The organism is Rhizobium sp. SAFR-030, from assembly GCF_059415005.1.
This window is the reverse complement of sequence record NZ_JBPFDO010000001.1, coordinates 546485-655265: the sequence shown is the minus strand read 5'-3', so window position 1 is coordinate 655265 and position 108781 is coordinate 546485. Positions and strand designations below refer to the sequence as shown.

The following is a 108781-nucleotide window of genomic DNA, read 5'->3' as shown; positions in this document are numbered from 1 at the left end:
TCGACAGGCTTCAGGCCGCGATGCTGGTCCGGCTGGTTCAGCGTATCGATGGTTTTCGTCATCGAGCCGTCGTTGCGCGCGAGCGCCTCCTCCACCGCCTCCAGCGGCCGGCCGAGATGCTCGGCCAGCAGATCGTTGCGCTGGCGCAGGATCGTTTCGCGCAACACCTGCTCGTCCTCGCCGGCCTGCAGCAGCACGTCGCATTCGGTGTCGTAGCCCATCGACCGGTTGTTGAGATTGGCCGAGCCGAGCTTCAGGATGCGGTCGTCGGCTATCATGATCTTGGCATGCACGTAGATCGCCGTGCCACGGTCGTTCACCGGATAGAGCAGCCTGAAGCGCTTGTGCCGGTCGGCCTTCTCGACGAGGTCGCGCAGTCTCGAACGGGCGGTATCCATCGTCTTTTCCTCAAGCCAACCGCTGGCGCTCTTCGGGTTGACGATGACGATTTCCGGTCCGTCCGGCTCCTCGAGCCTGTTGGCCATTGCCTCGGCGATCCGCCGCGAGGCAAAATACTGGCTCTCGATGTAGAGGCTCTTCTTCACCGAGGCGATGATCGCCAGCGTCGCCGTCTCGATCTCCACCACCTCCTCGCGATCCTTGTACTTCGGCGAGGTGCGGGAAACGCCGATCTCCACATCCGAGAACTCGGCTTCGAGGTCATCCGGCCAGGGATCGCCCTCCACCGCTGCCGGGGGCAGGCGCTCGCCGGTCGCCATCTCCCAGCGGTCGCGCGCCAGCTCGGCAAGCGCTGCGGCCGCCGGCCCGGACAGGCACGTCGTCGCGTCGTGCCATGGCGGCTCCTGGCCGCCGAACGGCGAGCGGCGGTTCGGGTCGTCTTCGAGGTGGTCGCGGGTATCCCAGCGGCCGACGGTCATGTCGATGCCGCCGCAGAAGGCGACGTTGTCGTCGATGATCAGCAGCTTCATGTGATGCGCCGCCATCGGCGGATGGGCACGGTCGAGCTTCAGGTGGATCTGCTTTGAAAACATCCAGCGCAGCATGTGGACCGGCGTCTCGCCGCGGGTGATCGAGCTGATCAGCCCGAAATCCCACTTGAGGATGCGGATGTCCAGCTCCCGGTTGCGCCGCGCCAGATGCTCGAAGAAACGGCCGAGCTTGTCGGGATGCTCGTCATCCTTGCTGTCGGGTGTCAGCTCGATGCGGGTATCGAAGTCCCAGCCGATCAGGATGATCGATCGCTTCGCCTTCAGCATCGCCGACTTCGCCAGCCGGAAGAAGGCTCCGGCATCGACGATCACCGAGAAGCGGTCCGCCCGGGACTTGCGCCAGCAGGTTTCGCCTTCCACCAGGATGGATGTCATTGCTCGCCCCATGGTTAGGTTTCGGGGCAAAGACGCAGGCGACCGCCGGTTTGTTCCCGGTGAAATTCAGGGGTTACCGAATTTGTGCCGCATACTCGCTTTATGAGGAGTTGATCAGAAAGTACGAGGAACGATGCGGATTACCTGGTTTCTATTGCTGGCGGTGCTGATCGCCATCGTGTTGTGCATCCCGCTGTTCGAGCGCGGCTTCATCGTTCCTCCGGGCCCGACGGGGGTCTCGCCGCAGGAGGCGCCGCTGCTGCCGGTGCCGACGCAGCAGCCATAGGCATTGCCCTTCGCAGCGCCTTGCGCGGCGTCATCCATCAGCGATCCTGATGCACCGATCGCCGCGCGTTGTGGAACGGACGCCCGCATTTCCCGACCGCCGGTCGGCGGAGCAATTTTCTTTCGAAGGTGGCGGAACGGCCAGAAAAACCTTGACCTTGCTGGACGTCGCGCCTTCACTCGCCCGACTTTCTATGTCCCAGACGACGCATTCGAGGAGACGATCATGGCCGTCAATACCGCCCCCCGCACCACCACCTGGACCTTCGTCGACGGGGAGTGGGTGACGGGCAACCCGCCGCTCATCGGTCCCACCTCGCATGCCATGTGGCTCGGCTCGACGGTCTTCGACGGCGCCCGCTGGTTCGACGGCATGTCGCCGGATCTCGACATGCACTGCCAGCGCGTCAACCGCTCGGCGATCAACATGGGCATGAAGCCGGTGATGGCCGCCACCGACATCGAGGCGCTGGCGCTCGAGGGCGTAACGAAGTTCGACGGCAAGACCGCCATCTACATCAAGCCGATGTACTGGTCGGAGCACGGCATGGCGAATTCGGTGGTGGCGCCGGATCCGGATTCGACCCGTTTCGCGCTCTGCCTGTTCGAGGCGCCGATGCACACCGCCAAGCCGAGCTCGCTCACCGTGTCGCCGTTCCGCCGGCCGAACCCGGAAGTGGCGATGACCGACGCCAAGACCGGCAGCCTCTATCCGAACAGCGGCCGCATGATCATCGAGGCCCGCAACCGCGGCTTCGACAATGCGCTTGCCCGCGACATGAACGGCAATGTCGCCGAAACCGCGTCCTCGAACATCTTCATGGTCAAGGACGGTGTCGTCATGACGCCGGTTGCCAACGGCACCTTCCTCGCCGGCATCACCCGCGCCCGGATCATCGGCCTGCTGCGCCAGTCGGGGCTTGAGGTGCGCGAATGCACGCTGACCGTCCAGGACTTCAAGAATGCCGATGAGATCTTCACCTCCGGCAACTTCTCGAAGATCGTGCCGATCAACCGGCTGGACGACCAGGAATTCCAGGAGGGGCCGGTCGCCCGCAAGGCACTCGAACTCTACATGGACTGGGCCCGCTCGGCGACCAGGATCGCCGCCTGATGCGCCTGCGGCAGGGGCGTTTCGCCGCTCCTGCCGCATCGGCCTCAGTATGGCTGAGCTATTAGCCGACCGACTTCTGCATCGTCATCAGCATGGCAAGGTGGGTCTCGATCGCCGGCACCGCGACCGTCGAGGCGCCGCGCGCCATCGGATCGCTGCCGCTGCGCGCGTAGCGCCGGTGGATCGTCAGCAGCTCCTTGTGGCCGGCGATCTGGCCGTCGATGTACATCCGGTCGAAATCGCGGCCGCGGGCTGCCTGCAGTCGTTCCAGCATCGCCTGATGCCGGGCGCTGACGCCAGCCGAGCCCGGCCGTGCACCGAAGGCTTCGGCAACGGCGGCCTGCTCGCTGATCTCCAGCTTGGCAAAGGTCCGAACGGCGGCCGACGAACCCCGCTTCAAGGCAAGCTCGCTGGACATGGTGGCGAAATCGCCGCCCATCAGCGCCTGCATCTTGCCGCGTTCCATGGTCCTGCCGCTCTGGGCCATGGCGCTGCCGACAACGGGCAGAACGCCGGCAAAGGCAATGCCGGCCAGAAGATTGCGTCTGTGCATTCTCTCTCTCCTGATAGTCCGCCCGGCCGACGAACTGGCGGTATGGGAGAGAGTTCCTGTAGCGATTACGTATATTCGAGGAGGCTTGTCTAGGCGCCGTCGGGCGACGCGACAGTCCATCCTGCCGAGGATCGCTGATGAATTGCCGCCTCAGGCTTTCGGCTTCACCGTCACCTGCCGGGGCGAAAGCTCCGATCCGACTTCGGCGCGCCGGGTCTTCTTGTCGAAGACGCAGATGAGGGTGATGTCGGCGGTGCCCGCCTTGACCTTGGCGCCTTTCGCCGGACCGCTTACCAGTGCCATGCCGTAGCTCTCGCTGCCATAGGGATCGACCACCGCCTTCGGCTTGTCGATCTGTGCTGCCGCCGCCTTCAGGCACGAGGCCTCCACCTCTTTGGCGAAGTCCGCCCAGGCGCTGTCGGAAGAGGCGCTGGCGAGGCCGGCTCCCGAGCCCAAGGTCAGCCCGGCCATAAGGACCGCTGCGCAGATCCTCGTTCCCGCCCTGCTACGCGTCCTGAACACTATGCTGGTCTTCGTCATGCCGCCTCCGAATGTGTTGCGCCAGGGAGGAGAGGGCTCAAACAAGGCATGGGCATGACGGGCGGGCAGATCGTCAGAAGGATGATCCGCAAGGCATTGAAAGTGCCGCGCAAGCGTCTATCTCCACTCATGGAACAATGATGCGGCCGGGCCACCGGCTCTGCAATCGAGGCCTCCTATGACCGGCGGTTTCGGTTGTCCAATCAGCGTCCGGAGAGGCTGAATAATGCCCTGGCAGCCGTTGCCTCCCGCCTCTCATCCACCTATGTTCCCGCTCAACATCCATTCAAGGTGTTCTGCCGAAAAGGAGTAAAGATCATGGCTTTCGAACTTCCCGAACTTCCCTATGCCTACGATTCGCTAACCCCGTACATGTCGGCGGAAACGCTCGAATTCCACCACGACAAGCACCACAAGGCCTACGTCGACAACGGCAACAAGCTGGCTGCGGAAGCCGGTATGGCCGACCTCTCGGTCGAGGAAGTCGTCAAGAAGTCGTTCGGCACGAATGCCGGCCTCTTCAACAATGCCGCCCAGCATTACAACCACATCCATTTCTGGAAGTGGATGAAGAAGGACGGCGGCGGCAAGTCGCTGCCTGGCAAGCTGCAGGCGGCGATCGACAGCGATCTCGGCGGCTATGACAAGTTCAAGGCCGACTTCGTCGCCGCCGGCACCACGCAGTTCGGCTCCGGCTGGGCCTGGCTCTCGGTGAAGGACGGCAAGCTCGTCATCTCCAAGACCCCGAACGGCGAGAACCCGCTGGTTCACGGCGGCGCGCCGATCCTCGGCGTCGACGTCTGGGAGCATTCCTACTACATCGACTACCGCAACGCCCGCCCGAAGTATCTGGAAGCCTTCGTCGACAACCTGATCAACTGGGACTACGTGCTGGAAATGTACGAAGCCGCCGCCAAGTAAGCGGCTCGATCTCCCGTTCCAAGAGCCCGGCATCGCAAGGTGCCGGGCTTTTTCGTGAGCGGCAGCAACCGCGCGCCAAATCTGTGTTGACCCGTTATCGGGTGAATGTGCATACTGTTCCCGTATTCGGTTAGATTTTCATATGAACCCGGTTTGGGTGAAATGGCAACTTACTCCGCAGTTTTGATGGGTGATATCGTGGGAAGCGAGCATGTCGCTTCGACGGCGGAGCTACACGCGCGATTCAATGAAGTCGTGAACCATCACAACGAGGTCAACGCCGCAATGCTTGCGTCGCCTTTGACGATCACTCTGGGCGACGAGTTTCAGGGTCTTGCCAGATCGCTCGTATCGGCTGCCCATCTGGCACGCGAGATCCGTCACGACTTAATGGCGCATTCGATCGACTGCCGCTTTGCGATTGGTGCCGTTCACCTTGAGACGCCGTTGAATACAGAAAAGGCCTGGAACATGATGGGGCCGGGCTTTGCGAGTACGCGCGCCAAGTTGAATGACAAACGGGCGAGCAATCGCTATCGTTTCGATGTCATTGGCCATCCTCTGCTGGAGATCATGCTGGAGGCGAGCGGGGCGACGCTCACGGTGATCGAGCAGAGCTGGACGGACACGCAGCGAAGCGACATCCGGGCGCTGCTCGATGGCTCGACACCTCGAGAGGTCGCCAGACTACGCAACGTTTCCGTGCACAACATCTACAAGGTTCGCACGTCCGGGAATTTCGCGCTCTACATGACGCAGTGGAACGCCATCAACGAGGCTCTGTCGACGCTGGATGAACTGTTCACCACGGAGAGGACCGAGGAATGCTCCATGGTGTGATTTATACGGCGGTCGCGCTGTTGCTGTTGACCTATGTCGGCAATGTCATCTGCCGATTGATCTTCAAGATCACCGGCCTGACAGCCGCAACCGCGCAGCTGCCAGCGCCCGATTACAGGGCCGGCAGGGTGATCGGCATCCTGGAAAGACTGATCCTTGCAGCAGGCATCTTGCTCCACAGCTGGGAGATACTGGCTGCAGTCATCGCGCTGAAGACGGTTGCCCGGTTCCAGAAGATGGACCAGCGGGAATTTGCCGAATATTTTCTGGTGGGTTCGATGTTCAGTATCCTCTGGACGCTTACGGTGACAGGTGTGTGGTCCGCCTATGACCAGCACTTCGGAGTCGATCTCCGCCATATGATTTTCAGGCTCCCGGACATACAGGTGACCCGCTAGCGGTCGCTCGCCTTTCGCAGGCATCACCCGCGGCCCGCAAGCCTCCGGCAACTTTCAGGCCGGAGCCTTGGCCGCATCCGGCTTCGCGGTCCAGCCGTCCACCCAGAGCCGCCGCAGTTCCTCGCCCTGGTGGCAGAAGAAGTCCGGCACCGGTTCGCAGCGCGCCACGCGGTCGACGCGGAAATTGCGGATCGCCTGGCGCAGTTCGCACCAGCCGACGATGTTGGCGGTCTGCGAATAATAGATGAGCGCGATCGGCCGGATCTGCCGCTGCGTCGCCCGTCCCAGTTCGTCGCGGTAGTCGAGCAGCAGTTTCTGCTCGTCGCGGATCGCCCGCCGCACGGTGGAAAGATCGGCGGCATCCGGCGCCGGCGCCACCGCACCCCAGGCATGCAGCGCATTGCGCGAAAAACTTTCGGCAAGCGGCGCAGGCACGGCTGCGGCGATCTTGCGGGTCACCTGCTTGGCCGCCTGCTTGAGCTCCGTGTCGCCGGTCCGCTCCATAAGCGCCAGCGCCAGCACGATCGCTTCGCTTTCCTCGATCGACAGCATCAGCGGCGGCAGCGTGAAGCCGGGCCGCAGGATATAGCCGATGCCGCGCCCACCTTCGATCGGCACCCGCATTGCCTGCAGCGCTGCGATGTCGCGGTAGATGGAGCGCGCCGTCACTTCCAGCTGCGCCGCGATCGTGGCGGCCGTCACCGGCCTGCGGGCAAGCCGCAGGATCTGGATGATCTCGAACAGGCGCGACGCCTTGCGCATCGGATTTCCCACCTCCCGCACGTGCCTCCTGACAGAACGCTGTCAGGAGGCCTCGCCTATAGAGCCGCCGATCCCACGCGAAAACAAGGTGGCCCGGCAATTTGCCGCCTTCAACGGAGGCCTGCAACTGACATGACCTATAGCGACAACCTCTGGCTTTTCTTCACCCTTCTGTTCGGCATCATCGTCGTGCCGGGCATGGACATGATCTTCGTGCTCGCCAACGCGCTGACCCGCGGCAGACGCGCGGGGCTTGCCGCAACCGCCGGCATCATCGCCGGAGGGCTCGTCCATTCGCTCTATGGGGCCCTCGGCGTCGGCCTTCTCGCAAGCATCATGCCCGTCCTGTTCCGGCCGCTGCTGGTGGGCGGCGCCCTCTACATGGCCTGGATCGGCGTCACTTTGATGCGCAGCTCCATCACCGTCGATCACCTGGGCGAGGCGGAGACGCGCTCCAGCTGGGAGGCGTTGCGCCGCGGCTTCGTCACCTGCCTGATGAACCCCAAGGCCTACCTGTTCATGCTGGCGATTTATCCGCAGTTCCTGCGCCCGGAGTTCGGTCCGCTTGCGCCGCAGGCGGTGGTCATGGGTGCCATGACGGCGGCAACCCAGCTCGGCGTCTATGGCGGGATGGCCGTCGCCGCCGGCAGCGCCCGCCGGCTTCTGGTCGGCAATGCGAGCGCCACCATCTGGATCGGCCGCATCGCCGGCATGCTGCTGATGGCCGTGTCGCTCGTGACGCTCTGGGAGGGCCTGATGCGCTGAGGCGGCAGGCTGTTCGACAAATGCACCGCGGCGCATGCCCAAGCGCTGATCGCCACCGTCTTCACATCTCTGTGTGCATCCAGATACGTCATTTTAATCAGCGCACTAGCGTGTAAGCATGATGATGTTGCTGCGCATCGGCAGAAGCCGGCGCCGTTTGAAGGGGATTTGTCGATGAAGTTGAATTTCATGGCCGCTGCCGGTCTCACCCTCTGTCTTGGCGCCGGCGTCGTGTTTGCCGCCGATGAGCCGCAGGTCGTTCGCCAGGAACTGATGAAGAAGGTCGGTGGATCGATGGGCGCGTTGTCTGCCATCGCCAAGGGCCAGAAACCCTACGACGCGGCGACCGTGAAGACAGCCCTGACGACGATCAGCACGTCGGCCAAGGATTTCCCCAACCACTTCCCGGCAGGCTCGGAAACGGGTTTCGAGTCCGAGGCGGCACCCGCGATCTGGTCCAACATGGACGACTTCAAGTCGAAGGCGATGAAGCTGTCGACCGATGCCGATACGGTTCTCGCCTCGATGCCGGCTGATCCGGCAGCCGTCGGCCAGGCGGTGCAGACGCTCGGCGGCGATTGCGGCACCTGCCACCAGACCTACCGCCTGAAGCGCTGAGCTATTTGCGACATCGGCGCCGCCGGCCGGTTCGGTCGATGCGGCTCCAGAACCATCCGGCCGATTGCGGCAGTCGAAGGTGAAGAGCGAAGATGGCCTCGATCTGGGTCAAACTATGCGTGGCCGGCGTTGCGGTTGTCGCAGCCGGTGCCGCGGTTGCCTATGCGGTGACCCTGCCTGATCCGCATCCCGCCGGATACTGGGCCGATCTCGGAACGCCGGACCTGGCGCATGGGGAAACCCTGTTCTGGGCCGGCGGATGCGCCAGCTGCCATGCGGCGAAGGGTGCCGAGGGCGATGCCGCCAAGCTTCTGTCGGGCGGACGTGCCCTGCCGACGGCCTTCGGCACGTTCAACGTTCCCAACATCTCGTCCGACCCGGAGGCCGGCATCGGCGGCTGGACGCTCGCACAATTCGGCAACGCCATGACCCGCGGCGTCGGCGCGAACGGCGAGCATCTCTACCCGTCCTTTCCCTACGGCTCCTACAGCCGGATGACCGCCGGCGATATCAACGACCTGTTCGGCTACCTGAAGACGCTGCCGGCAAGCCCCAACGTCGCGCCGCCGCACGCGCTCAGCTTTCCCTTCAACATGCGCATGGCCGTCGGCGGCTGGAAGCTTCTCTACCTCGACGATCAGCCGCGCATTGCGCTGCCGGCGGATGCGAGCGATGCGGTCAAGCGCGGCCAGTATCTCGTCGAAGGCCCCGGCCATTGCGGCGAATGCCATACGCCGCGCAACGCGCTGGGCGGCTTTGAGAGCGGCCAGTGGCTGGCCGGCGGGCCGAACCCGGAAGGCGAGGGGCGTATTCCCGACATCACCCCCGGGTCGCAATCGATCGGCAGCTGGAGCGAGGCTGACATCGTCAACTACCTGGAGACGGGCTTCACGCCGGACTTCGACAGCGTCGGCGGTTCGATGGTGGAGGTGCAGCGAAACCTTGCGCATCTGACGAAATCGGACCTTGAGGCGATCGCCGCCTACCTGAAGGCCGTGCCCTCCCTCTGAGGCCGATATCGGCCAATGCGCGCACTCTTGACAGCATTTCACCTCAAGCGCACAAGTGAAGCTTGTGTTGGTTCCGCTCGGGAAAACCCGGACGGATGAAAAGGGAACACGATAGGGTCGATTGACCTCATTCGTGGCTGCCCCCGCAACTGTGAGCGGCGAGTGCTTGGACCGTTCTGGCCACTGGGAAACCGGGAAGGCTGGTTCTTGCACAGCGACCCGCGAGCCAGGAGACCTGCCAGCACATATGTCGTCAACACATATGCAACGAGGGGTTTTGCATGTCGATCCAAACGTCTGTCGCCGGTACCGCGGCGAAATCCACCTCACTTCTGCAGGCAGTCTTTGCCGCAGCGCTTGGCCTGTTCATCGTCGGCTTTGTCGGGTTCTCCCATGCGGAAGCCGTGCACAATGCAGCGCATGACACGCGCCACGCCAACGCCTTCCCCTGCCACTAGGGGTCAGGGTCTCATCATGTTCAGATCGATTGTCTTCTCCGCCGTCGTGGTGGGGATCGTAACGGGCATTGCCGTTTCGCTGATGCAGATGGTCGGCACGACGCCGCTCATCCTGGCGGCCGAGACCTACGAGAACGCAGCACCCGCAGCGTCCCAACCTGAAGCTCATGACCACGCCGCCGGCACTGCGCCGCACGATCATGCGGCTGTGGCGCCCGCCCACGATCACGATGCCGGCGCTGCCGGGCATGATCACGGTGACGGCTGGGCACCTGCCGACGGTTTCGAGCGCACCGCCTTTACGCTGGCCGCCAACGTCCTCACCGGCATCGGTTATGCCCTGGTATTGACGGCGGTGCTGTCGGTTGCCGGCCAGCTCGGATTCGGCTCGGCGATCGGCTGGCGCTCCGGCCTGTTGTTCGGGCTTGCCGGCTTCGCCTCCGTCATGCTGGCGCCGATGATCGGGCTTCCGCCGGAATTGCCAGGCTCGCCGGCCGGCGAGCTTGCGGCGCGCCAGATCTGGTGGATCTCGACGGCACTCGCCACCGCCGTCGGCATCGGCCTCATCGCCTTCCGTCGCGAGCCCTGGGCGGCTTTGCTGGCCGTGGCACTGATCGCCGCACCGCACGTCATCGGCGCACCGCTGCCGCCGGAGGGTGAGCACGCACTGGCGCCGCTCGGCCTTGAGCGGCGGTTCATCATCGCGGCGACGGTCACCAGCTTCATCTTCTGGGCCTTGCTCGGCGCTCTCAGCGGTGCCTTCCTGAAGCGCTTCGAGACGGCCCGCTGACGATGACCCCTGCAGCGTGGCGGGACGATCTCGACGCGCTGCAGTTCTGCTTGCCCGAGCATGGCGGTGTCTGCGTCGTCCATCGGCTGGCGTTTCGTACTCTCGTGGGCAGCGAGCCTGCCCGCGATACCTGCCTCGGTTTCTTCGCCGCGCACGATGCCGCTTTCCTGTCCGCGGCCCGCCTGAAGATCGCGCGCCAGGCGATCGAGCCCGGCCGCAACCTTCATCTCAACAGCCGCGACATCCGCCGCGCCATCAGTGGCGAAACATCCGGTGGGGCGGGCAGGGTCTGCCGGGTGCTGGGCGGGTGAGGGGCGGTGACCGTTTCGTCGTCAAACGTCGATGTTTGTCACCGTTTGTCTTGGGACGGGATGACCGCTATCGGTCGAAGCGGTTTTTAGCAAGGAGATGGCGCTCCCTTGACGTAGCAGCGGCTACTGGCTACCAAGACCTCGTCGAAAAAGGTGGACCGGCATGGTGAGCCCCGGTCATCCACTCGCTTTTGCTTGTGGCCAGATTTCAGCCCTTGGGCCGCGAACCACGACGGAACCCGGACGCGCTGCGTCCGCTCCGTTGGTGCTGTCCGATTGACACCCCTTCGAAGATTCGCAGCCGTCCTTTTCAATGCGGGCTCAAGCCGCACGACAAGGGCAACACCATGCAGCACGACACCCAGGTTCTCATTATCGGCGGAAGTCTCGTCGGTCTCTCTGCTGCCGCCTTCCTCGCCTGGCGAGGCATCAAGACAATCGTCGTTGAAAGACATCGGGCCAGCGCCCTGCATCCGCGTGCAACCGGGTTTACCCAACACACGCTTGAACACTACCGCGCCATCGCGATTGCCGACCAGATTCCGATGGCCGACCCGAACTTCAGGTTACGCCGCGCGACCGTTCAAAGCCTCGCAGGGAAGGTCCATCACGAAACCCTGTGGACCCCAACCACCATGCCGGTTTCGCCTGATCCAGAACGGACCCTGTCGCCCGCGGGCATGGCGGGGATTGCACAGGACAAGCTCGAACCGATCCTTCGCAACCGTGCTCTCGAGCTCGGTGCGGAACTTCATCTGGGGGTCGAGTTGATGTCGTTTGAACAAACTGATGACGGCGTCACCGTCATGGTGCGCGACCTTGAGACGGCGCGAGAGTATTCACTTTCTGCCGCTTATATGATCGCAGCTGACGGTGGCGATAGCAAAGTCCGCAATGCACTTGGGATAGAACGACACGGTGTTGGCCACATCATGGATATCCGGTCCGTTCTCTTTCATTGCCCAGCGGCCGATCGGTATCTGGAACGCGGCTTCCGGCAGTTCCAAATCCAGCAGGACGGTTTCGAGGCATTTCTCACGACCTACGGCGACAGTCGCTGGGTGCTCATGTTCTATGGCGGCGACGCCAAGCCTTCAGAAGAATATGCGCCTGACATCCGGCGCGCCCTTGGCGTTGACATTCCATTCGAGATCATCACGTCCGGCGTCTGGGAGATGGCGGGGCGGATCGCAGATGTCTATCAAGAAGGCCGTGTTTTTCTGGCGGGGGACGCAGCCCACCAGCTTCCGCCGACACGAGGCGGCTTTGGAGCCAATACGGGTATCGACGACGTCTGGAATCTGGCCTGGAAACTCCAGCTTGTGCTAAATGGGACCTCCAAAGGATCATTGCTCGACAGTTACTCTCCAGAACGACAGCCTGTAGGCTGGCTTCGACATCAGCAGACCTTCGCACGACCCGACTATGCGCGGCATGTTGAACATGTTCTTGAAGAGGAACCGCTTTATGACGACAGGGCGATGGAGCTTGGTCAGCTCCACCGTTCAAACATCATCATCGGTGCGGCAGAAAATCTCCCTCCGGCAGCGCATCCCGATGACTGGAAGGGACAGCCGGGAGCTCGCGCGCCGCATCTCTGGCTCGACAGAGACAGACGCTGCTCGACCATTGATCTGTTTAGCCGGGACTTTACGCTGATCACGGAAAACGAAAATTGGATAGCAGAGGCGCAGGCAGTAAACCGGAAGGTCTCCCTCCCGGTGAAAGTCATCAAAGTTGGAGAACATATTGTCATCGATGATGATAATAGCTTCGCAGAGGCCTTCGGCACAGGGCCTGATGGAGCCTCTCTCGTTCGACCGGACGGCGTTGTTTGTTGGCGAACCTCGTTGTCACCGGACCTTGCCACGGACGCACTGTTCGAAGTTATTCAGCAAGTTGCTAGCTTGGAGTAATTGCGGTTGCGGACATGGCAAGCGATGCCAGTTCAACATGCCATGTCCACTCCTGGCGCTTGGCCGACCCTCTGATGCCGCCGTCTGCCGCCGAGCTGGCTGGAAAGAGCCTGAACGAATGGGCCGACGAGGTTTCGGGCAAGGCGGCATCCAGACAGGGTCGAGCGCGCGAGCCCCTCAACGGGCGAATGCGTCACCCGATCGCCTGCAGGAAGCGCATGCCGGTGACCGGTCGCGGAACGAAGTCCATCTGCTCGTAGAAACGGTGGGCGGCGAAATTGCCGGTCGCGGCGCTGACCGAGAGGTAGTCGCAGCCTTGCGCGCGGGCGTTGTCGCGGGCACGCGTCACCAGATGCTGGCCGATGCCATGGCCGCGATGGCCGTCGCGCACGAAGAGGTGGTGAAGGTCCATTCCGCGCTTGCCTTCCTGCGCCCTGTAGAGCGGCACGAGAATGGCGTAGCCGATCAGCATCTCGCCGCCGTCGGCCACCAGCGCCTGGATCCACGGCATCGGCCCGAACAGGTCGCGTTCCAGTGTCTCGGCGGTCATTGCGGCGGCGTCGCCGTGATGGGCGGCAAGCGCTGCGATCATCTCGCTGAGCTGCGGCAGGTCCCGCGGTCTGGCACTGCGGATATTCACGACATCCGGGCGGAGAAGGGAGATTTCGCTGTCTTCGGTCATTGCGGCATCCTCTGGTTCTGTGGTGCCGTCAGGTGCCGTTTGAAACAACAAAGCCGCCTGACGGCGGCTTGTTGACAAAGTGATCTGTCGAGCCGCCCGTTACCGGTAGGCCCAAAAATACGTGGCGGAGATGGGTGCGCGTACGATCATCATGTCGGTATGGATGCGCCGGTTGCAGAGCGATGTCAAGGGCAATGCATCGGGCGCAAGATCTGCGGCTTCGGCTTCTCAGGGGAGCTGGCTATGCTAGACTGTGATCCGCAGGAGGCTGTCATGGGCAAGACCCGAAGCATCAACGTCGAGCTCTCAACCGAGGTCATTCAGGTTCTGGAGAGCCGTGTGGCGAGCGGCGAGTATCCGTCCACCGCAGCAGCGATTGAGGCGGCCGTCCGCTTGCTTGTGCAGGAGGACGGGGACGCTGATCTGCAAGCATGGATCGAAACCGACATCGTCGAGCGAATGGCCGACGTCGAGCGGGGCGACCCCTTGCGTCCGGCGGACCGCGTATTCTCGGATCTACAAGCTCGGCATTTGAAAACAAGAACTAAAGCGGGATGAGACACCGGCTCGTCTTCCATGACGAAGCGGCGCGCGAACTTAATGACCTGTACGACTACATCGCGCAGCGCGCCAACCCAGACATCGCCTGGCACTACGTCCAAGCCATTCGCCTGTTCCTCGAAGAGCTTTCGGACTTTCCCGAACGTGGGACGGTTCGCACTGCACCGATCGCTGGGCTGCGGATCATCGGTTTTCGCCGGCGCCTGGGCATTGCTTTCATCGTTCGCGACGAGAACCTCATCGTGCTGGGCATTTTTCACGCCGGCCGGAACATGCGACGCAGGGTCTTAGCGGAGCGCGCGCGCAGCATGGAATGACGGGCGCCAGGATAGCGCCAACCTGAAGCAAGATCGGGCCAGGCCCTGAACCTCAGTGCTCGTGTTCGCAGAGCCCATGGTCGGAGAGTGCCCGGATCACATAGCAATCCTCGACCGTATGGCCGCCGCAGTGCGAGACGATGCGTTCCAGTTCGCTTTCCAGGCGCTTCAGCTTGTCGATCTTCTCGCGCACCTGAACCAGATGCGCGAATGCGATCTGGTCGGCATCCTCGCAGGGTGCCTGGGGATGATTGCCAAGCGCCAGCAACTGCCGGATGCGGTCGATCTCGAAGCCGAGGTCCCGCGCATGGCGGATGAAGGCCAGGCGCTCGATGTCCGGCCGCCCATAGCGCCGCTGGTTGCCCTCGGACCGTTCGCCGGGCGTCATCAGCCCCATCTGCTCGTAATAGCGGATGGTCGGCACCTTGACGCCAGTGCGCCGCGAAACCTCGCCGATCGAATACATGCGGCAGCCTTTCCAAAGCTCTAGTCGATGGAGCATTATGTGGTGGTTTTTGCTGCCGCGCGCAAGCAGGGTCTGCAGGAGAGGTGCCGTGGTCGCCTCGGCGACGGCTTGATTTTGCCGCTCACCGAGATAGGGTGGGGGAGTATAGTATCGGAACAGTCATGAGCCACACGATCCGCGACAGCGACAAGCTTCTCGCCCGCGTCCGGCGCCTGAAGGGCCAGATGCAGGCGGTCGAGCGGGCGCTGGAGGCTGGCACGCCGTGCGGTGAAGTCCTGCAGCTTCTGGCGTCCATCCGTGGTGCTCTGTCGGGGCTCACGGGCGAAGTCATGCAGGCGCATCTGCACGAGCATGTTCTGCACGCCGAAAGCGATGCGGAGCGCGAGAAGGCGGCCGAGGAACTGGCGGCGGCGCTGCGCACCTATATCCGCTGACGGTGGGTAAGGCGCCGGGCAGCGATGTCTGCGGGCGCCGGTGAGGACATCAAGAGAAAGGAAATCCGCCATGATCGAGGCGCACGATAATCGCAGTCATGACCACGTCTTCCTGGGCCAAAACCACCGGCGCAACGAGCGCAAGGTCTGGGCGGTGATTGCTCTCACCACGGCGACGATGGTGGCCGAGATCGTCGCCGGCAGCGTCTACGGCTCGATGGCGCTGCTGGCCGATGGCTGGCACATGTCCACCCACGCCGGCGCCATGCTGATTGCCGCCGGCGCCTACTGGTATGCGCGGCGCGAGGCCCGCAACGCCCGCTTCACCTTCGGGACCGGCAAACTCGGCGATCTGGCCGGCTTTGCCAGCGCCGTAGCGTTGGCCATCGTTGCGCTGCTGATTGCCGTGGAAAGCCTGCTGCGGCTGGCATTGCCAACTGCGATCGAGTTCGACCAGGCAATCCTCGTTGCGGTTCTGGGACTGGCGGTCAACATCTTCAGCGCCTTCCTGCTGCGCGACGAGCCGCACGGCCATGGCCATGGCGATAGTCATAATCATACTCAGGGTCACGACCACGGCCATCATCACGACACGCATCACGGCGGGCACCACGGCGGGCACCACGGAGCGCATCACGACCAGCATCATCGGCATGGCGCCGATCACAATCTGCGGGCCGCCTACCTGCACGTGCTGGCCGACGCTCTGACCTCGGTTCTGGCAATCTTCGCGCTGCTGCTTGGCCGTGCCTATGGCTGGATATGGCTTGATCCGGCAATGGGGATCGTCGGCGGCCTGGTCATAGCCCGCTGGTCGTGGGGGTTGATCCGGCAGACTTCGGGGGTGCTTCTTGACACGGTGCCGGAGGATGGAGCGCTTGCCGACACCATACGCCGGCGCGTCGAGCAGGCAGGCGACCGGCTGACCGATCTGCACGTCTGGCGGGTCGGCCCGGGGCACAATGCGGCGATCCTGTCGATCGTCTCGAACGATCCACGGGACCCATCCACCTACAAGGCAAGGCTTGCGGGCCTGGAGCAGCTTTCACATGTGACGGTGGAGGTGACGCGCGCAGCCTGAAGCGATGCGGCAGGAATGGCGGGGCGTCGAAAGCGCCGCGGCCGATGTCAGAATTCCGAGTAGACGTCCTCGACATGCGCGACCGAGGGCGCCGGCGTCGCGACGATCGGAGCGCGTTCGCTGTCTGCTGTCTCGCGGCGACCATCGCCGACCATCCACAAGGCGTTGGCTAGGGAAGAGGACAAAAAGGTGCTGCTGCCGGTAATGGCGGAGGCGGAACGCTTGCGGGTCTCGGCTTCCCGCGGCGCATTTTCCTCGGCCTTGCGGTCGACGATCTGTGGTCTCGGGGAATAACCGTAGCCACTCAATCCACTGTCAATTTGCATGGTGATCGGCTCTTGGTTGAAGGTTGTTAACCAACCCTTAACCATCGAAGCTTGCGCCAGGCTTGCGTCACTGCCCTTTTGCAGGGGGCAGGACGTTGACAGGCCGAGAGGAATGCGGGGTGAACCTCAGTGCTTCGACGGGGTCACGCCGTTGTCGGGGCGCACCTGCGAAGCGGGTCGCTTGAGGCGACTGAGGCGGCGGTCGCGTTCGGCCTCGGCTTCGGCTGCAGGTTGTCGAGCGTGCTGTCGAACATGACGACCCGGTTGCGCCCTGCGGCCTTGGCCGCATACAGTGCGATGTCGGCGGCACGAACCGCGTCCTCAAGCGAACTGGATCCCGGCTCAGCGAGGAAGACACCGCCGGAAAACGTCAGGGATGTATCACCGACGCCGTTGATAGGCCTGCCGGCCAGCCACGCCTGCCAGCCGCCAATGCGCGCCAGCACCGCCTCCCGGTCGAGCGCCGGAAGGACCGCCAGGAACTCCTCACCACCCCAGCGGAAGATGAGGTCGTTGTCGCCCAGTCCGGATTTCAGCACCTCGGCGAAGGTCCGCAGCACATCATCGCCGGTCTGGTGGCCGAAGCGATCGTTGAAGCTCTTGAAGTGATCGATGTCGAGGACCGCGATGGCGATGGGGCCGCGCGCGGCGGCATCGGCGAGCAGTTCGGGGAGGAGCGCCTGCGCATGGCGCCGGTTGAACAGTCCCGTCAGATGATCGCGCAATGCCTCTTCCCGCAAAAGCCCCTGCAGTCGCAGGTTCTCCGCAAGGCGGGCCTCCAGGTCCTGGGAAAGCGCAGCCATCCGGAATTCGTCGGCCTTGCGCAACGTGATGTCGCGCATCACGATCATCTGCCCGCCGGTGCGCCTCCAGCGGATCAGCGAGTGGCAGGAGATCTCGTAGGTGCGCCCGGTGGCAGCAAGCCGCGTTTCCCGGCGATGACCATTGGCCGGAGATTCCTGCGCGACCACCGCCACAAGTTCCGGCGGGCCGGCCAGAAGGCGACCGATGGCGGGCGACGGCATGTCCGGCAGCGACTGCGCTGCGGGATTGAGCTCGAGGATGCGGCGGCGCGCGTCGAGTACGATGACCGGATCCGGCAGGACGGAAAAGATGGCATCCCGGCCGATCGGCGGCAGCACGAAGAGCTGTCCGAACAACTGGGCACCCAGCATGAAGGCGCCGGTTGCCGCGAAGACGAAGGGGGTCGGATCGTCGTTGAACAGCATGAAGCCGTAGGCGGTATAGCTGACATTCGCCATCCACGGCAGGACGGCAGAGGCGAGAAGGGCCCACATCTGCCACCGATGAATGCCGCGCAACCGGACGCTGATGGCCAGGCCGTAGACGCAGGAAAGCACCATCGCGGAGTTGCCGAGGATCAGCGCGACGGTGTACAGCCAGCCGTACTCGAACGACAGCGTCGTCTCGTCGAGCAGCCGGATGTAGAGGGCGTTGTGCCACTCGTTGGTTACGGCGAGGATGCCGAAGGCGGCCGAGATGGCGCCGATCGACACCAGTTGCCAGGGTCGTTCGACCTCGGCCCCGCGTGCGTAGGTGATGAAGCTCAGCGACCAGAAGAGCGGCGTTCCCATGATCCCGAACCAGGCGAACTTGCAGGCGATGATGCGCAGCTCGAGATCGGTGACGCTGTGGCGGAAGAGGACGCATCCGGTCCAGAACAGGGCAAGCAGGACGGAGAGCGTGAAGGAGGTTCGGCCGGGGGCGTTGGGTGCACGAAGCGCGCAGAATATGATCAGCGCCGCCAGAACGACGATCGTGCCGAGAAGCCAGACCGAATTCCCCAAGTCGCACTCTCCACGACGTTTACCCAGGTGATCCGTGAGTGGGATGACCAGGCTCCAGCCGCAGACTAATGGCGATGTGTTAACGTTGCGTTCACCGTGTTTGCATCAGTTGGCGAAACGCAACGCCTAAGCCGGCGGCCCGGCGAGCGCCATGCCGCCGGGCAAATTCCGGATGCTGCCGAACGACGATCATACGGGAACTTGTAGCTCCCATATGATCCGACTTTCACTCAGCAAGCCGGCCGGCCTTACATCTTGCCGGCGACCTTGATAGCGAAGGCGTATTCGAAGGCAATCTCCTCAAGCCGCTGGAAGCGCCCGGATTTGCCGCCGTGACCGGCCGCCATGTTGGTCTTCAAGAGGTAGGGCCCGGCCTCCGGTGCCGTATCGCGCAGGCGAGCCACCCACTTGGTGGGCTCCCAGTAGGTAACCCGCGGATCGGTGAGACCGGAGATAGCCAGGATCGGCGGGTAGTCCTTTTTCGCGACGTTGTCGTAAGGAGAATAGGCGGCAATCCACTGGTATTCCTCCTCGGATTCCAGCGGATTTCCCCATTCCGGCCATTCCGGCGGCGTCAGCGGCAGCGTGTCGTCGAGCATCGTGTTCAACACGTCGACGAAGGGGACGGCGGCGATGATGCCGGCAAATTTCTCCGGCGCCATGTTGGCGATCGCCCCCATCAGCATGCCGCCGGCCGAGCCGCCCTCGGCGATGATGTTCTCGTAGGCGGTGAAGCCTTCCGAGACCAGGTGATCGGCAGCGGCGATGAAATCCTTGAAGGTGTTCTGCTTGGCTTCCATCTTGCCGTCTTCGTACCAGGCAAAGCCCTTGTCCTTGCCGCCGCGCACATGGGCGATGGCATAGACGAAGCCGCGATCGGCAAGCGACAGGGCATTGGTGGAGAACGACGCCGGAATGGTCATGCCGTAGGCGCCGTATCCGTAGAGCAGGCACGGGGCCGATCCGTCGAGCACAGTGTCCTTGGCGTAGAGCAGCGAGACCGGCACGAGTTCGCCGTCATGCGACGGCGCCATGACGCGGCGGGTCACATAGTCGTCGGCATCGTGGCCGGACGGCACTTCCTGCGTCTTCAACAGCGTGCGCTCGCGGGTCGCCATGTTGTAGTCGAACAGCTGGGAGGGCGTCGTCATCGACGAATAGGAGAAGCGGATCACGTCCGTGTCGTATTCGGCAGCGCCGGCGAGCCCGAGCGAATAGGCCTCCTCATCGAAGGCGATCGCATGTTCCTCGCCGGACGTGCGGTCGCGCACCACGATGCGCGGCAGGCCCTCGCGGCGCTCGAGCCAGACAAGATGGCGGGCGAACGCCATGTGGCTGAGGATCAGCCGGCCCGGTTCGTGGGCGACGAGGTCCGTCCAGTTTTCCTTGCCCGGTGCCGAGACCGGCGCCACGACGATCTTGAAATCCTTGGCATCGTCGGCATTGGTGAGGATGTAGAAGACGTCGCCGCCTTCGGTCATCGAATACTCGATGCCTTCCTGACGCTCGGCCACCAGCACCGGGTTCGCCGTCAGGTCGCTCGTCGGGATCAGGTGATATTCCGAGGTCTCGTGGTCGTGGATGTCGATGTAGATGAAATCGTCGAGCAGCGAGCCGCCGACGCCCATGAAGAAGCCCGGATCCTTTTCCTCGAACACCAGCCGGTCTTCCGACTGCTTCTGCCCGACGATGTGGTGAAAGACCTTCGACGGACGATGGTTCTCGTCCTGCAGCGTATAGAAGAAGCTCTTGCCGTCCGGCGCCCAGACGCCGCCGCCGGCGGTGTTGTCGATGACGTCGGCCAGATCCTCGCCGGTCTTCAGGTCGCGCACCCGCAGGGTGAAATATTCGGAACCCTTGTCGTCGTAGCCCCAGATGCCGTGGCTATGGTCGGTCGAGTGGTCGATGCCCGAGAGACGGAAGTAATCCTTTCCGACAGCCTCCTTGTCGCCGTCGAGCAGAAGCTGACGGTCGCCGCCGTCGCGCGGCGTGCGGAAATAATGCGCCTGCTCGCCGCCGGTCACATAGAGCGTGCCATAGGCGAACGGCCCGTCCTTCACCGGCACCGAGCTGTCGTCTTCCTTGATGCGGCCCTTCATCTCGGCAAACAGTCGGCTCTGCAGTTCTGCCGTATCGCCGAGTGCGGCTTGCATATAGACGTTCTCGGCTTCCAGATGAGCGCGGATCGCCGGATCAAGAATGGACGGGTCCTTGAACATCGCCTGCCAGTTGTCGGCGCGCATCCACGCATAGTCGTCGCTACGGGTGATCCCGTGGCGGGTGTCGCTGACCGGCTTCTTGGGCGCTTTCGGCGGGGAGGGGAGGTTCTGGAAGACGGCTTTGGACTTGGCCAATGGAGAACTCCGGCATCGAATGAAACGAATGTCAGAGATAGGCGGCGGGCTGCCGAAGAGCAAGCCTAGGCGGAGAAGCCGTTACTTCTTCCGCGGCTTCTGGCCTGGCAATACGCCGTCCCGCCAGCTTCCGAACAGTACCACGGCAACAGCAAGCGATACCCCGAATACGGGCAGCAGAAGCAAAACGATCTCGTTCGTTGTCATTGCTTGAGGCCTTTCAGGATCCAACCACCACACAAATGTAAGGCTGCACCGAGGAAAAAGCAAACAAGCATAGGAATGACAACGCGGAGCATGTCGGTTTCAGAGGCAGGGTCATCGTAGACAAGCCGCGTCACCGGCGTGAAGACACCGATCAGCATCACACCCATGCCGATGCCGTTGAGGAAGGCCGCTCTGAGCTTGATCTGCTCCTTGCGGGCGTCAGAGAGAGCGCCTGTCAGCGGCGGACCGTCATCATCGAGCGTCATGTCGGAACCCTCACCGTCGGTCTGCGCAACGACACCGCCTGTCGATAGCTGATCACATTTATCCTAATTCGCGCTCTGGTGGGTGGTCATTCGGCTACACCTCTCCTAGTTTCCGCCCCGTCCGAGCAAATTGGATGGAAGCGACATGAAAGACACCACCTATGCCGCCGCGGTCGCACTCGCGATCGTGTCGGCCTTTCCGGCCCATGCTCTCGATAGCAACATCGTCCGGCAGCTGGATGCGCTCACGCCGGAAGAGCGCCGCGAGCAGCGCTGCGACATGGAAGCGGCAAACCGCATCTCCCGGGAAGCCGCCGGCTACAAGCCGGACAAGGTCATCGCCTACACGTTCGGCGATCCGATCGAGATCGGCAACAAGATCAAGGCGCCTGGCGCGGTCTTCCGCTCCGGCGGCGACTGGTACCGGCTGAAGTTCAAGTGCGAGACGGCCGAGGATGGCCTGAAGGTGCTGTCGTTCGACTACAAGGTCGGCAGCAAGATCCCGCGCGAAGAGTGGCAGGAATACTACCTCTACGAATGAGAAGTCCGGTGCCTCAGCCGGGAAGCTGGGGCACCGTCTTGCGCTCGGGGAACAGTTCGTGGACGATCGTCATGACGATCAGCGACAGCGGCAAGGCCAGCATTGCGCCGACCGCTCCCCACATCCAGGTCCAGAACAGGATGGCGACGAAGACGAGGAACGGGTTGATTTCCCACTGACGCCCCATGACCGCCGGAAACAGCAGGTTTTCCATGATCAGGTGGACGGTGAAGAAGACGGCTGCCGGCAGCAGCGCCAGCAGCAGGCTGTCGTGGGTGACGATGCCGGCTACGGCCACCGCAAAGGTCATCAGCGTGATACCGAGATACGGCACGAAGCTCGACAGGAAGGCGAAGATCCCCCACAGGATCGGCATAGACAGCCCGCCTGCATAGGCGATGATTGTCATCACCACGCCAAGCCCCATGTAGATGACGCTGGCGGTGGCGAAGTAGTAGCCGAGCACTTCTTCAATGGCGTTGATGATACGGATCGTCAGCAGCCGCTGGCGACGCGTCGGGAACGCCATGATCAGCGTGCGGCGAAGCCGCAGCCGGCCATAGAGGAAGAGCAGCAGACCGGCAAAGAAGATCAGCGCCTGGATGATCGCCGGCGTCAGGCTGGCGGAAATCACGCCGAGGATGTTGCCGCTGTTCTCGATCAGCTTGTCCATCGACATGGTGCCGCTGCTGAAGGTGGACGGCGTGATGTTGAGCCACGCATTGCGCTCCAGGAACGGCTTCATCCTGCCCATCATCTGCTCGACCAGCGTCGGTCCCGTGCTGATCAGCGTGGCGACAGGCTCGGCCAGCGCATTGACGATCAGAAACACCGACAGCATCACCAGGCTCGACAGGATCAGCGCGATGCCGAAACGGGGAATGCCCCATTCGCCCATGCGCTCGGCAACGATGCCGAGGATCATCCCGACAACGATCGCGAGCACGACCGGCTTGAGGATCAGCGAAAGCTCATGAATGACGGTGAAGCTGATGAACAGGAAGATGCCGATGACCGCCCATGCCTTGGCGACTTCCAGCGCCTCGCGGCCGAGCGGCATCAGCTCGGTTGCATCTGCGGAATACCCGGCGATCTCGTCCTGGCGCGCACCTTCGTGCTCGATCTTCTGGCGTTTGATGCGGTCGTTGCGCCGGCTGACGCCGGCAACGGTTGTGGACATGGCTGAGTACCCCTCGTGAGTCGCCACAACGCACGAGTGCGGTGCCGGTTCCGCCGTCAGATCGCAAGCGTCAGGCCGATGCCCCAGGGGTCGCGGAGCGACCAGCCGGAGGCGCTGCGCGTGGCATCGATTTCCAGCGCCTGCAGGCCGGAAAGCGCCTTGTCGAGCGCCGCCTGATCGGTGAACTTGAGGCGGTAATCGGCCAGTCCGGTCATCCCCTCGGTGCGGCTGCGTGCGCCGCGGCTGTTCCAGATGTTGGCGGCGATATGGTGGTGGTAGCCGCCGGTTGCAAAGAAGCTGGCGCCCGGGTAGCGGGCCATCACCTTGAGGCCGAGAACGTCGCGGTAGAATGCGTCCGCCTGCGGAATGTCGCCCACCTGCAGATGGATGTGGCCGATTGCCGTTCCCTCGGGCATGCCGGCCCAGGCACCCTTGGGCGCTGCCTCATAGACGGACTGGAGATCGAGCCGCTCGGTCGCCATCTGAACCGTACCGTCGGCAAACATCGTCCATTCGCCCGGTGCCCGGTCGCGGTAGATCTCGATGCCGTTGCCTTCAGGATCGGAGAGGTAGAGAGCTTCGCTCACCAGATGGTCGGAGGCGCCTTCCAGGCTGACGTTGCGCGCCGCCGCGTGCGCGAGCCAACTGCCGAGCGCTGCGCGGTCGGGCACCAGGAACGCCGTGTGGAAGAGCCCCGCGGCATTGCGCGGTGCACGCACGACGGCGATGTCCGTGGAAAGCGTCAGCAGGGGCACGCCGGCGACGCCCAGGACGTGACCGCTCGCCCACTGCTCGATCGGCCGCAACCCGATGATGTCCTGATAGAAGCCGGACACACGGGAAAGGTCGGCCACCACCAGATGCGCCGTGTCGACATGCGCCGGACGCGTCAGCGCAAACGGCGTTGCGACGGGATTTACGGTTGCCGCTTCCTGCATGACGGTGTCTTCCTGTTCCGATCTGAATGATGACGTCGTTATGCGCGCATGCGCGTGTTCAAGAAAGATGTCGTTCTGGCGAAACTTCGTTCACTAAAACAGAACAGCGGGTGGCTCTTGCTTTTGATCCTGCGCAAGGCGAGGCTTGCGCGGATCGCCCATGCTTGCCCGTATCATCCCCTGAGGGTTCGAGGAGCAGATCATGTACAAGTCCATCGTCGTCGCCGTCGACATTGCCCGGATCGACAAGGCCGAGCGTATTCTCGGACGGGCGCGTGCCCTCATCGACAGCGGCGGGCGGATCACGCTCGTCAACGTCGTCGAGGAACTGCCGACCTACCTGTCGATCGATCTGCCGACCGACCTTCTGATGCAGGGGCGGGCGGAGAGTGAGACGCGGCTGCGCGACCTGCGCGACCGGCTGCAGGCCGATGCCGCCATCGACATCCGCATCGGCTCTCCGGCGCACGAAATCCTCGCCAGCGCCGCCGCCAACCAGGCCGACCTGATCATCATCGCCTCGCACATGCCGGATTTCTCCAACTACCTCCTCGGCGCGACGGCCGATCGCGTCGTGCGGCACGCCAAGTGCTCGGTGCTGGTCGATCGATAGACCGCGAAGAAGGAGCCGCCGGAGCAGCGTCAACTGCAGCGCGTCTCGCCCTTCCTGACCGGATGCTGAACGGCGGGCAGGTGGGGAAGCAAAAGCGATGACCGTTCATTACCGAATGTGATCGACACGGCCGGTTGCTTCTTCCGTCGCCCCTCTGCATTTTAGGAGCGACGGAGAGATTTTTGCATGACTGAACTGTTCCGCTTCGGCCGGACCTATGATTTTCACGAGCTCGTTGCCGATGGCATCGTGCACGGCATCGGCATTGCGCTGGCGCTGATCGGCGCCACGGCGCTGATCTTCTACGCGAGCCTCTGGGCAAGCCCGACGGAACTCGTCGCCGCCTGGATCTACGGCATTGGCCTGATCGCCTGCCTATCGGTATCCTTCACCTACAACATGTGGCCGAACTCGCGCACCAAGTGGGTGCTGCGGCGGTTCGACCATTCGGCCATCTTCGTTTTGATCGCCGCCACCTACACGCCGTTCCTGCAGCGCGGCGCCGACGAGCCGCTGATCTTCTCGATGCTGATCTTCGTCTGGGCCACGGCAATCTTCGGCATCACGCTGAAATGCGCCTTTCCCGGACGCTTCGACCGCCTGACGATCCTGCTCTATCTCGGCATGGGCTGGAGCGGCGTGGTGGTCGTCCCGCATCTGTCGCAGCTGCTGCCGTCGATCACCCTCTGGCTGATCGTCATCGGTGGCATCATCTATTCGCTCGGCGTGATCTTCCATGTCTGGGAGCGACTGAGGTTCCAGAACGCCATCTGGCACGCCTTCGTCATTGCCGCCGCGGCCGTGCATTATTCGGCCGTCATGACCTGCTTCAGCCTGTCGCCTTCGGCGGCCTGAACCGGGCGCGGCGCGCGCGCCTCGACAATTTCGCGGGAACACCCGCAGCCTCCGCCGGTTGGTTGCCTATCGCAAACCATCATGAAGGAGATGCGGATGTCTAGCCTCGCACAGGATTTCGTCGACGCGCTGGCGAAACTGGAACAGAGCGGCGATACCGGAGCGATCCTGGCGCTGTTCGATCAGAATGCCTCGGTGTCCAATCCGGTGGTCGCCGACCAGAAGAACGGCGGCGATGGCGCCGAACGCTTCTGGCGGGATTATCGCGGCAGCTTCGACGAGATCCGGTCGGAATTCCGTCACGTCACCAGCCAGGACGGCACGTCCTTCCTCGAATGGCAGAGCAGCGGCAAGGTCGACGGCAAGCCGTTCAGCTATGACGGTGTTTCGGTGCTGGAGGAGAAGGATGGCCGCATCACCGCCTTCCGCAGCTATTTCGATCCCGCCAAGCTGCCGACCGGGCATGCGGCGTCGGGCGACAAGGCCGGACGCGGCGCCGATGGCCAGGCATCCGAAGCGTCCGGCGGACCGTCGGATGGAAATGCTGGCGCCGGCAGCGATCTCGACCGCGCCCAGGAGGAGCTCGCAGAGCAGCGGGCGCAGGGCGGTTACGCCTGAACCGGCAACTGTTGTCTCATGTTGAAAAACGAAGGCGCGGTCAGCTGAAAGCCAATGCCGCGCCGGCTTCTTCGGGCGTCAGGAAGAAGAAGTAGATCGCCGCCAGGATGATGGCGATCGCGAAGATCGTCCCGACGAAACGGAGCATGTTGCCGCTGGCTTTTTGGTCGGTGTTTTTCATGGCGACGTTAACCGGCCGTGGCGCCGAAAGTTCCGCGGCAGCCCGGAACTGTTGGCCTTTCCGGCTGTTGGTGCCAGCGACCGGAATTGAAAACATGGCGCGCGACATGCCTCCATCCTTCCCCCGCACTTCGGCCCCCGGCAAGAGCCGGACGGGCAGCGATCTTCTCGCGCGCAGCCAGTTGCCGGCCTGGGTGGTTCGCGCGCTGAACGCCAACCGGATCCGGCGCTTCAGTCAACTCGTTGGACGCTCGGACGAGGAACTCCTGGCGCTGTCCGGCGTCGGTCAGAGGGCGGTGGAAATCATCCGCGCCGAGCTTGCCCGCAATGCGCAACGCGCGCTCGATTTGGCGGGCACGGTGCCGCAGCCGGACGTTCATCACGCCCCTTGAGTTCCGGCCGGTATCCGAGCCTTTACCGCCCTCGCGGTGGTCTGCTATGGCAGGCGCCTCGTCAACGACAGCAAAAGACCCTCTCATGACTGGCGCCACCCGCATTCGCGACGCCGTGCAGGCTGACCTCCCGGCCATCCGGGACATCTATAACGACGCGGTGGAGAACACGACCGCCATCTGGAACGACAACCTCGTCGATCTCCAGAATCGGCAGGACTGGTATGCCGCGCGCCGGGCGAGGGGCTTTCCGGTGCTGGTCGCCGAGCGCGACGGCGCGATCGCCGGCTACGCGGCCTATGGCGACTGGCGTGCCTTCCAGGGTTTCCGCCATTCGGTGGAGCATTCGGTCTACGTCCACCGGGATCACCGCGGCGCGGGCATCGGCCTGCAACTGATGCAAGAGCTGGTTCAACGCGCCCGCGATGGCGGCATTCACGTGATGGTCGCCTGCATCGAGGCGGAAAACCGCGGGTCGATCCGCCTGCACGAGAGCCTGGGGTTCCGCACGGTCGGCACGTTCCGCGAAGTCGGCACGAAATTCGGCCGCTGGCTCGATCTCACCTGCATGGAACTGCAGCTCTGACCGATCCTTGCCCGCAGATCATCGGGCGGAGAAACAAAAAAGGTCGGCGCGGAATGACCGCACCGACCCTGGTATGCTTCGCGCTGGCGGCGGTCAGGCCGGTTCGAAAACCATGGCGTGGCCGTTGATGCAGTAGCGCAGGCCGGTTGGCGGCGGGCCGTCCGGAAAGACGTGGCCCAGATGGCCGTCACAGGTGGCGCAGCGGATTTCGGTGCGCACCATGCCATGCGAGGTGTCGCGCAGCTCGCGCACCGCATCCGGGTTGATCGCCTCGAAATAGCTCGGCCAGCCGCAGCCCGAATCGAACTTCATGTCCGACAGGAACAGCGGCGTATCGCAGCCCGCGCAGCGGTAGAGACCGCGATCCTTGCTGTCCCAGTAGGGGCCGGTAAACGGGCGCTCGGTACCGGCCTGTCTCAGGATGCGATACTGGTCGGGCGTCAACTGCTCGCGCCACTCGGCATCACTTCTGTTCACCTTCGACGTGATCGTGTCGGTCATCGCTTGCTCCTCTTGTTTTTCTATAGATAGGAACGCTTCGCGACCTGAAAAACCCTGAGACCTATCGATTTCCAGCGTCAAGGCGTTGAGCCGGCCGGATCGCTGCCGTATGGAAGGGGGGTGGCCGGCGGGTTCACGACGATGCGACGACGGGAGACGTACAGCATGATGCAAAGCGCGGCCAGCGGGTCAGGAAACCGATGATTACCTTGCTTTGCCTGTTCCTGCCCTTCATCGCTGCGATCGCTGCTCCCGCCGCTACGCGCGCCCTCGGCCACCATGCTGCTTGGATCCTGGCGCTGGCCCCGGCTGCCGCTTTTCTGTACTTCGCGGGATATCTGCCGGACATCGCGGCCGGCGAGGTGGTGACCGGCGGATATGCCTGGGTGCCCAGCCTCAACCTGTCCTTCTCCTGGTTCATCGACGGGCTGTCGCTGACCTTCGCGCTGCTGATCACCGGCATCGGCACGCTGATCGTGCTGTATGCCGGCGGCTACATGAAGGGTCATCCGCAGCAGGGACGGTTCTTCTCCTTCATTCTGCTGTTCATGGGGGCGATGCTTGGCCTCGTCCTCTCCGACAGCTTTCTGATGCTGTTCGTCTACTGGGAGCTGACGTCGATCACCTCCTTCCTGCTGATCGGCTTCGACCACGAGCGCCCTGCGGCGCGACGGGCAGCCCTGCAGGCGCTGGTGATTACCGGCGGCGGCGGCCTCTGCCTGCTCGCCGGCCTCGTCTTCCTGTGGAATATCAGCGGCGTCACGCAGCTGTCGCTGCTCGTCCATCTGGGCGATGGCCTGCGCCAGAGCCCCTTCTATCTGGCGACGCTCCTGCTGGTGCTCGGCGGCTGCTTCACCAAGTCGGCGCAGTTCCCGTTCCACGCCTGGCTGCCGAATGCCATGGAGGCGCCGACCCCGGTGTCCGCCTATCTGCATTCCGCGACCATGGTGAAGGCCGGCGTCTACCTGTTGATGCGGCTGTCGCCGATGCTTGGCGGCACCCCCGCCTGGGAAATCCTCCTGCCGTTCTTCGGCGGCGTGACGCTGATTGCCGGCGCCTGCCTTGCCCTCCGGCAGACCGACCTGAAGCTGATGCTGGCCTATACGACGATGGCATCGCTCGGCCTGATGGTGATGCTGACCGGTTTCGGCTCGGAGCACGCAGTGCCGGCGGCGGTGCTCTATCTGGTCGCGCACTCGCTGTTCAAGGGCGCCCTGTTCATGGTGGCCGGACTTGTCGACCACGAGGCGGGCACCCGTGACATCACCCGGCTCGGTGGCCTGAGGCGCGCCATGCCGCTGACCTTTGCCGCCGCGCTCCTGGCGGCCCTGTCGATGGCCGGTCTGCCGCTGTTCTTCGGCTTCCTCGCCAAGGAGGAGATCTACTATGCGCTCGCCGCCGGCGACCTGCGCTCCATCCTGTTCACCTGTGTCGCGGTGATCGGCAATGCGCTGATGTTCGCCGTCGCCTTCGCGGTCGCGCTGAAACCCTTCCTCGGGCCGCCGGTCGAGACGCCGAAGCATGCCCATGAGGGGCCGATCCTGTTGTGGCTAGGCCCGGTAGTGCTCGCGGTTCTCGGCCTCGCAGCCGGTCTCTTCTCCTCTGTCGCCCACCGCTACGTGTCGTCGCCGATGACGAGCGCGATCCGCGACACGCAGACCGAGGTGACGATCTCGACCATTCCGCATCTTGGCCTGCCGCTTCTGTTGTCGGTGATAACCGTGGCGCTCGGCGCGCTCATCTATCTGCAGCTGTCGCGCGTCCGGGCGATGATGGTGCGCGTTGTCGACGGGGCGGGTCCGGGGCCTGACCGTGCCTTCGACGGCCTGGTCTCCGGCCTGGTGCGGCTGTCGGTCGCGGTGACGCGCTTCGTCCAGCCCGGCCGGCTGGAGGTCTACGTCACCGTCACCTTCATCCTGCTGGCGCTGACACTGCTGGTGCCGCCGGTCGTCTGGGGCGAGTTGCCCGACATGCCCACCTGGCCATCGGACGTGATGATCCACGAATACGCCTTCCTGGCGCTGGCGCTGACCGGCGTGGGCGCCGTCCTCTGGGCCAAGAACCGGTTGACCGCCATCGTGTCGCTCGGCATCCAGGGCTTTGCCGTCGCCGTCATCTTCCTGCTGTTCGGGGCGCCCGACCTGTCGTTCACCCAGTTCATGGTGGAAACCCTGTCGGTGGTCATCCTGGCGCTGGTGATGACCAGGCTTCGGCTCCTGCCGTCGGACCACCGGCCGCTCGGCCAGATGCTCGGTGATGCGGCGATTGCGCTCGCTTGCGGTACAGGCTTTGCGCTGCTGCTGCTCAAATCCACGCAAGGCGTCTTCGACAACCGCCTGACGGACTTCTTCAACGCCTATTCGAAGGTGATCGCCCACGGCGCCAACGTCGTCAACGTGATCATCGTCGACTTCCGCGGCACAGATACGCTGGGCGAGATTGCCGTGGTGATGATCACCGGCCTGTCGATCCTGGCGCTGATCAGGCTGCGCTCGACCGGTGCGGCGAGACCCGCCGACAATGATCCGGACGGAGGTGCCAGCCGATGAACACGCTGATCTTCCGCACCGTCGCGCCGTTCCTCACCGCGCTGATGATCATCTTTTCGATCTACGTGTTGCTGCGCGGCCATAACGAGCCGGGCGGCGGCTTCATCGGCGGGCTGATCGCCGCCTCGGCGCTCGCCATCTACGGCATCGCCTACGGCGTCGCTGCCGTGCGCCGCGCGATCGTCTTCCACCCGATGTCGATTGCCGGCGCGGGGCTGCTGCTGGGCGTCCTGTCGGGCTTCGTCTCGGTATTCGCCGGCGTGCCGTACATGACCGGGCTGTGGATCTATCCGCATCTGTTCGGCGTCGAGATCCCGCTGGCAACCGTGATGTCCTTCGATATCGGCGTCTATCTGGTCGTCGTCGGCTCGATCACCTCGATCGCGCTGGCGCTCGAGGAAAGGGGAGAGGACTGATGGAAACGCTTCTCGCCATTCTGGTCGGCGCATTTTTCGCCGCTGCCGTCTACCTGATGCTGTCAAAGCACTCGGTGCGCATGCTGCTCGGCGTGGCGATCCTCGGCAACGCGGTCAACCTGCTGATCTTCACCGCCGGGAGGCTCACCCGCGAGGTGCCGCCGATCATCGGCGTCGGCGCCGACGTGCTGTCCTCGGATGCCGCCAATCCGCTGCCTCAGGCGCTGATCCTGACGGCGATCGTCATTTCCTTCTCGTTCTTCGCCTTCCTCCTGGTGCTGACCTATCGCGGCTTCCAGGAACTCGGCACCGACAATACCGACGAGATGCGGCTTGCCGAACCCAAGGATGAACCCATGCCGCCACTCGGCTACTGAGAGAGGAGGGATCATGGCAAGTCCGACATCCGCCCCGATCGATCTTTCCGCCGCCTTCGGCATGGTGCCGACAGGGCTTTCCGACTGGCTGGTCGTCCTGCCGCCGACATTGATGATCGGGCTCGGCGCCATCGTCATGATGATCCGCCACCGGACGCGCCTGCACGCGATGATCGCGCTGCCCGGCCTTGCGCTGCTGGTGCTGATCGATGCGGCGCTTCTGTGGAAGGTGGTTGCGGGCGGACCGGTCACCATGGTCATGGGTCGCTGGCTGCCGCCCTTCGGCATCGCCTTCACGGTTGACATCTTCGGCGCGCTGATGGCGCTCGCCGCGGCGATTGCAGCGCTTGCCGCCGGCATCTATGCGCTCGACGACATCAACGAAGGCGGCCGTCGCTACGGCTTCTACCCCTTCCTGCTGCTGTTGATGGCCGGTGTCTCCGGCGCCTTCCTGACCGGCGACATCTTCAACCTCTATGTCTGGTTCGAGGTGCTGCTGATCTCCTCCTTCGGCCTGCTGATCCTCGGCTCGGAGCGCGAGCAGATCGACGGGGCGCTGAAATACGCCATCCTCAACCTGCTCGGCACGACCTTCTTCCTGATCGCCGTCGGCTACCTCTATGCGATCTTCGGCACCCTCAACATGGCCGACATCGCGCTGCGGGTCCGCGACATCGGCAACGCGCCGCTGATGACGCTGACCGCCCTGTTCGTGCTGGCCTTCGCGATGAAATCGGCAGCCTTTCCGGTGAATTTCTGGCTGCCCGCCTCGTATCACACGCCGCGCATCACCGTGTCGGCGCTGTTCGGCGGCCTGCTCACCAAGGTCGGCATCTATGCGCTGATGCGGGTGGTGGTCATGCTGTTTCCGCTGCAGCGCGAGGAACTGAGCCTCGTGATCGGCGGCGTCGCGGTTCTGACCATGCTGGTCGGGGCGCTGGGCATGCTGGCGCAGAACGATCTGCGGAGGATGGTCGGCTACGCGGTGATCGCCGGCATCGGCAACATCCTTGCCGGCATCGCGCTCGGCACGGTGACCGGCATCGCCGGCGCCGTACTTTACGCGCTGCACTCGATCCTCGCGATGACGGCGCTCTATCTGGTCGTCGGCCGCGCCGCCGCCTTGTCGCACACCTGGAGCCTTGGCGCTGCGGGTGGCCTCTACCGGCTGGCGCCGGGGTTCGCCTTCCTGTCGCTGGCGCTGTTCCTCGCGGTCGCAGGCCTTCCGCCGTTTTCCGGCCTGTGGCCGAAGATCATGCTGGTGAAGGCAGCGCTCGATGTCGGCGCCTGGTGGATGGCAGCAGCGATCCTCGTCTCCGGCTTCCTGTCGACCATCGCGCTTGCCCGTGTCTTCCTGCTTGCCTACTGGCGCCCGGCGAGCGAGCCGCAGGTCGCATCAGGCATAGGCACGCGGCCGCGCCGCCAGCGCTGGGCCACCGTCCCGATCGTTGCGCTGGTGGCGATCATCACCCTCTTCGGCCTGTTTCCGGAAGTGCCGCTCAACCTGTCGCAGAGTGCGGCCGAGGGTCTCCTTCAGCCATCCGCCTATATCCAGTCGGTGTTTCCGCAAGGAGCCGCGCCATGACCGCATTCGCCATGAACGTCATGTTCGCCGTCGTCTGGCTGGCGGTCAGCGGCAGCGCCAGTTTCATCAACTTCCTGTTCGGCTTTCTTGTCTCGGCGCTGGCGATCGGCCTCATCCGGGAGCAGGCGGAGGGCGTCAGCTACCTGCGGCGGATCGCCCGGATCGGCTCGCTGGTCGCGCTGTTCTTCAAGGAGCTGGCGCTGTCGGCCTGGAAGGTCGCGGTTCTGGTGACGCGGCCGAAGCTCGAGGTGCAGCCCGGCATCTTCGCCTATCCGCTGAAAGTCGACCGCGACTTCGAGATCACCCTGCTCGCCAACCTCATCACGCTGACGCCGGGCACGCTGTCGGTCGACGTGTCGGCGGATCGCAAGCTGCTCTACGTCCACGCGATCGACTGCACCGACGTCGAGGGCACCTGCCGTGACATCGCCAACGGCTTCGAGCGCAAGATCATGGAGGCATTCCGCTGATGAACGACGAGCTGCTGATGTCCGGCGCCATCTGGATCGCCCTTGCCCTTCTTGCCCTGTCCTTCCTGCTGACGACCTGGCGGGTGATTGCCGGCCCGACGCTCGGCGACCGGGTCGTCGCCCTCGACATGCTGGTCGGCATTGCCATCGGCTTTATCGCCGTGATTGCCGTGAAGACCGGCTTTACCCTCTACATCGACGTGGCGATCGCACTCGGCCTGGTCGGCTTCCTGGCGACAGTCGCATTTGCCCGCTTCATCCTGTCGCGCCGGACGGCCGACGAGGAGGGGGAGGAGGGGGATCCGCAGGATGGCCGGGCCTATCCGCCGGACGGCGTGGCAGAGAGCCCAGCACCGGGAGCCAAGCGATGAGCCTCGTCCTCACCCTGATCACCGCTGCACTGCTGGTCGCAGGTGCGGCCTTCGCGCTGATCGCCTCGATCGGTCTGGTGCGACTACCGGACCTCTTTACCCGCATGCATGCGGCGTCGAAGGCCGGAACCGTCGGATCGGGTCTCCTGCTGCTGGCCGCAGGCCTGCACGCGGGTGACATGGCGATCTTCATGCGGTCGATCGCCGGTTTCCTGTTTTTCATCCTGACGGCACCTATTTCGGCACATCTTCTTGCCAAGGCGGCACATCAAGTCGGCTATCGCCTGTATGGAAAGACGGTCGTTGACGACTTGCGGCGTGATCGTCCGCTGGATTAACTATTGGTCGGCGCGGATTACTTGGAAACCGCCACTAAGCCGGCAGGCGTTGCAAAGATATTCGCCTTTCAACGGCAGCTCAGGCATGCCAAAATACCCGCAAATTGTATTTGGACTTTCATCCGAAGGGTGTTAATCGCTTTTCTGTAGAGCGCAGATGATGATACTGGTTCGACATATGCATTAGCCCTAATTTTCCTAACATATCAAATGGAAAAGCTAGGGCTTGTTGATTCCGGTCGGCTTAGACCAGTATCTGCATCAGCCTTCGGCCCAAAGTCGTTCCCGCGTAGATCTAGGGGTGGATCTACGTTCCTGTGGAAGAACGGGACACGCACTTTGGCATTCGGCGTGCTCTGCAAACGGCAGGTCTCGTTTCGACCTGTCAGTCGAACGAAACAGGAGACAAGAAATGACAGAACCCGTAGCCGGCAAGGCACCCGATCTTCTGGTGGAATTGACCGCCGATATCGTCGCCGCCTATGTCAGCAACCACGTCGTTCCGGTTGGCGACCTCTCCAACCTGATCGCCGATATCCACAGCGCCCTCAGCAACACTACATCGCCCGCGCCGGTCCCGGCCGCGGTCGAAAAGCCGAAGCCGCCGGTTCCGATCCGCAAGTCGATCGAAGACGACTATCTCATCTGCCTGGAAGACGGCCAGAAGTTCAAGTCGCTCAAGCGCCATCTGATGACGCACTACAACATGACGCCCGAAGAATATCGCGAGAAGTGGGGTCTTCCCTCGGATTATCCGATGGTCGCACCTGCCTATGCCGAAGCGCGTTCGCGCCTGGCAAAGGAAATGGGCCTCGGTCAGCGCCGCAAGCGCGCCAAGTAACGGTCGCGACACGCGCACATCCGCAAGCGCCGGCAAACAAGCGCGTCCTGCATGCCCTCCCGGTCGCGGGAGCAGACTACGCACAGCGCGCTGCCTTGCGGCGCATTCTACGACGGCGTCCGATGGCGCCGCGTCCTGTCTTTGCCGGAGATGGACCCGATGCGGGCCCCTCCGGCAAGATCGCCTCCGGCGCTTTCAGGCCGCTGGAGAGACGGGGACGTGCGAAGGAAAATAATCCCACGCTCGGTGTGAATAACCTCTAAAATTCCCGGAGAATCAGCGCTGCATCTCCAGCGTGCGCTTTTTGCTATCCACACAGATCTCTCCGGGTGTATGAATTAATTCCTATTTGGGAGTTGTTCATGCCTTGCCAGAGATCATTGGAAATCCCCCGTCGCGCGCAGCCTGTGCCACCCGCTCCGGCAAGCCGGAACCTTGGGCAAGCGTCCGGCCGGCAAACGGCTGCAGAGCCATCCCCGCGAACGGGCCGCCCGACCTTGATGTCGCCGGCGCCTGCCGATGCGTCGGCTGAGGTGACGCCCGCCTGGTGCCGGTGCATGCATGATGTCGTCACGCCGCCCTCCGCCATGCAATGCGTCGAGATCTGCCGTATCGTCCGCTATATGGTGGCGGAGATGATCCACCTGTCGGGCGACCGCGTGCGCCTGCGCCAGGACCGCCGGCGCATGCTCTGCCACGTCCGGCAGATCGCCATGTATGTCTGCCATGTCGTGCTCAGCATCCCGCTCAGCGAGATCGGCCCGGCCTTCGGCCGCGACCGGACCACCGTGGGCCACGCCTGCCACGTGGTGGAGGATCGCCGCGACGACCGGGTCTACGACGATTTCATTTCATCCGTCGAGCGCATCGTCTCGGCCGTCTTCGCCCGCATGGAGGTGCCGCGCCATGACTAGATCCAGAACGACGCAAGGGCAGAAGGCGGATGCTGCCGCGGCGATCACCACGGCGGGGGTGACGAGGGCGGAGGCAAGGAACGTGTCGCGCCTGCTGCGCTGCCTGCTGGACGGCCGCAAGCTTCAGTTGGTGGAGACATCGTCGGAGCCCGACAGCCTGCTGCTGCAGGTGGGCGACAGCACGCAGGTCGTTCATCGCAGCGTCCTGCGACAGGCGGTTTCGCTGGGACTGGTCAAACAGGATGCCGGCGGCATCCTCGCCCGCCCGGAAGCGATCAGCTTCCTGCGCAGGGCAAAGCTGATGGCCCTGCCGGGCGAGGCGATCGCGGATACGGCCTATGCCGAACAGCATCGGGAGATCGTCGCCGACAGCGTCCCGGTGGAGGGGATGCGCCAGCCGGTACGCCGCAATCTGGCCGACCAGCCGCTGGCGGGGCTTGCCCGTCTGAAGGGCCGGGCAGGCAAGCCCTTCATGCCTGCCGATGCCGTGGAGGCGGGCGAACGGCTGGCGCGGGATTTCGATCGCGGGCAGTTGCAGCCGCGGGTTACCGCGCGCTGGGAGCCGCAGATGGAAATCCGCGGCAAGGGCGAACGCGGCGGGATGGCCGATCTGACCGATATGGCGGCTGCGGCGCGCCACCGGGTGGGCGAGGCGGCAGATGCCATGGGACCGGAGCTTGCCGGCGTGGCGCTCGATGTCTGCTGCTTCGGCAAGGGGCTGGAGCTTGTGGAGCGCGAACGCGGATGGCCGGTGCGTTCCGCCAAGCTGATGCTGCGCACCGCGCTGATGGCGCTTGCCCGGCATTACGCGCCGCCGCCGCCGCAGCGTCGGTTCAGCCATCGCTGGGGAGCGGAGGATTACCGTCCGGATCTCTGACGGCTTCCAGGAGCTTAGTGAGAGACGATGCCGCGTGCCTCGTCGCGAATGCGCTTGACCATTGAGCGCAGTCCGTTGGCCCGCTGCGACGACAGGTTTTCGACGAGGCCGATCCGGTCGAAGATCTCGATGACATCGGTGGTGGCGATCTCGGACGCCCGCTTGCCGGAATAGGCGGCAAGCACGATGGCCACCAGTCCGCGAACGATGTGCGCGTCGGAATCGCCCTCGTAGCGCATAACGGGATCGCTGCCGTCGCCCGGGTGCGAGACCACCCAGACCTGGCTGGCACAGCCGCTCACCTTGTTCTGCGCGGTGCGGTCCGCGTCCGGCAGGTCCGGCAGCGCCTTGCCGAGTTCGATGACGTAGCGATAGCGGTCTTCCCAATCCTCGAGGAACTCGAAGTCTTCGATGATCTGATCGATGCTGGTCATGCGGGCTCCTTGGGCATGCGTCTCATATAGGTGGCGCCCACCGCCACGAAAACGAAAAAAACGCCGCGAGAACAGGTTTCTCGCGGCGCCAGCAATCGGCTGAAGGGTGACAGGCAGAACAGGCATCGGAAGATCACGATGCAAGCTTTGGAAGAAGGGTCTCAGCGCTCCGGGCGCTTCTGCGGCAAAGGCACGGTGCCGGTCACCACGCTGTCGGTCGAACGGCGGCCCTCTGCCTCGGCCAGCTTCTGCGGCAGCGGCAGGCTGGGCGCCGAGGTCAGCGTCAGCTTCGGCATCGACGGCAAAAGCGCAGACGGATGTGCGGCAGGGGAGGCCGATGCCGTCGCAGCAGCCTGTTCGGCCGGCGCCAGCTGGCTGTCGAGGAATTCATAGGCCACCCGGGCGCCTTCCTTGGCACGGATGGCAAGGGCGGTGAAGGTTTCGCCGCCCTTGACGCAGACCTCGGGCTTTTCGCTGCAGAGGCCGCTGAGATAGGTGTAGGCACCGGTGGCGGCGGTGAATGCATCGGCGAGCTGAAGCTGTCCGGCGGTATTCTCGGTCGGCGCCTGCGGATGGCTGCTGAAATAGGACAGCACCACCAGGCCGGCCGCAAACACCACGCTTGTCTTGATCAGGAACCACATACTCGTTCACCTGCTGCTTCTCGTCGGCGCCGGATCGCTTCCGGTCTTGGGTGAGCCCAACCTAGGCTCGACCGGGAAACGTCCGATTGCGGCAAAAGCTGCGTTTTGAATCGCATTTGCATCAAATTTTATCGATCACCCGTTCCGGGGGGCTTCCGGCGGCTTTTCGTCAAACTTTAGCGGTCGCCGTTAAGCATAACTGTGGCGGTCGCTCCGGAAAGCTGGGGAAGAGCGGGCGGGGAGCCTGCCGCAATCCTTAACGAGATCCGGAAAATTGAAACAATTCCGCTGGTTACGCCCCATTAACCACGCCGGACGATGGTTCGTTCCGGGACAGCGAAACGGCTGTTTTGAGCCTTTGCGGACCCCTCCAGGGGGCTTCGTTTATAGTTTCCTTAAGCGCCCGACGCCTAAGGTCTGGGCATCAAGATTCGCGGTTAGGGTATAGAGTGCGCGTATTGACCAACATTGGCGAAAGGGCGATCCGGAGCATCGATCGGGCCTCCCTTCGCTGGCTCCAGCAGCTCGGCGACAACGGTTGCGTGCGCACCGGCGATGTCGTTGCGCTGCGCGTGCTGGCCCTTGCCTGCCTTGCCTGCCTGCTGTTGTTGCCGGCCATGTCGGCCATGCTGCTGAGCCCGGCGCTGGCCCTGCCGGTCGCCGCCGCGCTGATGCTGGCAAGCCTGGTGTGCCTTGCCGCTGCCGCCGTCCGCCTGTCGCGCAGCCGGGAGATCCAGCCTGCCGAGACGGCTGCCGACGACCTCGCTTTCGAGGCCTGCCCGGGTGTCGTCTTCCACTGCGACGCACACGGCATCGTGCTGCGCACCGGTGGCCGCGACCAGAACCTCCTGCCGACCTTCCGTCGCGATCCGCTCGGCCTGTCGCTTGCCGAACTCGTCCACGTCTCCGACCGCATTGCCGTTGCCCAGGCGCTGGACACTCTGCGCCAGGGCGAGAGCGTGGCGCTGGTCGATGCAAGGATCGAGCGTGGCCTCGATGCCGAAGGCGGCCGCCAGTTCCTCGCCGCACGGCTCGACCTGTCGGGTCTCTCGGACGGCGAGGGCGACCTTGTCGGCATCTTCGTCCAGATGCGCAATATCTCCGACGAACTGCAGCTGCGTGACGAGATCGTCGCCCGCCGGGAAGAAGCGGTATCGGCGCATGATGCCAAGTCGCGCTTCCTGGCCGCCGTAAGCCACGAAATGCGCACGCCGCTGAACGCCATCCTCGGTTTCTCCGACGTGCTGGCAGGCGAATATTTCGGCCGCCTGGAAAACGACCGCCAGCGGGAATACGTGGCGCTGATCCGCCAGTCCGGCGCTCATCTGCTGGCCGTCGTCAACACGATGCTCGACATGAGCCGCATCGAGGCCGGCCGCTACGAGCTGCTGACAGAACCCTTCCGCATCGCCGACGCGGTGGAGACCTGCCGCGCCATGCTCGACCTGCAGGCCCGCAGCAAGGGCATCACGCTCACCACCCGCATCGCCCGTGGGCTCGGTGAAGTGACCGCCGACCAGCGCGCGGTGCAGCAGATCCTGATCAATCTTGCCGGCAACGCCATCAAGTTCACCAAGTCGGGCGGCGTCGTGTCCATCGATGCGGCGCAGGTTGGCCGTGACATGAAGCTCGTCGTCAGCGACACCGGCATCGGCATCGCCGCCGACAAGATGGCCATGCTCGGCCAGCCCTTCATGCAGGTGCAGGGCGACTACGCCCGCGCCTTTGAGGGAACCGGCCTCGGACTGGCGCTGGTGAAGGGGCTGGTTGCGCTTCACGGTGGACGGTTCGAGATTGAAAGTCGCCCGGGTGACGGAACCGTGGTAACCATCACCCTCCCGATCGACGGCCGGGACGATCTGGAAGCCGGGCATGAAACCGGAGAGACGATCGAATTCCCGCCGCGTCTGAGAGCTCTCGGCGATGTGGCCGTAACATATGGACAGGGATTGGCGCATGAGCGCGCGGAAGCGAAAAGCGCCTGACCGGAAGAAGAGGCCGGTGAAGCAGCCCGGCATCCTCTGGCAGGCAGTGGTCGGTGCCGGACGTCTGGTGGCGCGCAAGCCGCGCGCGCTGGCAGGTGGCGTCTGCGCCGCCGTCGCCTTCAGCTTTGTCGCCGCAAACGCCCTCTGGTACCAGCCGGGAGGCCATCCGCACCCCTTCTTCCAGACCCGCGACCCAGAAGATCCCAATGCCATTGCCGGCTATCGTCCCGCCGAACGCGATGCGCCTGGCGAGGTCACCACCTTCCACATCGAACGCCAGAACGAAGTGCCGGCCGTACTGCCGGTAAGGCCGGCGGAGCAGCCGGCGCCGACGGCGATCGAACTGCCACAGTCGACGGCGACGACCTCCGGCACGGCGCGTCCGGCGATCCAGCCGTTCGTCGATCCGCTGATCGCGCAGCCGGGCGAAGAGAAGACCGCAGCCGCCGTCACCCCCGTTGTTCCGCCCGTCGTTCCCAAGGTCGTGCCGACCCAGCGGCCGGCCGGCAAGCTTGCGGCGGAAGATCCGGTGGCAGCCGCCATCCGCGCCTCCGAACGCCCGGCTCCGCAGCGTGCTCCGGCCGAGCGGAATGCGACGCAGGCGGCATCTGCGGCACGGCCGGCCATCGTCCCGCCGGCAGATGTGCCGTCCGACACGCCGGTCAACGCCCGGGCGACGCGGGCCGATCAGGTCGCCGCCCGCCCGACCAATGTTTCCGCCGGGTCGACGGTCGATCTGGTCATGCAGATCCAGCGCGGGCTGGTGAACATCGCCTATACCGACGTGACGATCGACGGCGTGGCCGGGGCCCAGACGCGGGCTGCCATCCGGCACTTCCAGAAGCACTACCGGCTGCCGGAGAACGGTGAGCCCTCCGAGATCGTGCTGCGCAAGCTGCGCTCGATCGGCGCGCTCTGAAGCCTTCGTCAGAGATGACGAACACGGCGACGTGACGCCGCCGCATCGACCCTCACAGGTTACTTCGGGTGTTCCTGGGCAAAGACCAGCATCTGCCAGACGACCGGACCGAGCACCCGGTGCTCGTGATGCGACGGCGGGATCGCCTGCCGCTTCCCGACCGCGATTTCGTCGCCGCAGGTCCTGCATCGGTAGATGCCGGCATTCGGCGGAACCTGACCCGGCAGCCATTGCTTGTCGAAGGCCGCGACCTCGCTGAGCACCAGATGGTCGGAATACTTGTACTTGGCCATTGCGTCTCCGTGGGGCGAGGCGGATGTCTGCGGGTTCAGGCGCACGCCTGTAATCCCTGACCGCCAAGAGTACGGCCAGACGGTTATCGAAACTTCAATGAAGGCGTACTCCCTGGTGCTGTTCTTCATCGAGCTCGTAGGCTAAGAAATGCCATGCGCCTGCGATCCGACATCTTCATTTCCGCCCTGACGCGCCGTGTCTTCGGGCTTGGCGGATTTGCCGCGGTCGAGCGGCGCGGTGCCGATCAGGCCGGCGCGATCTTCATCCGCCATCGACACCGCGACGGTACCGAGGACCTTTATGCACCGGCGCCGCAGATGATGGCGGGCGAGGATGGCGAGCGTCGCTTCGAACGGCGGCTGACGCGCGTCGAAGCCGCGGATGTCGACGCGACGATCGCCCGTGAGGCCCGTTTTGACAGCGATCTGTGGCTGGTGGAACTGGATGTCGACACGCTCGGCGACCTGTTTCCGGTCACGGACGACACCTAGCCGGCAGAGTAGCTGCGATCGGCCTACCGGCCGCCTCGGGCGATCTTCAGCGGCCGATGGGTGGCTGTGGTCCGCAGGCCTTGCGCCTCGGAAGGGTTTGCCGTGCCCGATGCGGGATCCGCATAGGTATAGTGATCGGCGCGGCGCCAGGCGTCGACGCGGCGGATGCACGCGTCCTCATCGAGTTGCGCCCACAGGATCGCGCCACGCGTCTCGTCGCCGATCGCCTCGCGCAGATGGCCGTAGAACCGTTCGAGCACGAACAGCGCCTCCCGGCGGCTCATGCCGATGCCCTTCAGCGTCGTGCCAAGTTGATGGCCCGAGATGTCGAGCATGATGCGTTCGGCAAGCCAGCGGCTGGCCGACAGCGCGTCGGAGAGCGTTGTCGCAAAAGCGTCGGCCTCGCGGGTGCGGGCAAAGCGGACGAGCAGCGCCTCCTGCACGGCGGTGATGGTACGAAGACCAAGACGGTCCGTATGCGGGCGGTGATGCTGTGCCGCCATCTGCTTCAGCCGCGATCGCAGGGCTTCCTCGCGGTCCGCCTGCGCGTCTGCCTGGGGGGCAGGTGGCTCGACGGGTGTCGACCGTATGGGTTCGATGGCGGCTGTCGTCTCGACCGGTCGTTCGGAAGTGCTGCGGCTCTGGCGCAGTCCGACCAGCGCATCGATGACGGCTGGCGAAAGATTGTCGCGCTTGACGATGGTGCGCGCGTGCTCCTCGCCCTGGGTGCGGGCGATGGTCACCAGTGTCTCGTCGTCGAGGCAGGGGGAGGCGACAAGGAACGGCGCGGCGATGGCAATGGGCTGGCAGGCGATAAAGAATGCGACGGCCGGCGGCACGTTCCGCGACTGCGACAGCGACGCCACGGCCTGTCGGCGGGCTTCCTCACTGGAGGCGGAGAACAGCGGCGAAAACAGTTCCGCGAACTGTCGCAGTTCCGACTTTGTCGGATGCGGCAGTTCCTCAAAACTGGTTACCGTGGCCATCAGAACCACATCCTTTCTGCGCATGGCCTGCGGCCTCTCAAGTTCACGATACCGGTCCACGGTCATATCCACCGACGCATTACAAAAGATAGACAGTCGAGCTTGCCCGCGACGGATCATCCGCCGGGATCCCGTCACTGGACAGGGTGAGGAGGCGAGGGGATCTACCCGCCGTCGCCCTCTCGGCATGGTTAAGACATGCTATGCAGCACGCGGTTAATGGCTGGTGAAGAAGCGCACAATGAGACAGCAGAAGGCGTCGCTTGTATCGAACCGTTGCAGGCAATCCCCGCATCGAACTCTGGGGAGGCCGGATATGCTTCGGCAACCCGTGATGGCGTGGCCGATCGGTGCGGCGGAGAGGCACCAGGAGCGGCGCTTCCATGAGAGCCGCAATCTATTAGCATTAACCTCCTGTTAACCCTGTTATGGCTCAATCCGGGTCACACCGCATGAGGCTTCTCCTGGTGGAGAGGGCGGCAGCACAATCCGGTTCGAACCCGGACTATGCTTGGCAAGGGTAGAGACTCACCGAGCCTCATGTTCGCATGCATCGCTGGAGCCTGCGGTTGCACTTGGCCGCAGCCTTGAACGAGAACGGCGCGGATACCTCGGTTGAGGATGCGCCGGCCCGCAGGTCGGGCAGGATGAAATCGGACGTCCCTTCATCCCTCTCGAAGTCCTCGAAGGAGACGCGCATGGCCGAGATTGTTGAATTGAAGACCTGGCGCGACACGCATCCGCAGCGCGTGCCGGTTCACCCGCCGCTGAAGCCGGAGATCTGGCTGGGCCAGAGGCCGCAGGCCGAGCTGTTGCTGTTCCTCGGCGTACGCTACGAGCGGATTGACGAACGGGAGGCTCCACGGCTCGACGGCATTCCGCTACGGTCCGACACCCATTGACACCCGGTTCGGCAGAAAATTATTCCCAGGCCATCGGGCTGCAATCGGCGCCGGCGAGAAAGGTCGTCGTCGACGGCCGCAGGCTCTGCTGCGGTGCCATCGCCCGCAACACGGCATATCCCTGAACCTGCTGGGTCTCGACGATGATCGACTGCATCAGCGTCGACGGCATTTCCTTGCGCAGCGCCGTCGCCTGCACCGGCGTCGCGACGATCACGTCCAGTTCGCCGCCCGCCGACGTACGGTCGTTGATGCTGAACGTCTCGTTGGAAGCGCTGTCGAAGGTGGCGAGCGACCAGAAGGGCACGCGGCCTTCGGCCGAAATCCGCACCGGCTCGTCGCTGAGGTCGAACGAGCAGACGGCGACCTCGAGGAACGGGTCTTCCTTGGCAAGCCCTGCAGCGTCCGGTCGGGCGCCGAGCGGATGGAAGCGGAACGGCGCGCCTTCGCCGGAGACCCGGCTGAACGCGTCGCGCTCGCTGAACGACGGCAGCGACAGGATGATCACCAGATGCAGGAGCGCGGCGCCGATGATGCCGGCGACGATCGCGAGCAGCAGTCTAAGCATTGCCGCACCCGATGCGCTGGAGCGACGGCATGGTGAGGTCGATCAAACCCGTGCTGCCGGCCGTCGGCGTGTCCAGCAGGTTGAGCACCAGCCGGAAGGACTGGCCGGCCCTGACGGCAAGCCAGTTGCCGGGCGCGGCGGCCGCGCCGATGGTGATCTCGAAGCTGCCGTCGCCACGGCGCAGCACGGTGTGCGAATTGAGCGCCGTCGGCAGGTCGCCGAAGGCGGTTGCCGCTTCGCCGCCGCTGCTCTGCGCAAACAGCGTCCACAGCCGCGCCGGTGGCGTCTGGCCTGTCATCCGGTAGCTGCACTGGCCCGACAGCGGCGCGCCTGAACTGTCGACGCTCGCCGAAAACGTCAGCCCCTCGGCACCGCCGAACAGCAACCGCCCGTCATTGGCGCGGTGCGCCTTGGCATAGGGGTCGGCGTCGATCGTCTGGGCCTGCGGAAAGGCTTCCCAGGCGCCGAGCTTGATCGCCCCGAAGCCTTCCGTCGCATCGAGCGCGATGAGGGTCGACCAGATGCCGCCGCCGAAGGCGATGATCAGGCTGAGGGCGACGAGAAGCGGCAGGCGGAACAAGCAGGGTGGCCTTTCTAGAAGTGTGGCCGAGGGTTAGCATTGTTTGGCTTGCGGGAAAATGGTGGAGCAGCGGGAGCGGACCATCAATTTGTGAGGGCCGTCGTGGGAGCCTGGCACTGACGCCTGGAACCAGTGCCCGCCACCAGGGCCATGGCGGCCTGGCGGTTCATTCTTGAGACGGCCCTAGAGCCCGGCCGCCTTGCGCAGCGCGGCGTTGATGCGGCCCTGCCAGCCCTTGCCGGTGGCACGGAAGCTTTGAAGAACGTCGTCATCGAGCCGCAGCGTTACCTGCTTCTTCGGATGCTCGACAGACGGGCGACCGCGTGTGCGGCGCAGCTCCTTCATCGCGTCGAAGAAGTCGGGCGGCAGCACCTCGCCGGCAGGCCGCAGGTTTGCGAGCTCTTCGGCGCTCATCTCTGGGAAATCGACAGCCTGAAGATCTTCGGCCGAGTAGGTCGGGGTCGATCTCTGCACATTGGCGCGTGCGGCCTTGGTCATCGAAGGCACCTTCTCTCATTCCTGCTCGCCGGCCGGAAGCTGATGATCGAGATCGCTTCCATGCCGAGCAAGGCGAATACAACGGTAGCGGCGCCATCGCGGAATTAACCGATGGCTTCCAACCGCCGTCTGCCGCTGTCGGTCGGTAAAGCCTCCACCACGACAGCGGTCTGCCAGTCCAGCTCGCAGACGTCTGCGAAGTCCAGGCCATGCTTTGCCAGATTGGCATGCCGCTTCGGCTCGTCCCAGACGATCTTCATGGATAAATGTAGCTACATTTATTGAGGCTGGCAATGTCCATCGGACCTACGGCCGACCCTTTTCCGGCTCGCCCGTCTGGCTGCGCAGGGTCGCGTCCGCCACCTTCTGCGATGAACGGCCAAGGTCGGAGGCCTTGGTCAGGTTTTCGGCGATGCCGCGCAGGATGCGGGTTGATTCCGCCGACAGCGAACGGGGCCGGATAAGCGGCGGCAGGCCGGTCTCGCTGCCCTTGGCCGCCACCGCCGGGCCGCTGGCGTGATTGCCGTGCGGCAGCGGGTTGTCGATGCCGGGGACGGGCTTGAGCTCGATGCCCTGGTGGGCATAGTCCATGAGCTTCTTGAAGGTCATCGCCGGCAGCGCGCCGCCGGTCATGTTGTTCATCGAGGTGAAGTCGTCGTTGCCGAACCAGACGGCCGTCGTGTAGTTGCCGGTAAAGCCGATGAACCAGGCGTCGCGGTAGCTCTGCGAGGTGCCGGTCTTGCCGCCGGTGACGATGCCGCCATCGAGCGCCGCGCGCTTGGCCGTGCCGATCACCGGGATCTGCGTCAGGATGCGGTTCATCGACGACATGGCCTTTTCCGAGACCACGCGCTGCGGTGCCGGCGCGTCGCGGGAAAAATCGTAGAGAACGTCACCCTCGTAATCGAGCACCTGGGCGATGCCGTGCCGGCGCGATTGCAGGCCGCCGGCCGGCATCACCGCATAGGCGGTCGCCTGGTCCATGACGGTGACTTCGGAGGTGCCGAGCGGGATCGTCTTGTCGGAGCGCAGCGGCGTCTCGACGCCCATCAGCTTTGCCGTCTCGACGATCTTGTCAGTGCCGAGCTCGTCCTTGGCGAGCCTGACAGGCACCGTGTTCAGCGACTGAGCCATGGCAGACAGCAGTGTCACGCGGCCCTTGTAGGAGCGGCCGTAATTCTGCGGCGACCATCCGCGCCAGGTGATCGGCGCGTCCGAGATCACCGATTCCGGCGTAAAGCCCTTCTCCATGGCGGCGGTGTAAGTGTAGAGCTTGAACGACGATCCCGGCTGGCGCAGCGCCTTGGTGGCGCGGTTGAACTGGCTCTCGCCGTAATCGCGCCCGCCGACCATGGCCCGTACGGCGCCGCCGTTCTCGATCATCACCAGCGCGCCCTGCTTGACGCGGTAGCTCTCGCCATATTCGCGCAAAGACGATTCCATCGCCTCGTCGGCGGCCTGCTGCAGGCCCATGTCGATCGTCGTGCGCACGACCACGGAACGCTTCTTCAGCCGGCCGTCGCCGGCCAGGCGCTGCACCTCCTCGAAGGCCCAGTCGAGGAAATAGTCGGGAGCGGGGGTGGCGGCCCGGTCGATGACGGTGGCCGGATTGCGGCGGGCGGCGATCACCTGTCCCTCGGTCATCAGCCCGCCCTGGACGAGATTGGTCAGCACCTCGTTGGCGCGCCCCCGCGCCGCCGGCAGGTTGACGTGCGGGGCGTATTTGGCCGGCGCCTTGAACAGGCCGGCGAGCATCGCGGCTTCCGCAAGGTTCACCTCGGTGATGTTCTTGCCGAAGTAGAACTGTGCCGCCGCCGCTGCGCCAAACGTGCCGGCGCCCATATAGGCCCGGTCGAGATAGAGCGACAGGATTTCCTTCTTCGACAGGTTGGCTTCCAGCCACAGCGCCAGGAAGGCTTCCTTGATCTTGCGCTCGATTGACCGCTCGTTGGTGAGGAAGAGGTTCTTGGCCAGCTGCTGGGTGAGCGTCGAGCCGCCCTGCACGACGCCGCCGGCCTTGGCGTTTTCGCTCATGGCGCGCACAAGGCCCAGAAAATCGATGCCGAAATGCGAAAAGAAGCGCCGGTCCTCGGTCGCCAGAACTGCCTTCACCAGATGGTCGGGCAGCTTGTCGACGGGCACCGAATCCTCGTGGATGATGCCGCGATGGCCGATGACGTTGCCGTAGCGGTCAAGGAAAGTGACGGCGAAATCGCCGCGCGAGCGCCAGTCCTCCTTGGTCTCCTCGAAGGCCGGGATGGCAAGCGCCAGCAGCACCACCATGCCGGCGGTGCCGAACGTCATGCCCTCGTCGAGGAGTTCGACGATCACCCTTTTTCCGCCACGGACGCGGAATTTCCTGGAAAAGATGGTAATCTCTTCCCAGATCTCGGAGAGCTTGAAGCCGAGGTTCCAGACGGTGGAGTCGATCCAGCTGTCGACGCGCAGCAGCAGATGCCGCCTGCGGCGACGTTCCGGTTCCGGCGGTTGGGGATCGTCCTGCACGGTTGGATTTTCCTTCCTCGGACCTGCACTTGCTTGACGCCCGGGACACGAAGGACGAAAAGCCGTCCGATGTCTCTATTCGGCAATCGCTGACAATTGGTTGACGCACGCCAAAAGTCGCCGCCTGCAAGGTCCTCTCAAGGACACGATATGTTCAGCCGGTGCGTGAAATGACAAGATGGAAAATCCTTTCTGGAAGACGAAAAGCCTTGAACAGTTAACCGTGGCGGAGTGGGAAAGCCTCTGCGACGGCTGCGGGCTGTGCTGTCTCAACAAGCTCGAGGACTGGGATACCGGCGAGGTGGCCTTCACCTCGGTCGCCTGCCGGCTGCTCGACGGCGACAGCTGTCGCTGTTCCAACTACCCCCGCCGTCAGGAATTCGTGCCGGAATGCATCCAGCTGACCCCCGACAGCGTGCGCGACATCCCCTGGCTGCCGCCGACCTGCGGCTATCGGCTGGTGCGCGACGGCGAGGATCTCTACTGGTGGCACCCGCTGATTTCCGGCGATCCGGAGACGGTGCACCAGGCCGGCATTTCGGCGCGCGGTCGCACGGTGTCGGAAGAGACCGTCGATGTCGACGATTTCGAGGATTACCTGATCGACTGGCCGCTGCATGTCGGAGACCGGGCGCAGGAGCGGCGGTAGAGGGGCGGCGAGACGCCGAAATGGCTCTCTGCCACCTTGAACTTGGCGTCATTTCGGATCATGTTCTGTTCATGGCCCAGCTCAAGACAAAACCTTCAAACATGACTGTTCGCAACTCGCGAACCGGGCAGTTTGTGACGGTCAAAGGGGCGGGCGCTCTGAAGGGGCAGGCGCTTTCCTTGAAGCCTGGGCTGGATCTCACCAAGCCCATCGCCCAGCAGGCGCTCAAGGATATCCATAAACCAAAAGCCGAATAGTTGGCGGGCGTCGTTCTCGACACTCATGCTCTCCTGTGGCTTGTGACGCAGCCAGAAACGGCAATTGCCAACTCCCACGCCGTGATCGGCGATACGTAGAGCTTTCCGCTGTCCTGCGCAGCGGCGATCGCAATCAACGCATCTTCGCTCAGTGCTAACTGTGCGCTCTTCCTGACGGAGCTCTGCGGTCTTCTGGGGCTTGCCCATCCTGATCCGGCGTCCGCCCACGAAGACAATGACTACGTGTTCGAGCGGGTGGTGAAGGTGCCGCATTGCCGGCGCCGGCTGGCGATCCGCGACAGCGCCCCCCACACGCCCATTCCCAACCGCTGCCCGGCGCGCTATCTCTGCCGCGACATCTCATGCGGGAGGAAAAATACCATGGGCAAGCGGATCATCTTCACCGGCGGCAGCGGCAAGGCCGGGCGGCACGTCGTGCCCTATCTTCTCGACAAGGGCCATCAGGTGCTGAACCTCGACCGCCAGCCGTTTCCGGGCGACCGGGTCGCGACGCTGATCACCGACCTGACCGACAGCGGCGAGGTGTTCAACGCGCTGTCGACACATTTCGGCTTCGACGGGCTGGAGACCGGCAAGGGCCCGGCGCCGGTCGATGCGGTGGTGCATTTCGCCGCCGTGCCGCGCATCCTCATCCGCCCGGACAACGTCACCTTCGCGGAAAATGCGACCTCCACCTATAACGTCATCGAGGCGGCGGTGAAGCTCGGCATCCGCAAGGTGATCATCGCCTCCAGCGAGACGACCTACGGCGTCTGCTTTGCCGAGGGCGACAAGGACTATCACCAGTTCCCGCTGACCGAAGAGTATGATGTTGACCCCATGGACAGCTACGGCCTGTCCAAGGTCGTCAACGAGAAGACGGCGCGGGCCTTTGCCATGCGCTACAAGGCCGATGTCTATGCACTGCGCATCGGCAACGTCGTTTCGCCGGAGGACTACGACAACTTTCCCGGATACCTTGCCGATCCGCCGTGCCGCAAGCGCAATGCCTGGAGCTATATCGACGCCCGCGACCTCGGCCAGATCGTCGATCTCTGCGTTGCCAAGGATGGCCTCGGCTTCCAAGTGTTCAATGCTGTGAATGACACGATCACCGCCAAAGAGCCGACCCGGGAGTTTCTCGCGAAATGGGCGCCGGAAACGCCGATCACCGGCGATCTGGAGGAATTCGGAGCGCCGATCAGCAACCGCAAGATCCGTGAGGTGCTGGGCTTTCGCGAGGAGCACGACTGGCGCGATCACGTGCAGGGCTAAGGCGGCGGCTCCTGACAACGTCATTCACCTGATGTACACTCGGGGCTCAACGGGAGAACTGCGATGAGCGCCGATGCCCTCGTCCAGGCGCGTATCAACGCCGATGTGCGTGACCGGGCCGCAACCGTGCTGGAAGGCATGGGGCTGACGATTTCCGATGCGGTGCGGATCCTGCTGACCCGGACGGCAGAAGAAGGTGCGCCGCCGATAGAGCTTCTCATGGAAAAAGAGGCGCATGATGCCTGGTTCCGCGGAAAAGTTCTGGAGGCGCTAACGGATGAAAGACCCGATGTCCCGCACGCCGAGGTCGAGCAGCATTTCGCCAGTCGCCGGGATGCTGCCGGCAAAGCCAAACGTTCATGATGTGGATCTGGTCAGCCCATTCCGTGGCTGACCGCGAGGCGATTTTCGATCATGTGCTGGCGGAAAATCCGCAAGCAGCGATCCGGCTTGACGAGAGACTGTCGGCTGCTGCCAACCACCTGTGCGAGTTTCCGTTGAGCGGACGCGCCGGCCGGGTGGACGGAACGCGCGAATTGGTCGTCGCCGGTACGCCTTACATCATCGCTTACCACGTGGGGTCTGACTGGATCCGCATCCTGCGGCTTCTGCACGGCGCGCAGCAGTGGCCTGACGGTTTCTAGCTCCCGCGCCTCCAACGCTCTCCTCTAGCCCTGCATTGCCTTTTCCAGCACCGCGTAGATGCGCGGATCGGTCATCTGGGCGACGTTGAAGCGCATGAGGCCGGCGGAGGTCTGGGCGACGCTGAACACGTTGCCGGGGGCCAGCACGACGCCCTCGGCGATGGCGAGCCGCGCCAGGTCGGCCGAATCGCACCCCTCCGGCAGTCGGCACCAGAGATAGAAGCCACCGCGCGGCATGATCCACGGTGTGATGCCGAGCCGGACCAGTCGGTCGACGGTCTCGCGCCGGGCCTGCGACAGCTTGCGGCGTACCTCTTCCACATGCTTGCGCAGCCCGCCGCCAGAGAGAACCTGGGCAACAAGTTCGCTTGAGACCGGGCTCGGGCCGCCGAAATTGCTGGCCACCTGCAGGTCGACGAGTTGCTCGCAGAGATCGGCGCCGGCGGCGATATAGCCGCAGCGCACCGAGGCGGACAGGACTTTCGAGAAGCTGCCGATGCGGATCACCTGCTGCAATCCGTCGAGCGCCGCCAGCCGCACGGACGGATCCGGCTCGAAATCGGCAAAGATCTCGTCCTCGACGATCATCATCCCGGCGCGTGTGGCGGCGTTCAGCACGCGATGCGCGACGGCCGGCGACAGTGTTGCGCCGGTCGGATTGTGGAGCCCGGAATTGGTGAGGTAGAGGCGCGGCGTCTCGGCCGCAACAATCGCCTCGAAGCGGTCCATGTCGGGCCCGCTCGGCGTGTAGGGAACGCTGACGACGCGTGCCTGGTGGGCTCTGAGCAGCGTCTGGAAGTTGAAATAGCAGGGGTCATCGACCAGCACGCAATCGCCCGGCCGCAGCAGCAGCCGGCAGACGAGATCGAGCGACTGGCTGCCCGAGCCGGTGAGCAGGATCTGGTCGAGATCGACCGGCAGCCCTTCGTCCGCGAAGCGCGATACCAGCAGCCGCCTGAGCGTCGACGAGCCTCGCGTCGAGCCGTAGTTGGAGAGCAGCGCATCGTCGGCGCGCGACAGGTGGCGGAGGGCGCGCCGCAGCGCGTCGTTCGGCATCCAGTCGGCCGGCAGCCAGCCACAGCCGGGCATCAGCATGCCGGGTTCGGCATCCAGCGACAGGCGCGACACCCAGAAGGGGTCGACGGCGCGCTCGCGTGGCGTCACGCCGCCGGCAAGCTTGAGCGGCGCGGCCGGCCGGTCGCAGACATAGAAGCCGGATCCCGGGCGGGCGCGGATCAGCCCTTCCGCCGCCAGCCGCTCATAGGCCTCGACCACCGTCGACGGCGAGATACCCATGGTCGAGGCAAGGCCACGTACCGACGGCAGGCGGTCGCCCGCGGCCAGGCTGCGGCTGTCGATGCGGTGGCGTATGGCCGCCATCACCTGTGCGGTACGGCCCGGCGGTCGGGCACCGCCTGCCTCTTGAGCGGTGTTCTGATCCATCATCCGTACCATTACCGAGAGCCATACAGTTTGGTGAAATCGTACCGTATCGTTGCTGTTCCTGCTATCGCTTTCGCCGTAATCCCGGACAGGAAAGCGAGGTAGTGATGAAAGAAATCCAGGGCGGGCTGGCGAACGGAATGGCCGGTGTCATCATTTTCAGCGGCTCGCTACCGGCGACCCGGGTGGCGGTGGCGGCATTGTCGCCGCTGTTCCTCACCGGCGCGCGGGCGGTGATCGCGGCACTGCTTGCGGCGATGCTGCTGTCGGTGTTTCGCCAGCCGCGACCGACGCGCGCCGATCTCGCATCGCTCGCCATCGTCTCGGTCGGGGTGGTCGCCGGCTTTCCGCTGCTGACGGCGCTTGCCCTGCAGCATGTCACCTCCGCCCATTCGATCGTCTTCATCGGCCTGCTGCCGCTGTCGACCGCCATCTTCGGCGTGTTGCGCGGTGGCGAGCGACCACGGCCGGCCTTCTGGGTGTTCTCCAGCCTCGGCAGCGCGCTGGTCGCAGGCTTCGCGCTCGCCGGCAATGGCGGCGGGATCTCTGTTGCCGGCGATCTGTTGATGCTGGCGGCGATCCTCCTCTGCGGCCTCGGCTATGCGGAGGGTGCGAGCCTGTCGCGCAGGCTCGGCGGCTGGCAGGTGATCTGCTGGGCCCTGCTGCTGGCCGCGCCGCCGATGGCGGTGCTGGCACTCGTCACGCTGCCGGGTGATCTGTCGGCGGTCGGCGCGCCCTCCTGGGCGGGGCTTGCCTATGTCTCGGTGTTCAGCATGCTGATCGGCTTCATCTTCTGGTATCGCGGCCTGGCGCAGGGCGGCATTGCGGCGGTCGGCCAGTTGCAGCTGCTGCAGCCCTTCTTCGGCCTGCTGCTGGCCGGTGCCGTGCTCGGCGAGGCCGTGACGCCGGCCATGCTGTGCGCCACGTTGGGTGTGGTTGCCTGCGTCGCCGCCGCACGCCGCTTCGCCCGATAGACCGGGCCGCGCACAATGTTTTTCCAATAGCGTGCGAGAGGCCTTGACCTTCCCATGATGGGAAGCCTTACATGGAATGGGAAACGAGGTTTCCGTCCCATGAACCAGACCGTCAGAACCACCGCCGAAAGCCACCCGATCGTCATTCCCGTCGAGGGCATGAGCTGCGCCTCGTGCGTCCGGCGAGTGGAGGCGGCTGCCGGCAAGGTGCCGGGCGTATCGACAAGCGCCGTCAATTTCGCCACCGAAAGCCTGACCGTCGAGCCGGGCGAGGGGTTTTCCGCCGCGCTGCTGGCCGAGGCGATCCGCAAGGCCGGCTACGAGCCGAAGTCTGAAACGATAGCTTTGACGCTGGCGGAAGCGCCCTCAGACGCCGAGGCCGGTCGGCTGCGTCGGGTGCTGCAGGCGGTTGCGGGCGTTGTGCGCGTCGAGATCGACGGCAGCCGGATTTCCGCCGAGGTTTTTGGCCGCGACATGCGCCGTCGGCTGGCGGCCATATTGCAGGCAGAAGGCGTGGCACTTGCGGCAACAACGCATCACCCGGATAGCGGCGGCGGGGAAAGCCCGCGCATCCAAACCCACAGCCACAGCCATCATGACGAGGATGCCGGGCGGCTAAAGCGCGACCTGATCATCGCCGCGGTGCTGACGCTGCCGCTGTTTGTCGCTGAAATGGGCGGTCATCTCTATCCGCCCTTCCATCACGCGCTGATGGGCGTGATCGCGCCGCAGACCCTGTACATCGGCTACTTCGCTCTGGCGACGGCGGTGATCTTCGGCCCCGGCCTGCGGTTCCTGAAAGCCGGCATTCCGGCGCTCGTCAAGGGTGCGCCGGAGATGAATTCGCTGGTGGCGCTCGGCGTGCTGGCAGCCTACGGCTATTCGATCGTCACGACCTTTGCGCCGGACCTGCTGCCGCCACAGTCGCGCTTCGTCTACTATGAAGCCGCCACCGTCATCGTCACGCTGATCCTTCTCGGACGGATGCTGGAGGCGCGGGCGCGTGGCCGCACGGGAGTGGCGATCCAGCGGCTGCTCGGCCTGCAGGCAAAGACGGCGCGGGTGGAACGCGACGGCGAGACCTTCGATATCCCGACCGACGAGGTGATGCCCGGCGACATCCTGGTCGTCCGGCCGGGGGAACGCATCGCGGTCGATGGCACGCTGATCGACGGCAGCTCCAGTATCGACGAATCGATGATCTCGGGCGAGCCGCTTCCTGTTGCCAAGCAGCAAGGCTCGAGCGTCGTCGGCGGCACGATCAACGGCACCGGCAGTTTCCGCTTCCGGGCCGAAAAGGTCGGCGCAGAGATGATGCTGTCGCAGATCATCCGGCTGGTGGAGGAAGCACAGGGCGCCAAGCTGCCGATCCAGGCGGTGGTGGACCGGGTGACCGCCTGGTTCGTGCCGGCGATCATCGCGGTGGCGGCGCTGACCTTCCTTGGCTGGTGGATGTTTGGCCCCGAGCCGGTGCTGCCGCATGCGCTGGTGGCGGCGGTCGCGGTACTGATCATCGCCTGCCCCTGCGCCATGGGGCTTGCCGTGCCGACCTCGATCATGGTCGGCACCGGACGTGCGGCGGATCTCGGCGTGTTGTTTCGCAAGGGCGATGCGCTGCAGCGGCTGCGCGATGTCGATGTGGTGGTGCTCGACAAGACCGGCACGATCACCCGCGGCCGGCCGGAACTGACAGACATCATCACTGCCGGCGGTTTTCATGAGGACGAGGTCCTGGCGCTGGTGGCGGGCGTCGAGGCACGCTCCGAGCATCCGGTCGCCGAGGCGCTGGTTGCCTCCGTCAAGGCACGTGGGCTCGCGGTCGGCGAGGCTTCGAATGTCGAGGCGGTGGCCGGCTACGGCATCGCAGCGACGGTGGGCGGACACCGGGTCTCGGTCGGCGCCGATCGCTTCATGGAAAAGCTTGGACTGTCTGTCGCGGAATTCGCGGAAACCGCCGAACGGCTGGGCAGCGCCGGCAAGACGCCGCTTTATGCGGCGATCGATGACAGGCTTTCAGCGATCCTGGCGGTGGCCGATCCCATGAAGCCGACGAGCGCCGCGGCGATCGGTCGGCTGAAGGCGATGGGGCTGCGGGTGGCGATGGTCACCGGCGACAATGCCCGCACCGCCCGCGCCGTGGCCGATGCGGTCGGCATCGACGACGTGGTGGCGCAGGTGCTGCCGGAAGGCAAGGTCGAGGCAATTCGGGCGCTGCAGGCCAAGGGCGGCACGGTGGCCTTCGTCGGCGATGGCATCAACGACGCGCCGGCGCTGGCGGCCGCCGATATCGGCATCGCCGTGGGAACGGGAACGGATGTGGCGATCGAAAGCGCCGATGTGGTGCTGTCGGGCGGCGACCTGTCGGCCGTCGTCGATGCGATCGCCGTCAGCCGGGCGGTGATGAACAATATCCGCCAGAACCTGTTCTGGGCGTTCGGATACAATATCGCGCTGGTGCCGCTGGCAGCCGGTGCGCTCTACCCGGCGTTCGGCATCCAGCTGTCGCCGATGATCGGTGCCGGCGCCATGGCGCTGTCGAGCGTCTTCGTGCTTGGCAATGCGCTGAGGCTGCGGCGGATCGAGGTGAAGGACAAACGCACATGAACATCGGCGAGGCTTCCGAGGCATCCGGCGTATCGGCAAAGATGATCCGCTACTACGAGCAGATTGGCCTGATCCGCCCCTCGGCGCGCAGCGAAAACAATTACCGCGTCTATGGCGAGGACGAGGTGCACGTGCTGCGCTTCATCCGCCGGGCCCGTTCCCTCGGCTTCTCGCTGGAGGAGACCGAGCGTCTGCTGACGCTATGGCAGGACCGGGATCGCGAAAGCGCCGCAGTCAAGGAGGTGGCGACCAGCCATATCGCCGACCTGGAGCGGCGGATCGCCGAGATGCAGGGAATGGTGAAGACGCTGAAACACCTGGCCCATTGCTGCGGCGGTGATCACCGGCCGGACTGCCCGATCCTCGAGGATCTGGCTGGCAAGGCTCCACCGCCTGCCGCAGCGGCGAAACAACCCGTGCGTCGCTGACGCCGGAAAGCTTTTATCGAAGAAGGAGACGAAAATGACGACGTTCAACGTGCCGGACATGACCTGCGGCCACTGCGAAAAGACCGTGCGCGAGGCACTCGCCCGCACGCTTCCCGGCGTGCCGGTGGCGGTCGATCTGGCCGGCCACCGGGTGACGCTGGATGGCGGCGATGCGGCAAAGGCGGAAGCCGCCATTCGTGATGCCGGCTATACGCCGGAGCGCCTGGCACTGGCCTGAGGCCTGCCGAAACGCAAACGAGCCCGGGGATACCGGGCTCGTTACGATGGACCGGAGGAAAACCCCCGGCCGCAATCAGGATCAGAACTTCACGCCGAGACCGACGTTGACGATGTGCTGGTCGAACTCGGCATTGATGCCGCCGATGTCCTTGTCGCCGAAATCGTTGTAGCGATATTCGACGCGGCCGAACATCTTGTCGGTGAAGGCGTAGTCGACGCCAGCGCCGACGGTCCAGCCGCTGAAGGTTTCGCTTTCGTCAACGCCAGCGCCGTCCAGGTAGCCGTTGGTGGCGGTCCAGCCGCCAGCTGCGAAGATCAGCGCGCGGTCCATGGCAAAGCCGACGCGGCCGCGAACCGAGCCCGACACGTCGGTGCCGACTTCGACGCCGCCGTAGCTGTTGTCGTTCCAGTCGTAGTTCACGTCGCCTTCGATACCGGCGATGAACCCGGAGGAGAGTTCCCAGTTATAACCGACGAAGCCACCGATGCGGCCGCCGTCGAAATCGTCGGAGGCGCCGAAGCCAGGTACGGAGCCTTCACCGTTGCCCCAGCCGTAGCCACCGAGCACGCCGAGATATGCGCCGTTCCACGAGAACGGTACAGCGGTCTCGACAGCAACCGGTGCTTCCGGGATCTGTTCGACGGCATCAGCTGCAAGAGCGGCGGTGGAAGCAGTCAGGGCAACCGTGGCTGCAAGAAACAGGATCTTTTTCATGGGTGCATTCCCTTGGTTAGACATGAGAACCCATTTAGTGCGCCCAGCTCACAAAGCTGTAGCTAAATTACAACAGTGTATCGGGAATGCTCGAAAATGCATCTGGACGCCGCCAAAACAGGCGCCGCGCAGCAGCCCGGCCGATGCCTTGCGGATCCCTCCGGGCGACCCATATCGAACTCAAAGGGTGCTGCGACCATGCCGTTCGATCCGCTGCAGATGAGGAATAAGCCATTGTTCAAGTTCGATAATTCATATGCACGTCTGCCCGAACGCTTTCATGCCTCGGTCTATCCGGAGGCGGTTGCCGGCCCGACCCTGATCAAGTTCAACGGGCCGCTGGCGAAAAATCTTGGCCTCGACCTTGACGAGGATGACACGGGCCGGTTGGCGGCGATTTTCTCCGGCAACGTGCTGCCGCCGGGAGCCGAGCCGCTGGCCATGGCCTATGCCGGCCATCAGTTCGGCAACTTCCAGCCGCAGCTTGGCGACGGCCGGGCGATCCTCCTCGGCGAGGTGGTGGATGCCGGCGGCATCCGGCGCGACATCCAGTTGAAGGGAGCAGGGCCGACGCCGTTTTCACGGCGCGGCGACGGACGCGCGGCGCTCGGCCCGGTGCTGCGCGAATACATCGTTTCGGAAGCCATGGCGGCGCTCGGCATCCCGGCGACCCGGGCACTGGCAGCGGTTATCACCGGCGAACCGGTCTACCGCGAGACGACGCTGCCGGGGGCGGTGTTCACCCGCGTCGCGGCAAGCCATGTACGGGTCGGCACCTTCCAGTTCTTTGCCGCGCGAGAAGATATCGACGGGCTGCGGACGCTGTCCGACTACGTGATCGACCGGCACTATGCCGACCTGAAAACGGCGGAAAATCCCTATCTGGCGCTTCTGGAGCGGGTGGCAGGACGGCAGGCGGAGCTTGTTGCCCGCTGGCTCGGGATCGGCTTCATCCACGGGGTGATGAACACCGACAACGTGACGGTCTCCGGCGAGACCATCGATTTCGGCCCTTGCGCCTTTCTGGATGAATACGATCCGATGAAGGTGTTTTCGTCCATCGACGCCCAGGGCCGCTACGCCTATCGCAACCAGCCGGGGATTGCCCAGTGGAACATTGCCCGACTGGCAGAATGCCTGCTGCCGCTGATCGACGCGGACCAGGATGCCGCCGTCGACCAGGCGAACGGCGTGCTGAAACGGTTCGGCGAACGCTTCCAGGCGGCCTGGATCGCCGTCTTCCGCCGCAAGATCGGGCTCAACAGCGAGGAGCCGGGCGACGCCGACATGGTGCAGGGCCTGCTGTCGGCCATGCATGAAGGAAGGGCTGACTTCACGCTGACCTTCCGCCGGCTTGCCGATCTGGCGAGCGCGCAAGCCGCCGGAGATGGCAAGGCGGACGAGCAGGCGCGCCTGCAGGCCGAAGCGGCCTTCGTCGAGGGCTTCATGCCCTGGGAGAAGGCGGAAGCCTGGCTGCCGCTGTGGCGCGAGCGGCTGGCCCGCGAACCGTCGGCGGCCGAGGCGGCAGCGCTGATGCGCTCGGTCAACCCGGCGATCATTCCGCGCAACCACCGGATCGAGGAGGCGATTGCCGCGGCTCTCAACGGCGACCTTGCACCTTTCAACCGGCTGCTCGACGCGGTGCAGGTGCCCTACGAGGACCGCCCGGAATTTGCAGCCTACGCCGAGCCGCCGCGCGACGAGGAGCGCGTGCTGCGGACGTTCTGCGGCACGTGAGGTGCATAGGCGAATGGGGAAGAGGCAGTAGGCAGTAGGCAGTAGGCAGTAGGCAGTAGGCAAAGTGCTCCCCCCGGCACCCCATCACGTCGGCGCGGCTGTTCACCGTCGGCGCCGATCGGTTGCGCTTCTCATGCATCCCGGCTGCATGGATGTCCGTGGGAGGTCGGTCGCTGCCGTCGACACTGTTTGCCGTGGATAGTCTTCACGACGATAGGGTGATGCTGCGAAACGTGCTAAGCGCCAGCCAACCGACAACAGGAGTGGACCCGTGAGCGAGCCGACCGTAGCAGAAGCAACAGACCGCATTTATCAATCGCTGCAGGCGGACAATGCAGACATCGACATGCATATCGCGGCTCTGAAGGCGGCCCTGGCGCGCGAAGGACTGAAAGAGGCGGTCTTCGATCCGGCGAAGCTCGTGCAGAACAACCGCTCCGGCCGCAAGCTCATGCAGGCCTATTTTCGCCAGCGCGGCGTGACGGTGACATTCTCCGCCGCCTGAGGGTTTTGGCGAGGGCGGACGCGCAGCGCGGGGATTGCTGACCCGTCCTGCCGGCAGAGCACAGGGCATATGGCTGATGCCGATTGCCCATTGCCTGCCGCCGCCCACCGCCCATGCCTTCCACCATCGACCTCGGCGCCGTCATCCGCCGCCCGGATCGGTTGCTAGGCAATCCTCACGGAAACACCCGCGCGCCGGTGTCCTCGACGACGCTTGAGGGCGCGCCGTGGCCGAAGGGACAGGTGCGCGGTTCCACGACCGGCGTCGGGTTGCGTTCGGAGCGGAAGGCGGCCGAGCGCTCGTAGGCCATTTGCCGCAGGCGCATGATCTGGCCGAGCGGCTGGTGCGGCCGGATGCCGTTCCACGGCGAGAACTTCATCCCGTCGTCGACCTGCTCGGCCCGTTCCTCGCTCCACGCGGTCTGCGGCCCTGCGGTGATCGTGGCGATGGTCAGATACGGGCTCTTGTCCTCGTCCCAGAGCGCCATCGGGTCCTCGATCGGCATCTCTCCGACATCGGTGCAGAGCTGCGCCTTCAGCTGCCAGACGGCGGTCTCCGTCTCGAAAAACTCCTCGATCAGATGACGGTGGGCATTGGCATCGCCGGCGACCTCCACCGTCCGGTCAACCAGCGCCTTCAGGTTCTCGGAAGCCGGCACGACGCCGAGCTTGGCGATATAATTGCCGAAGCGCACCGGCACCTGGGTGAAGAAGCTCTCGCCGAGCATGTGCGTCAGCGGCTGGCCGCCCATCACCTTCAGCGGCGTGACCTCCTTGCCGACTCTTTCAAGCGCGCTTTCGGCGCCGCGCAGCACCTTCGACAGGATTTTCTTCAGGCCCTCGGCGCGATCGGTTGTCGCCGCCAGAAGGGTGAGGTTGGTTAGAAATGCCTTGGCACTCGGCGAGTTGAACACCTTGCCGTTGACCATGACGAAATCCTGCGATGTGGATGTCTCCGAACCGGGCAGGCGTTCACCTTCGACGTCGAGGATCTTCAGCGCCATGCCGCGCGGCGCCGAGACGCTGTCGTGGAGGATATCGCCGGGCGTGGTCGAGAGGCGGATCACCGCATCGTAGGTGGCGGGCCGGGCGAACAGCCCCTGCGACAGTTCCGCCGGCAGGTTGTCGTGGATCTCGATCTCGGCGCCCAGCAGCCCGTGGCTCTTGGCATGCACGCTGCGCGTCGCATGCGCGCTGTCGGCATAGGTCTTGTAGGAGATCGACAGCATGGTTTCGGTGAGCGCCTGGGCAAGCTGCGGCTCGTCCGGCTGAACATCCTCGACGCCCGTATAGTAGCGTTGCAATCGGTCTGGGATCTGGCGCGTCATTCTGCGGCCTCCTTGGCGTAAAACAGCTTGTCGATGGTGATCGGCAGGTGGCGCACCCGGTTGCCGGTGGCGTGGTAGAGGGCGTTGGTGACAGCCGCCGCGACGCCGACGATGCCGATTTCACCGAGCCCCTTGACGCCGATCGGGCTTGCCTTGTCGTCGTGTTCCTCGATGAAGATGACGTCGATGTCGTGGATGTCGGCATTCACCGGCACATGGTACTCGGCGAGATTGTGGTTCATGATCCGGCCGCTGCGGCGATCCGCCAGGCCCTCCTCGTGAAGCGCCATGCCAATGCCCATCACCACGCCGCCGAGCACCTGGCTGCGGGCGGTCTTCGGGTTGAGGATGCGGCCGGCGGCAACGGCAATGACGACACGCGTGACACGCACGACGCCGAGTTCCTCGTCGACCCTGGCTTCGACGAAGATGCCGGAATGGGTGTAGCTGCTGAACACCTTCATCTTCGACTGGTCGGGACCGACCTGGCCTTCCTCCTCGACGAAGGTGATGTTCTTCGACGCCATGATGTCGTCGATCGACACGCCGACCTGGTCGTTGACGTCGAGGACCAAGCGCCCGTCACGGATCGCCGTCTGCTCGACGGTGGCCTTGGCAAGCGGCGAGTTGTCCATCTCCTTGGCGTGGGCGAGGAGCGTCGCCCGTACAGCGGTTGCGGCCGCCTGGGCTGCCGAGCCGGACGATGCCGCCGTCCACGAGCCGCCCTCGACGCTGGTCTTGGGCAGCGAGGAATCGCCGATCCGCACGGTGACGCGATCGGCGGGAAGGCCGAAGCAGTCAGCGGCAATCTGCCCGAGGATGGTGTAGGTGCCGGTGCCGATATCGGAGGCGGCGGCCGAGATGGTGGCCGAGCCATCGATGTCCAGCCGGGCGCGCGCCGCCGCCTGGGTGACCTGCGCCTCCCAGATGCCGGTCGCCATGCCCCAGCCGACGAGATCCTGACCGTCATGCATCGAGCGCGGCGCATGCAGGCGCTGCGACCAGCCGAACCGCTCGGCAGCCTCGCGGTAGCACGCATGCAGGGCCTTCGAGGTGAACTGCTTGCCCTCGTTCTGGTCGACATGCACGAAGTTGCGCACGCGCATCTCAAGCGGGTCGATGCCGACTTCGTAGGAAAGTTCGTCGATCGCCGATTCCAGCGCAAAGACGCCGGTCGCTGCCCCCGGTGCCCGCATGTCGCCGGGCGTCGAGACGTTCATCGCCGCCAGTTCGTAGGTCAGCTTGACGTTGTCGCACTTGTAGGCGAGGCCGGACCAGTTGACGACGACCTCCTGGTAATCCTCGTAGAGCGAGGTGGCCTGCACCGCATCATGCAGGACCGCCACCAGCCGGCCGTTTTCATCGGCGCCCATCCGCACCCGCTGGACGGTGGCCGGGCGCCAGGTGAGGTAGAACATTTCCCGTCGGCTGATCTCCAGCTGCACGCTGCGCTTCAGATCGAGCGCCGCCATGGTCGACAGGAACAGCTGGTGCTTGGGACGCAGGCCCGAGCCGAAGGCGCCGCCGACATAGCTGTTGAAGACGCGGACGTTCTGCGGGTCCAGTTCGAAGACGCCGCAGACATAGTTCTGCGAGTTCTGCGACCCTTGCGTCTTGTCGTGGATGGTGAGGCGGCCGTCGCCTTCGTAGATGACGGTGGAGCCGAACAGCTCCATCGGATTGTGATACTCGCCCTCGTGGATGTATTGCGCATCGATCTTGAAGCGGGCAGCTTCGAACGCCGCGTCCGCATCGCCGCGCGGTGGCGGTGGCGGGGCGATGCCGCTGCGCTTCTGCTTCGGCACGTAGGCGTTCTGCCGCTCCTGGGTGAGATCCGTGTGCGACGCTTCGGGCGCATAGGAGACGCGGATCATCGATGCGGCATCGCGGGCGGCCTCGAAGGTTTCGGCGACGACGAAGGCGACCGGTTGCCCGTCATAGAGCACGCGGTCGTTTTCGAGCGGCCGGAAGGGATGGCCGGGAAGCGCCACCTCGTCCTTCCAGGAACTGTCCCACCAGGCGGTGCGCGGCCGGTTCTCGTGCGTGTAGATCTTGACGACGCCCGGGACCGCTTCCGCCTCGGTGGTATCAATGCCGGTGATCCGGCCGACGCCGATGGTGGCGATGGTGACGAAGCCGTGAAGCAGGCCGGCCGGACGGTGTTCGGCTGCATAACGTGCCTTGCCGGAGACCTTCAGCGGACCGTCGATGCGCGACAGCGGAAAGCCGACGACGCGGCCGTTCGGCGGAGTGGTTTCTGCCATGTCTCGTCCTCCTCAGCGTATGCGCTTTTCGGCCTGGATCTGCGAACGGCCCGTGGCCGCCTGCGTCAGGGCGCGAACGACGGCGCGGTGTGCCATCGGGATCTTGAAATCGTTCTCGCCCTGGCCGCGGGCCTGGGAGAGAAGGCGCGTGGCAAAGCCCTCGAAGACCTCGCGCGTTGCCGGCTGGCCGGCGAGTTCTGCTTCTGCCAGCGGATCGCGCCAGGGCTTGTGGGCCACGCCGCCGAGCGCCACCCGGGCATCGATGATCTTGCCATCGTCGAGATCGAGGGCGGCGGCGACCGAAACCAGCGCAAAGGCGTAGGACAGCCGGTCGCGCAGCTTCAGATAGCTCTGGTGCCGGCGGAAATGGCCGCCTGCGACGCGGATCGCGGTGACGATCTCGCCGGTGCGCAGCGTGTTGTCGCGCTCCGGATGATCGCCGGGAAGCCGGTGGAAATCGAGGAAGGGAATGTCGCGCGTGCCGTCCGGTCCGACCACCTCGACGGTCGTATCGAGCGCCGCGAGCGCCACGCACATATCCGACGGGTGGGTGGCGATGCAGGCGTCGCTGGCACCGAGGATCGCGTGGATGCGGTTGACGCCGCCGATCGCCGAACAGCCGGAGCCCGGCTCGCGCTTGTTGCACGGCGTCGAGGGGTCGTAGAAATAGTAGCAGCGGGTGCGCTGCAGGAGATTGCCGCCGGTGGTGGCGGCATTGCGCAGCTGCGCCGACGCGCCCGCCAGAATCGCCGAGGAGAGCAGCGGCAGGTCCGACTGGACGCTCGGATCATAGGCGACCTGGCTGTTGGTGGCGAGCGCGCCGATGCGCAGCGCACCGCCCTCGAGCACCTCGATCTCCTTCATCGGCAGGCTGTTGATGTCGATGACGGCATCCGGATGGGCGACGTCGTACTTCATCAGGTCGACGAGGTTCGTTCCGCCGGCGAGCAGCTGGGCGTTCGGCCGCGCGGCAAGCGCGGCAACCGCCTCCGAGATATCGGTGGCGCGAAGATAGGTGAAATCCCTCATTCCGCTGCCTCCCGGTGAGCTGCGTGCTGGTCGGCGCCCATGACATCCTCGATCGCATCGACGATGTTGGTGTAGGCGCCGCAGCGACAGAGGTTGCCGCTCATCAGTTCGCGGATCTCTTCGCGGGTTTTGGCATGACCTTCCGAGATCATTCCCGCGGCGGAACAGATCTGCCCGGGCGTGCAGTAGCCGCACTGGTAAGCGTCGCGCTCGACGAAGGCCTTCTGCAGCGGGTGCAGGTTGTCGGGCGTGCCGAGGCCCTCGATGGTGGTGATCTCGCAATCATCGAGGCTGACGGCAAGCTTCAGGCAGGAATTGATGCGCACGCCGTCGACCAGCACCGTGCAGGCGCCGCACTGTCCGTGATCACAGCCCTTCTTCGTGCCGTTGAGCTTCAGCCGTCCGCGCAACAGGTCGAGCAGCGTGACGAACGGCGGCACGTCGAGCTGATGTCGGTGGCCGTTGACGGTGAGCGTGACGGGGACGGTGGGAAACGGCGTCGGCGCGGGATCGAGAGACATTTCGGCTTCCTTCGCTGGGGCAGGGTCTGATGGAGAACCGCAGGCCTTGGCCGAATGTTCCTCGCCGGATGCGAGCAGCGCCGAACCGGCGCCGAAAAACAGACGGATAGGAAAATAGTCCTTGACGGCGTGACGCTGGTTTGATAGGTTTTGATCACAGTCGAAGAATTGCATCCGGCGGCTTCGCCGGCTGACAGTGCTTCCAGTCAACGGCCCCAGGTTCTTGAAACCGGGGCCGTCTTTTTATCCGCTTCCTGCAGGTCTGACGCGACGCCGCTCCATCGGGAGCGCGAGCGGTGGCATGATCATTTTGATACCGGAGACCGCCATGGACATGTTCGACCAGCTGGACCCGTCGCTGTTCGGGCTCTGGGACGACGTGCCGATGGCCGATGCAGCTGGCATGGAAACCGGCTTTCGTCCGACGGGGACCCTGGTTGCGGAAGACCTGCCGCTTGTCGGGAAGGTCAAGGCCGAAGCCGATCGGGTTCTGCTGGAGCTCAAGTCGGCGGATGCCGAGGCTGCCCAGGGAAGCGATGATCTGCGGCTGCTGCTGAGCGAGATGACCCGCGAGTTGCGGGCCGAATTCATCGCCTTTCGCCAGATGAGATCGAACGCCGAGGGCCTGGCCGCTGACGGCGACGAGGCGGCCCAGAAGCTGGCACGTGCTGACCTGAAGGCGGCGACCGATGCCATGAGCCTGATCGTTCGGACGCTTGAGAAGGTGGACAGCCTGCAGCGGCAACTGGCGCGCGACCGCGCCGCTGAAGCCGAGCGGCTGGCGGAAGAGACCGGTTATGAGGAGGCGCTGCATGACGTCCAGGCGCTCATCGAACAAAGGGCGCTCGAGCTTTGGCAAAAGCGGCAGCGCGCCGAGAGCGCTGAAGGCGAACCCGGCGGTGCGCCTGGGGACAAGCCGCCCTCGCCTGACAGCAGCTGAGCGCCGGGCCCGTGACCTCGCAGGCAAGGGCGCCGAGAATTTCAGGCAGTCGATGGACGGGATAAAGGCCGCTCAAACGGCAATGCGCGCCGGCCTGGAGACGGGAAGGAGCCTGCGTGAGCATGATCCTTCCCCGCCTGCTGCGGTTGCCGCAGAGATGCCGGTCATGCAGGTGAAAGCGCATGGCGTATCTGCCGCCGACGGCGAGGGGCTGACGCCAACCATCCGCCGGCATGTCTTCGATGTCCGGCGTGACTGGACGATCGCCGGGCGCCAGGAGCAGAAGCCTCCGTCCGGAGACTGGCATACCTGGCTGGTGATGGGCGGACGCGGCTCCGGCAAGACGAGGGCCGGTGCCGAATGGGTGCATGGCCTGGCGACCGGTGCGGGCGCCAAGGGACTGCGCATCGCGCTGGTGGCCGAAACGCTGGGCGATGCCCGTGAGGTGATGATCGACGGTGTGTCCGGCATCTGCCGGATCGCCCGCAAGCATGTTCCGGACTTCGAGACTTCGCGCAGGCGGCTGGTCTGGCCGACCGGCGCCGTGGCACAGATCTTCTCCTCCGAGGATCCCGAGAGCCTGCGCGGGCCGCAATTCCATTTCGCCTGGTGCGACGAGCTCGCCAAATGGCGGCACGCCGAAGAGACCTTCGACATGCTGCAGTTCGGGCTGCGGCTGGGAAGCGATCCGCGCCAGCTGGTGACGACGACGCCGCGGCCGGTGCCGATCCTGAAGCGGCTCATTGCCGATCCGGGCACGGTCCTGGCGCGGATGTCGACACGCAACAATGCCGGCAACATGGCGCCCGGCTTCATCGCCGCACTGGAGAACCGCTACGGCGGCACGAGGCTGGGGCGACAGGAGCTCGACGGCGAACTGATCGAGGACCGGCCGGACGCCTTGTGGAAGCGCGCCGATCTGGAAGCGTTGACGATCCGCTTCACCGGAGCGCTGCGGCGCATCGTCGTGGCGGTCGACCCGCCGTCCGGTATCGGCGCCGGTTCCTGCTGCGGTATCGTTGCAGCCGGGCTCGAGGCGAGCGGCCGGGCGGTGGTGCTGGCCGATTGTTCGGTGGAGGGCAGGAGCCCCGCCGGCTGGGCATCGGAGGTGGTGAAGACGTTTCGCCGGTTCTCGGCGGACCGGGTGGTGGCGGAAGTCAATCAGGGCGGCGAGATGGTGGCGGCCATGCTGCGCAGCATCGACGAGATGCTGCCGCTGACGCAGGTCAGGGCGACACGTGGCAAATATCTGCGGGCTGAACCGGTGGCGGCGCTCTACGAACAGGGGCGGGTGGCGCATGCCGGCCGCTTCTCGGCGCTGGAAGACCAGATGTGCGATTTTGGCCCGGAAGGTTTGTCGTCGGGCCGGTCTCCCGACCGTCTTGATGCCCTGGTATGGGCGCTGACGGCCTTGATGCTGGAGGGGCAGAGCGAACCGCGGGTGCGCGGGCTCTGACGCCCCTCCGTCTTGTCGATTGATGACGTGTGTCGATCGATCAGCGGTCGATCAGCGAGGGGTGACGGGCGAAAGCGTTGCTTCGCGCATCTGCTTCCACTCGGCTTCCAGTCGTTCCACCAGGTGCTGCGGGATCTGCTGCTTCGGTCCGGTCGCGGCCGGGGACACGGCGGGGGTCTGCTGCATCATCATGATCTCCTTCTGGTCAAATGCCGGGCACTGAACGGCGGTGAGCCCTGTTGGTTCCATACCGTTAGCGGAAAGTAAAGCGCCGGCTAAACGGCTAAAACGATTAGTATTTTTCAAATCGATTGAAAGTCTTGCACAACCTCAGGCGGTGCCATCGCGCGCGCCCGGATTGCGCCGCTTCAACCGATCATCGGGAGCTGGACGATGAACATCGACCGGACGATCTTCTTTGCCCGCGTGCGCGCCAGCCTCTACAGGCATGGACTTTCGGCGGCAGCTGCAGCCGGTCACGCAAGCCTCCTCGCACGCTGGCAGGACGATCCTGAAAACGGCGATCGCAGGCATCTGGCCTACATTCTGGCGACGGCGTTTCATGAGACCGGCGCGCGAATGCAACCCATCGAGGAAAATCTCAGCTACAGCGAAACGGGCCTGCTGAAGACCTTTCCGAGGCGCTTTTCGCCCGCAGAGGCCAGGCACTATGCGCGAAAACCCGAGCCGATCGCCAATCGCGCCTATGCCGGTCGGATGGGCAATGGCGACGAGAAGAGCGGCGACGGCTGGCGTTTTCGCGGCCGCGGACTGGTGCAGATCACCGGCCGGGCGAACTACCGGACCTTCGGCATTGAAGAGACGCCGGATGCCGCCCTGCAGCCGAAGCGGGCGATCGACATACTGTTTTCCGGCATGCGCCTCGGCCGCTTCACCGGATGCCGGTTGAGCGATTTCTTTTCAGCCGCGCGGGCCGACTGGATCGGCGCGCGCCGGATCATCAACGGCACCGACCGGGCAGCCGACGTGGGCCGCTACGCAAGGCTCTACGCCCGGGCGCTGGCGCTCGACGTCTGACGGCCTCTCGTTTCGACGACATCTGTGAGGATCGACATGAAGACGCCATTCCGCTTTCCTTTCCGCTCGCAGACGAAGGCCGTACAGCCCGTCGAACGCAAGACCACCGATTTCGGGAGCGGTTTCTCGCTTCTGTCGGGCGAAGCGACGGCGCAGTGGTCGGGGCGATCCTATGCGGCATTGTCGCGGGCGGGGTTCATGAAGAACCCGATCGTCCACCGGGCGGTGCGGCTTGTTTCCGAGGCTGCGGCGTCCGTGCCATGGCTGGCCTACGAGGGTACGCGGGAGGTGAGCGAGCATCCCGTGCTGTCGCTTCTCGCCAGGCCGAACGCCCGCATGGGCGGGCCGGATTTCCTGGAGACGCTCTACGGCCATCTGCTGCTGTCGGGAAATGCCTATGTCGAGCGGCTGACGCTGGAAGGCCGGCCGCGGGAAATGCACCTGCTGCGGCCGGACCGGATTGGTGTCGTGCTCGGCGCCGACGGCTGGCCGACCGCCTACGACTACCGGGTGGGCGGCACGGTTCGGCGCATTGCGGCGGCGGGCGCGGGGCCGGCACTCCTGCATCTCAAGCTTTTCCATCCGCTCGACGACCATGGCGGCTTCCCGCCGCTTGCCGCGGCCGGTGCGGCGCTTGACCTCCACAATGCTGCGGCGAGCTGGAACAAGGCGCTCCTCGACAATTCCGCCCGGCCGTCCGGGGCGCTGGTCTACCAGCCGAAGGAGGGCGGCAATCTGTCCGCCGACCAGTATGAGCGGCTGCGCGCCGAGCTGGAACAGGGCTATGCCGGTGCTGTCAATGCGGGGCGGCCGCTGCTGCTGGAGGGTGGGCTGGACTGGAAGGCGATGGGACTGTCGCCGAAGGACATGGATTTCATCGAGGCGAAGAATGCCGCGGCCCGCGACATCGCGCTGTCGCTTGGCGTGCCGCCGATGCTGATCGGCATTCCCGGCGACAACACCTATGCCAACTACCAGGAAGCCAACCGCGCCTTCTACCGGCTGACCGTGGTGCCGCTGCTGACGCGCACCGCCGCCAGCTTTTCCGCCTGGCTTTCGGATGCCTACGGGACGACGCTCCGGCTGGAGCCGGATCTGGATCGGATTTCCGGGCTATCTGCCGAGCGGGATGCGCTGTGGGCCCGTGTCGGGCAGGCCGGGTTTCTTACCGACGCCGAAAAACGCCAGGCGGTGGGTTACACGGCGTGATTGGACGCGCTCCCGCAACAGGCGTAAGCTATTTGTAATACGCTGTATTACGAGGGAACCGACATGGCCGAGAATTCCGACACGCCGACGACCACGGACAAGCCCGCGCTGTCCGATCCGATCACGCTGCGTGTGCCGCAGGATATTCTCGCCGAGGTGGAGCAGATCGCCCAGGCGACCGAGCGCAGCCGCAGCTGGGTGATCGTGCGGGCGCTGAAATACTACCTGATGGCGGAGGGTAACGATGTCCTGCAGATCCTCAAGGGAGAGGAGCAGGTGCGGAACGGCGAGTTCGTCGATGCCGAGGATCTCTTCGCGGAGCTTCTTGGCGAACCCAAAACCGATGCTGCTTGATGCGTGTCATTCTCGCCAAGAATGTCGCCCAGTTCATCAAGCGAGAGGCGAGCTATTTGGACAGCTTCAATCCGCGTGCCGCCGCGCGGGTTGTCGAGAGCCTGCAGGCGGCGTTCCGATTGCTTGGCGAGCATCCGAAGATCGGCAAGCCCCTGTCCTTGCCCGGCCGACGCAGGTTCGTCTCCGGCGTCTACGTGATCGACTATTCGTTGGAAAGAACGCGGGTGGTCATCTCTCATATCCGCCACGGGCAGCAGGTAGACCCTATGCTCTCCCGAGACCGTGACGTTGCGGCTGAGGGAGAGCACGATGACTAGAAGTTGGAGCAGTTAGCACCGTCGCGCTGATCCAAAGCTTCAACCACCTGAATCAATCTGTGAAGTCCCGGACATTCTGCGTGAGAAACCGGCGCCATCCGATTCTGAAGACTCGACAAATCTCCAACCCGCGGCGGTCGAACCAAGCGGGATTTTTTGTGCGCGCCACGGCGCTCCGACATCCGACACTACATCGAAAAGGTGAACAAATGGCTGATCTTGGCCATGATGGCGGCCTGCTGGCTGCAAAGATCATCGGCGCTGCTGCAGGCGCCTGGGTCTCGCTCGTCTACCTGGTGCCGGCAAGCGGCCGGGAGGCGGTAAGCCGTTTCCTGACCGGGATCTCCTGCGGCGTCATGTTCGGCGGTCCCGCCGGCCTGTGGCTGACGGCGCGGCTGGGCCTGACCGGGCAGCTGACAGCCGTCGAGACGACTTTGACCGGGGCTGCGAGCGCCAGCCTATCGGCCTGGTGGGTGCTTGGCGCCCTGGTGCGGATCGCCAACCATTACGGCGACCGCTCCGACGCCTCCTGAGGCGTCTGCCGCCCCCGACCCTTCCACAACACCGACACGGCTGGAGAACCTCATGCACGCTTACCGCGGGCCGCGCCCGAACGCGCGCAAATTTGCGAGCCTGGAACTGCGCGGGCTCGCCGGCGACGGCAGCTTTGCCGGCTATGCCAGCGTCTTCGGCGAGGTCGATCTCGGCAAGGACACGATCGAGCGCGGCGCCTTCGGCAATTCGCTGGTCGAGCGCGGAGCGGCGGGCGTGCGCATGCTCTACCAGCACGACCCGAACGAGCCGATCGGCGCATGGACGACCATCCGCGAGGATGGCCGCGGTCTTTATGTCGAGGGGCAGCTTGCGGGCGGCGTGGCACGGGCGCGCGAGGTGCATGCGCTGTTGAAGAGCGGCGCACTGGACGGCCTGTCGATCGGTTTTCGAACGGTGAAGGCCCGCAATGATGCGAGGACCGGCGTCCGGCGCATCCTCGAGGCCGACCTCTGGGAGATTTCCATCGTCACCTTTCCGATGCTGCCATCGGCGCGCGTGTCGGACGTCAAGCATGCGCGGTTCTTCCGCGATCGAGAAACCGAACTCGTCCGCAGCATGCGGCGGGCGGCGAAGACTTTGTGGGCAACCAACTTCAAGGGATAGGATCATGGCTGAAGCAACGACGACCGGTGCACCGGAGGTGAAGGCGGTGCCGGACACGGTGACCGCCGCCTTCGAGGATTTCATGGAGGCCTTCGAGGCGTTCAAGGACGTCAACGATCGCAGGCTCGGCGAGATCGAGCAGAAGCTTACCGCCGACGTGGTGACGCGCGACAAGATGGAGCGGATCAACCGCGCCATGGATGACCAGAAGGCCGTGCTCGACCAGCTGGTGCTGAAGAAGGCGCGGCCGGCGCTTGGCGGGCGTGCCGAGATCTCCGACGACATGACGGAGCACAAGGCAGCCTTTGACGCCTATGTTCGCCGCGGCGAGGAGGGCGGCCTGCGCGAGCTCGACGTCAAGGCAATGAATGCCGGCGTCGGCGGCGATGGCGGCTATCTGGTGCCGCCGGAGACCGACACCGAGATCGGGCGGCGCATGAGCCATGTCTCGCCGATGCGGGCCCTGTCGACCGTGCGCACCGTGTCCTCGGCCGTGCTGAAGAAGCCGTTCGCCATCAGCGGCCCGGCGACCGGCTGGGTGGCCGAGACGGCGGCCCGGCCGCAGACCGGCGCGCCGCAGCTGTCCGAGCTGTCGTTCCCGACGATGGAGCTCTATGCCATGCCGGCGGCGACGCAAGGCCTGCTCGACGACGCGGCAGTCGACATCGAGGTGTGGCTCGCGGGCGAGGTGGACATGGTGTTTGCCGAGCAGGAAGGCGATGCCTTCATTCGCGGTGACGGGGTGAACAAGCCCAAGGGTTTCCTCGCCTATGACAGCGTCACCGACAGCGGCTGGAGCTGGGGAAGCCTCGGCTACCTTGCGACCGGTGCCGCCGGCGGGTTTGCCTCGAGCGGTCCCTCCGACGTGCTGATCAGCGCCGTCTATGCGCTGAAGGCGGGTCACCGGCAGAACGCCACCTTTCTGATGAACCGCAAGACGCAAGGGGAAATCCGCAAGTTCAAGGATGCCGACGGCAACTATCTGTGGCGGCCGCCGGCATCGGCCGGACAGGCGGCGACACTGATGGGTTTCCCGGTTGCCGAAGGCGAGGAGATGCCGGACATTGCCGCCAATGCACTGTCCATCGCCATCGGCGATTTCCGCTCCGGCTACCTCGTCGTCGACCGGACCGGCATCCGGGTACTGCGCGACCCGTATTCGGCCAAGCCCTACGTGCTGTTCTACACCACCAAGCGCGTCGGCGGCGGGGTGCAGAATTTCGAGGCGATCAAGCTGGTGAAGTTTTCCGCCAGCTGAGCCCACCAGTGGACGTGTCACTCAACCGTGCCCGCCTATTGACCCCTGACCCTCTCTCCGCCCGTGGAGAGAGGGAAGAGGACACTGCAGCGTTTCTCGCTGACGAAGGATGCTTTGATGACCTATGCCCTGATCGATCCGCCGACGGCTGAGCCGCTGACGCTTGCCCAGGTGAGGGCGCATCTGCGCCTCGAGCAGACGGACGAGGACGACCTGTTGACGGCGCTGATCCGCACGGCGCGCGAGCATCTGGAGCGTGAAACCGGACTGTGCCTGCTGGCGCAGCGCTGGCGGCTTTACCTGGACGGCTGGCCGATCGGCGGCGTGATTCCGATTGCCAGGAGCCCGGTGCAAGCCGTTGATGCAGTGACGGTTTACGCAGCCGACGGGACCGCCTCTGATGTATCGCTTGAAGACCACCTGCTGGATGGCGCGGGCCGCCCGGTACGGCTCTGGCTGCGCGATCCGCCTGCTCCCGAACGGCGGATGAACGGCATCGAGATCGACTTTTCCGCCGGCTACGGCGAGGCCGGCACCGACGTGCCAGGCACGCTGATCCGGGCGATGCTGATCCATGTCGCCTTCATGTTCGCCTATCGCGGCGTTGTGGCGCCTCAGGACCAGCCGGCCGGTGTGCCGGACGGCTACGAGCGGTTGATCGCCGGCTACCGGATGCGGAGGCTCTGATGGACAGGCTGCCGCTTGATCCCGGTGCGCTGACGGCGCGGCTGGACCGCGAGTTACCGGCGGATGCGCCCGACGGCCAGGGTGGTGCTTCGACGACATTCCACTTTGCCGACAGGCTCTGGGCGCGCATCGAGCCGGTCTCGGCCCGGGTGACGGAGGTTGCCGGCGGCACCCGGGCTCTTGTCACGCACCTTATTTGGACGGGTTGGCGGAGCGACATCGTCGCCGGCCAGCGGCTGCGGAAAGGCGGGCGCCTCTTCATCGTGCGGCTGGTGCGCGACCCGGACGAGACGCGACGCTTTCTGGTTCTCGATTGCGAGGAGCAACAGCAATGAGCGCGCAGCAGGCCCTTCTGCGGGCGGTCCACCAGCATCTGACGCAGGATGCCGCCCTGATGGCCGACGTCGGCAGTGACGGCATCCGCGACCGCGTCCTGCCGCGCATGCAACTGCCGGCGATCATCCACGCCGCAATCGAGAGCCGCGACTATTCGACCGCGACGGAGCCAGGCGAGGAGCATTTCGCGACCATCGAGGTGTGGGCCGAAGGCGAAGGCCGGGCGCGGGCGCAGGAGATCGCCGCGCGGGTGAAAGCGCTGCTGCATGCTGCCTCGCTGCCGCTTTCGGATGCGCATCTGGTCAGCATTGTCTGCACCGGGATGACGAGCCGGCGGGACAAGGAAACCAGGCTCAGTGTCGTCGAGCTGCGCTTCCGCGCGGTGACCGAGTGACGGCATTTCAGCCACACAGACAGGAGAGATGCGATGGTAGCGCAGGCAGGCAAGGACCTTCTGCTGAAGGTTGACAATGGCGGCAGCTGGCTGACGGTGGCGGGGTTGCGATCCAAGCGCCTCGCATTCAATGCCGAGACGCTCGACGTGACGGACAGCGAGAGCGCCGGGCGCTGGCGCGAACTGCTGGGTGGCGCCGGCATTCAGCGCGCTTCGCTGACCGGTGCCGGCCTGTTCAAGGACCAGGCGTCGGATGCGCTCGTACGCTCCGCCTTCTTTGCCGGCGCGATCCTCACCTGGCAGCTGGTCATCCCGGCCTTCGGAACGGTAAGCGGCGGGTTCCAGATCACTGCCCTGGAATATGCGGGCGATCACAATGGCGAGGTGCGCTTCGAACTGGCGCTGGAATCGGCCGGCAACCTGACCTTCGGTGCCGTCTGATGGCCGGCGATGCGGGAGGCTATGGGCCCGGCGTCCGGCTGGGTCGGGCCAACCGCCGGCGCGGCGAAGTGGAGGCGATGATCGACGGTGAGCGACGCATCCTTTGCCTGACGCTCGGAGCGCTGGCGGAACTCGAAACGGCTTTCGGTGCAGATGATCTTTCCGACCTTGCCGCGCGCTTCTCGTCCGGCCGGCTGCGGGCCGGCGATCTCGTCTGCGTGATGGCGGCGGGACTGCGCGGCGGCGGCAACTGCTTTTCCGACGAGGAGGTGACGGCGATGAGCGTCGATGGCGGGATCCCTGCCTGCGCCCGGGTGGCGGCCGACTTGCTGGAGGCGGCGTTTACCGGACCGCAGACGGAGGCGGCGCCAAACCCTCCGCAGCCGCAGCAGCATACGAGCATGCCGGACAAACGCAGTCCTGGGCGCTCGTGATGCATGTCGGGCTTTGCCTGCTGCGGCTGACGCCGACCGACTTCTGGGCTCTGACGCCGCGTGAATTGACGGCCATGAGCGGCGCCTGGCGACCGGTCGCCCCGGTCCTGCAGCGCGTTGGCCTGCAGACATTGATGCATCAGTTCCCGGACTAGCGAAGCTGCGGACGACGAACGGCACAACTCTCACGTCTGGGGACCCCCGATGGATATCGACAATGACGATCTCGCCACAAGCCTCACCGGCACCCAGGCGCTGGCGCAGGCGCTGACCGATCTGGAAAGCCGCTCGGCCCGCTTCGGCTCGGCGCTTTCGGGTGCCCTGAAGTCGGCGACCGTCAGTGGCCGGAGCCTCGAAGACGTGCTGGGCAAGCTGGCGCTGCGGCTGACCGATGTCGGCCTGTCGTCGGCACTGAAGCCGCTGGAGGGTCTCGTTTCCGGGGCAGCGACCAGTCTCATCGGCTCGATGGGGTCGGTCACGCCGTTTGCCGACGGTGGCGTCGTGCGAAGCCCTGCGATGTTCTCCATGGGTGGCGGCCTTGGCCTGATGGGCGAGGCGGGTGCCGAAGCGATCATGCCGCTGCGACGCGGGCCGGACGGTGCGCTTGGCGTTTCGGTTGCCGGTACAGGCTCGGGCGCGCCGCCGCAGATCGTCTTCAACGTGACTGCCAGCGACGCCGCAAGTTTCCGCAAGAGCGAACCGCAGATCTCCGCCCTCCTGGCACGCAGCGTGGCGCGCGGCCGGCGCGGGCTTTGACACACGGGGACGACAAATGACGGCATTTCATGAGGTGCGCTTTCCGTTGAGGGTGGCGCTGGGGGTCAGCGGCGGGCCGGTGCGGCGCACCGATATCGTCAACCTCTCCAACGGCCGCGAGCAGCGCAATGCGCGATGGCGGCACGCACGGCGCAGCTACGATGCCGGGTCGGGCGTCAAATCACTGGCCGATCTCTACGAGGTGCTGGCTTTCTTCGAGGCCCGGCGTGGCCAGCTGCACGGCTTCCGGTTTCGCGATCCGCTGGACTGGAAGTCATGTCCGCCACTGCAGATGCCGCAGGCGACCGACCAGCTGATCGGCACCGGCGACGGTGTGACGGCGCAGTTCCAGCTGGCGAAGACCTATGCCGATTCTGCGGGCGGCGTGGTACGCACGATCGCCAAACCGGTTGTCGGGACGGTGCAGATAGCGGTCGGCGGTGTTGTCGTGGCCACGGATCGCTACCTCTGCGACGCGGCGAGCGGAATGGTGAGTTTTCAGCCGGGACATGTTCCAAGGCCAGGTGCCGAGATCCGCGCCGGCTTTGAGTTCGACGTTCCGGTACGCTTCGACATCGACCGGATCGACATCAACCTCTCGGCGTTCAACGCCGGGAGCATTCCGGCCATTCCGCTGACGGAGATCTTGCCATGAGAGAGGTTCCGGCTGCTCTGGCGGCGCATCTTGCTGCCGACGCCACGACCACCTGCCATGCATGGCGGGTGACGCGCCGCGACGGGACGGTGCTGGGCTTTACCGATCACGACGGCGATCTGATCGTCGCCGGCACGCTGTGCCATGCGGCAAGCGGCTTCGCGACCACCGAGAACGAGGCCGCGGCGGGTCTGGCCGCTGGCAGCGGCGAGGTGGCCGGCGGCTTTTCGAGCGCCGCCATCTCCGAGGTCGACCTGGCAAGCGGCCGCTTCGACGGCGCACGGGTCGAACTCTTTCTCGTCAACTGGGCCGATCCCGGACAGCATCTGGCACTGGCGGTGCGCGAGATCGGGGAGGTGTCGCGCGCCGGCGAACGGTTTATCGCGGAGCTGCGCAGCATCGCCCACAGACTCGACCAGCCGCAGGGACGGATCTATGGCCGGCGCTGCGACGCAAGCCTCGGAGATGCGCGCTGCGGGGTCGATCTGACGCCGTTCCGCGCCACCGGCACCGTGGTCGAGATGCCCGACCGCAACCATCTCTTGGTAAGTGGATTGGCGAGTTTTAAGTCCGGCTTTTTCGATCGCGGCAGCCTTGTTCTTGCCGACAGCCAAGAGATCGCGATCGATGGCCATGTCTTGTCGGCCGACGGAAGCGCGCGGCTGACGCTCTGGTTGCCCCTCGATCGGGCTGTGCAGGCGGGCGAGACCTTCACCATCATCGCCGGCTGCGACAAGCGTTTTGCCACCTGCAGGAGCCGGTTCGCCAACCACCTCAACTTTCGCGGATTTCCGCACGTGCCGGGAGCCGACTTCAGCTATTCCTACGTGGATGGGGAGCGGCTGCACGATGGCGGCACGATCTTCGAGTGACGGCGGGCGAACGCATCGTCCAGCTGGCCGAGGGCTGGATCGGCACGCCATACCGTCATCAGGGTGCAACGAAAGGCGTCGGGTGCGACTGCATCGGGCTGATCCGCGGCGTGTGGCGCGAGGTATACGGCGAAGAGCCCGGACCAGTGCCGGCCTATGCGCCGGACTGGGCCGAGCGGTCAGGCGAGGAACGTCTCCTCGAGGCCGGGCTGCGGCTGTTCGGACCGCCGCTGCTCATCGGCGAAGCACAGGCCGGCGACCTGCTGCTGTTTCGCTGGCAGATTGGTTGTGCGGCAAAACACGCCGGCATCCTGAAGGGGGATCGGTACTTCATCCACGCCTACGAGCAGGCGGCGGTGACCTGCTCGGCGCTGGTGCCGTCCTGGCGACGCAGGATTGCTGCCGTGCACCGGTTTCCGGAGCCGCTTGATTGTTGAATTTCGCACCAATGAGCTGTATATGGAGGGAGTGGTGAGCGGAGTTGTCGCTCCGCTCACCGTTTTACCTATCTTGAGATGTAAACCCGGACGGTGATAATCCAGCCCGTCCGGGTCATCCTCAAGATAAACGTAATGCCAATCGGCATGAGCCTCATAGCAAAACCTCCATGTTCGACAGCAAGGCCCTTGCCTGAGCCGGTGCGGCCAGTCCTCACCGGCGCGTTGCTGGTCTGACGCGTACTGCTTCTGCCGCGAACATCTTCACACGCTAGCACACTTTTAACGCGCATCTCCATGCGTGGCGGAGCTCCCATGGCGACCATCCTGTTTCAGGCGGCGGGGGCAGCCCTCGGCTCCGCATTCGGTCCGTTCGGTGCGATCCTCGGACGGGCGGTCGGTGGACTTGCCGGTGCGGCCGTCGACCGTGCGCTGATCGGCGGCGGATCTTCGACGGTTACCGGCCCGCGACTGGCAACGGCCCGCATTCCGGGTGCCGACGAAGGCACTCCGATCACGCGCCTCTACGGCACGGCCCGCATCGGCGGGACGCTGATCTGGGCGACGCGCTTCGAGGAAGAGGTGACGAGCGAACGGCAGGGCGGCAAGGCAACGAGCGGCAAGCGGGTGGAGACCTTCAGCTACTACGCCAATCTCGCGGTCGGCCTCTGCGAAGGCGAGATCGCGCTCGTGCGGCGCGTCTGGGCGGATGGCCGGGAACTCGACCTGACGACGATCGAGATGCGAGTCTATCGCGGCACCGAAAACCAGCTTGCCGATCCGCTGATCGAGGCGAAGCAGGGTGCGGGCCATGCGCCTGCCTATCGCGGCCTCGCCTACGTGGTTTTCGAGCGGCTGCCGATCAACGATTTCGGCAACCGGATACCGCTCCTGCAGTTCGAGGTGGTGCGGCCGGTCGGCCGGCTTGAGCGGCAGGTTCGGGCCGTGACGCTGATCCCCGGCTCGACCGAGCATGGCTATGCCACCGTACAGGTGACGGAGCAGACTGGCGAGGGCAGCGCCCGGATCCTCAACCGCAACATCCTGACTGCCGCAACCGACTGGCAGGCATCGCTCGACGAGTTGCAGGCGCTCTGCCCGAACCTCGACGCGGTGGCGCTGGTGGTCAGCTGGTTCGGCACCGACCTCAGGGCCGGACACTGCCGCATCGTTCCCGGCGTCGAAGTCTCCGGCCGCGACGGCGAGAGCCAGCCGTGGCAGGTCGCCGGCATTGAGCGCGGCGACGCCCATCTGGTGAGCCGCAACGGCACCGGCCCCGCCTATGGCGGAACACCGGGAGATGCGAGCGTGCTGCAGGCGATCGCCGACCTGAAGGCCCGCGGCATCAAGATCTTCCTCTACCCGTTCGTCATGATGGACGTGCCGGCCGGCAACACGCTGCCGGACCCCTATGGCGGTGCGGCGCAGGCACCCTATCCCTGGCGCGGGCGGATCACCTGCCATCCGGCGCCGGGGCATTCCGGATCTCCGGATCGCAGCGCCGCAGCGGCGGCCGAAGTCGACAACTTCTGCAACGGCGCGGAGGGTTATCGCAGGCTCGTGCTGCACTATGCGGCGCTTGCGGCCGAAGCAGGCGGCGTCGACGGCTTCATCATCGGCTCCGAGTTGCGTGGGCTGACGCGCGTGCGTGGACCCGACGACGGGTTCCCATTCGTTGCCGAACTCGTGCGGCTGGCCGCCGACCTGCGGGCACTGCTGGGGCCCGCGACCCGGCTCACCTACGGCGCCGACTGGACTGAGTACTTCGGCTATCAGCCGCAGGACGGATCGGGCGACGTCTACTTTAATCTCGATCCGCTCTGGGCCTCGCCGGCGATCGATGCAGTGGGCATCGACAACTACATGCCCCTGTCGGACTGGCGTGACGAGGATCTGGGGAAGCCCAATCCGGACGATGCGCGGCTTGCCGAGGATCCGGCGGCGCTGATGGCGGCGGTCGGCCGCGGCGAGGGCTACGACTGGTATTATGCAAGCGACGCCGACCGGGCGGCGCGCAACCGTTCGCCGATCACCGACGGACTGGCCGGCAAGCCGTGGGTGTTCCGCTACAAGGACATCCGGAACTGGTGGAGCAACCCGCACTTCGACCGGGTGGGTGGGTCGGAAAGATCGACGCCGACCGGCTGGATCCCGGGCTCGAAGCCGATCTGGTTCACCGAACTCGGCTGCCCGACGATCGACAAGGGGGCCAACCAGCCGAACGTCTTCGTCGACCCGAAGTCGTCCGAGAGCGCAAGACCGTATTTTTCGAGCGGCGGGCGCAGCGACAGCATGCAGCGGCGGTTCCTGGAAGCGCATCTCGACTGGTGGAATGCCAGCGCAGCATCGGCCGCCATGCTGGACACGGACCGGATCTTCCTGTGGACCTGGGATTCGCGTCCGTATCCGGTCTTCCCCAACGACCTCTCCATCTGGAGCGACGGTGAGAACTGGCGCACCGGTCACTGGCTGACCGGGCGGCTTGGCGCAACGACGCTTGCCGACGCGATCGCTGCGATCCTGACCGAGCATGGGTTCGACGATTACGATGTCTCGGAAGTGGCGGGCGACCTCATCGGCTATATCAAGGCGGATGTCGGATCGGCGCGCGCGCTGATCGAACCGCTGGTGCAGACATTCCTGCTCGATGTCATCGAAGACCGCGGGACCCTGCGTTTCCGCAGCCGGACGAAGGTGAGCCTGCCGCCCCGGGCGATCGACGTGCTGGCAGAGCGCCCGGACGAACCGGCCTGGAGCGAGACGCGCGGCCACGACAGCGATTTTGCCGCCGAGGCGGTGGCAAGTTTTTCAAACTCCGGGCTCGACTACGAGCAGGCGAGCGTTCGCTCCCGTCGGATCGGCGGCGCCAGCCAGCGGATCATCCAGGCCGATATCGCCGGCGTGCTCTACGAGGATGCGGCGCAAGGGACAGCCGAAGCGCTGCTGCGCGACAATCATGTATCGCGCCGAACATTGACCCTGCCGCTGTCGCCGACCGACGTCTCGGTCATGCCCGGCGACGCAATCCGCGTCGTTGACGGGCCGGATGGCGTTTATGTCGTCACTCGGATCGAGGAAGGCGATGTGCGGCGCATCGAGGCGCGTCGTCACGAACCGGCGGCTCCAATTACGGCGGTGCCCGGCGCGGCTGAGCGGACCGTGGCGGCCACTGCATCGTCGTCCTTCTCGCCGCTCGTTCAGTTTCTCGATCTGCCGCGCCTGGATGGAAGCGATGCCTCAAGCTTTGCGCGGATCGCCGCCTTCTGCCGTCCATTCCGGCGCATGCTGCTGTCCAGCTCGGCGATCGGTGAAGGTTTCCGCACGAGAGCGGTGATCGAGCGGCCGGCAACGATCGGACGTCTTGCTGCTGCGATTTCGGCGGGCATTGTCGGCCGGTTCGACCGGAGCGGCGAGATCGTCGTGGATCTTGTTTCGGGAAGCCTGTCGTCTGCGGCAGAGGCAGCGGTGCTCGGCGGCGCCAACCGGCTGGCGGTGCTGTCCGGCAACGGCAGCTTCGAGATCATCGGCTTCTGCAACGCGACCGAAATCGCCCCGAACCGCTGGCGGGTGAGCCGGCTGCTGCGCGGGCTCGCCGGCACGGAAGACGCCATGGCTGCCGGGGCGACACACGGTGCGCCGGTCGTTTTCCTCGATGCGGCGGTGGTGCCCATCGGCCTTCTGCCGGAGGAACGCAGCATGGCGCTCAACTGGCTGGTCGAGCCAGTGGGCAGCTCCGCAGGCCGTGCCGGCCCCTACGTGCTAGCCGGTGGGGTGCGGGCGGAGACGCCGCTGGCGCCGGTCCATCTTCGCGCCCGCCGCGGCCCGGACCACGTCCGGTTCACCTGGATACGGCGCGGACGCGTCGGTGCCGACGACTGGGCTGCGACCGATATTCCGCCGGACGAGCCGGAGGAGCGTTACGCGCTCGAAATCATGACGGCAGCCACCACGCTCCGGCGGGTGGAGGTGACGGCCCCGGCCTTTGATTATCCACAGGCGCTGGAACTTGCCGATTTCGGCACGCTGCAGGCCGGTTTCCAGATCCGCCTGCGCCAGCTTGGCCGGGCGGTCCCGCTCGGCATCGCCGCGATGGCCGATCTTGTTCCCAAACTTGAAGGAGATGCATGATGGAAACGACCAAGGACTGGTATCAGTCGAAGACCGTATGGGGCGGGCTGGTGGCGATCGCTGCCGCCCTGATGAAGGCGGCCGGCACCGAGATTTCGCTGGCCGACCAGGCCGCCATGATCGACGCTGCGATCAATCTCGCGGGCGTCGTCGGCGGCATCCTCGCCATTTACGGCAGGCTTGCGGCAACGGCCAGCATTCGCGGGCGCTGACGTCCCTGACGTCAGCGTGAACGGGGTGAACGACGCATTCATTTGCCATTCAGAAGCTGTTCGCTACATAATTCCTACAATGGTTCGGTCAGAAACCCGATCCTCATCGCGAGCGGAAGTTGTAATTATGGCATCAAAACGGATGATCGCGATTGTCGCTGCGGCACTGTTCAGCCTCGCGACCGCCGAGGCCTTCGCTCGTGATTATCTGCTTCTGGTTGCCAGCGATTGCGGTGATGCCGCAACGAAGGTGGTCAGGGACACGGGCGGCCAGCTTCTGTCGGCCCAGCCGTCGAACGACGGGCGTACCTGCATTGTCACCGTTCTCGTGCAGGGAAGCGGAGAACGTCCGCGCAAGGTGACGGTCCGCGTGCCGATGTAGTAGAAGCGGGTCAACCAAACCCGGTAATCCGTTTCGAAGGGCACCCATGCGCATTCTTGTGGTCGAAGATGACGAGAACCTCAACCGCCAGCTGACCGATGCATTGAAGGAGGCCGGCTACGTCGTCGACCAGGCGTTCGACGGCGAAGAGGGCCATTATCTCGGCGAGACGGAGCCTTATGACGCCGTCATCCTCGACATCGGCCTGCCGGAAATGGACGGCATCACCGTCGTCGAGAAATGGCGCGAGCAGGGCAAGGGCATGCCGGTCCTGATGCTGACGGCCCGCGACCGCTGGAGCGACAAGGTTGCCGGCATCGATGCCGGTGCCGACGACTACGTTGCCAAGCCCTTCCATGTGGAAGAGGTACTGGCGCGGGTGCGGGCGCTGATCCGCCGGGCCGCCGGCCACTCCTCGTCCGAACTCATCTGCGGCCCGATCCGCCTCGACACCAAGGCCTCCAAGGCGACGGTCAACGGCATGACGCTGAAGCTGACCTCGCATGAGTTCCGGCTGCTTTCCTATCTGATGCACCATATGGGCGAGGTGGTCTCCAGGACCGAACTGATCGAGCACATGTACGATCAGGATTTCGACCGCGATTCCAACACCATCGAGGTGTTCGTCGGCCGGCTGCGCAAGAAGATCGGTGTCGACCTGATCGAAACCGTGCGTGGCCTCGGCTACCGGATGCAAGCGCCCTCCGATGTACTTTAGATCGGTCACCGCCCGCGTTCTGCTGCTGGCGACCGCCTGGTCGGGGCTGGCACTGGTGGTGATCGCGGTGGTGATCTCGGCGCTTTACACGAAATCGGCCGAGCGCGCCTTCACGGACCTCCTGCGGGCGCAGCTCTACAACGTCATCAACTCGATCACCATCGGCGACGACAACAGCCTGCAGGGCAACCCGCAGCTCGGCGACCTGCGCTTCTCGCAGCCGGAGACCGGGTGGTACTGGATCGTCGAGCCGCTCGGCACGTTCGCTGCGACCCCGCTGTCGTCGTCATCGCTGGGCGTCTCGAACATCGCCGTGCCGTCGATCCTCGCCGCCCCCTTCAACAACCGCTACGAGCGCTTCTATTCGGCCAGCGACGCGTTCGGCAACGATGTGCTGGTCGCCGAGACCGAAGTGGTGCTGGACAGCGAAGGGCGGGCGGCGCGGTTCCGCGTCTCGGGCAACCTCAGCGTCGTGGTCGACGATGTCAGCTCGTTCACCCGCAACCTCTACATCGCGCTGGTCGTGTTCGGCGTGCTGAGCCTGTTCGTCAACGGTCTGGCGATCCTTTTCGGACTGCGTCCACTGGACGAGGCGCGACGGGCGCTGGAACGCGTCAGGCGTGGCGAGGCGGAACGTCTCGAGGGCCAGTTCCCGCGCGAAGTCCAGTCGCTGACCGTCGAGATGAATGCGCTGATCGAGAGCAACCGGCGCATCGTCGAACGGGCGCGGATGCAGGTCGGTAACCTGGCGCATTCGCTGAAGACGCCGATCGCCGTACTGCTGAACGAATCGCGGCTGCTCGACAAGCCGCATGGCGAACTGGTGCGCAGCCAGGCGGAAGCCATGCAGGCGCAGGTGCAATCCTACCTCAACCGCGCCCGCATCGCCGCGCAGCGGGAATCGCTGCTGGCGCGTACCGAGACCGAGCCGGTGCTCGAGCGGCTGGTGCGGGTGATGCGCCGGCTCAACCCGGACAAGACCTTCGTGCTGAGCGCGCCGACGGCCGGGCTGGCGCTTGCGATGGAGCAGCAGGACGTCGAGGAGACGGTCGGCAATCTTCTGGAAAATGCCGCACGCCACGCCACCCAGTCAGTGTGGATCGAGGTGTTGCCGGCCGTTGCACCGGAAGGTCCGGAAGCCATCCGCCGCAACTGGATCGAGATCGTCGTGGAAGACGACGGGGCGGGGCTGGAGCCGGCGGAGATCAAGGAAGCGCTGAAGCGCGGCCGGCGGCTGGACGAGAGCAAGCCGGGAACCGGGCTCGGCCTGTCGATCGTCGGCGAGATTACCCGGGAATACCAGGGCAGACTGGAACTGACGCGCGGCGGACGCGGCGGCCTGCGCGCAGCACTGACGCTGCCGGGGGTCACCAAGGAGGTCGCCTGAGAGTTCACGGCGTGTCGCTTATGCGACACTTGCAACGCGAACGATCGACGGCGCGTGGATCAGGTCTCGACCTTGCGGCTGAAAACGATAATAGATCAGACATGCCGATCGGGCGACTGCTCGCTCCGATGCGCCGAAGATGGCGCGGTTCATGACGATGGTTGGAGACGAATGCGTTTTTGCTTTGCCAGACTTGCTGTCCTGCCGGTGATGATCCTCGGCGCGCTGACCGCCTGCTCGACGACCGGAGGGGGCAGCCAGTCCACGGCACTCCTGTCCGGGAAAACCTCCAACGGCACGCCGTTCATCGCAGCGCTGCAGGGCGGCATCGTCGGCAGCTCCGGGATCGAGATCAGCACCGCCGATCGCCAGCGGGCGCTGGAAGCCGAATACCGCGCGCTGGAAGGTGCAGCGGTCGGACAGCCGGTGGTCTGGGCGGGGCGGGGCGCCAAGGGCGAGGTGGTTGCCGCCGCACCCTATCAGGTTGGCTCGCAGAACTGCCGCCAGTACCGGCACACGCTGTCGGCGTCCGGCAAGGAGGTCAAGGCGCGTGGCGCCGCTTGCCGTAATCCGGACGGGACCTGGACGCCGCTGACGTAAACCCACAAGCGCGGACTCGCCAGACCTCGGTCCAGGCGGGGCGTCGGGCTTGACGCAGATCAAGGCGTCGGTTGACCGACGCGCCGATAGGTCGCCCCGGTTGCTTGCGGCGAAACGCCTCAAATTCGTGTCATCGGCCGGCTTTCGATTGGATTGTCGGCCTGCTTGAAGTAATTGGGCCTGCATGGTTCTCTGGATCGTTCTCGCATGTCTGACGGCCGTGGTCGCAGCGCTTCTCATGGCGCCGCTGATGAAGGCGTCTCCCGTGGCCATTTCCGACCGTGAGGACGAGACGGCCGTCTACCGCGACCAGCTGCGCGAGGTCGATCGCGACATGGCGCAAGGGCTGATCGGCGCAGAGGAGGCGGACTACGCCCGCGCCGAGATCGGCCGGCGTCTGCTCTCCGTCACCCAGACCCGTCCCCCGTCCCCCGATCAATCCAATCGCAGCCACCGCCTGTCGACGTCGCTGATCCTCGTCGGCGTGCCGGCCATCGGGCTCTGTCTCTACATCCTGCTCGGCAGCCCGGGTCTTCCGGCGCAGCCACTGGAGGCGCGTCTCGCCAATCCCGGCAACAACCTGTCGCTGCTGGTTGCCAAGGCGGAACGCCACCTGGCGCAGAACCCGCAGGACGGTGCCGGATGGGATCTGCTGGCGCCGATCTATTTCCGCAGCATGCGGCTCGCCGACGCGGAACTTGCCTATCGCAATTCGATCCGCATCCTTGGCGAGACGCCGGCGCGGCTGGCAGGTCTTGGCGAGACGCTGGTGGCGGCCAATGACGGCGTCGTGGTCGAAGATGCGCGTCATGCGTTCGAGCGTGCCGCGGCGCTGGACAAGCCGAATTTTCGCACGCGCTTCTATCTGGCCCTGAGCCTGGAACAGGCGGGCAAGGCTGCCGAGGCCCGCGATGCCTTCGAGGCGATCGCCAGGGATACCCCGCCCGGCGCCACCTGGGCGTCGCTGGTCGATGAACACATTGCCAAGAACGGCGGGAGGGCGGCCGCTGCCAACGTGCCCGGAAATCCCGACGCCGACGCGGTTGCCGCAGCCAGGGACCTGGCGCCGGCCGACCGGCAGCAGATGATCCGCAGCATGGTCGACAGTCTGGCCGCCAAGCTTCAGGATGATCCCAACAGCATCGAGGGATGGCTGCGACTGGTCCGCTCGTACAAGGTGATGGGTGAGGACGACAAGGCCGGCCAGGCGCTGCAGACCGGGCTGAAGACCTTTCCGGCCGACAGCGAGGCGGGCAGGCGACTGCTGGCGCTGGCACGCGAGATCGACGTGAAGCCTGAGGGAGCAACGCCATGACCCGCAAGCAGAAACGGCTGACCGTGATCGCCGGCGGCGTCGGCTTCATTCTTGCCGCGGTGCTGCTGGTGATGTTCGCCTTCAGCCAGTCGATCGCCTATTTCTACATGCCCGGCGATCTCGCCAAGGCGGAACTGGCGCCCGGAACCCGCATCCGCCTCGGCGGACTGGTGGCGGAAGGCTCCGTCGTCCGCAGCGAAGGCTCGCAGGTCCGCTTTACGGTGACCGACGGGCATGACACGGTACCGGTCCGCTACGTCGGCATCCTGCCCGACCTGTTCCGCGAGGGGCAGGGCGTGGTGACCGAGGGCGCCTTCGACGCGACGCACGCCTTCGTCGCCGATTCGGTGCTTGCCAAGCACGACGAGACCTACATGCCGAAGGAGGTGGCGGACGGGTTGAAGAAGAGCGGCGTCTGGAACGACGGCAAGGGGGCGACGCAATGATCATCGAGATCGGCCATTACGCACTCGTGCTGGCGCTGGCGACGGCGATCATCCTGTCGGTGCTGCCGGCGGTCGGGGCGCGGCGCAAGGATGCGGCGCTGATGGCGCTCGCACCGGTCGGGACGCTGACGCTGTTCGGCCTCGTCGCATTGTCGTTCTGCGTGCTGACCTGGGCCTACGCGGGCTCAGACTTCTCCGTCCGCAACGTCTGGGAAAACTCCCATTCGCTGATGCCGCTGGTCTACAAGCTGTCCGGCGTCTGGGGAAATCACGAAGGCTCGATGCTGCTCTGGCTGCTGATACTGACGCTGTTCAGCGCCATGGTGGCGATCTTCGGCCGCAACCTTCCCGACACGCTGCGGGCTAACGTGCTGTCGGTGCAGGCGTGGATCTCCTCGGCCTTCCTGATGTTCATCCTGCTGACCTCCAATCCGTTCATCCGGCTCGACCCGGCGCCAGCCGAAGGTCAGGACCTTAACCCGGTGCTGCAGGATCCCGGCCTCGCGATCCACCCGCCGCTCCTCTATCTTGGCTATGTCGGGTTTTCGGTGTGCTTCTCGTTCGCCATTGCGGCGCTGATGGAGGGCCGCATCGATGCCGCCTGGGCCCGCTGGGTCCGGCCGTGGACGCTTGCCGCCTGGACCTTCCTCACCTCCGGCATCGCCATGGGCTCCTACTGGGCATACTACGAGCTCGGCTGGGGCGGCTGGTGGTTCTGGGATCCGGTCGAGAATGCCTCCTTCATGCCGTGGCTTGCCGGCACCGCGCTCCTGCATTCGGCGCTGGTGATGGAAAAGCGCGAGGCGCTGAAGATCTGGACCGTGCTGCTGGCGATCATGACCTTCTCGCTGTCGCTGCTCGGCACCTTCCTGGTGCGCTCCGGCGTGCTGACCTCGGTGCATGCCTTTGCCACCGATCCGACGCGCGGCATCTTCATCCTCACCATCCTGACGATCTTCGTCGGCGGCGCCTTTGCCCTGTTTGCCTGGCGGGCTCCCAACCTGAAGAGCGGCGGCCTGTTCGCGCCGATCTCCCGCGAGGGGGCTCTTGTGCTGAACAACCTGATCCTGACGGTGTCGGCGGCAACAGTCCTCATCGGCACGCTCTATCCGCTGGTGCTGGAAACGCTGACCGGCGAAAAGATCTCCGTCGGCGCGCCGTTCTTCAATCTCACCTTCGGCCTCTTGATGATCCCGCTGCTGATGGCGGTGCCGTTCGGGCCTCTGCTCGCCTGGAAGCGCGGCGATCTGCTGGGCGCCCTGCAGCGGCTTTATGTTGCCGCAGGACTGGCGCTGGTGGCCGGCTTTGTCCTGTTCTACCTGGAGAGCGGTGGCCCGGTGATGGCGGCGCTCGGCCTTGGGCTCGGTTTCTTCCTGATGTTCGGCGCGCTAACCGACCTCTTCTACCGCGCCGGTTTCGCCAAGGCGGCTCCGTCGATCGCTTTCGCCCGCCTCAAGGGTCTGCCGCGCTCGGCTTTCGGTGCGGCCCTTGCGCATTTCGGCCTTGGCGTGACGGTGCTCGGGATCGTTGCCGTGACGACCTTCCAGTCGGAGACGGTGGTCGAGATGAAACAGGGCCAGACGGCGCAGGCCGGCGGCTATTCGCTGGTCTTCGACGGCATGCGCGAGGCGATCGGCCCCAATTTCACCGAGGAGCGCGGCCATTTCACCATCAGCCGCGGCGGGATCGCTGTCGCTGACGTCTGGTCATCGAAGCGCATCTATGCCGCCCGCCGCATGCCGACGACGGAGGCCGGCATCCTGACCTTCGGGCTGAGCCAGCTTTATGTCTCGCTGGGCGATCCGATGACCGATGGCGGCATCGTCGTGCGCATCTGGTGGAAGCCGTGGATCCTGTGCATCTGGGGCGGGGCGCTGATCATGACATTCGGCGGCCTCGTGTCCCTCTCTGACAGGCGTTTGCGCGTCGGTGCGCCACGCCGGCAGGCAAAGCCCGCCCGCGCGGCGATGGAGCCGGCCGAATGAGCCGGAGCCTCGCCAGGACCCTGCTGGTGCTCATGCTGGCGCTGGTGACCTGGCCGGCGCTTGCCGTCAATCCGGACGAGGTACTGCGCGACCCGGCGCTTGAGCAGCGGGCGCGGCATCTGTCGGGCCAACTCCGCTGCATGGTCTGCCAGAACCAGTCGATCGACGATTCCAACGCCGAGCTGGCGCGCGACCTTCGCGTGCTTGTGCGCGAGCGGATCGCCGGCGGCGACAGCGACAGCCAAGTGATCGACTACATCGTTTCCCGCTACGGCGAGTTCGTGCTGCTGAACCCGCGGGTGAGCAGCAAGACGATGGCGCTCTGGGCCGCACCCGGCCTGCTGCTGGTGATTGGCGGGATCGCCGTAGTGGTGTTTCTGCGTCGGCGCCGCCCGGACCAGCCGGAGCTTCGGCTGACGGCCGAGGAGCAGGCGAGGCTCGATGCGCTGCTGACCGACGACCGCCCGTAGCGATCATAGCCAACGCAGAGTGCAACAGCGCAGCGCGGGAGGCATGAGGTCGGCCTCAACATTACCAACTTTTCACACCCCGGACACGTGCAGTTAAGGTGGCGGATCCTATATCTTCGTCATCCACCGCAGCCGGCAGACCGGCACTCCAGTCTGAACACGTGAAAAGAAGGTAGCATTCCATGAGCAAGATCGGACGCCCCTCACTGAAAACAGTTCTGAAGGGCACGACCGTCGCTGGCCTCGCGGCAGTCATGCTCTCGACCGGCATCCCAGCGCAGGTCTATCAGTCGTTTGCCGAGCCGGTCACCGTCACCGCCCCGCAGGCCCCGAGCTTCGCCGACGTCGTTTCCGCCGTGTCGCCGGCCGTCGTTTCGGTCCGCGTCAAGTCTGATGCGACGCCGGTTGCCGACGAGAGCGGCAACGGCTTCTCGTTCAACTTCGGCGGCCGCGGTTTCGACGACCTGCCGGACGACCATCCGCTGAAGCGTTTCTTCCGCGAATTCGGCGGCAACCAGGCACCTGGCACCCAGGGCCCCGGCAGCCGCAACAAGGATCAGGCGCAGCGCGGCAACCCGAACCGCCCGCACGCCATGCGTCCGGTGGCACAGGGTTCCGGCTTCTTCATCACCGAAGACGGCTATGTGGTCACCAACAACCACGTCGTTTCCGACGGATCCGCCTACACGGTGGTGATGAACGACGGCACCGAGCTTGACGCCAAGCTTGTCGGCAAGGACAGCCGCACCGACCTCGCATTGCTGAAGGTCGATACCAAGCGCCAGTTCACCTACGTCAAGTTTGCCGACGACTCCAAGACCCGCGTCGGCGACTGGGTCGTCGCTGTCGGCAACCCCTTCGGCCTCGGCGGCACCGTCACCGCCGGCATCGTATCGGCCCGCGGCCGCGACATCGGCTCCGGTCCATACGACGACTTCATCCAGGTGGATGCTGCCGTCAACCGCGGCAACTCCGGTGGCCCGACCTTCAACCTCTCGGGCGAAGTGGTCGGCATCAACACGGCGATCTTCTCGCCGTCCGGCGGCAATGTCGGTATCGCCTTCGCTATCCCGGCCTCGACCGCCAGGGACGTCATCGACGACCTGATGAAGGACGGCAAGGTCGAACGCGGCTGGCTTGGCGTGCAGATCCAGCCGGTGACCCAGGACATCGCCGAATCGCTCGGCCTGTCGGAAGCCAAGGGCGCGCTCGTCGTTGCCCCGCAGGACAACTCCCCGGGTGCCAAGGCCGGCATCAAGCAGGGTGACGTGATCACCGCCGTCAATGGCGACCCGATCAAGGATGCCCGCGAGCTGGCCAAGAAGGTTGCCGCCATCGGTCCGAACAAGAAGGTCGATGTCGCGATCTGGCGCGACGGCAAGGCGCAGACGGTTCCGGTCACGCTTGGCAACCTCGCCAGCGACGAAGCCGCCAAGGCTGAAAGCACACCGGCCGAGGAAGAGCAGCAGCCGTCGAGCGAAAAGGCACTTGCCAGCCTCGGCATCACCGTTGCTCCGGCTGAAGATGGTTCGGGCGTGTCGGTCACCGATGTCGATCCGGACTCCGAAGCTGCAGCCAAGGGCCTGCGTGAAGGCGAAAAGATCACCTCGGTGAACAACCAGACCGTCGCCTCCGCCGCAGACATCAGCAAAGCGATCGATGCCGCTCGCAAGGACGGCCGCACGCGGGCGCTCTTCCAGATCGAATCGCAGGCGGGCAGCCGCTTCCTGGCCCTGCCGATCAACGAAGGCTGATCGCGTCGCCTGATCGATTGCGGCGCGCCGGGCTGACAACAGTCCGGCGCCCTTTTTCATTCAAGGAGGCTTGAACGCATGCGCACCGAGACAACTGAAATCGACGGCTCCGCAGAATCCACCTTCAACGGGCAACAGCGGGACGCTATGGTCACGCACATGAAGATACTGGTGATCGAAGACGACCTGGAGGCTGCGGCCTACATGACCAAGGCCTTTCGCGAGGCGGGCATCGTTGCCGACCACGCGAGCGACGGCGACAGCGGCCTGTTCATGGGGTCGGAGAACACCTACGACGTGATGGTGATCGACCGGATGCTGCCGCGCCGCGACGGCATTTCCGTGATCAGCGAGCTGCGCAAACGCGGCATCAACACGCCGGTGCTGATCCTTTCTGCGCTCGGCCAGGTGGACGATCGGGTGGCGGGCCTGCGCGCCGGCGGCGACGACTACCTGCCCAAGCCCTACGCCTTCAGCGAGCTTCTGGCGCGCGTCGAGGTTCTGGGCAGGCGCAAGGGCAGCCCCGAGCAGGAGATGATCTACCGCGTCGGCGACCTGGAACTGGACCGGCTGTCACACGAGGTGCGTCGCGGCGGCAAGGAGATCCTGCTGCAGCCGCGCGAGTTCCGGCTGCTCGAATACCTGATGAAGAACGCCGGCCAGGTCGTGACCCGCACCATGCTGCTCGAGAACGTCTGGGACTACCACTTCGACCCGCAGACCAACGTCATCGACGTGCACGTCTCGCGCCTGCGCTCGAAGATCGAGAAGGATTTTCCAAAGCCGTTGCTGAAGACGATCCGCGGTGCCGGCTACATGATCAAGGACGAGGGATGACCGCTCGATGAGCCGTCTGCGTCTGCTGTTCCGCTCCACGACCGTCCGGCTTTCGGCGCTTTACATCGTGCTGTTTGCCATTTGCGCCGCCTTCCTCGTCGTCTACGTGACGGCGATGTCCGAGCGGCTCCTGGCACAGCAAGTGCGCGAGGCACTGAACCAGGAGACCGCCGAGGTGCGCGGCGCCTACGATCGTGGCGGGATGAACCTGCTGCTGCGGGTGATGGAGCGACGCGCGCGCCAGCCCGGCGCCAATCTCTACGTCATTGCCGGAACGACCGGCGAGATGCTGGCCGGCAATGTCGCCTCGGTCGAACCCGGCGTGCTCGACCGCGAGGGCTGGACGCGCATGCCGTTCAGCTACGAGCCGTTCACGGAGACGGGTCCGCCGCGCCCGCATATGGCAACTGCCAACGTCTTCTTCCTCGACAACGGCCTGCGGGTGATGGTCGGCCGCGATCTGGGCGAGCCGGGCCGCTTCCGCGGCATCGTCCGGCGGGCGCTGATGGTGGCGCTCGCGATCATGGGGCTGGGCGCCCTGGTGATCTGGTTCGGCATCGGCCGCAATGCGCTGAAGCGCATCGACCGGATGTCGGCGGCGAGCACCAAGATCATGGCGGGGGATCTCTCGCAGCGTTTGCCCGTCGGGGTCTCAGGCGATGAGTTCGACCGGCTGTCGGAAAACCTGAACGCGATGCTGGAGCGAATCGAAAAGCTGAACGAGGGACTGCGGCAGGTGTCCGACAACATCGCCCACGACCTGAAGACGCCGCTCACCCGGCTCCGCAACAAGGCAGCTGACGCCCTGGAAGAGGAGGCACCGGACGCGCGACGGGCCGCGCTGGAAGGCATCATCGGCGAGTCAGACCAGTTGATCCGCACCTTCAACGCGCTGCTGATGATTTCACGGGTGGAGGCGGGCTCGATCGCCGCCGAAATGAGCCCGGTCGATCTCTCGGCGATTTCCGCCGACAGCGCAGAGCTCTACGAACCGGCGGCGGAAGAGGCGGGCCTTTCCCTGGTGACCGAGATCGAGCCGGGACTGATGGTGCAGGGCAATCGCGAGCTGATCGGTCAGGCGATCTTCAACCTCCTCGACAATGCGATCAAGTACGCGGCAGAGAGCGACGGCGACAAGCCGATCCGCCTGACGCTTCGCCGTGGTGCCGGCGGCACGCATCTGTCTGTGGCCGACAACGGCCCGGGCATTCCTGCAGACAAGCGCAGCGAGGTGGTGAAGCGCTTCGTGCGGCTAGACGAGAGCCGCTCCAAGCCCGGCACGGGGCTTGGCCTCTCCTTGGTCGAGGCGGTGATGGAGCTTCACGGTGGGCAGTTGCAGCTGTCGTCCACCAACGGTGACGCGGCGGCGACGCCGGGGCTGACGGTGACGCTGGTCTTTCCTGTTCAAAAGGCCTGAAACACCCTAAGTCTGACCGGGGAGACCAGGGAGGACCAATCGTGACGGACAAGGCGACCCGCCTCGGCGATCTCGGCAGCGCGATGCTGAAGCCGTTCAACCAGACGGAAGCCAGAGCAGCGCTCGCGGCCCTGAAGGAGATGGCAGCGGACCAGTCCGCCGTTGCCCAGATTCTCGCGGAAGACGGGCCGCTGAAGGCGTTCCTGGTTGCTGCCTTCTCGCTGTCCCCGTTCCTGAAGGAGATCGCACACCTCCACCCGCAGCTCTTGAACGCAGCACTGAGTGCTCCGCTCGAGGAGCAGCTCGAGGCAGCGGTTGAGCGTGCTCGGACGGCATGGCGCAGCGAAGACGGATCCTCCGTGCCAAGCGAGGCCGCCGTGATGGCAAGCCTGCGCAAGGCAAAGCGCGAGGCGGCATTCCTGCTGGCGCTCGCCGATCTGGCAAAACTCTTCACGCCCCGCCAGACGACCGACTGGCTGAGCCGCCTGGCCGATGCGGCGGTCGCAGCCGCCATCGACCACCTGCTTCTCGCAAGCCACCTGGCCGCCAGACTGACGCTTAACGACCCCGAGCAGCCAAGCACCGGCTCGGGACTGATCGTCATCGGCATGGGCAAGCTCGGCTCTGGCGAGCTGAACTATTCCTCCGACATCGACATCGTCGTGTTCTTCGATCCGGACGCCGGCATTCTTGCCGATCCGATGGAGGCGAGCGAATTCTACGGGCGGATGATGCGCCGGCTCGTGCGCATCCTGCAGGAGCGCACCGGCGACGGCTATGTGTTCCGCACCGACCTTCGCCTGCGCCCGGACCCGGGCTCGACACCGCTTGCCGTATCCGTGGAAGCCGGGCTGATCTATTACGAGGGTCGCGGCCAGAACTGGGAGCGGGCGGCCTACATCAAGGCGCGACCGATGGCCGGCGACCTTGCCGCCGGCGAGGTGTTTCTCCGCCAGTTGGTGCCCTTCGTCTTCCGCAAATACCTTGATTACGCGGCGATCGCCGATATCCACTCGATCAAGCGGCAGATCCACGCGCACAAGGGCCACGGCGCCATCGCCGTCAAGGGACACGACGTGAAGCTGGGCCGCGGCGGCATCCGCGAGATCGAGTTCTTCGTCCAGACGCAGCAGCTGATCGCCGGCGGACGCATGCCGTCGCTGCGGATCCGTCAGACGGAAGAGGCGTTGCGGGCGCTCGCCGAAGCGCACTGGATCAAGCCGAAGATCGCCGAGGAACTGATCGACGCCTACTGGTTCCTGCGTGATGCAGAGCATCGGATCCAGATGGTGCGGGATGAGCAGTTGCATCGGCTGCCGGAGACGGAGGCCGAACTCAAGCGGATCGCCTACCTTGCGGGGTTCGACGATACGGCAGGCTTTGCGGCACGGCTGGAGACGGTGCTGCGAACCGTCGAGCAGCGCTATGCGGAGCTGTTCGAGCAGGAGGCGAAATTGTCGCACGGCGACGGCAATCTGGTGTTCACCGGCCAGAACGACGATCCCGAGACGTTGAAGACGTTGGAAGCACTCGGCTTCGAGAGGCCTGCCGACATGTCACGCGTCATCCGCACCTGGCACAACGGTCGCTACCGCGCGACGCAATCGGTGGAGGCACGCGAGCGGCTGACGGCAGTCATGCCTGACCTCTTGACCGCGTTCGGGCGCAGCAAGCGTGCCGACGAGGCGCTGTTGCGCTTCGACGGTTTCCTCAAGGCACTCCCGGCCGGCATCCAGCTGTTCTCGCTGCTCGGCAACAACCCCGGCCTCCTGTCGCTGCTGGTGACCATCATGTCTGCGGCGCCCAGGCTGGCCGATATCATCGCCGCCCGTCCGCACGTCTTCGACGGCATGCTGGATCCGGGGCTGATGGCCGAACTGCCGACCAAGGCCTATCTGGGCGAGCGCCTGTCCGGCTTCCTTGGCGGCGCGCGGCATTACGAGGAGACGCTCGACCGTCTGCGCATCTTTGCTGCCGAACAACGGTTCCTCATCGGCATCCGGCTTCTGACCGGCGCCATCGACGGCGGCCAGGCGGGACGCGCATTTGCCGATCTGGCCGATCTGATGATCAGCGAAGCATTCGCGGCGGTACTGGCGGAGGTGGCGCAGACGAATGGCCATTTTCCCGGCGGGCGCGTGGCGGTCATGGGCATGGGAAAGCTCGGCAGCCACGAACTGACGGCAGGCTCGGACGTCGACCTGATCCTGCTTTACGACCATTCGGCCGAGGCGCTCGAATCGGATGGGCCGAAGCCGCTGGACGCGGGCCGCTACTTTACCCGGCTGACGCAGCGGCTGATCGCCGCCCTCTCGGCGCCGATGGCCGAAGGGGTGATCTTCGAGGTCGACATGCGTCTGCGCCCGTCAGGCAACAAGGGGCCGGTGGCGACCCGCATCAACGCGTTTCGGAAGTACCAGCAGGAAGAGGCGTGGACGTGGGAGCACATGGCGCTCACCCGGGCGCGGATGATCTGCGGCGATGACAGCCTGATCGAGGAGGCGCAGGAGGTGATCTCCGGGGTACTGGCGGCACCGCGCGACCAGGAGCGCGTTGCTACCGACGTCGCCAAGATGCGCAAGCTGATCGAGACGGAGAAGCCGCCACGCGACATCTGGGACCTGAAGCTCATCCCCGGCGGCCTGATCGATCTTGAGTTCCTGGCGCAGTATCTGCGGCTCGTGGCGCCGGTCGGGACGCAAGCGGCGTCGCCTGCGGGAACGCGCACGGCAGACGCGCTGGCGAGCCTGGGGCAGGGCCGGCTTGACCCCAACGACCTCGACGCCTGCCTGAAGGCGCTCGCCCTGTTCACCGACCTGTCGCAGATGATCCGGCTCTGCATCGACGGGCCGTTCGATCCGAAGGACGTGCCTGCAGGCCTCACCGAATTCCTCTGCCGCGTGGCGGATTGCCCCGACCTGAAGTCGCTGGAAAGCGAGGTTCGGCGGCTGTCGAAGGCGGTGCGAAAGGTTTTCGACAAGACCCTGAGGCCGGCTTCGTAGGCCGGCTCAGCCGCTCGCTCGTCAGGCTGCAGCTGTCGAGGTCTGTTCGACGCCAAGCCGGTCGTCCGCCGGGTTTTCCTGCTGCTGCGGGATGAACAGCGCGACCACGGTCCCCTGGTTCATCCGCGAGCGGATGCGCATGCTTCCGCCGTGCAGTGATACAAGCGAGCGGGAGATGGCAAGGCCGAGACCCGATCCGCCCTTGCTCTTGGCATACTGGCTCTGCACCTGCTCGAAGGGCTGGCCGATCTTGCCGAGCGCCGTCTTCGGGATGCCGATGCCGGTATCGGCGATCGTCAGCAGCAGGCCACGCTCAGACTGGCGGGCGCGCAGTTCCACCCGCCCGCCTTCGTTGGTGAACTTCACCGCGTTCGACAGGATGTTGAGCAGGATCTGCTTCATCGCCCGGCGGTCTCCGGCCATCCTGAGGCCGTCGTCGATGCGCTGGGTGACGGCGATCGACTTCTCCTCCGCCGGGATGGAGGTGAAGCGAATGCTTTCCTCGATCAGCGGTGCAAGATCGATCGTCTCGCAGTGGATCTTCATGTGCCCTGCTTCGATCTTCGACATGTCGAGGATGTCGTTGATGACGTTCAGCAGGTGCTTGCCGCTTTCGTGGATGTCCCGGGCGTATTCGCTGTATTTCGGCGAGCCGACGGGACCGAACATGCCGTTCAGCAGGATCTCCGAGAAGCCGAGAATGGCGTTGAGCGGCGTGCGCAGCTCGTGGCTCATATTGGCGAGGAATTCCGATTTCGCCTTGTTGGCGGCCTCGGCGCGCTCCTTTTCCGCCTGATAATTGGCGTTGGCAATCGACAGTTCGGCCTTCTGGCGCTCCAGCTTCTTCTGCGACGCCGACAAGTCGCCGATCGTCGCCATCAGCCGCCGTTCGGACTCGCGCAGGCGCTCCTGGTGGCGCTTGAGAAGCGAGATATCCGTGCCGACCGACACCGTGCCGCCGTCGCGGGTGCGCCGCTCGTTGGTCTGCAGCCAGCGCTCGTCGGCGAGCTGGACTTCGGTGGTTCGCGAAAAACCGTTGTGGTCGGGATCGGCGATGCGGCGTTCGATCACCGGTCGCGCGGCGGCGGCGGTCAGCACGCTGCGCTCCGTGCCCGGCACCAGAACGCTGTCCGGCAGACCGTAGGCCTGCTGGAAGTGCGTGTTGCACATCACCAGCCGGTCGTTCTTGTCCCACAGCACGAAGGCTTCCGACGTACATTCGATGGCATCGGCGAGCCGCTGGTCGGCTTCGGCGTAGCGCTGCGCCAGGCGGTGCTGCTCGGTCACGTCCATGGCGATGCCGATGACATGCGTGCGGCCGGCACCGGTATGCATGATCTGGGCGCGCGCACGCATCCAGACATAGTGGCCGGCGGCATGACGCATGCGGAACACCTGGTCGATCTGCTTGGCATTGCCGCGCCCGACGGCGCGCGCCAGCGCAAACAGATTGCCGTCGGCGGGATGCATCATCCGCGCCGCCTCGCTGAACGACATGACGTTCTTGCCCGGCGGCAGGCCAAGCATCTCGTACATCGAGCGTGACCAGAACAGCCGACGGTTCGACAGGTCGAAATCCCACAGCCCGCAGCGACCGCGAGACAGCGCCGTCTCGACGCGCATGTTCGATTCGAGGAAAATCTCGTCGGCGTCGCGGGCCCGCTTCACCTGCATGTAATAGGCGTAGAGGATCACCAGCAGCACGGAGGAAATGCCGGTGAACAGCGTGACGTTGAGCGAAACCTGCTGGCGCCAGAACTGTTCGATGGCGTCCAGCGAGTGAGCCGAAACGATCAAGCCGCCGGAGACGCTGCGAATGGCGGCGTAATGGGGAATGCCGTTGAAGGTGGTCTCGATGATGCCGTCGGCATCGCCAAAGCGGCGCATGGCGACAGTTTCCGGCAGGAAGCTGTCGAAGCGGGCGCCGATATAGGGGGTGCTGATGGCAGAGCCGCCGAAGATGCGGCCATTGGCATCGACCAGCAGGACGAAAGTGCTCGGATCAAACCGCAACTGCGGCAGGAACGCCGACAGCTGGGACTCTGCCGCCTGCCGGTTGCCGCTCGACAGCGTCGTCTCGTGCCCGGTGAAGGCTGCGGAACTGGCGGCGGCGAGGAGAGCGGTGGTCTGCCGCGCGTCCTCTTCCATGCGGCTGCGCTCGGACATCAAGCCCATCAATCGCGACGCGGCGACGACGGCGAGGAATGCGATGATGAGGAGCGGGATGGAGCGCTTCAGCCAGAGCTCGGTGCTCGGCAGCCGCTCGAGCCAGTGACGGGTGCGGGCAATCAGGCCGCCCGCAGCAAAACGTTCCGCCAGACCGAGGCGGGCCAAAGCCAGCCTATCCAGGAATTTGAAGTGCAGCCGTCCTTCGGCCGCGGTTTCCCGCTGCACGTCCGCCATCGTTCCGGTTGATCCCTCGTGAGTGATTCGCAATGCCGCTTGCGATCTGTGCACAGTGAATCATTGCCGATTCGGCTTGTCCAGCGCTTTGGTAGGAATTTTTTAACCAATTGAAAAGGCGGCGCTTTGGGCGAGTCGCGGCCGGCTCATCTACGAGCTTTCGAAGATGCTGACGAAAGAGCGCGCGCAATCCTTGCGCACGCTCTTATTGTGTCAGGCCTTCAGCATCCGCTCGACGATGTCGCGCACGTCGGTCGAAAGCTCGGAGGTCCGTTCGATCTCGGCCAGTGCCGCGCGGGCATGATCGGCGCGCACCGGCTCCAGCGACCGCCACGACCGCATGGAGGTGAGGATCCGCGCCGCCAGTTGCGGATTGCGCGGATCGATCGCCAGGATCTGCTTGGCAAGGAAGCGGTAGCCTTCCCCGTCCGCCCGGTTGAAGCCGGTCGGATTGGAAAAGGCGAAGGCGCCGATCAGCGAGCGGACCCGGTTGGGATTGGTGGCCACGAAATGCGGATCCTCCATCAGCGCCTTGACCCGCGCCAGTGCGCCGGGTCCGGGGATGGTCGCCTGGATGGAGAACCATTTGTCGAGCACCAGCGGATTGGTCTCGAAGCGCTTGAGGAAGGCGCCGAGCGCATTGGCGGTCTCTGACTTGCCCGGGAAGCGGTGAGCCAGCACCGTCAGCGCCTGGATCATGTCCGTCATGTTGTCGGCGGCCGAATATGCCTCCGCTGCCCGCAGTATGCCGCCGTCAGCGTAGGACAGATAGGACAGCGCGCTGTTGCGCAGCGCCCGCTTGCCGGCATCTTCCGCACTCGGCGCGAAGGGGCCGTCGATGCGCAGGGTATCGAACAGCCTCTGGAAGACGGCAGCGCCCTTGTCGGCGATGATGGCGATGATGGCCTGGCGGGCCGCATGAATGGCGTCCGGATCGTTCTTGCCGCCCAGTTCGCGGGCAATGTCAGCTTCGCTCGGCAGTGCCAGCACCTGCGCCCGGAACGCCGGTTCCAGGCTGTCATCGTCGGCCGCCTCAAGCAGTGCCTCGACGAAGGCCGGATCGCAGTCGATCGGCTTGCCTTCGCCGACATCGCGCGCGGCCTGCATCAGGTTCGGCAGTGCCAGATCGGTGATCGCCTGCCAGCGGGCGAACAGATCGCTGTCATGGCGGGCGATGTGTGCGAGATCGGCGGATGGCTGGCTGAGGTCGAGGTTGATCGGCGCGGAGAAGCTGCGGTTGAGCGACAGCACCGGGCGAGAGGCTACGCCCGAGAAGGTGAATGTCTGCTTGCGTTCGGTAAGGTGCAGCACGTCGCCGCTGATCTCGCCGCCTGTGACCGCTGTCGGTTCGGCGATAGAGCCGTTGTCGAGGATCAGTGCGAACGACAGCGGAATGTGCATCGGTTCCTTCACCGGCTGGCCGGGCGTGGCCGGAACCGTCTGTTCCAGCGACAGCGTGAAGGTTTTCTCTGCTGCGTCATAGGCGCTGGAGGCGGTCACCATCGGCGTGCCGGCCTGGTGGTACCAGCGCGAGAACTGCGAAAGGTCTCGGTCAGCGGCTTCCTCGAAGCACTTGACGAAATCCTCGACGGTCGCCGCATCGCCGTCGTGACGCTCGAAATAGAGGTCCATGCCCTTCTTGAACAGATCGCGGCCGAGAAGCGTCGCGATCATCCGGGTGACCTCCGAACCCTTCTCATAGACGGTCGTCGTGTAGAAGTTGTTGATCTCGCGGTAGGTCGTCGGGCGCACCGGATGGGCGAGCGGGCCGGCATCCTCCGGAAACTGCTCGGCCTTCAGGTGGCGGACCTCGGCGATGCGCTTGACGGCGCGCGAGCGCATGTCGGCGGAAAACTCGTGGTCGCGATAGACCGTCAGGCCTTCCTTGAGGCACAGCTGGAACCAGTCGCGGCAGGTGATGCGATTGCCGGTCCAGTTGTGGAAGTATTCGTGGGCGATGATCGCCTCGATATTGGCGTAGTCCTGGTCGGTCGCCGTCTCCGGGTCCGCCAGCACGTACTTGTCGTTGAAAACGTTGAGACCCTTGTTCTCCATCGCCCCCATGTTGAAGTCCGAGACGGCGACGATCATGAAGATATCCAGATCGTATTCGCGGCCGAAACGTTCCTCGTCCCACGCCATCGAGCGCTTCAGCGCATCCATCGCGTAGGCCGCGCGCGGCTCCTTGCCGTGCTCGACGAAGATCTTCAGCGTCACGTCGCGGCCGGACACGGTGGTGAACGTGTCTTCGACGACGCCGAGGTCACCGGCGACCAGCGCGAACAGGTAGCTCGGCTTGGGGAAGGGATCGAACCAGGCGGCAAAATGCCGGCCTTCATCGTAGTTTCCGCCGCCGAGGAAATTGCCGTTCGACAGCAGCAGCGGGTTGCTCGCTTTGTCGGCGACGATGGTGATCGTATAGGGCGCCAGCACGTCCGGACGGTCGGGGAAGTAAGTGATGCGGCGGAAACCTTCCGCCTCGCACTGCGTGCAGTAGATGCCGTTGGTGCGGTAGAGGCCCATCAGCTGGGTGTTGGCCTCCGGGTTGATGATCGTGACGACGGTGATCTCGAACGGCTGGCTTTCCGGCAGGTCGCGGATGGTCAACTGCTCGGGAGAGACGTCGAACTGTTCCGGCTTCAGGTCGATCTGGTCGAGCCGCAGTTCGCTCAAGCCCAGCTCGTCGCCGTCGAGGATCAGCGGCAGGCCGGCATCAACGCCTTCGCGCCGATGGAAGATCAGCCGCGCTTCGACACGCGTCGCGGTCGGGTCCAGTTCGAAGGTAAGGTCGACGCGTTCCAGAACGAAGTCAGTGGGGCGATAATCTGCCAGATGCACAATCTGACCCGTGTCTGTACGCATGATGTTCCCTGGTTGGCTTGCAGGATGCTGCTGCAGGTCTATGGCCCTTGCAGTGACGGCCGCACTATCACATTCAAAACTGAACGATTGCTAAAGCCGTTCCGAAAAAGGACACTTTGACGTAACGACCGTAATTCATTGATCAATCGCCTTTATAATTGATCGATACATCACAAGACGTGATGCTTCCGCTCTTCGCACGTGCGGTAGTCTAGCAAAGATCGAGTCACACACCAACCGGCGGCGGATGCCCGTTTGCCGCGAGCGACAGCATGAATCCGGTAGCGCAGGATCCCTTGCGGGGGATCGCCATGAAAGTCCTGTCCGTCATCGTCTTTCTTGGCATGCAGACCTGCATCAAGTCGGCCGGAGACGGCATCCCCGCAGGCCAGATCACCTTCTATCGCTCGGCCTTCGCGCTGGTGCCGATCCTCGGCTATCTCGCCATGCGCGGCGACCTGTCGACGGCGTTCCGCACCGACAGCCCCTTCGGTCACCTGAAGCGCGGATTGCTCGGCGTCATGGCCATGGCCTGCGGCTTTTACGGCTTGATCCAGCTGCCGCTGCCCGATGCCATCGCCATCGGCTACGCCTCGCCGCTGATGGCGGTTATCTTCGCTGCGCTGATCCTCAAGGAGAGCGTGCGCATCTATCGTTGGACGGCCGTGGCGCTCGGCATTTTCGGGGTGCTGATCATCTCATGGCCGAAGCTGTCGATGTTCGAGAGCGGCGGCATGCAATCCACCCAGGCAATGGGTGCCGTCGCGGTGCTGATGTCGGCGGTGATTGGCGGCCTGGCCATGGTCCAGACGCGCCAGCTGGTGCGCACCGAAAAGACCGCGACCATCGTTGTCTACTTCTCGCTGACGGCGGCCGTTCTGTCGCTTGCCAGTTACCCGTTCGGCTGGGCGGTGCTGACGCTCGAAAACAAGATATTTCTCGTCGGGGCAGGTGTCTGCGGCGGGCTCGGGCAGATCTTCCTGACCGAGAGCTACCGGCATGCGGATGTTTCGACCGTCGCGCCCTTCGACTATTCCTCGATCATCCTGGGGATCGCCATCGCCTATGTTCTGTTCGGCGATATCCCGTCATGGTCGATGCTGATCGGCACGGCGATCACGGTGTCGGCCGGCATCTTCATCATCTACCGCGAGCACCAGCTCGGGCTGGAACGCAAGGCGGCTCGCAAGGCATCCTCGCCGCCGGCGTGACGGGCGGCAATCGACTTCAGAGAGGGATGCAGGCAGTCGCCGCAGCGTCACTGGAACGGTCGCCCGTGGACGTGGCGCGGCTGTATTCCGAGCTGGCGCGCACGGCGGTGCCAATGGCGCGGACGCTATCGCGCATGGTGCGGAGGGACTTGATCATCGTCCGGCCTTCTCAGCGTTCGCGGAAGTCGGCAAAGACGGCGGTCGGACGTGCAAGGCCGCCACGACGCAGGTAGCCGCGTGCGGAGATCTGTTCATTCGTCGCCGAACCGAAGTTGTGGTAGCCCTCGGTTGAACGGGGCGACAGACCGGCGAGACGCAGCGTTTCGAAGCCGGAATGAATGGGACGGATGCGGGTGGTCATGGTGCCTGGTTCCTTGTCTGGGTTTCCTCCCGAGACATGGTGAATATTGCACCGCAACATAGATTCGGCAACGACGATGAACGAAGCGCTGTTATGCGCAATGCGCATGGCTGGCTTCATAAAGCGTTAACATTGATGATTAGTTGAGCATTGCCTGCCGAAAAAGGAGCAGATCCTGCCAGACGAGTGCCTTGTTTGCGGGCGCCGTCAGCAGATCCTGCGGATGCAGGCTGGCTAGGGCCGGAATGCGGCGCCCGCCGATCGCAAGATCCCGCCACTGGCCGCGCAGCCCGAAGATCGACGTCTCGCTCTCCAGGAAGAATCGCGCCGTGAAGTTGCCGAGGAGCAGCAGCAACCGCGGTTCGGCAAGTGCCACCTGTCGCTCGATGAACGGCCGGCAGATTTCAATCTCGGCGGGCGAGGGGATGCGGTTGCCGGGCGGCCGCCATGGTACGACATTGGTTAGCAGCACGCCCTCCCGCGACAGGCCGATGGCGGCCAGCATGCGGTCGAGAAGCTGACCCTGGCGTCCGGAGAAGGGCAGGCCGTCGCGGTCGTCATCGGCCGACGGCATCGGGCCGATGACCATGATGCCAGTCGTCGGGTCGCCGCTGGCAAAGACGGTCGAACGCGCGCCGTGCTTCAGGTTGCAGCCGTTGAAGGCCTCAAGCGCCGTCTTTAACTCGTCCAGCGAACGGGCACCGTCTGCCGTAAAGCGCGCGGCAGCCACGGCATCGGCGTCCGGAACGGCAACCGCGGCCGCCGGTCCGGAGGACCGCAAGAGCGGCGTCGCGGATGGGTCGGGAACGGGTGCCTGTCGTGCAGCGGTCGCGGTCGCGGCGTGAGGCTGCTGCCGCGCGGCGGCGGCATGGCTTGCCTTCTGTTCGGCAAAGGCTGCGATCCGGTCTACCGGGGCATCTTCGAGCAGCCATTCGACGCCCGAATCCGCATAGAAGTGCAGAAGCGATGCCAGTTCTGCAGCAGCGAGGTCCTTGGGCGAGATCGGGGAAGAGTTCATGGGCGCGACTTTAGCCCATCCGTCTCCGCCGTCCAAGCCATGCTTCACGCCGTCCAGCGGCCGACATCACCGCTTTCGCCGATCAGTGCCAGGCCGTGGGCGATCGACAGGAGCTCGCCGCCGCTCTCGATGCGTGATGGATCGAAGCGCCGCTCGAAGATCCGCCGCACGGCCGGCACAAACGAGCTGCCACCGGTGAGAAACACCTTGTCGACGGATCCCGCCTCGGTGTTGCTCTTCTGCAGGACTTCCTCCAGCGCATCCTCGATGCGGGCGAGATCGTCGGCGATCCAGGTCTCGAAATCCGAACGCCTGACGGTCTTGCGGCCGGCCTTGCCGAGCGGCGCAAAGTTGAATTCAGCCTCTTCGGCTTGCGACAGCGCCATCTTGGTCGCCGAAATCGCCTGATAGAGCGGATAGCCTTCGTCGTGCTCGATCAGGTCGATGAACAGTTCCAGCTTGTCCGGCTCCGTAGCCGAGCGCACCAGCGACTGCAGGTCGGCGAACTCGCGGGTGGTCTTGAAGATCGACAGCTGGTTCCAGCGGCCGAAATTGGCGTAGTAGCCGGCCGGCACCTCGAGCAGCTTGTCGAAGCTCTTGAAGTGGCTGCCCTTGCCGATTTCCGGCGAGACGAGGTTGTCGATGAGCCGGAAGTCGAAGTGGTCGCCGGCGATGCCGACGCCCGAATGCCCGATCGGCACGGCGCGCAGCTCGCCTGCATGGCGTTCGAAGCGGATCAGCGAATAGTCGGTGGTGCCGCCGCCGAAATCGGCGACCAGCACATGGGCGTCGCGCGTCAGCGACTGGGCGAAATAGTAGGCGGCGGCGACCGGCTCGTAGACGTAGTGGATTTCCGGGAAGCCGAAGCGCGACAGCGCCGCCTGATAGCGCTGCAACGCCAGCGCCTCGTCCGGATTGCCGCCGGCAAAGCGAACCGGACGGCCGACAACGAGTTGCGACACGTCTTCCGGCCAGTTGTCGCCGGCATAGGCCTTCAGCCGACGCAGGAAGATCTCCATGAGATCCTCGAACTGCTGGCGACGAGCAAAGACCAGGGTCGCCTGGAAGGCGGCGCTGGCGGCGAATGTCTTGATCGACTGCAGGAACCGGCAATCGCCGGGATTGTCGATGAACATGCGGATGGCCGCCTGGCCGGCTTCCACTTTCAGCGCCTGTGCCCCGAGCGTCCTGTCCTTCATGAACGATAGCGCCGTGCGCATGCTGTCGCTCTCGCCGGCACTGCTGGTGAATGACATCGAGTGGGTGGCATTCGCCTGGCCGGTCGCCATCGCCAGAACGGTGTTGGTCGTGCCGAAATCGAGCCCGAGCGCGCGTGTCATGGCGTCGTCCTTCCTGTCCGAAAATGTCTCTGGAACGGAGCGGCCTGCGCTCCCCATGTCGAGGGCGCAGCAGCGCCCGTCACGTCAAGGACGCGCTGATGACACAGGCGAGGTGCAAATTCAAGCCGCCAGGAGGGTCTGCTTCGGAAGGTTCTCTCGCGTGCAGGACGGCTGCCTCCGCTTTGGCGGTCGTCCATCTTTCCGGCTAGATCCCCGGCGGCCGGCCGTGGCAACGGTTGCAGCCGTGGTTCTGGCGGGCCCGAACGACGATAAACTTGAGGTCCACAGATAGCCGAGAGGCGACAGGCCGGTGACGCAATCCAGGCGCCTGAACGGCAGGGAAATCACGTCAGGTCGGTAGCTATGCGCGGCAGCCGGCAAGTGCAGGAACAAGATCGCCGGCAGTGGCCTGCCGGCGATTAAGCGCTTGGCCGTTTTCAGTTGGGGTCCTAGACCGGGCGACGCCGTATCGCAAAGAGAGCGATGAAGCCGACGAGCGCGAGGATCGCGCCGTAGAGGATCCAGGGCGACTGGTTGATCATGGAACTGGACGCGGGGTAGGGGAAGTAACCGGTTCCCTGGCCGACCCAGACGAGGCCGAGGAGGATCGCCAGGACGGCGATGATCTTCATAACGAGACGAGTCATGCGGATGGTCCTGTCTCTGATAGCGCCGTCGTCAATGACGGCTTCACGTCCTAGCACGGCCCCCATCGACCGCCAAGCAGCGCCGAGCCGCCGGCTCGGCGCTGCTTGGGATCAGAGCGATTTCGCCGAGCCGCCGTCGACGCGGAACATGCTGCCGGTCAGGTAGCCTGCCTGTTGCGAGCAGAGGAAGGCGCCGACCGCACCGAATTCTTCGACCGTGCCGAGACGGCCGGCCGGGATCGACTTGATCGAGGCGCTGCGGACCTCGTCGACACTCTTGCCCTGGCGCTTGGCATTGGCACCATCCAGCTCGTCGATGCGGTCGGTGTGGATGCGGCCGGGCAGGATGAGGTTTGCGGTGATGCCGTGGCCGGCAACCTCGGTCGCCAACGTCTTGCTCCAGCCGACCAGCGCGCCGCGCAGCGTGTTCGACAGCGCCAGATTGGGGATAGGCTCGATGACCCCGGAAGAGGCGACGGTGAGGATGCGGCCCCAACCTTGTTCCTGCATCCGCGGCAGCAGCGCGTTGGTGAGCGTGATCACCCGCAGCACCATCACCTGGAAATAGCTTTCCAGCTTGTCGGCCGTCATGTCGGCCACCGTGCCGGGCGTCGGGCCGCCGGTGTTGTTGACCAGGATGTCGATGCCGCCGAGCTTGTCATCCACGCCTTTCAGCAGGGTCTCCACGGCGTCGTCTTCTGCGAGATTCGCCCGCATCCAGTCGGCCTTGCCCTTGCCTTCGGCGTTGATGGCCTTGCAGTTCTCCTCCAGCCGATCGCCGTTGCGACCGCAGAGCAGCACATGCGCGCCTTCTTTCGCCAGCGCCGTTGCGATGCCGAGGCCGAGGCCGCGCGAGGAGGCGAGCACAAGCGCCCGCTTTCCGGATATGCCGAGATCCATGTGATGTCCTTCCGATATGCCATTGCGTATGAAGCGAGCCTATAAGCGGAACGCTGCATCCGAAAGGGGCCCCGGCGATAAACCGGCACCCGGCCGACGGTTTCCCCGCCTGACATGGCATCAGCCGGCTGCATCCTTTCCGGCGCGCACGAGTTGTTCTGCGACGTCCAGCTTCGGGAGTGTCATGAGCAAGGGTCAGACGCGATTTGCCGCCGCCATCTCCGTCACACGGCATTGGCCTCGGCCTGTCCGGTGGAGAGCCGATCAGCCGTGAAGATCGCCACTTTCAACGTCAACGGCCTCAATGGCCGCCTCGAAATCCTGTTGCGCTGGCTCGACGAGCGGAGGCCGGATGTCGTCTGCCTGCAGGAACTGAAGGGGCCCGATGCGAAATTTCCGCACCGGGAGCTGGAAAAGGCCGGCTACGGCGCCGTCTGGCACGGCCAGAAGAGCTGGAACGGCGTCGCGATCTTGGCGAGAGATGCGGATCCGATCCTCACCCGCCGCGGCCTGCCGGGCGATCCCGACGACCAGCAGAGCCGCTACATCGAGGCTGTCGTCGACGGGGTGGTCGTCGGCTGCCTCTATCTGCCGAACGGCAATCCGACACCCGGCCCGAAATTCGACTACAAGCTGCGCTGGTTCAAACGCCTGCACAGCTATGCCGCGGAGCTTCTGGCGCTCGAGGTTCCGGTGGCACTGGTCGGCGACTTCAACGTCATGCCGACCGATCTCGACGTGTACAATGCGGATCGCTGGCGCGACGACGCGCTGTTTCGGCCAGAGGTCCGCGAAGCGTTCCAGCGGCTTCTCGATGAGGGGTGGACGGACGCCGTGCGCCATCTTCACCCGCGCGAGAAGATCTTTACGTTCTGGCACTATTTCCGCAACGCGTTCGCCCGCGATGCGGGGCTGAGGATCGACCATTTCCTGCTGAGCGAGAGCCTCGCGCCGAGGCTTCTGCGAACGGGTGTGGACAAGACTGTGCGCAGCTGGCCGCATGCCAGCGATCACGCGCCGGTGTGGATGGAGATTGCCGATGACTGAACCCACCGCCTTTGCCTCGCCCGACGCCGGGTTCGCCTATTTCGACACCCTCGCAAACGTATCGCCGATCGAACTTGTCGGCCTCTGGCAGGGCAAGGGGATCGCCAGCGGCCATCCGATGGACGGCGTGCTCGAGAACCTGGGCTGGTACGGCAAGCGCTTCCACGCCGACCGTCGCGCCGACGCGCTGCTGTTTCGGGTCGGCGGGCGGCGGCTCGTGCCGGTCGATCCGGCGGGCTTGCCGGTGCGACTGCTGTTTCGCTTCCAGTGGCTCGGCAGAAGCGGCGCGGCCCGCAACCTGTTCTCGCATCTTCTGCGTTCACTGTGGGCCAAGGCACCGGTCGCTTCCGTCCGGGCGATGGCGTTCCGCGGCCAGTCCAGCGCCGCGATGGTCTACGACCGGCAGCCTATCACCGATCACTTCCGCCGGATCTCGGATGACCAGCTGCTGGGCCTCATGTGCGTGGAAGGCGACCCCCGACCGTATTTCTTCACGCTCCAGCGGGTTGCCGAAGACGCGCAAGCCACGCCCGCCCCGGAAGCAGATCATTGACGTGTACGTAAACGTTATCTAATTTCTCAGTCAGAAACAGGAGAGTCCGATCAGTTCGTCATTCCGCGTCGCATGTCGGCTCGACAAGTCGCATGGGTTTTGACAAGGAGGATGCAGTTGACGGGGATCAGGCCGAGCGGAGCATGAGAATGAGCGAACAGGAGCTTCCGGAACGCGAGAGCATGGAATTCGACGTGGTGATCGTCGGCGCGGGGCCGGCCGGTCTGTCCGCGGCGATCCGCCTCAAGCAGGTCAATCCGGAGCTTTCGGTCGTCGTCCTGGAAAAGGGCGCCGAGGTTGGTGCGCATATTCTCTCCGGTGCCGTGGTTGATCCGAGCGGCATCGACAGACTGCTCCCGGACTGGCGCGCCGAGAGCGGCCATCCCTTCACCACGCCGGTGACCGACGACCATTTCCTGTTGCTCGGGCCTGCCGGTTCGGTGCGCCTGCCGAATGCCCTGATGCCACCGCTGATGAACAATCACGGCAACTACATCGTCTCCCTCGGGCTCGTCTGTCGGTGGCTGGCCGAGAAGGCGGAGGCGCTGGGCGTCGATATCTATCCGGGCTTTGCGGCGACTGAAGTTCTCTACAATGAAGACGGGGCGGTGATCGGCGTCGCCACCGGCGACATGGGCATCGAAAAGAACGGTGAGCACGGCCCCAACTACACGCGCGGCATGGCGCTGCTCGGCAAGTATGTGCTGATCGGCGAGGGCGTGCGCGGTTCACTCGCGAAGCAGCTGATCGCCCGCTTCAAGCTCGACGAGGGACGCGAGCCGCAGAAATACGGCATCGGCTTCAAGGAGCTCTGGGAAGTCAAGCCGGAGCACCACAAGGCCGGCCTTGTGCAGCATTCGTTCGGCTGGCCGCTCGACATGAAGACCGGCGGCGGCTCGTTCCTCTATCACCTTCACGACAATCTGGTGGCGGTCGGTTTCGTCGTCCATCTGAACTACAAGAACCCCTATCTGTCGCCGTTCGACGATTTCCAGCGGTTCAAGACCCATCCGGCGATCCGCGATACCTTCGAGGGTGCCAAGCGCATCTCCTACGGGGCGCGCGCCATCACTGAGGGTGGCTACCAGTCGGTGCCGAAACTGTCCTTCCCGGGCGGCGCGCTGATCGGCTGTTCCGCCGGGTTCGTCAACGTGCCGCGCATCAAGGGCAGCCATAACGCCGTGCTGTCCGGCATGCTTGCGGCCGAGAAGATCGCCGAGGCCATCGCCGCCGGGCGCGCCAATGACGAGCCGGTGGCAATCGAGAACGAATGGCGCTCGACGCCGATCGGCACGGATCTGAAACGTGTCCGCAACGTCAAGCCGCTGTGGTCGCGGTTCGGCACCGTGCTCGGCGTTGCGCTGGGCGGCATCGAC

121 protein-coding genes, 1 pseudogene and 1 riboswitch (2 of these 123 cut by a window edge) are annotated in these 108781 nt (G+C 64.9%); of the genes and pseudogenes, 84 read left to right on the top strand and 38 right to left on the bottom strand.

The window, feature by feature from the left end:
* Positions 1–1325, bottom strand: the 5' portion of a protein-coding gene (locus tag ACR65N_RS03425; protein WP_440455736.1) for a phospholipase D-like domain-containing protein. It extends 142 nt beyond the left edge of the window; the window shows 1325 of its 1467 coding nt (coding positions 1–1325); its start codon is at positions 1323–1325; the stop codon falls past the left edge of the window.
* A gap of 133 nt (positions 1326–1458) precedes the next feature.
* On the opposite strand from ACR65N_RS03425, the gene ACR65N_RS03420 reads away from it, so the two are divergent.
* Complete coding sequence (locus ACR65N_RS03420; protein WP_430305559.1) at positions 1459–1611, top strand: hypothetical protein; 153 nt, start codon at positions 1459–1461, stop codon at positions 1609–1611.
* A 225-nt stretch (positions 1612–1836) separates the two neighbouring features.
* Positions 1837–2724 carry a branched-chain amino acid aminotransferase gene (locus ACR65N_RS03415; RefSeq protein WP_440455735.1) on the top strand — a complete coding sequence of 296 codons (888 nt, stop codon included), beginning with the start codon at positions 1837–1839 and terminating at the stop codon, positions 2722–2724.
* Positions 2725–2785: 61 nt separating this feature from the next.
* Here ACR65N_RS03415 and ACR65N_RS03410 read toward each other — a convergent pair whose 3' ends face one another.
* Positions 2786–3277 (bottom strand): DUF4142 domain-containing protein, encoded by a 492-nt coding sequence (locus tag ACR65N_RS03410; RefSeq protein ID WP_440455734.1) that lies wholly within the window; start codon positions 3275–3277, stop codon positions 2786–2788.
* A gap of 150 nt (positions 3278–3427) precedes the next feature.
* Positions 3428–3817 (bottom strand): hypothetical protein, encoded by a 390-nt coding sequence (locus ACR65N_RS03405; RefSeq protein WP_440455733.1) that lies wholly within the window; start codon positions 3815–3817, stop codon positions 3428–3430.
* A 318-nt stretch (positions 3818–4135) separates the two neighbouring features.
* On the opposite strand from ACR65N_RS03405, the gene ACR65N_RS03400 reads away from it, so the two are divergent.
* The 3 genes from ACR65N_RS03400 to ACR65N_RS03390 all read left to right on the top strand — a co-directional run bounded on the left by ACR65N_RS03400 (position 4136) and on the right by ACR65N_RS03390 (position 5976).
* Complete coding sequence (locus tag ACR65N_RS03400) at positions 4136–4738, top strand: superoxide dismutase (RefSeq protein WP_440455732.1); 603 nt, start codon at positions 4136–4138, stop codon at positions 4736–4738.
* Positions 4739–4900: 162 nt separating this feature from the next.
* Positions 4901–5578: a SatD family protein gene (locus ACR65N_RS03395; RefSeq protein WP_440455731.1), complete on the top strand. Its 678-nt coding sequence runs from the start codon at positions 4901–4903 to the stop codon at positions 5576–5578.
* The gene (locus ACR65N_RS03390; protein WP_440455730.1) at positions 5563–5976 is read left to right on the top strand and encodes a hypothetical protein; all 414 of its coding nucleotides are present in this window, start codon (positions 5563–5565) and stop codon (positions 5974–5976) included. The genes ACR65N_RS03395 and ACR65N_RS03390 overlap by 16 nt, the downstream gene beginning before the upstream one ends.
* A 54-nt stretch (positions 5977–6030) precedes the next feature.
* Here the strand turns inward: ACR65N_RS03390 and ACR65N_RS03385 are convergent, their stop codons facing one another.
* Positions 6031–6738 carry a helix-turn-helix transcriptional regulator gene (locus ACR65N_RS03385; protein ID WP_440455729.1) on the bottom strand — a complete coding sequence of 236 codons (708 nt, stop codon included), beginning with the start codon at positions 6736–6738 and terminating at the stop codon, positions 6031–6033.
* A gap of 132 nt (positions 6739–6870) precedes the next feature.
* Between ACR65N_RS03385 and ACR65N_RS03380 the strand changes: the two genes are divergently transcribed.
* From ACR65N_RS03380 to ACR65N_RS03350, 7 genes are all read left to right on the top strand, one after another.
* Complete coding sequence (locus tag ACR65N_RS03380; protein WP_440455728.1) at positions 6871–7503, top strand: LysE family translocator; 633 nt, start codon at positions 6871–6873, stop codon at positions 7501–7503.
* 174 nt (positions 7504–7677) lie between these two features.
* Positions 7678–8121: a c-type cytochrome gene (locus ACR65N_RS03375; RefSeq protein ID WP_440455727.1), complete on the top strand. Its 444-nt coding sequence runs from the start codon at positions 7678–7680 to the stop codon at positions 8119–8121.
* 92 nt (positions 8122–8213) lie between these two features.
* Entirely contained in the window at positions 8214–9131 is a 918-nt protein-coding gene (locus ACR65N_RS03370; protein ID WP_440455726.1) for a c-type cytochrome, read from the top strand.
* 51 nt (positions 9132–9182) lie between these two features.
* A riboswitch (cobalamin riboswitch) is annotated at positions 9183–9388 on the top strand.
* A gap of 24 nt (positions 9389–9412) precedes the next feature.
* Positions 9413–9589: a CbtB domain-containing protein gene (locus ACR65N_RS03365; RefSeq protein ID WP_430305548.1), complete on the top strand. Its 177-nt coding sequence runs from the start codon at positions 9413–9415 to the stop codon at positions 9587–9589.
* Positions 9590–9605: 16 nt separating this feature from the next.
* Positions 9606–10379: a CbtA family protein gene (locus ACR65N_RS03360; protein WP_440455725.1), complete on the top strand. Its 774-nt coding sequence runs from the start codon at positions 9606–9608 to the stop codon at positions 10377–10379.
* 2 nt (positions 10380–10381) lie between these two features.
* A complete protein-coding gene (locus tag ACR65N_RS03355; RefSeq protein WP_440455724.1) occupies positions 10382–10690 on the top strand; it encodes a hypothetical protein in 309 nt (102 codons plus the stop codon).
* A gap of 347 nt (positions 10691–11037) precedes the next feature.
* Positions 11038–12606 (top strand): FAD-dependent monooxygenase, encoded by a 1569-nt coding sequence (locus tag ACR65N_RS03350; RefSeq protein ID WP_440455723.1) that lies wholly within the window; start codon positions 11038–11040, stop codon positions 12604–12606.
* Positions 12607–12799: 193 nt separating this feature from the next.
* Here ACR65N_RS03350 and ACR65N_RS03345 read toward each other — a convergent pair whose 3' ends face one another.
* Positions 12800–13366 (bottom strand): GNAT family N-acetyltransferase, encoded by a 567-nt coding sequence (locus tag ACR65N_RS03345; protein WP_440455722.1) that lies wholly within the window; start codon positions 13364–13366, stop codon positions 12800–12802.
* A 195-nt stretch (positions 13367–13561) separates the two neighbouring features.
* On the opposite strand from ACR65N_RS03345, the gene ACR65N_RS03340 reads away from it, so the two are divergent.
* Together ACR65N_RS03340 and ACR65N_RS03335 are read left to right on the top strand one after the other, a co-directional pair.
* Positions 13562–13846, top strand: coding sequence for a ribbon-helix-helix domain-containing protein (locus ACR65N_RS03340; RefSeq protein WP_440455721.1), 285 nt, complete (start codon positions 13562–13564; stop codon positions 13844–13846).
* Complete coding sequence (locus ACR65N_RS03335; protein WP_440455720.1) at positions 13843–14166, top strand: type II toxin-antitoxin system RelE/ParE family toxin; 324 nt, start codon at positions 13843–13845, stop codon at positions 14164–14166. Before ACR65N_RS03340 ends, ACR65N_RS03335 begins: the two co-directional genes overlap by 4 nt.
* A gap of 52 nt (positions 14167–14218) precedes the next feature.
* Here the strand turns inward: ACR65N_RS03335 and ACR65N_RS03330 are convergent, their stop codons facing one another.
* Positions 14219–14632 carry a MerR family transcriptional regulator gene (locus ACR65N_RS03330; protein WP_430305541.1) on the bottom strand — a complete coding sequence of 138 codons (414 nt, stop codon included), beginning with the start codon at positions 14630–14632 and terminating at the stop codon, positions 14219–14221.
* Positions 14633–14793: 161 nt separating this feature from the next.
* On the opposite strand from ACR65N_RS03330, the gene dmeR reads away from it, so the two are divergent.
* Both dmeR and dmeF read left to right on the top strand, forming a co-directional pair.
* Complete coding sequence (gene dmeR / locus ACR65N_RS03325) at positions 14794–15066, top strand: Ni(II)/Co(II)-sensing transcriptional repressor DmeR (protein ID WP_440455719.1); 273 nt, start codon at positions 14794–14796, stop codon at positions 15064–15066.
* A gap of 70 nt (positions 15067–15136) precedes the next feature.
* Positions 15137–16147: a CDF family Co(II)/Ni(II) efflux transporter DmeF gene (dmeF, locus tag ACR65N_RS03320; protein ID WP_440455718.1), complete on the top strand. Its 1011-nt coding sequence runs from the start codon at positions 15137–15139 to the stop codon at positions 16145–16147.
* 47 nt (positions 16148–16194) lie between these two features.
* On the opposite strand, the gene ACR65N_RS03315 is transcribed toward dmeF, so the two are convergent.
* The 4 genes from ACR65N_RS03315 to ACR65N_RS03300 form a co-directional block, all read right to left on the bottom strand.
* The gene (locus tag ACR65N_RS03315; protein ID WP_440455717.1) at positions 16195–16518 is read right to left on the bottom strand and encodes a hypothetical protein; all 324 of its coding nucleotides are present in this window, start codon (positions 16516–16518) and stop codon (positions 16195–16197) included.
* Between the two features lie 98 nt (positions 16519–16616).
* Positions 16617–18281, bottom strand: coding sequence for a histidine kinase N-terminal 7TM domain-containing diguanylate cyclase (locus tag ACR65N_RS03310; protein ID WP_440455716.1), 1665 nt, complete (start codon positions 18279–18281; stop codon positions 16617–16619).
* Between the two features lie 248 nt (positions 18282–18529).
* Positions 18530–20635, bottom strand: a complete 2106-nt coding sequence (locus tag ACR65N_RS03305; RefSeq protein WP_440455715.1) for a S9 family peptidase — start codon at positions 20633–20635, stop codon at positions 18530–18532.
* A 203-nt stretch (positions 20636–20838) separates the two neighbouring features.
* Complete coding sequence (locus tag ACR65N_RS03300; protein WP_440455714.1) at positions 20839–21108, bottom strand: hypothetical protein; 270 nt, start codon at positions 21106–21108, stop codon at positions 20839–20841.
* Between the two features lie 145 nt (positions 21109–21253).
* Between ACR65N_RS03300 and ACR65N_RS03295 the strand changes: the two genes are divergently transcribed.
* A complete protein-coding gene (locus ACR65N_RS03295; RefSeq protein WP_440455713.1) occupies positions 21254–21649 on the top strand; it encodes a DUF930 domain-containing protein in 396 nt (131 codons plus the stop codon).
* 13 nt (positions 21650–21662) lie between these two features.
* Here ACR65N_RS03295 and ACR65N_RS03290 read toward each other — a convergent pair whose 3' ends face one another.
* Both ACR65N_RS03290 and ACR65N_RS03285 read right to left on the bottom strand, forming a co-directional pair.
* On the bottom strand, positions 21663–22829 hold the full coding sequence (locus ACR65N_RS03290) for an AI-2E family transporter (protein WP_430305533.1): 1167 nt from the start codon (positions 22827–22829) through the stop codon (positions 21663–21665).
* Positions 22830–22885: 56 nt separating this feature from the next.
* Positions 22886–23767, bottom strand: a complete 882-nt coding sequence (locus ACR65N_RS03285) for a VOC family protein (RefSeq protein WP_430305532.1) — start codon at positions 23765–23767, stop codon at positions 22886–22888.
* Between the two features lie 202 nt (positions 23768–23969).
* On the opposite strand from ACR65N_RS03285, the gene ACR65N_RS03280 reads away from it, so the two are divergent.
* The 3 genes from ACR65N_RS03280 (at position 23970) to ACR65N_RS03270 (ending at position 25853) form a co-directional block, all read left to right on the top strand.
* A complete protein-coding gene (locus tag ACR65N_RS03280; RefSeq protein WP_430305531.1) occupies positions 23970–24380 on the top strand; it encodes a universal stress protein in 411 nt (136 codons plus the stop codon).
* A gap of 186 nt (positions 24381–24566) precedes the next feature.
* The gene (trhA, locus tag ACR65N_RS03275) at positions 24567–25235 is read left to right on the top strand and encodes a PAQR family membrane homeostasis protein TrhA (protein WP_430305530.1); all 669 of its coding nucleotides are present in this window, start codon (positions 24567–24569) and stop codon (positions 25233–25235) included.
* 96 nt (positions 25236–25331) lie between these two features.
* On the top strand, positions 25332–25853 hold the full coding sequence (locus ACR65N_RS03270) for a nuclear transport factor 2 family protein (protein ID WP_440455712.1): 522 nt from the start codon (positions 25332–25334) through the stop codon (positions 25851–25853).
* A gap of 40 nt (positions 25854–25893) precedes the next feature.
* Here the strand turns inward: ACR65N_RS03270 and ACR65N_RS03265 are convergent, their stop codons facing one another.
* Positions 25894–26142 (bottom strand): hypothetical protein, encoded by a 249-nt coding sequence (locus tag ACR65N_RS03265; RefSeq protein ID WP_440455711.1) that lies wholly within the window; start codon positions 26140–26142, stop codon positions 25894–25896.
* On the opposite strand from ACR65N_RS03265, the gene ACR65N_RS03260 reads away from it, so the two are divergent.
* Positions 26129–26425: a hypothetical protein gene (locus tag ACR65N_RS03260; protein WP_440455710.1), complete on the top strand. Its 297-nt coding sequence runs from the start codon at positions 26129–26131 to the stop codon at positions 26423–26425. The two genes, ACR65N_RS03265 and ACR65N_RS03260, sit on opposite strands and share 14 nt — an antisense overlap.
* Before the next feature lie 85 nt (positions 26426–26510).
* Positions 26511–27011 (top strand): GNAT family N-acetyltransferase, encoded by a 501-nt coding sequence (locus ACR65N_RS03255; protein ID WP_440455709.1) that lies wholly within the window; start codon positions 26511–26513, stop codon positions 27009–27011.
* A gap of 93 nt (positions 27012–27104) precedes the next feature.
* On the opposite strand, the gene msrB is transcribed toward ACR65N_RS03255, so the two are convergent.
* Positions 27105–27512, bottom strand: a complete 408-nt coding sequence (gene msrB / locus ACR65N_RS03250; protein WP_430305525.1) for a peptide-methionine (R)-S-oxide reductase MsrB — start codon at positions 27510–27512, stop codon at positions 27105–27107.
* 200 nt (positions 27513–27712) lie between these two features.
* Between msrB and ACR65N_RS03245 the strand changes: the two genes are divergently transcribed.
* From ACR65N_RS03245 to ACR65N_RS03200, 10 genes are all read left to right on the top strand, one after another.
* On the top strand, positions 27713–30061 hold the full coding sequence (locus ACR65N_RS03245) for a putative monovalent cation/H+ antiporter subunit A (RefSeq protein ID WP_440455708.1): 2349 nt from the start codon (positions 27713–27715) through the stop codon (positions 30059–30061).
* On the top strand, positions 30058–30477 hold the full coding sequence (locus ACR65N_RS03240; protein ID WP_430305523.1) for a Na(+)/H(+) antiporter subunit B: 420 nt from the start codon (positions 30058–30060) through the stop codon (positions 30475–30477). Before ACR65N_RS03245 ends, ACR65N_RS03240 begins: the two co-directional genes overlap by 4 nt.
* A complete protein-coding gene (locus tag ACR65N_RS03235) occupies positions 30477–30854 on the top strand; it encodes a Na+/H+ antiporter subunit C (RefSeq protein ID WP_430305522.1) in 378 nt (125 codons plus the stop codon). Before ACR65N_RS03240 ends, ACR65N_RS03235 begins: the two co-directional genes overlap by 1 nt.
* A 13-nt stretch (positions 30855–30867) precedes the next feature.
* Complete coding sequence (locus ACR65N_RS03230; protein ID WP_440455707.1) at positions 30868–32439, top strand: Na+/H+ antiporter subunit D; 1572 nt, start codon at positions 30868–30870, stop codon at positions 32437–32439.
* Entirely contained in the window at positions 32436–32909 is a 474-nt protein-coding gene (locus tag ACR65N_RS03225) for a Na+/H+ antiporter subunit E (RefSeq protein WP_440455706.1), read from the top strand. Before ACR65N_RS03230 ends, ACR65N_RS03225 begins: the two co-directional genes overlap by 4 nt.
* Positions 32909–33280, top strand: a complete 372-nt coding sequence (locus ACR65N_RS03220) for a cation:proton antiporter (RefSeq protein WP_430305519.1) — start codon at positions 32909–32911, stop codon at positions 33278–33280. Before ACR65N_RS03225 ends, ACR65N_RS03220 begins: the two co-directional genes overlap by 1 nt.
* A complete protein-coding gene (gene mnhG, locus ACR65N_RS03215) occupies positions 33277–33618 on the top strand; it encodes a monovalent cation/H(+) antiporter subunit G (RefSeq protein ID WP_430305518.1) in 342 nt (113 codons plus the stop codon). The genes ACR65N_RS03220 and mnhG overlap by 4 nt, the downstream gene beginning before the upstream one ends.
* 412 nt (positions 33619–34030) lie before the next feature.
* Entirely contained in the window at positions 34031–34459 is a 429-nt protein-coding gene (locus ACR65N_RS03210) for a Ros/MucR family transcriptional regulator (protein ID WP_430305517.1), read from the top strand.
* 557 nt (positions 34460–35016) lie between these two features.
* Positions 35017–35373 carry a helix-turn-helix domain-containing protein gene (locus ACR65N_RS03205; RefSeq protein ID WP_430305516.1) on the top strand — a complete coding sequence of 119 codons (357 nt, stop codon included), beginning with the start codon at positions 35017–35019 and terminating at the stop codon, positions 35371–35373.
* Positions 35366–36250: a DUF6456 domain-containing protein gene (locus tag ACR65N_RS03200; protein ID WP_440455705.1), complete on the top strand. Its 885-nt coding sequence runs from the start codon at positions 35366–35368 to the stop codon at positions 36248–36250. Before ACR65N_RS03205 ends, ACR65N_RS03200 begins: the two co-directional genes overlap by 8 nt.
* A gap of 14 nt (positions 36251–36264) precedes the next feature.
* Here the strand turns inward: ACR65N_RS03200 and ACR65N_RS03195 are convergent, their stop codons facing one another.
* Both ACR65N_RS03195 and ACR65N_RS03190 read right to left on the bottom strand, forming a co-directional pair.
* Complete coding sequence (locus ACR65N_RS03195) at positions 36265–36684, bottom strand: SufE family protein (protein WP_440455704.1); 420 nt, start codon at positions 36682–36684, stop codon at positions 36265–36267.
* A 161-nt stretch (positions 36685–36845) separates the two neighbouring features.
* Positions 36846–37328, bottom strand: coding sequence for a DUF5330 domain-containing protein (locus ACR65N_RS03190; RefSeq protein WP_440455703.1), 483 nt, complete (start codon positions 37326–37328; stop codon positions 36846–36848).
* A gap of 449 nt (positions 37329–37777) precedes the next feature.
* On the opposite strand from ACR65N_RS03190, the gene ACR65N_RS03185 reads away from it, so the two are divergent.
* Together ACR65N_RS03185 and ACR65N_RS03180 are read left to right on the top strand one after the other, a co-directional pair.
* Complete coding sequence (locus ACR65N_RS03185) at positions 37778–39313, top strand: sensor histidine kinase (RefSeq protein WP_440455702.1); 1536 nt, start codon at positions 37778–37780, stop codon at positions 39311–39313.
* On the top strand, positions 39285–40232 hold the full coding sequence (locus tag ACR65N_RS03180; protein WP_440455701.1) for a peptidoglycan-binding domain-containing protein: 948 nt from the start codon (positions 39285–39287) through the stop codon (positions 40230–40232). The genes ACR65N_RS03185 and ACR65N_RS03180 overlap by 29 nt, the downstream gene beginning before the upstream one ends.
* Positions 40233–40291: 59 nt before the next feature.
* Here the strand turns inward: ACR65N_RS03180 and ACR65N_RS03175 are convergent, their stop codons facing one another.
* Positions 40292–40525 (bottom strand): hypothetical protein, encoded by a 234-nt coding sequence (locus ACR65N_RS03175; RefSeq protein WP_440455700.1) that lies wholly within the window; start codon positions 40523–40525, stop codon positions 40292–40294.
* A 153-nt stretch (positions 40526–40678) separates the two neighbouring features.
* On the opposite strand from ACR65N_RS03175, the gene ACR65N_RS03170 reads away from it, so the two are divergent.
* Positions 40679–41017 (top strand): DUF1491 family protein, encoded by a 339-nt coding sequence (locus ACR65N_RS03170; RefSeq protein WP_440455699.1) that lies wholly within the window; start codon positions 40679–40681, stop codon positions 41015–41017.
* 23 nt (positions 41018–41040) lie between these two features.
* On the opposite strand, the gene ACR65N_RS03165 is transcribed toward ACR65N_RS03170, so the two are convergent.
* Positions 41041–42003 (bottom strand): DUF2336 domain-containing protein, encoded by a 963-nt coding sequence (locus ACR65N_RS03165; protein WP_440455698.1) that lies wholly within the window; start codon positions 42001–42003, stop codon positions 41041–41043.
* 698 nt (positions 42004–42701) lie between these two features.
* Here ACR65N_RS03165 and ACR65N_RS03160 point away from each other — a divergent pair.
* Positions 42702–42905, top strand: a complete 204-nt coding sequence (locus ACR65N_RS03160; RefSeq protein ID WP_430305507.1) for a hypothetical protein — start codon at positions 42702–42704, stop codon at positions 42903–42905.
* 19 nt (positions 42906–42924) lie between these two features.
* On the opposite strand, the gene ACR65N_RS03155 is transcribed toward ACR65N_RS03160, so the two are convergent.
* From ACR65N_RS03155 to ACR65N_RS03135, 5 genes and pseudogenes are all read right to left on the bottom strand, one after another.
* On the bottom strand, positions 42925–43473 hold the full coding sequence (locus ACR65N_RS03155; RefSeq protein ID WP_430305506.1) for a DUF1254 domain-containing protein: 549 nt from the start codon (positions 43471–43473) through the stop codon (positions 42925–42927).
* Positions 43466–44053, bottom strand: a complete 588-nt coding sequence (locus ACR65N_RS03150) for a DUF1214 domain-containing protein (protein WP_430305505.1) — start codon at positions 44051–44053, stop codon at positions 43466–43468. The genes ACR65N_RS03155 and ACR65N_RS03150 overlap by 8 nt, the downstream gene beginning before the upstream one ends.
* Positions 44054–44236: 183 nt before the next feature.
* A complete protein-coding gene (locus tag ACR65N_RS03145) occupies positions 44237–44551 on the bottom strand; it encodes a BrnA antitoxin family protein (protein WP_440455697.1) in 315 nt (104 codons plus the stop codon).
* Positions 44548–44811 (bottom strand): annotated as a pseudogene (locus tag ACR65N_RS03140) (BrnT family toxin). Before ACR65N_RS03140 ends, ACR65N_RS03145 begins: the two are co-directional and overlap by 4 nt.
* Positions 44812–44857: 46 nt before the next feature.
* Complete coding sequence (locus ACR65N_RS03135) at positions 44858–47056, bottom strand: transglycosylase domain-containing protein (protein ID WP_440455696.1); 2199 nt, start codon at positions 47054–47056, stop codon at positions 44858–44860.
* Positions 47057–47234: 178 nt separating this feature from the next.
* Between ACR65N_RS03135 and ACR65N_RS03130 the strand changes: the two genes are divergently transcribed.
* From ACR65N_RS03130 to ACR65N_RS03110, 5 genes are all read left to right on the top strand, one after another.
* Entirely contained in the window at positions 47235–47705 is a 471-nt protein-coding gene (locus ACR65N_RS03130; protein WP_440455695.1) for a YcgN family cysteine cluster protein, read from the top strand.
* Positions 47706–47776: 71 nt separating this feature from the next.
* Positions 47777–47962, top strand: coding sequence for a hypothetical protein (locus ACR65N_RS03125; protein WP_440455694.1), 186 nt, complete (start codon positions 47777–47779; stop codon positions 47960–47962).
* Between the two features lie 381 nt (positions 47963–48343).
* Positions 48344–49237: an NAD-dependent epimerase/dehydratase family protein gene (locus ACR65N_RS03120; protein ID WP_440455693.1), complete on the top strand. Its 894-nt coding sequence runs from the start codon at positions 48344–48346 to the stop codon at positions 49235–49237.
* A 63-nt stretch (positions 49238–49300) separates the two neighbouring features.
* On the top strand, positions 49301–49600 hold the full coding sequence (locus ACR65N_RS03115) for a type II toxin-antitoxin system RelB/DinJ family antitoxin (RefSeq protein WP_440455692.1): 300 nt from the start codon (positions 49301–49303) through the stop codon (positions 49598–49600).
* Entirely contained in the window at positions 49597–49881 is a 285-nt protein-coding gene (locus ACR65N_RS03110; protein ID WP_440455691.1) for a type II toxin-antitoxin system RelE/ParE family toxin, read from the top strand. The genes ACR65N_RS03115 and ACR65N_RS03110 overlap by 4 nt, the downstream gene beginning before the upstream one ends.
* 24 nt (positions 49882–49905) lie before the next feature.
* Here the strand turns inward: ACR65N_RS03110 and ACR65N_RS03105 are convergent, their stop codons facing one another.
* Entirely contained in the window at positions 49906–51327 is a 1422-nt protein-coding gene (locus ACR65N_RS03105; RefSeq protein ID WP_440455690.1) for an aminotransferase-like domain-containing protein, read from the bottom strand.
* A 104-nt stretch (positions 51328–51431) separates the two neighbouring features.
* Between ACR65N_RS03105 and ACR65N_RS03100 the strand changes: the two genes are divergently transcribed.
* The 4 genes from ACR65N_RS03100 to ACR65N_RS03085 all read left to right on the top strand — a co-directional run bounded on the left by ACR65N_RS03100 (position 51432) and on the right by ACR65N_RS03085 (position 55568).
* Entirely contained in the window at positions 51432–52298 is an 867-nt protein-coding gene (locus ACR65N_RS03100; RefSeq protein WP_440455689.1) for a DMT family transporter, read from the top strand.
* A 99-nt stretch (positions 52299–52397) separates the two neighbouring features.
* On the top strand, positions 52398–54902 hold the full coding sequence (locus tag ACR65N_RS03095) for a heavy metal translocating P-type ATPase (protein ID WP_440455688.1): 2505 nt from the start codon (positions 52398–52400) through the stop codon (positions 54900–54902).
* A complete protein-coding gene (gene cueR / locus ACR65N_RS03090; protein ID WP_440455687.1) occupies positions 54899–55330 on the top strand; it encodes a Cu(I)-responsive transcriptional regulator in 432 nt (143 codons plus the stop codon). Before ACR65N_RS03095 ends, cueR begins: the two co-directional genes overlap by 4 nt.
* 34 nt (positions 55331–55364) lie before the next feature.
* Positions 55365–55568 carry a heavy-metal-associated domain-containing protein gene (locus ACR65N_RS03085; RefSeq protein WP_430305495.1) on the top strand — a complete coding sequence of 68 codons (204 nt, stop codon included), beginning with the start codon at positions 55365–55367 and terminating at the stop codon, positions 55566–55568.
* A gap of 81 nt (positions 55569–55649) precedes the next feature.
* Here the strand turns inward: ACR65N_RS03085 and ACR65N_RS03080 are convergent, their stop codons facing one another.
* Positions 55650–56285 carry an outer membrane protein gene (locus tag ACR65N_RS03080; RefSeq protein ID WP_440455686.1) on the bottom strand — a complete coding sequence of 212 codons (636 nt, stop codon included), beginning with the start codon at positions 56283–56285 and terminating at the stop codon, positions 55650–55652.
* A gap of 219 nt (positions 56286–56504) precedes the next feature.
* Here ACR65N_RS03080 and ACR65N_RS03075 point away from each other — a divergent pair, with 219 nt between their 5' ends.
* Positions 56505–58022: a protein adenylyltransferase SelO gene (locus tag ACR65N_RS03075; protein ID WP_440456109.1), complete on the top strand. Its 1518-nt coding sequence runs from the start codon at positions 56505–56507 to the stop codon at positions 58020–58022.
* A gap of 271 nt (positions 58023–58293) precedes the next feature.
* The gene (locus tag ACR65N_RS03070; RefSeq protein ID WP_440455685.1) at positions 58294–58527 is read left to right on the top strand and encodes a hypothetical protein; all 234 of its coding nucleotides are present in this window, start codon (positions 58294–58296) and stop codon (positions 58525–58527) included.
* Positions 58528–58702: 175 nt separating this feature from the next.
* Here the strand turns inward: ACR65N_RS03070 and ACR65N_RS03065 are convergent, their stop codons facing one another.
* From ACR65N_RS03065 to ACR65N_RS03050, 4 genes are read right to left on the bottom strand one after another with little or no spacing between them, the layout of a single operon-like run.
* Positions 58703–59854: a catalase family protein gene (locus tag ACR65N_RS03065; RefSeq protein ID WP_440455684.1), complete on the bottom strand. Its 1152-nt coding sequence runs from the start codon at positions 59852–59854 to the stop codon at positions 58703–58705.
* Positions 59851–62118, bottom strand: a complete 2268-nt coding sequence (locus tag ACR65N_RS03060) for a xanthine dehydrogenase family protein molybdopterin-binding subunit (protein WP_440455683.1) — start codon at positions 62116–62118, stop codon at positions 59851–59853. The genes ACR65N_RS03065 and ACR65N_RS03060 overlap by 4 nt, the downstream gene beginning before the upstream one ends.
* A gap of 12 nt (positions 62119–62130) precedes the next feature.
* Positions 62131–63147: an FAD binding domain-containing protein gene (locus tag ACR65N_RS03055; RefSeq protein WP_440455682.1), complete on the bottom strand. Its 1017-nt coding sequence runs from the start codon at positions 63145–63147 to the stop codon at positions 62131–62133.
* The gene (locus tag ACR65N_RS03050; RefSeq protein ID WP_440455681.1) at positions 63144–63668 is read right to left on the bottom strand and encodes a (2Fe-2S)-binding protein; all 525 of its coding nucleotides are present in this window, start codon (positions 63666–63668) and stop codon (positions 63144–63146) included. Before ACR65N_RS03050 ends, ACR65N_RS03055 begins: the two co-directional genes overlap by 4 nt.
* Positions 63669–63969: 301 nt before the next feature.
* On the opposite strand from ACR65N_RS03050, the gene ACR65N_RS03045 reads away from it, so the two are divergent.
* Both ACR65N_RS03045 and ACR65N_RS03040 read left to right on the top strand, forming a co-directional pair.
* The gene (locus ACR65N_RS03045; protein WP_440455680.1) at positions 63970–64608 is read left to right on the top strand and encodes a hypothetical protein; all 639 of its coding nucleotides are present in this window, start codon (positions 63970–63972) and stop codon (positions 64606–64608) included.
* Positions 64609–64774: 166 nt separating this feature from the next.
* The gene (locus tag ACR65N_RS03040; RefSeq protein ID WP_440455679.1) at positions 64775–66064 is read left to right on the top strand and encodes a DNA-packaging protein; all 1290 of its coding nucleotides are present in this window, start codon (positions 64775–64777) and stop codon (positions 66062–66064) included.
* Positions 66065–66115: 51 nt separating this feature from the next.
* On the opposite strand, the gene ACR65N_RS03035 is transcribed toward ACR65N_RS03040, so the two are convergent.
* A complete protein-coding gene (locus ACR65N_RS03035; protein WP_430305485.1) occupies positions 66116–66253 on the bottom strand; it encodes a hypothetical protein in 138 nt (45 codons plus the stop codon).
* Positions 66254–66457: 204 nt separating this feature from the next.
* On the opposite strand from ACR65N_RS03035, the gene ACR65N_RS03030 reads away from it, so the two are divergent.
* From ACR65N_RS03030 to ACR65N_RS02880, 31 genes are all read left to right on the top strand, one after another.
* Positions 66458–67102: a hypothetical protein gene (locus ACR65N_RS03030; protein WP_440455678.1), complete on the top strand. Its 645-nt coding sequence runs from the start codon at positions 66458–66460 to the stop codon at positions 67100–67102.
* Between the two features lie 36 nt (positions 67103–67138).
* Positions 67139–68311 carry a phage portal protein gene (locus ACR65N_RS03025; RefSeq protein WP_440455677.1) on the top strand — a complete coding sequence of 391 codons (1173 nt, stop codon included), beginning with the start codon at positions 67139–67141 and terminating at the stop codon, positions 68309–68311.
* Positions 68312–68374: 63 nt separating this feature from the next.
* Entirely contained in the window at positions 68375–68665 is a 291-nt protein-coding gene (locus ACR65N_RS03020; protein WP_440455676.1) for a CopG family ribbon-helix-helix protein, read from the top strand.
* The gene (locus ACR65N_RS03015; protein ID WP_440455675.1) at positions 68665–68982 is read left to right on the top strand and encodes a type II toxin-antitoxin system RelE/ParE family toxin; all 318 of its coding nucleotides are present in this window, start codon (positions 68665–68667) and stop codon (positions 68980–68982) included. Before ACR65N_RS03020 ends, ACR65N_RS03015 begins: the two co-directional genes overlap by 1 nt.
* A 209-nt stretch (positions 68983–69191) precedes the next feature.
* Complete coding sequence (locus ACR65N_RS03010; protein WP_440455674.1) at positions 69192–69515, top strand: DUF6107 family protein; 324 nt, start codon at positions 69192–69194, stop codon at positions 69513–69515.
* A 52-nt stretch (positions 69516–69567) separates the two neighbouring features.
* Positions 69568–70140, top strand: coding sequence for an HK97 family phage prohead protease (locus tag ACR65N_RS03005; protein WP_440455673.1), 573 nt, complete (start codon positions 69568–69570; stop codon positions 70138–70140).
* 4 nt (positions 70141–70144) lie between these two features.
* Entirely contained in the window at positions 70145–71398 is a 1254-nt protein-coding gene (locus ACR65N_RS03000; RefSeq protein ID WP_440455672.1) for a phage major capsid protein, read from the top strand.
* Between the two features lie 117 nt (positions 71399–71515).
* Positions 71516–72085, top strand: coding sequence for a head-tail connector protein (locus ACR65N_RS02995; protein ID WP_440455671.1), 570 nt, complete (start codon positions 71516–71518; stop codon positions 72083–72085).
* Positions 72085–72420 (top strand): phage head closure protein, encoded by a 336-nt coding sequence (locus ACR65N_RS02990; protein ID WP_440455670.1) that lies wholly within the window; start codon positions 72085–72087, stop codon positions 72418–72420. The genes ACR65N_RS02995 and ACR65N_RS02990 overlap by 1 nt, the downstream gene beginning before the upstream one ends.
* On the top strand, positions 72417–72815 hold the full coding sequence (locus tag ACR65N_RS02985; RefSeq protein ID WP_440455669.1) for a DUF3168 domain-containing protein: 399 nt from the start codon (positions 72417–72419) through the stop codon (positions 72813–72815). The genes ACR65N_RS02990 and ACR65N_RS02985 overlap by 4 nt, the downstream gene beginning before the upstream one ends.
* A gap of 33 nt (positions 72816–72848) precedes the next feature.
* Positions 72849–73256, top strand: a complete 408-nt coding sequence (locus ACR65N_RS02980) for a phage major tail protein, TP901-1 family (protein WP_440455668.1) — start codon at positions 72849–72851, stop codon at positions 73254–73256.
* Positions 73256–73690, top strand: coding sequence for a gene transfer agent family protein (locus ACR65N_RS02975; RefSeq protein ID WP_440455667.1), 435 nt, complete (start codon positions 73256–73258; stop codon positions 73688–73690). The genes ACR65N_RS02980 and ACR65N_RS02975 overlap by 1 nt, the downstream gene beginning before the upstream one ends.
* Positions 73690–73845, top strand: a complete 156-nt coding sequence (locus ACR65N_RS02970) for a rcc01693 family protein (protein ID WP_430305472.1) — start codon at positions 73690–73692, stop codon at positions 73843–73845. Before ACR65N_RS02975 ends, ACR65N_RS02970 begins: the two co-directional genes overlap by 1 nt.
* A 49-nt stretch (positions 73846–73894) precedes the next feature.
* The gene (locus ACR65N_RS02965; RefSeq protein ID WP_440455666.1) at positions 73895–74446 is read left to right on the top strand and encodes a phage tail tape measure protein; all 552 of its coding nucleotides are present in this window, start codon (positions 73895–73897) and stop codon (positions 74444–74446) included.
* A 16-nt stretch (positions 74447–74462) separates the two neighbouring features.
* The gene (locus tag ACR65N_RS02960; protein WP_440455665.1) at positions 74463–75101 is read left to right on the top strand and encodes a phage distal tail protein, Rcc01695 family; all 639 of its coding nucleotides are present in this window, start codon (positions 74463–74465) and stop codon (positions 75099–75101) included.
* Positions 75098–75973, top strand: coding sequence for a phage/gene transfer agent baseplate hub protein (locus tag ACR65N_RS02955; RefSeq protein ID WP_440455664.1), 876 nt, complete (start codon positions 75098–75100; stop codon positions 75971–75973). The genes ACR65N_RS02960 and ACR65N_RS02955 overlap by 4 nt, the downstream gene beginning before the upstream one ends.
* Positions 75970–76410 carry an NlpC/P60 family protein gene (locus ACR65N_RS02950; protein WP_440455663.1) on the top strand — a complete coding sequence of 147 codons (441 nt, stop codon included), beginning with the start codon at positions 75970–75972 and terminating at the stop codon, positions 76408–76410. The genes ACR65N_RS02955 and ACR65N_RS02950 overlap by 4 nt, the downstream gene beginning before the upstream one ends.
* A 315-nt stretch (positions 76411–76725) precedes the next feature.
* On the top strand, positions 76726–80538 hold the full coding sequence (locus tag ACR65N_RS02945; protein ID WP_440455662.1) for a baseplate multidomain protein megatron: 3813 nt from the start codon (positions 76726–76728) through the stop codon (positions 80536–80538).
* Positions 80535–80750, top strand: coding sequence for a hypothetical protein (locus ACR65N_RS02940; protein WP_440455661.1), 216 nt, complete (start codon positions 80535–80537; stop codon positions 80748–80750). Before ACR65N_RS02945 ends, ACR65N_RS02940 begins: the two co-directional genes overlap by 4 nt.
* Before the next feature lie 127 nt (positions 80751–80877).
* Positions 80878–81132 carry a hypothetical protein gene (locus ACR65N_RS02935; RefSeq protein WP_430305465.1) on the top strand — a complete coding sequence of 85 codons (255 nt, stop codon included), beginning with the start codon at positions 80878–80880 and terminating at the stop codon, positions 81130–81132.
* Positions 81133–81178: 46 nt separating this feature from the next.
* A complete protein-coding gene (locus ACR65N_RS02930) occupies positions 81179–81850 on the top strand; it encodes a response regulator transcription factor (RefSeq protein WP_430305464.1) in 672 nt (223 codons plus the stop codon).
* On the top strand, positions 81840–83237 hold the full coding sequence (locus ACR65N_RS02925; RefSeq protein ID WP_440455660.1) for a sensor histidine kinase: 1398 nt from the start codon (positions 81840–81842) through the stop codon (positions 83235–83237). The genes ACR65N_RS02930 and ACR65N_RS02925 overlap by 11 nt, the downstream gene beginning before the upstream one ends.
* Before the next feature lie 171 nt (positions 83238–83408).
* Entirely contained in the window at positions 83409–83837 is a 429-nt protein-coding gene (locus ACR65N_RS02920) for an RT0821/Lpp0805 family surface protein (RefSeq protein ID WP_440455659.1), read from the top strand.
* Between the two features lie 184 nt (positions 83838–84021).
* On the top strand, positions 84022–85152 hold the full coding sequence (gene ccmI, locus ACR65N_RS02915; protein ID WP_440455658.1) for a c-type cytochrome biogenesis protein CcmI: 1131 nt from the start codon (positions 84022–84024) through the stop codon (positions 85150–85152).
* Complete coding sequence (ccmE, locus tag ACR65N_RS02910; RefSeq protein ID WP_440455657.1) at positions 85149–85598, top strand: cytochrome c maturation protein CcmE; 450 nt, start codon at positions 85149–85151, stop codon at positions 85596–85598. Before ccmI ends, ccmE begins: the two co-directional genes overlap by 4 nt.
* Complete coding sequence (locus ACR65N_RS02905; RefSeq protein WP_440455656.1) at positions 85595–87583, top strand: heme lyase CcmF/NrfE family subunit; 1989 nt, start codon at positions 85595–85597, stop codon at positions 87581–87583. Before ccmE ends, ACR65N_RS02905 begins: the two co-directional genes overlap by 4 nt.
* Entirely contained in the window at positions 87580–88053 is a 474-nt protein-coding gene (locus tag ACR65N_RS02900) for a cytochrome c-type biogenesis protein (protein ID WP_440455655.1), read from the top strand. The genes ACR65N_RS02905 and ACR65N_RS02900 overlap by 4 nt, the downstream gene beginning before the upstream one ends.
* A 182-nt stretch (positions 88054–88235) precedes the next feature.
* Positions 88236–89807 carry a Do family serine endopeptidase gene (locus tag ACR65N_RS02895; RefSeq protein ID WP_430305457.1) on the top strand — a complete coding sequence of 524 codons (1572 nt, stop codon included), beginning with the start codon at positions 88236–88238 and terminating at the stop codon, positions 89805–89807.
* 147 nt (positions 89808–89954) lie between these two features.
* A complete protein-coding gene (locus ACR65N_RS02890; protein WP_440456108.1) occupies positions 89955–90644 on the top strand; it encodes a response regulator transcription factor in 690 nt (229 codons plus the stop codon).
* Between the two features lie 7 nt (positions 90645–90651).
* Positions 90652–92061 carry a sensor histidine kinase gene (locus tag ACR65N_RS02885; RefSeq protein ID WP_440455654.1) on the top strand — a complete coding sequence of 470 codons (1410 nt, stop codon included), beginning with the start codon at positions 90652–90654 and terminating at the stop codon, positions 92059–92061.
* 38 nt (positions 92062–92099) lie between these two features.
* Complete coding sequence (locus tag ACR65N_RS02880; protein WP_440456107.1) at positions 92100–95063, top strand: bifunctional [glutamine synthetase] adenylyltransferase/[glutamine synthetase]-adenylyl-L-tyrosine phosphorylase; 2964 nt, start codon at positions 92100–92102, stop codon at positions 95061–95063.
* A gap of 21 nt (positions 95064–95084) precedes the next feature.
* Here ACR65N_RS02880 and ACR65N_RS02875 read toward each other — a convergent pair whose 3' ends face one another.
* Both ACR65N_RS02875 and pepN read right to left on the bottom strand, forming a co-directional pair.
* Positions 95085–97466, bottom strand: a complete 2382-nt coding sequence (locus ACR65N_RS02875) for a PAS domain-containing sensor histidine kinase (protein WP_440455653.1) — start codon at positions 97464–97466, stop codon at positions 95085–95087.
* Positions 97467–97679: 213 nt separating this feature from the next.
* Positions 97680–100328 carry an aminopeptidase N gene (pepN, locus tag ACR65N_RS02870; protein WP_440455652.1) on the bottom strand — a complete coding sequence of 883 codons (2649 nt, stop codon included), beginning with the start codon at positions 100326–100328 and terminating at the stop codon, positions 97680–97682.
* 272 nt (positions 100329–100600) lie between these two features.
* Between pepN and ACR65N_RS02865 the strand changes: the two genes are divergently transcribed.
* Positions 100601–101539 (top strand): DMT family transporter, encoded by a 939-nt coding sequence (locus ACR65N_RS02865; RefSeq protein ID WP_430305453.1) that lies wholly within the window; start codon positions 100601–100603, stop codon positions 101537–101539.
* Between the two features lie 16 nt (positions 101540–101555).
* On the opposite strand, the gene ACR65N_RS02860 is transcribed toward ACR65N_RS02865, so the two are convergent.
* From ACR65N_RS02860 to ACR65N_RS02835, 6 genes are all read right to left on the bottom strand, one after another.
* A complete protein-coding gene (locus tag ACR65N_RS02860; protein ID WP_430305452.1) occupies positions 101556–101696 on the bottom strand; it encodes a hypothetical protein in 141 nt (46 codons plus the stop codon).
* 12 nt (positions 101697–101708) lie between these two features.
* Positions 101709–101900: a hypothetical protein gene (locus tag ACR65N_RS02855; protein ID WP_430305451.1), complete on the bottom strand. Its 192-nt coding sequence runs from the start codon at positions 101898–101900 to the stop codon at positions 101709–101711.
* A 139-nt stretch (positions 101901–102039) separates the two neighbouring features.
* Positions 102040–102918, bottom strand: coding sequence for a uracil-DNA glycosylase (locus tag ACR65N_RS02850; protein WP_440455651.1), 879 nt, complete (start codon positions 102916–102918; stop codon positions 102040–102042).
* A gap of 44 nt (positions 102919–102962) precedes the next feature.
* Positions 102963–104258, bottom strand: coding sequence for an Hsp70 family protein (locus tag ACR65N_RS02845; RefSeq protein ID WP_440455650.1), 1296 nt, complete (start codon positions 104256–104258; stop codon positions 102963–102965).
* A 449-nt stretch (positions 104259–104707) separates the two neighbouring features.
* Complete coding sequence (locus tag ACR65N_RS02840) at positions 104708–104905, bottom strand: hypothetical protein (RefSeq protein ID WP_430305448.1); 198 nt, start codon at positions 104903–104905, stop codon at positions 104708–104710.
* 111 nt (positions 104906–105016) lie between these two features.
* Entirely contained in the window at positions 105017–105805 is a 789-nt protein-coding gene (locus tag ACR65N_RS02835; protein WP_440455649.1) for an SDR family oxidoreductase, read from the bottom strand.
* 270 nt (positions 105806–106075) lie between these two features.
* On the opposite strand from ACR65N_RS02835, the gene xth reads away from it, so the two are divergent.
* The 3 genes from xth to ACR65N_RS02820 form a co-directional block, all read left to right on the top strand.
* The gene (gene xth / locus ACR65N_RS02830) at positions 106076–106852 is read left to right on the top strand and encodes an exodeoxyribonuclease III (protein WP_440455648.1); all 777 of its coding nucleotides are present in this window, start codon (positions 106076–106078) and stop codon (positions 106850–106852) included.
* Complete coding sequence (locus ACR65N_RS02825) at positions 106845–107405, top strand: DUF4334 domain-containing protein (protein WP_440455647.1); 561 nt, start codon at positions 106845–106847, stop codon at positions 107403–107405. The genes xth and ACR65N_RS02825 overlap by 8 nt, the downstream gene beginning before the upstream one ends.
* 149 nt (positions 107406–107554) lie before the next feature.
* Positions 107555–108781, top strand: partial view of an electron transfer flavoprotein-ubiquinone oxidoreductase gene (locus ACR65N_RS02820; RefSeq protein WP_440455646.1) — the 5' portion only. The gene runs 432 nt beyond the window's last position; 1227 of the gene's 1659 nt are visible here — the first part of the coding sequence; it begins with the start codon at positions 107555–107557; its stop codon lies off the right edge, out of view.

Coding starts and splice junctions, on each gene's coding strand:
- ACR65N_RS03420 (WP_430305559.1), top strand. CDS start 1,459: ATGCGGATTACCTGGTTTCTATTGCTGGCGGTGCTGATCGCCATCGTG.
- ACR65N_RS03415 (WP_440455735.1), top strand. CDS start 1,837: ATGGCCGTCAATACCGCCCCCCGCACCACCACCTGGACCTTCGTCGAC.
- ACR65N_RS03410 (WP_440455734.1), bottom strand. CDS start 3,277: ATGCACAGACGCAATCTTCTGGCCGGCATTGCCTTTGCCGGCGTTCTG.
- ACR65N_RS03405 (WP_440455733.1), bottom strand. CDS start 3,817: ATGACGAAGACCAGCATAGTGTTCAGGACGCGTAGCAGGGCGGGAACG.
- ACR65N_RS03400 (WP_440455732.1), top strand. CDS start 4,136: ATGGCTTTCGAACTTCCCGAACTTCCCTATGCCTACGATTCGCTAACC.
- ACR65N_RS03395 (WP_440455731.1), top strand. CDS start 4,901: ATGGCAACTTACTCCGCAGTTTTGATGGGTGATATCGTGGGAAGCGAG.
- ACR65N_RS03390 (WP_440455730.1), top strand. CDS start 5,563: ATGCTCCATGGTGTGATTTATACGGCGGTCGCGCTGTTGCTGTTGACC.
- ACR65N_RS03385 (WP_440455729.1), bottom strand. CDS start 6,738: ATGCGCAAGGCGTCGCGCCTGTTCGAGATCATCCAGATCCTGCGGCTT.
- ACR65N_RS03380 (WP_440455728.1), top strand. CDS start 6,871: ATGACCTATAGCGACAACCTCTGGCTTTTCTTCACCCTTCTGTTCGGC.
- ACR65N_RS03375 (WP_440455727.1), top strand. CDS start 7,678: ATGAAGTTGAATTTCATGGCCGCTGCCGGTCTCACCCTCTGTCTTGGC.
- ACR65N_RS03370 (WP_440455726.1), top strand. CDS start 8,214: ATGGCCTCGATCTGGGTCAAACTATGCGTGGCCGGCGTTGCGGTTGTC.
- ACR65N_RS03365 (WP_430305548.1), top strand. CDS start 9,413: ATGTCGATCCAAACGTCTGTCGCCGGTACCGCGGCGAAATCCACCTCA.
- ACR65N_RS03360 (WP_440455725.1), top strand. CDS start 9,606: ATGTTCAGATCGATTGTCTTCTCCGCCGTCGTGGTGGGGATCGTAACG.
- ACR65N_RS03355 (WP_440455724.1), top strand. CDS start 10,382: ATGACCCCTGCAGCGTGGCGGGACGATCTCGACGCGCTGCAGTTCTGC.
- ACR65N_RS03350 (WP_440455723.1), top strand. CDS start 11,038: ATGCAGCACGACACCCAGGTTCTCATTATCGGCGGAAGTCTCGTCGGT.
- ACR65N_RS03340 (WP_440455721.1), top strand. CDS start 13,562: ATGGGCAAGACCCGAAGCATCAACGTCGAGCTCTCAACCGAGGTCATT.
- ACR65N_RS03335 (WP_440455720.1), top strand. CDS start 13,843: ATGAGACACCGGCTCGTCTTCCATGACGAAGCGGCGCGCGAACTTAAT.
- ACR65N_RS03330 (WP_430305541.1), bottom strand. CDS start 14,632: ATGTATTCGATCGGCGAGGTTTCGCGGCGCACTGGCGTCAAGGTGCCG.
- dmeR (WP_440455719.1), top strand. CDS start 14,794: ATGAGCCACACGATCCGCGACAGCGACAAGCTTCTCGCCCGCGTCCGG.
- dmeF (WP_440455718.1), top strand. CDS start 15,137: ATGATCGAGGCGCACGATAATCGCAGTCATGACCACGTCTTCCTGGGC.
- ACR65N_RS03315 (WP_440455717.1), bottom strand. CDS start 16,518: ATGGTTAAGGGTTGGTTAACAACCTTCAACCAAGAGCCGATCACCATG.
- ACR65N_RS03300 (WP_440455714.1), bottom strand. CDS start 21,108: ATGACGCTCGATGATGACGGTCCGCCGCTGACAGGCGCTCTCTCTGAC.
- ACR65N_RS03295 (WP_440455713.1), top strand. CDS start 21,254: ATGAAAGACACCACCTATGCCGCCGCGGTCGCACTCGCGATCGTGTCG.
- ACR65N_RS03290 (WP_430305533.1), bottom strand. CDS start 22,829: ATGTCCACAACCGTTGCCGGCGTCAGCCGGCGCAACGACCGCATCAAA.
- ACR65N_RS03285 (WP_430305532.1), bottom strand. CDS start 23,767: ATGCAGGAAGCGGCAACCGTAAATCCCGTCGCAACGCCGTTTGCGCTG.
- ACR65N_RS03280 (WP_430305531.1), top strand. CDS start 23,970: ATGTACAAGTCCATCGTCGTCGCCGTCGACATTGCCCGGATCGACAAG.
- trhA (WP_430305530.1), top strand. CDS start 24,567: ATGACTGAACTGTTCCGCTTCGGCCGGACCTATGATTTTCACGAGCTC.
- ACR65N_RS03270 (WP_440455712.1), top strand. CDS start 25,332: ATGTCTAGCCTCGCACAGGATTTCGTCGACGCGCTGGCGAAACTGGAA.
- ACR65N_RS03260 (WP_440455710.1), top strand. CDS start 26,129: ATGGCGCGCGACATGCCTCCATCCTTCCCCCGCACTTCGGCCCCCGGC.
- ACR65N_RS03265 (WP_440455711.1), bottom strand. CDS start 26,142: ATGTCGCGCGCCATGTTTTCAATTCCGGTCGCTGGCACCAACAGCCGG.
- ACR65N_RS03255 (WP_440455709.1), top strand. CDS start 26,511: ATGACTGGCGCCACCCGCATTCGCGACGCCGTGCAGGCTGACCTCCCG.
- msrB (WP_430305525.1), bottom strand. CDS start 27,512: ATGACCGACACGATCACGTCGAAGGTGAACAGAAGTGATGCCGAGTGG.
- ACR65N_RS03245 (WP_440455708.1), top strand. CDS start 27,713: ATGATTACCTTGCTTTGCCTGTTCCTGCCCTTCATCGCTGCGATCGCT.
- ACR65N_RS03240 (WP_430305523.1), top strand. CDS start 30,058: ATGAACACGCTGATCTTCCGCACCGTCGCGCCGTTCCTCACCGCGCTG.
- ACR65N_RS03235 (WP_430305522.1), top strand. CDS start 30,477: ATGGAAACGCTTCTCGCCATTCTGGTCGGCGCATTTTTCGCCGCTGCC.
- ACR65N_RS03230 (WP_440455707.1), top strand. CDS start 30,868: ATGGCAAGTCCGACATCCGCCCCGATCGATCTTTCCGCCGCCTTCGGC.
- ACR65N_RS03225 (WP_440455706.1), top strand. CDS start 32,436: ATGACCGCATTCGCCATGAACGTCATGTTCGCCGTCGTCTGGCTGGCG.
- ACR65N_RS03220 (WP_430305519.1), top strand. CDS start 32,909: ATGAACGACGAGCTGCTGATGTCCGGCGCCATCTGGATCGCCCTTGCC.
- mnhG (WP_430305518.1), top strand. CDS start 33,277: ATGAGCCTCGTCCTCACCCTGATCACCGCTGCACTGCTGGTCGCAGGT.
- ACR65N_RS03210 (WP_430305517.1), top strand. CDS start 34,031: ATGACAGAACCCGTAGCCGGCAAGGCACCCGATCTTCTGGTGGAATTG.
- ACR65N_RS03205 (WP_430305516.1), top strand. CDS start 35,017: ATGCATGATGTCGTCACGCCGCCCTCCGCCATGCAATGCGTCGAGATC.
- ACR65N_RS03200 (WP_440455705.1), top strand. CDS start 35,366: ATGACTAGATCCAGAACGACGCAAGGGCAGAAGGCGGATGCTGCCGCG.
- ACR65N_RS03195 (WP_440455704.1), bottom strand. CDS start 36,684: ATGACCAGCATCGATCAGATCATCGAAGACTTCGAGTTCCTCGAGGAT.
- ACR65N_RS03190 (WP_440455703.1), bottom strand. CDS start 37,328: ATGTGGTTCCTGATCAAGACAAGCGTGGTGTTTGCGGCCGGCCTGGTG.
- ACR65N_RS03180 (WP_440455701.1), top strand. CDS start 39,285: ATGAGCGCGCGGAAGCGAAAAGCGCCTGACCGGAAGAAGAGGCCGGTG.
- ACR65N_RS03175 (WP_440455700.1), bottom strand. CDS start 40,525: ATGGCCAAGTACAAGTATTCCGACCATCTGGTGCTCAGCGAGGTCGCG.
- ACR65N_RS03170 (WP_440455699.1), top strand. CDS start 40,679: ATGCGCCTGCGATCCGACATCTTCATTTCCGCCCTGACGCGCCGTGTC.
- ACR65N_RS03165 (WP_440455698.1), bottom strand. CDS start 42,003: ATGGCCACGGTAACCAGTTTTGAGGAACTGCCGCATCCGACAAAGTCG.
- ACR65N_RS03160 (WP_430305507.1), top strand. CDS start 42,702: ATGGCCGAGATTGTTGAATTGAAGACCTGGCGCGACACGCATCCGCAG.
- ACR65N_RS03155 (WP_430305506.1), bottom strand. CDS start 43,473: ATGCTTAGACTGCTGCTCGCGATCGTCGCCGGCATCATCGGCGCCGCG.
- ACR65N_RS03145 (WP_440455697.1), bottom strand. CDS start 44,551: ATGACCAAGGCCGCACGCGCCAATGTGCAGAGATCGACCCCGACCTAC.
- ACR65N_RS03130 (WP_440455695.1), top strand. CDS start 47,235: ATGGAAAATCCTTTCTGGAAGACGAAAAGCCTTGAACAGTTAACCGTG.
- ACR65N_RS03125 (WP_440455694.1), top strand. CDS start 47,777: ATGGCCCAGCTCAAGACAAAACCTTCAAACATGACTGTTCGCAACTCG.
- ACR65N_RS03120 (WP_440455693.1), top strand. CDS start 48,344: ATGGGCAAGCGGATCATCTTCACCGGCGGCAGCGGCAAGGCCGGGCGG.
- ACR65N_RS03115 (WP_440455692.1), top strand. CDS start 49,301: ATGAGCGCCGATGCCCTCGTCCAGGCGCGTATCAACGCCGATGTGCGT.
- ACR65N_RS03110 (WP_440455691.1), top strand. CDS start 49,597: ATGATGTGGATCTGGTCAGCCCATTCCGTGGCTGACCGCGAGGCGATT.
- ACR65N_RS03105 (WP_440455690.1), bottom strand. CDS start 51,327: ATGATGGATCAGAACACCGCTCAAGAGGCAGGCGGTGCCCGACCGCCG.
- ACR65N_RS03100 (WP_440455689.1), top strand. CDS start 51,432: ATGAAAGAAATCCAGGGCGGGCTGGCGAACGGAATGGCCGGTGTCATC.
- ACR65N_RS03095 (WP_440455688.1), top strand. CDS start 52,398: ATGAACCAGACCGTCAGAACCACCGCCGAAAGCCACCCGATCGTCATT.
- cueR (WP_440455687.1), top strand. CDS start 54,899: ATGAACATCGGCGAGGCTTCCGAGGCATCCGGCGTATCGGCAAAGATG.
- ACR65N_RS03085 (WP_430305495.1), top strand. CDS start 55,365: ATGACGACGTTCAACGTGCCGGACATGACCTGCGGCCACTGCGAAAAG.
- ACR65N_RS03080 (WP_440455686.1), bottom strand. CDS start 56,285: ATGAAAAAGATCCTGTTTCTTGCAGCCACGGTTGCCCTGACTGCTTCC.
- ACR65N_RS03075 (WP_440456109.1), top strand. CDS start 56,505: ATGAGGAATAAGCCATTGTTCAAGTTCGATAATTCATATGCACGTCTG.
- ACR65N_RS03065 (WP_440455684.1), bottom strand. CDS start 59,854: ATGACGCGCCAGATCCCAGACCGATTGCAACGCTACTATACGGGCGTC.
- ACR65N_RS03060 (WP_440455683.1), bottom strand. CDS start 62,118: ATGGCAGAAACCACTCCGCCGAACGGCCGCGTCGTCGGCTTTCCGCTG.
- ACR65N_RS03055 (WP_440455682.1), bottom strand. CDS start 63,147: ATGAGGGATTTCACCTATCTTCGCGCCACCGATATCTCGGAGGCGGTT.
- ACR65N_RS03050 (WP_440455681.1), bottom strand. CDS start 63,668: ATGTCTCTCGATCCCGCGCCGACGCCGTTTCCCACCGTCCCCGTCACG.
- ACR65N_RS03045 (WP_440455680.1), top strand. CDS start 63,970: ATGATCATTTTGATACCGGAGACCGCCATGGACATGTTCGACCAGCTG.
- ACR65N_RS03040 (WP_440455679.1), top strand. CDS start 64,775: ATGCAGGTGAAAGCGCATGGCGTATCTGCCGCCGACGGCGAGGGGCTG.
- ACR65N_RS03035 (WP_430305485.1), bottom strand. CDS start 66,253: ATGATGCAGCAGACCCCCGCCGTGTCCCCGGCCGCGACCGGACCGAAG.
- ACR65N_RS03030 (WP_440455678.1), top strand. CDS start 66,458: ATGAACATCGACCGGACGATCTTCTTTGCCCGCGTGCGCGCCAGCCTC.
- ACR65N_RS03025 (WP_440455677.1), top strand. CDS start 67,139: ATGAAGACGCCATTCCGCTTTCCTTTCCGCTCGCAGACGAAGGCCGTA.
- ACR65N_RS03020 (WP_440455676.1), top strand. CDS start 68,375: ATGGCCGAGAATTCCGACACGCCGACGACCACGGACAAGCCCGCGCTG.
- ACR65N_RS03015 (WP_440455675.1), top strand. CDS start 68,665: ATGCGTGTCATTCTCGCCAAGAATGTCGCCCAGTTCATCAAGCGAGAG.
- ACR65N_RS03010 (WP_440455674.1), top strand. CDS start 69,192: ATGGCTGATCTTGGCCATGATGGCGGCCTGCTGGCTGCAAAGATCATC.
- ACR65N_RS03005 (WP_440455673.1), top strand. CDS start 69,568: ATGCACGCTTACCGCGGGCCGCGCCCGAACGCGCGCAAATTTGCGAGC.
- ACR65N_RS03000 (WP_440455672.1), top strand. CDS start 70,145: ATGGCTGAAGCAACGACGACCGGTGCACCGGAGGTGAAGGCGGTGCCG.
- ACR65N_RS02995 (WP_440455671.1), top strand. CDS start 71,516: ATGACCTATGCCCTGATCGATCCGCCGACGGCTGAGCCGCTGACGCTT.
- ACR65N_RS02990 (WP_440455670.1), top strand. CDS start 72,085: ATGGACAGGCTGCCGCTTGATCCCGGTGCGCTGACGGCGCGGCTGGAC.
- ACR65N_RS02985 (WP_440455669.1), top strand. CDS start 72,417: ATGAGCGCGCAGCAGGCCCTTCTGCGGGCGGTCCACCAGCATCTGACG.
- ACR65N_RS02980 (WP_440455668.1), top strand. CDS start 72,849: ATGGTAGCGCAGGCAGGCAAGGACCTTCTGCTGAAGGTTGACAATGGC.
- ACR65N_RS02975 (WP_440455667.1), top strand. CDS start 73,256: ATGGCCGGCGATGCGGGAGGCTATGGGCCCGGCGTCCGGCTGGGTCGG.
- ACR65N_RS02970 (WP_430305472.1), top strand. CDS start 73,690: ATGCATGTCGGGCTTTGCCTGCTGCGGCTGACGCCGACCGACTTCTGG.
- ACR65N_RS02965 (WP_440455666.1), top strand. CDS start 73,895: ATGGATATCGACAATGACGATCTCGCCACAAGCCTCACCGGCACCCAG.
- ACR65N_RS02960 (WP_440455665.1), top strand. CDS start 74,463: ATGACGGCATTTCATGAGGTGCGCTTTCCGTTGAGGGTGGCGCTGGGG.
- ACR65N_RS02955 (WP_440455664.1), top strand. CDS start 75,098: ATGAGAGAGGTTCCGGCTGCTCTGGCGGCGCATCTTGCTGCCGACGCC.
- ACR65N_RS02945 (WP_440455662.1), top strand. CDS start 76,726: ATGGCGACCATCCTGTTTCAGGCGGCGGGGGCAGCCCTCGGCTCCGCA.
- ACR65N_RS02940 (WP_440455661.1), top strand. CDS start 80,535: ATGATGGAAACGACCAAGGACTGGTATCAGTCGAAGACCGTATGGGGC.
- ACR65N_RS02935 (WP_430305465.1), top strand. CDS start 80,878: ATGGCATCAAAACGGATGATCGCGATTGTCGCTGCGGCACTGTTCAGC.
- ACR65N_RS02930 (WP_430305464.1), top strand. CDS start 81,179: ATGCGCATTCTTGTGGTCGAAGATGACGAGAACCTCAACCGCCAGCTG.
- ACR65N_RS02925 (WP_440455660.1), top strand. CDS start 81,840: ATGTACTTTAGATCGGTCACCGCCCGCGTTCTGCTGCTGGCGACCGCC.
- ACR65N_RS02920 (WP_440455659.1), top strand. CDS start 83,409: ATGCGTTTTTGCTTTGCCAGACTTGCTGTCCTGCCGGTGATGATCCTC.
- ccmI (WP_440455658.1), top strand. CDS start 84,022: ATGGTTCTCTGGATCGTTCTCGCATGTCTGACGGCCGTGGTCGCAGCG.
- ccmE (WP_440455657.1), top strand. CDS start 85,149: ATGACCCGCAAGCAGAAACGGCTGACCGTGATCGCCGGCGGCGTCGGC.
- ACR65N_RS02905 (WP_440455656.1), top strand. CDS start 85,595: ATGATCATCGAGATCGGCCATTACGCACTCGTGCTGGCGCTGGCGACG.
- ACR65N_RS02900 (WP_440455655.1), top strand. CDS start 87,580: ATGAGCCGGAGCCTCGCCAGGACCCTGCTGGTGCTCATGCTGGCGCTG.
- ACR65N_RS02895 (WP_430305457.1), top strand. CDS start 88,236: ATGAGCAAGATCGGACGCCCCTCACTGAAAACAGTTCTGAAGGGCACG.
- ACR65N_RS02890 (WP_440456108.1), top strand. CDS start 89,955: ATGGTCACGCACATGAAGATACTGGTGATCGAAGACGACCTGGAGGCT.
- ACR65N_RS02885 (WP_440455654.1), top strand. CDS start 90,652: ATGAGCCGTCTGCGTCTGCTGTTCCGCTCCACGACCGTCCGGCTTTCG.
- ACR65N_RS02875 (WP_440455653.1), bottom strand. CDS start 97,466: ATGGCGGACGTGCAGCGGGAAACCGCGGCCGAAGGACGGCTGCACTTC.
- pepN (WP_440455652.1), bottom strand. CDS start 100,328: ATGCGTACAGACACGGGTCAGATTGTGCATCTGGCAGATTATCGCCCC.
- ACR65N_RS02865 (WP_430305453.1), top strand. CDS start 100,601: ATGAATCCGGTAGCGCAGGATCCCTTGCGGGGGATCGCCATGAAAGTC.
- ACR65N_RS02860 (WP_430305452.1), bottom strand. CDS start 101,696: ATGATCAAGTCCCTCCGCACCATGCGCGATAGCGTCCGCGCCATTGGC.
- ACR65N_RS02855 (WP_430305451.1), bottom strand. CDS start 101,900: ATGACCACCCGCATCCGTCCCATTCATTCCGGCTTCGAAACGCTGCGT.
- ACR65N_RS02850 (WP_440455651.1), bottom strand. CDS start 102,918: ATGAACTCTTCCCCGATCTCGCCCAAGGACCTCGCTGCTGCAGAACTG.
- ACR65N_RS02845 (WP_440455650.1), bottom strand. CDS start 104,258: ATGACACGCGCGCTCGGGCTCGATTTCGGCACGACCAACACCGTTCTG.
- ACR65N_RS02840 (WP_430305448.1), bottom strand. CDS start 104,905: ATGACTCGTCTCGTTATGAAGATCATCGCCGTCCTGGCGATCCTCCTC.
- ACR65N_RS02835 (WP_440455649.1), bottom strand. CDS start 105,805: ATGGATCTCGGCATATCCGGAAAGCGGGCGCTTGTGCTCGCCTCCTCG.
- ACR65N_RS02825 (WP_440455647.1), top strand. CDS start 106,845: ATGACTGAACCCACCGCCTTTGCCTCGCCCGACGCCGGGTTCGCCTAT.